The 115343-nt window shown below is 35.1% G+C and carries 107 protein-coding genes and 1 riboswitch (1 of these 108 running past the window's edge); of the genes, 56 read left to right on the forward strand and 51 right to left on the reverse strand.

Going from position 1 to position 115343, the window contains the following annotated elements; genetic code table 11:
* The 5 genes from ACEN25_RS02625 to ACEN25_RS02645 all read left to right on the forward strand — a co-directional run.
* Positions 1 to 207, forward strand: partial view of a PepSY domain-containing protein gene (locus ACEN25_RS02625; protein ID WP_441801520.1) — the 3' end only. 363 nt of this gene lie to the left of the window's left edge; 207 of the gene's 570 nt are visible here — the last part of the coding sequence; the start codon falls outside the window, past its left edge; the stop codon is at positions 205 to 207.
* Positions 208 to 217: 10 nt separating this feature from the next.
* Positions 218 to 1264, forward strand: coding sequence for an MBL fold metallo-hydrolase (locus tag ACEN25_RS02630; RefSeq protein ID WP_441801521.1), 1047 nt, complete (start codon positions 218 to 220; stop codon positions 1262 to 1264).
* A gap of 190 nt (positions 1265 to 1454) precedes the next feature.
* Positions 1455 to 1904, forward strand: coding sequence for a KTSC domain-containing protein (locus ACEN25_RS02635; protein ID WP_441801522.1), 450 nt, complete (start codon positions 1455 to 1457; stop codon positions 1902 to 1904).
* A 16-nt stretch (positions 1905 to 1920) separates the two neighbouring features.
* Complete coding sequence (locus ACEN25_RS02640) at positions 1921 to 2775, forward strand: DMT family transporter (RefSeq protein WP_441801523.1); 855 nt, start codon at positions 1921 to 1923, stop codon at positions 2773 to 2775.
* 127 nt (positions 2776 to 2902) lie between these two features.
* Complete coding sequence (locus ACEN25_RS02645) at positions 2903 to 3958, forward strand: NAD(P)-dependent alcohol dehydrogenase (RefSeq protein ID WP_441801524.1); 1056 nt, start codon at positions 2903 to 2905, stop codon at positions 3956 to 3958.
* A 76-nt stretch (positions 3959 to 4034) separates the two neighbouring features.
* Here ACEN25_RS02645 and treS read toward each other — a convergent pair whose 3' ends face one another.
* Entirely contained in the window at positions 4035 to 7346 is a 3312-nt protein-coding gene (gene treS / locus ACEN25_RS02650) for a maltose alpha-D-glucosyltransferase (RefSeq protein WP_441801525.1), read from the reverse strand.
* Positions 7347 to 7858: 512 nt separating this feature from the next.
* On the opposite strand from treS, the gene ACEN25_RS02655 reads away from it, so the two are divergent.
* The 6 genes from ACEN25_RS02655 (at position 7859) to lpxD (ending at position 14136) form a co-directional block, all read left to right on the forward strand.
* Positions 7859 to 8053, forward strand: coding sequence for a cold-shock protein (locus tag ACEN25_RS02655; protein WP_028375283.1), 195 nt, complete (start codon positions 7859 to 7861; stop codon positions 8051 to 8053).
* Between the two features lie 123 nt (positions 8054 to 8176).
* Positions 8177 to 9727, forward strand: a complete 1551-nt coding sequence (locus ACEN25_RS02660; RefSeq protein WP_441801526.1) for an SDR family NAD(P)-dependent oxidoreductase — start codon at positions 8177 to 8179, stop codon at positions 9725 to 9727.
* A gap of 3 nt (positions 9728 to 9730) precedes the next feature.
* On the forward strand, positions 9731 to 9955 hold the full coding sequence (locus tag ACEN25_RS02665; RefSeq protein WP_441801527.1) for a VF530 family DNA-binding protein: 225 nt from the start codon (positions 9731 to 9733) through the stop codon (positions 9953 to 9955).
* A 38-nt stretch (positions 9956 to 9993) separates the two neighbouring features.
* A complete protein-coding gene (locus ACEN25_RS02670) occupies positions 9994 to 10560 on the forward strand; it encodes a Crp/Fnr family transcriptional regulator (RefSeq protein ID WP_441801528.1) in 567 nt (188 codons plus the stop codon).
* 77 nt (positions 10561 to 10637) lie between these two features.
* On the forward strand, positions 10638 to 12947 hold the full coding sequence (locus ACEN25_RS02675) for a beta-glucosidase (RefSeq protein WP_441801529.1): 2310 nt from the start codon (positions 10638 to 10640) through the stop codon (positions 12945 to 12947).
* 196 nt (positions 12948 to 13143) lie between these two features.
* Positions 13144 to 14136: a UDP-3-O-(3-hydroxymyristoyl)glucosamine N-acyltransferase gene (gene lpxD, locus ACEN25_RS02680; RefSeq protein WP_441801530.1), complete on the forward strand. Its 993-nt coding sequence runs from the start codon at positions 13144 to 13146 to the stop codon at positions 14134 to 14136.
* On the opposite strand, the gene ACEN25_RS02685 is transcribed toward lpxD, so the two are convergent.
* Positions 14133 to 15032, reverse strand: a complete 900-nt coding sequence (locus tag ACEN25_RS02685; protein WP_441801531.1) for a DUF6268 family outer membrane beta-barrel protein — start codon at positions 15030 to 15032, stop codon at positions 14133 to 14135. The genes lpxD and ACEN25_RS02685 overlap by 4 nt on opposite strands.
* A 146-nt stretch (positions 15033 to 15178) precedes the next feature.
* Positions 15179 to 15451, reverse strand: a complete 273-nt coding sequence (locus ACEN25_RS02690; protein WP_441801532.1) for a YtxH domain-containing protein — start codon at positions 15449 to 15451, stop codon at positions 15179 to 15181.
* A 295-nt stretch (positions 15452 to 15746) separates the two neighbouring features.
* Here ACEN25_RS02690 and ACEN25_RS02695 point away from each other — a divergent pair, with 295 nt between their 5' ends.
* The 5 genes from ACEN25_RS02695 (at position 15747) to ACEN25_RS02715 (ending at position 19843) form a co-directional block, all read left to right on the forward strand.
* Positions 15747 to 17309 (forward strand): protein adenylyltransferase SelO, encoded by a 1563-nt coding sequence (locus ACEN25_RS02695; RefSeq protein WP_441801533.1) that lies wholly within the window; start codon positions 15747 to 15749, stop codon positions 17307 to 17309.
* Positions 17309 to 17566 carry a peptide methionine sulfoxide reductase gene (locus ACEN25_RS02700; protein WP_441801534.1) on the forward strand — a complete coding sequence of 86 codons (258 nt, stop codon included), beginning with the start codon at positions 17309 to 17311 and terminating at the stop codon, positions 17564 to 17566. The genes ACEN25_RS02695 and ACEN25_RS02700 overlap by 1 nt, the downstream gene beginning before the upstream one ends.
* Positions 17567 to 17580: 14 nt before the next feature.
* Positions 17581 to 18075 (forward strand): peptide-methionine (S)-S-oxide reductase, encoded by a 495-nt coding sequence (locus tag ACEN25_RS02705; RefSeq protein WP_441801535.1) that lies wholly within the window; start codon positions 17581 to 17583, stop codon positions 18073 to 18075.
* A gap of 174 nt (positions 18076 to 18249) precedes the next feature.
* Positions 18250 to 18765, forward strand: a complete 516-nt coding sequence (locus tag ACEN25_RS02710; protein ID WP_441801536.1) for a hypothetical protein — start codon at positions 18250 to 18252, stop codon at positions 18763 to 18765.
* 154 nt (positions 18766 to 18919) lie between these two features.
* Positions 18920 to 19843 (forward strand): EamA family transporter, encoded by a 924-nt coding sequence (locus tag ACEN25_RS02715; RefSeq protein ID WP_441801537.1) that lies wholly within the window; start codon positions 18920 to 18922, stop codon positions 19841 to 19843.
* 27 nt (positions 19844 to 19870) lie between these two features.
* Here the strand turns inward: ACEN25_RS02715 and ACEN25_RS02720 are convergent, their stop codons facing one another.
* The gene (locus ACEN25_RS02720; protein WP_441801538.1) at positions 19871 to 20770 is read right to left on the reverse strand and encodes an EamA family transporter; all 900 of its coding nucleotides are present in this window, start codon (positions 20768 to 20770) and stop codon (positions 19871 to 19873) included.
* A 166-nt stretch (positions 20771 to 20936) separates the two neighbouring features.
* On the opposite strand from ACEN25_RS02720, the gene ACEN25_RS02725 reads away from it, so the two are divergent.
* Positions 20937 to 21128, forward strand: coding sequence for a cold-shock protein (locus ACEN25_RS02725; RefSeq protein ID WP_028375269.1), 192 nt, complete (start codon positions 20937 to 20939; stop codon positions 21126 to 21128).
* Between the two features lie 79 nt (positions 21129 to 21207).
* Here ACEN25_RS02725 and ACEN25_RS02730 read toward each other — a convergent pair whose 3' ends face one another.
* Entirely contained in the window at positions 21208 to 21855 is a 648-nt protein-coding gene (locus tag ACEN25_RS02730) for a thiamine phosphate synthase (protein WP_441801539.1), read from the reverse strand.
* 344 nt (positions 21856 to 22199) lie between these two features.
* Positions 22200 to 22766 (reverse strand): DUF4494 domain-containing protein, encoded by a 567-nt coding sequence (locus ACEN25_RS02735; protein WP_441801540.1) that lies wholly within the window; start codon positions 22764 to 22766, stop codon positions 22200 to 22202.
* A gap of 220 nt (positions 22767 to 22986) precedes the next feature.
* Here ACEN25_RS02735 and ACEN25_RS02740 point away from each other — a divergent pair, with 220 nt between their 5' ends.
* Positions 22987 to 23583 carry a DUF6642 family protein gene (locus tag ACEN25_RS02740; protein ID WP_441801541.1) on the forward strand — a complete coding sequence of 199 codons (597 nt, stop codon included), beginning with the start codon at positions 22987 to 22989 and terminating at the stop codon, positions 23581 to 23583.
* Between the two features lie 118 nt (positions 23584 to 23701).
* Here the strand turns inward: ACEN25_RS02740 and ACEN25_RS02745 are convergent, their stop codons facing one another.
* Positions 23702 to 25006: a Na+/H+ antiporter NhaC family protein gene (locus ACEN25_RS02745; RefSeq protein ID WP_441801542.1), complete on the reverse strand. Its 1305-nt coding sequence runs from the start codon at positions 25004 to 25006 to the stop codon at positions 23702 to 23704.
* Positions 25007 to 25055: 49 nt separating this feature from the next.
* Positions 25056 to 25153: riboswitch (SAM-I-IV-variant riboswitch) on the reverse strand.
* A 219-nt stretch (positions 25154 to 25372) separates the two neighbouring features.
* Here ACEN25_RS02745 and ACEN25_RS02750 point away from each other — a divergent pair.
* A complete protein-coding gene (locus tag ACEN25_RS02750; RefSeq protein WP_441801543.1) occupies positions 25373 to 25843 on the forward strand; it encodes a nucleoside deaminase in 471 nt (156 codons plus the stop codon).
* A gap of 518 nt (positions 25844 to 26361) precedes the next feature.
* Here the strand turns inward: ACEN25_RS02750 and ACEN25_RS02755 are convergent.
* Genes ACEN25_RS02755 through ACEN25_RS02765 form a run of 3 tightly spaced genes read right to left on the reverse strand, consistent with a single transcriptional unit; the run spans position 26362 to position 28252 of the window.
* Positions 26362 to 26916 carry a DUF4251 domain-containing protein gene (locus ACEN25_RS02755; RefSeq protein ID WP_441801544.1) on the reverse strand — a complete coding sequence of 185 codons (555 nt, stop codon included), beginning with the start codon at positions 26914 to 26916 and terminating at the stop codon, positions 26362 to 26364.
* 34 nt (positions 26917 to 26950) lie between these two features.
* Positions 26951 to 27799: a formate/nitrite transporter family protein gene (locus ACEN25_RS02760; protein WP_441801545.1), complete on the reverse strand. Its 849-nt coding sequence runs from the start codon at positions 27797 to 27799 to the stop codon at positions 26951 to 26953.
* 3 nt (positions 27800 to 27802) lie between these two features.
* Entirely contained in the window at positions 27803 to 28252 is a 450-nt protein-coding gene (locus ACEN25_RS02765) for a nucleoside deaminase (RefSeq protein ID WP_441801546.1), read from the reverse strand.
* Between the two features lie 301 nt (positions 28253 to 28553).
* On the opposite strand from ACEN25_RS02765, the gene ACEN25_RS02770 reads away from it, so the two are divergent.
* The 3 genes from ACEN25_RS02770 (at position 28554) to ACEN25_RS02780 (ending at position 30425) form a co-directional block, all read left to right on the forward strand.
* Positions 28554 to 29507 (forward strand): TerC family protein, encoded by a 954-nt coding sequence (locus tag ACEN25_RS02770; RefSeq protein WP_441801547.1) that lies wholly within the window; start codon positions 28554 to 28556, stop codon positions 29505 to 29507.
* Between the two features lie 121 nt (positions 29508 to 29628).
* Positions 29629 to 29931 (forward strand): ribosome hibernation-promoting factor, HPF/YfiA family, encoded by a 303-nt coding sequence (gene hpf, locus ACEN25_RS02775; protein ID WP_028375259.1) that lies wholly within the window; start codon positions 29629 to 29631, stop codon positions 29929 to 29931.
* Positions 29932 to 29942: 11 nt separating this feature from the next.
* Positions 29943 to 30425, forward strand: coding sequence for an arsenate reductase family protein (locus ACEN25_RS02780; RefSeq protein WP_441801548.1), 483 nt, complete (start codon positions 29943 to 29945; stop codon positions 30423 to 30425).
* Positions 30426 to 30499: 74 nt separating this feature from the next.
* On the opposite strand, the gene ACEN25_RS02785 is transcribed toward ACEN25_RS02780, so the two are convergent.
* From ACEN25_RS02785 to ACEN25_RS02805, 5 genes are all read right to left on the reverse strand, one after another.
* On the reverse strand, positions 30500 to 31102 hold the full coding sequence (locus tag ACEN25_RS02785; RefSeq protein ID WP_441801549.1) for a nitroreductase family protein: 603 nt from the start codon (positions 31100 to 31102) through the stop codon (positions 30500 to 30502).
* 81 nt (positions 31103 to 31183) lie between these two features.
* Positions 31184 to 31435 (reverse strand): acyl carrier protein, encoded by a 252-nt coding sequence (locus ACEN25_RS02790; RefSeq protein ID WP_028375257.1) that lies wholly within the window; start codon positions 31433 to 31435, stop codon positions 31184 to 31186.
* 28 nt (positions 31436 to 31463) lie between these two features.
* Positions 31464 to 32732 carry a beta-ketoacyl-[acyl-carrier-protein] synthase family protein gene (locus ACEN25_RS02795; protein WP_441801550.1) on the reverse strand — a complete coding sequence of 423 codons (1269 nt, stop codon included), beginning with the start codon at positions 32730 to 32732 and terminating at the stop codon, positions 31464 to 31466.
* Entirely contained in the window at positions 32732 to 33175 is a 444-nt protein-coding gene (locus ACEN25_RS02800; protein WP_441801551.1) for a 3-hydroxyacyl-ACP dehydratase FabZ family protein, read from the reverse strand. Before ACEN25_RS02800 ends, ACEN25_RS02795 begins: the two co-directional genes overlap by 1 nt.
* A 4-nt stretch (positions 33176 to 33179) precedes the next feature.
* Positions 33180 to 35582, reverse strand: a complete 2403-nt coding sequence (locus tag ACEN25_RS02805; RefSeq protein ID WP_441801552.1) for a zinc-dependent metalloprotease — start codon at positions 35580 to 35582, stop codon at positions 33180 to 33182.
* A gap of 192 nt (positions 35583 to 35774) precedes the next feature.
* Between ACEN25_RS02805 and ACEN25_RS02810 the strand changes: the two genes are divergently transcribed.
* From ACEN25_RS02810 to ACEN25_RS02835, 6 genes are all read left to right on the forward strand, one after another.
* Positions 35775 to 37238 carry a circularly permuted type 2 ATP-grasp protein gene (locus ACEN25_RS02810; RefSeq protein WP_441801553.1) on the forward strand — a complete coding sequence of 488 codons (1464 nt, stop codon included), beginning with the start codon at positions 35775 to 35777 and terminating at the stop codon, positions 37236 to 37238.
* Positions 37239 to 37291: 53 nt separating this feature from the next.
* A complete protein-coding gene (locus ACEN25_RS02815) occupies positions 37292 to 38236 on the forward strand; it encodes an alpha-E domain-containing protein (RefSeq protein ID WP_441801554.1) in 945 nt (314 codons plus the stop codon).
* Positions 38237 to 38296: 60 nt separating this feature from the next.
* The gene (locus tag ACEN25_RS02820) at positions 38297 to 39286 is read left to right on the forward strand and encodes a transglutaminase-like domain-containing protein (RefSeq protein WP_441801555.1); all 990 of its coding nucleotides are present in this window, start codon (positions 38297 to 38299) and stop codon (positions 39284 to 39286) included.
* Between the two features lie 57 nt (positions 39287 to 39343).
* Positions 39344 to 40450 carry a peptide chain release factor 2 gene (gene prfB / locus ACEN25_RS02825; protein ID WP_441801556.1) on the forward strand — a complete coding sequence of 369 codons (1107 nt, stop codon included), beginning with the start codon at positions 39344 to 39346 and terminating at the stop codon, positions 40448 to 40450.
* Position 40451: 1 nt separating this feature from the next.
* A complete protein-coding gene (arsC, locus tag ACEN25_RS02830) occupies positions 40452 to 40796 on the forward strand; it encodes an arsenate reductase (glutaredoxin) (RefSeq protein WP_441801557.1) in 345 nt (114 codons plus the stop codon).
* Between the two features lie 88 nt (positions 40797 to 40884).
* Complete coding sequence (locus ACEN25_RS02835; protein ID WP_441801558.1) at positions 40885 to 43392, forward strand: TonB-dependent receptor domain-containing protein; 2508 nt, start codon at positions 40885 to 40887, stop codon at positions 43390 to 43392.
* 190 nt (positions 43393 to 43582) lie between these two features.
* Here ACEN25_RS02835 and ACEN25_RS02840 read toward each other — a convergent pair whose 3' ends face one another.
* Positions 43583 to 43753, reverse strand: coding sequence for a hypothetical protein (locus ACEN25_RS02840; protein WP_441801559.1), 171 nt, complete (start codon positions 43751 to 43753; stop codon positions 43583 to 43585).
* Positions 43754 to 43900: 147 nt separating this feature from the next.
* On the opposite strand from ACEN25_RS02840, the gene fumC reads away from it, so the two are divergent.
* Entirely contained in the window at positions 43901 to 45295 is a 1395-nt protein-coding gene (fumC, locus tag ACEN25_RS02845; protein ID WP_441801560.1) for a class II fumarate hydratase, read from the forward strand.
* Between the two features lie 102 nt (positions 45296 to 45397).
* Here fumC and ccsA read toward each other — a convergent pair whose 3' ends face one another.
* The gene (gene ccsA, locus ACEN25_RS02850; RefSeq protein WP_441801561.1) at positions 45398 to 48640 is read right to left on the reverse strand and encodes a cytochrome c biogenesis protein CcsA; all 3243 of its coding nucleotides are present in this window, start codon (positions 48638 to 48640) and stop codon (positions 45398 to 45400) included.
* A 113-nt stretch (positions 48641 to 48753) separates the two neighbouring features.
* On the opposite strand from ccsA, the gene ACEN25_RS02855 reads away from it, so the two are divergent.
* Both ACEN25_RS02855 and ACEN25_RS02860 read left to right on the forward strand, forming a co-directional pair.
* Positions 48754 to 49512 (forward strand): Rossmann-like and DUF2520 domain-containing protein, encoded by a 759-nt coding sequence (locus ACEN25_RS02855; protein WP_441801562.1) that lies wholly within the window; start codon positions 48754 to 48756, stop codon positions 49510 to 49512.
* Entirely contained in the window at positions 49502 to 50035 is a 534-nt protein-coding gene (locus tag ACEN25_RS02860; RefSeq protein WP_441801563.1) for a KdsC family phosphatase, read from the forward strand. The genes ACEN25_RS02855 and ACEN25_RS02860 overlap by 11 nt, the downstream gene beginning before the upstream one ends.
* Positions 50036 to 50111: 76 nt before the next feature.
* Here ACEN25_RS02860 and ACEN25_RS02865 read toward each other — a convergent pair whose 3' ends face one another.
* From ACEN25_RS02865 to ACEN25_RS02885, 5 genes are all read right to left on the reverse strand, one after another.
* Positions 50112 to 50753, reverse strand: coding sequence for a DUF1801 domain-containing protein (locus ACEN25_RS02865; RefSeq protein ID WP_441801564.1), 642 nt, complete (start codon positions 50751 to 50753; stop codon positions 50112 to 50114).
* A 181-nt stretch (positions 50754 to 50934) separates the two neighbouring features.
* Positions 50935 to 51456, reverse strand: a complete 522-nt coding sequence (locus ACEN25_RS02870) for a DinB family protein (RefSeq protein ID WP_441801565.1) — start codon at positions 51454 to 51456, stop codon at positions 50935 to 50937.
* Positions 51457 to 51458: 2 nt separating this feature from the next.
* Complete coding sequence (locus tag ACEN25_RS02875) at positions 51459 to 54044, reverse strand: phosphoenolpyruvate carboxylase (RefSeq protein WP_441801566.1); 2586 nt, start codon at positions 54042 to 54044, stop codon at positions 51459 to 51461.
* A 79-nt stretch (positions 54045 to 54123) separates the two neighbouring features.
* Complete coding sequence (locus ACEN25_RS02880; protein ID WP_028375239.1) at positions 54124 to 54603, reverse strand: Lrp/AsnC family transcriptional regulator; 480 nt, start codon at positions 54601 to 54603, stop codon at positions 54124 to 54126.
* A 55-nt stretch (positions 54604 to 54658) separates the two neighbouring features.
* Positions 54659 to 55837: a M14 family zinc carboxypeptidase gene (locus ACEN25_RS02885; protein ID WP_441801567.1), complete on the reverse strand. Its 1179-nt coding sequence runs from the start codon at positions 55835 to 55837 to the stop codon at positions 54659 to 54661.
* A 288-nt stretch (positions 55838 to 56125) separates the two neighbouring features.
* Here ACEN25_RS02885 and ACEN25_RS02890 point away from each other — a divergent pair, with 288 nt between their 5' ends.
* The 3 genes from ACEN25_RS02890 to ACEN25_RS02900 all read left to right on the forward strand — a co-directional run bounded on the left by ACEN25_RS02890 (position 56126) and on the right by ACEN25_RS02900 (position 59085).
* Entirely contained in the window at positions 56126 to 56569 is a 444-nt protein-coding gene (locus ACEN25_RS02890) for a helix-turn-helix domain-containing protein (protein WP_441801568.1), read from the forward strand.
* 81 nt (positions 56570 to 56650) lie between these two features.
* A complete protein-coding gene (locus ACEN25_RS02895; RefSeq protein WP_441801569.1) occupies positions 56651 to 56989 on the forward strand; it encodes a DNA topoisomerase IV in 339 nt (112 codons plus the stop codon).
* 155 nt (positions 56990 to 57144) lie between these two features.
* A complete protein-coding gene (locus ACEN25_RS02900) occupies positions 57145 to 59085 on the forward strand; it encodes a tetratricopeptide repeat-containing sensor histidine kinase (protein ID WP_441801570.1) in 1941 nt (646 codons plus the stop codon).
* Here the strand turns inward: ACEN25_RS02900 and ACEN25_RS02905 are convergent.
* The 8 genes from ACEN25_RS02905 to ACEN25_RS02940 form a co-directional block, all read right to left on the reverse strand.
* Positions 59082 to 59480: a response regulator gene (locus ACEN25_RS02905; RefSeq protein ID WP_441801571.1), complete on the reverse strand. Its 399-nt coding sequence runs from the start codon at positions 59478 to 59480 to the stop codon at positions 59082 to 59084. The genes ACEN25_RS02900 and ACEN25_RS02905 overlap by 4 nt on opposite strands.
* Positions 59481 to 59650: 170 nt before the next feature.
* Entirely contained in the window at positions 59651 to 60103 is a 453-nt protein-coding gene (mscL, locus tag ACEN25_RS02910) for a large conductance mechanosensitive channel protein MscL (protein WP_441801572.1), read from the reverse strand.
* Positions 60104 to 60106: 3 nt separating this feature from the next.
* Positions 60107 to 62731, reverse strand: coding sequence for a DNA gyrase/topoisomerase IV subunit A (locus tag ACEN25_RS02915; RefSeq protein ID WP_441801573.1), 2625 nt, complete (start codon positions 62729 to 62731; stop codon positions 60107 to 60109).
* A 50-nt stretch (positions 62732 to 62781) separates the two neighbouring features.
* Positions 62782 to 64638: a DNA topoisomerase IV subunit B gene (locus ACEN25_RS02920; RefSeq protein ID WP_441801574.1), complete on the reverse strand. Its 1857-nt coding sequence runs from the start codon at positions 64636 to 64638 to the stop codon at positions 62782 to 62784.
* Positions 64639 to 64753: 115 nt separating this feature from the next.
* Positions 64754 to 65431, reverse strand: a complete 678-nt coding sequence (locus tag ACEN25_RS02925; RefSeq protein ID WP_441801575.1) for a DUF2461 domain-containing protein — start codon at positions 65429 to 65431, stop codon at positions 64754 to 64756.
* A gap of 159 nt (positions 65432 to 65590) precedes the next feature.
* Positions 65591 to 66697 (reverse strand): magnesium/cobalt transporter CorA, encoded by a 1107-nt coding sequence (gene corA / locus ACEN25_RS02930; protein ID WP_441801576.1) that lies wholly within the window; start codon positions 66695 to 66697, stop codon positions 65591 to 65593.
* An 80-nt stretch (positions 66698 to 66777) separates the two neighbouring features.
* Positions 66778 to 67323 (reverse strand): type 1 glutamine amidotransferase domain-containing protein, encoded by a 546-nt coding sequence (locus ACEN25_RS02935; protein WP_051621193.1) that lies wholly within the window; start codon positions 67321 to 67323, stop codon positions 66778 to 66780.
* A 146-nt stretch (positions 67324 to 67469) separates the two neighbouring features.
* Positions 67470 to 68255 carry a tRNA pseudouridine(38-40) synthase TruA gene (locus tag ACEN25_RS02940; protein WP_441801577.1) on the reverse strand — a complete coding sequence of 262 codons (786 nt, stop codon included), beginning with the start codon at positions 68253 to 68255 and terminating at the stop codon, positions 67470 to 67472.
* A 121-nt stretch (positions 68256 to 68376) separates the two neighbouring features.
* Between ACEN25_RS02940 and epsC the strand changes: the two genes are divergently transcribed.
* The 3 genes from epsC to ACEN25_RS02955 are packed head-to-tail and all read left to right on the forward strand — an operon-like array spanning position 68377 to position 70906.
* Entirely contained in the window at positions 68377 to 69171 is a 795-nt protein-coding gene (gene epsC / locus ACEN25_RS02945; RefSeq protein ID WP_441801578.1) for a serine O-acetyltransferase EpsC, read from the forward strand.
* A gap of 23 nt (positions 69172 to 69194) precedes the next feature.
* Positions 69195 to 70079, forward strand: a complete 885-nt coding sequence (cysM, locus tag ACEN25_RS02950) for a cysteine synthase CysM (protein WP_441801579.1) — start codon at positions 69195 to 69197, stop codon at positions 70077 to 70079.
* The gene (locus tag ACEN25_RS02955) at positions 70079 to 70906 is read left to right on the forward strand and encodes a DUF1853 family protein (protein WP_441801580.1); all 828 of its coding nucleotides are present in this window, start codon (positions 70079 to 70081) and stop codon (positions 70904 to 70906) included. Before cysM ends, ACEN25_RS02955 begins: the two co-directional genes overlap by 1 nt.
* Here the strand turns inward: ACEN25_RS02955 and ACEN25_RS02960 are convergent, their stop codons facing one another.
* A complete protein-coding gene (locus ACEN25_RS02960) occupies positions 70907 to 71371 on the reverse strand; it encodes a cold-shock protein (protein WP_028375226.1) in 465 nt (154 codons plus the stop codon).
* Between the two features lie 408 nt (positions 71372 to 71779).
* On the opposite strand from ACEN25_RS02960, the gene ACEN25_RS02965 reads away from it, so the two are divergent.
* Genes ACEN25_RS02965 through ACEN25_RS02975 form a run of 3 tightly spaced genes read left to right on the forward strand, consistent with a single transcriptional unit; the run spans position 71780 to position 73696 of the window.
* On the forward strand, positions 71780 to 72397 hold the full coding sequence (locus tag ACEN25_RS02965) for a hypothetical protein (protein WP_441801581.1): 618 nt from the start codon (positions 71780 to 71782) through the stop codon (positions 72395 to 72397).
* 6 nt (positions 72398 to 72403) lie between these two features.
* Complete coding sequence (locus ACEN25_RS02970; RefSeq protein ID WP_441801582.1) at positions 72404 to 73039, forward strand: hypothetical protein; 636 nt, start codon at positions 72404 to 72406, stop codon at positions 73037 to 73039.
* Positions 73040 to 73696 carry a hypothetical protein gene (locus tag ACEN25_RS02975; RefSeq protein ID WP_441801583.1) on the forward strand — a complete coding sequence of 219 codons (657 nt, stop codon included), beginning with the start codon at positions 73040 to 73042 and terminating at the stop codon, positions 73694 to 73696.
* 2 nt (positions 73697 to 73698) lie between these two features.
* On the opposite strand, the gene ACEN25_RS02980 is transcribed toward ACEN25_RS02975, so the two are convergent.
* The 4 genes from ACEN25_RS02980 to ACEN25_RS02995 form a co-directional block, all read right to left on the reverse strand.
* Positions 73699 to 74967: an MFS transporter gene (locus ACEN25_RS02980; protein WP_441801584.1), complete on the reverse strand. Its 1269-nt coding sequence runs from the start codon at positions 74965 to 74967 to the stop codon at positions 73699 to 73701.
* A gap of 96 nt (positions 74968 to 75063) precedes the next feature.
* Complete coding sequence (locus tag ACEN25_RS02985; RefSeq protein ID WP_441801585.1) at positions 75064 to 75669, reverse strand: protein-tyrosine-phosphatase; 606 nt, start codon at positions 75667 to 75669, stop codon at positions 75064 to 75066.
* A 4-nt stretch (positions 75670 to 75673) separates the two neighbouring features.
* A complete protein-coding gene (locus ACEN25_RS02990; RefSeq protein WP_441801586.1) occupies positions 75674 to 76135 on the reverse strand; it encodes a DUF6428 family protein in 462 nt (153 codons plus the stop codon).
* 10 nt (positions 76136 to 76145) lie between these two features.
* A complete protein-coding gene (locus ACEN25_RS02995) occupies positions 76146 to 76481 on the reverse strand; it encodes an ArsR/SmtB family transcription factor (protein ID WP_441801587.1) in 336 nt (111 codons plus the stop codon).
* Positions 76482 to 76656: 175 nt separating this feature from the next.
* Between ACEN25_RS02995 and ACEN25_RS03000 the strand changes: the two genes are divergently transcribed.
* The 3 genes from ACEN25_RS03000 to ACEN25_RS03010 all read left to right on the forward strand — a co-directional run bounded on the left by ACEN25_RS03000 (position 76657) and on the right by ACEN25_RS03010 (position 79736).
* A complete protein-coding gene (locus tag ACEN25_RS03000; protein WP_441801588.1) occupies positions 76657 to 77127 on the forward strand; it encodes a ferritin-like domain-containing protein in 471 nt (156 codons plus the stop codon).
* A 268-nt stretch (positions 77128 to 77395) separates the two neighbouring features.
* On the forward strand, positions 77396 to 78586 hold the full coding sequence (locus ACEN25_RS03005; RefSeq protein WP_441801589.1) for a pyridoxal phosphate-dependent aminotransferase: 1191 nt from the start codon (positions 77396 to 77398) through the stop codon (positions 78584 to 78586).
* Between the two features lies 1 nt (position 78587).
* Positions 78588 to 79736, forward strand: coding sequence for a permease (locus ACEN25_RS03010; RefSeq protein ID WP_441801590.1), 1149 nt, complete (start codon positions 78588 to 78590; stop codon positions 79734 to 79736).
* Between the two features lie 149 nt (positions 79737 to 79885).
* Here the strand turns inward: ACEN25_RS03010 and ACEN25_RS03015 are convergent, their stop codons facing one another.
* The 3 genes from ACEN25_RS03015 to ACEN25_RS03025 all read right to left on the reverse strand — a co-directional run bounded on the left by ACEN25_RS03015 (position 79886) and on the right by ACEN25_RS03025 (position 84577).
* On the reverse strand, positions 79886 to 82345 hold the full coding sequence (locus ACEN25_RS03015; RefSeq protein WP_441801591.1) for a zinc-dependent metalloprotease: 2460 nt from the start codon (positions 82343 to 82345) through the stop codon (positions 79886 to 79888).
* 261 nt (positions 82346 to 82606) lie between these two features.
* Positions 82607 to 83605: an MBL fold metallo-hydrolase gene (locus tag ACEN25_RS03020; protein ID WP_441801592.1), complete on the reverse strand. Its 999-nt coding sequence runs from the start codon at positions 83603 to 83605 to the stop codon at positions 82607 to 82609.
* Between the two features lie 24 nt (positions 83606 to 83629).
* A complete protein-coding gene (locus tag ACEN25_RS03025; protein WP_441801593.1) occupies positions 83630 to 84577 on the reverse strand; it encodes an aldo/keto reductase in 948 nt (315 codons plus the stop codon).
* Between the two features lie 187 nt (positions 84578 to 84764).
* Between ACEN25_RS03025 and ACEN25_RS03030 the strand changes: the two genes are divergently transcribed.
* The 4 genes from ACEN25_RS03030 (at position 84765) to ACEN25_RS03045 (ending at position 89299) form a co-directional block, all read left to right on the forward strand.
* Positions 84765 to 84902 (forward strand): hypothetical protein, encoded by a 138-nt coding sequence (locus ACEN25_RS03030; RefSeq protein WP_441801594.1) that lies wholly within the window; start codon positions 84765 to 84767, stop codon positions 84900 to 84902.
* Positions 84903 to 85198: 296 nt separating this feature from the next.
* Positions 85199 to 87340 (forward strand): cation:proton antiporter domain-containing protein, encoded by a 2142-nt coding sequence (locus ACEN25_RS03035; RefSeq protein WP_441801707.1) that lies wholly within the window; start codon positions 85199 to 85201, stop codon positions 87338 to 87340.
* A gap of 160 nt (positions 87341 to 87500) precedes the next feature.
* On the forward strand, positions 87501 to 88460 hold the full coding sequence (locus ACEN25_RS03040; protein ID WP_441801595.1) for an ion channel: 960 nt from the start codon (positions 87501 to 87503) through the stop codon (positions 88458 to 88460).
* A gap of 110 nt (positions 88461 to 88570) precedes the next feature.
* The gene (locus tag ACEN25_RS03045) at positions 88571 to 89299 is read left to right on the forward strand and encodes a phosphatase PAP2 family protein (RefSeq protein WP_028375211.1); all 729 of its coding nucleotides are present in this window, start codon (positions 88571 to 88573) and stop codon (positions 89297 to 89299) included.
* 20 nt (positions 89300 to 89319) lie between these two features.
* On the opposite strand, the gene tamL is transcribed toward ACEN25_RS03045, so the two are convergent.
* Both tamL and ACEN25_RS03055 read right to left on the reverse strand, forming a co-directional pair.
* Positions 89320 to 91617 carry a translocation and assembly module lipoprotein TamL gene (gene tamL, locus ACEN25_RS03050; protein WP_441801596.1) on the reverse strand — a complete coding sequence of 766 codons (2298 nt, stop codon included), beginning with the start codon at positions 91615 to 91617 and terminating at the stop codon, positions 89320 to 89322.
* Entirely contained in the window at positions 91610 to 96592 is a 4983-nt protein-coding gene (locus ACEN25_RS03055; RefSeq protein WP_441801597.1) for a translocation/assembly module TamB domain-containing protein, read from the reverse strand. The genes tamL and ACEN25_RS03055 overlap by 8 nt, the downstream gene beginning before the upstream one ends.
* Positions 96593 to 96768: 176 nt before the next feature.
* Between ACEN25_RS03055 and ACEN25_RS03060 the strand changes: the two genes are divergently transcribed.
* On the forward strand, positions 96769 to 97047 hold the full coding sequence (locus tag ACEN25_RS03060) for a hypothetical protein (RefSeq protein ID WP_028375209.1): 279 nt from the start codon (positions 96769 to 96771) through the stop codon (positions 97045 to 97047).
* A gap of 56 nt (positions 97048 to 97103) precedes the next feature.
* On the opposite strand, the gene ACEN25_RS03065 is transcribed toward ACEN25_RS03060, so the two are convergent.
* Positions 97104 to 97835 carry a hypothetical protein gene (locus ACEN25_RS03065; RefSeq protein ID WP_441801598.1) on the reverse strand — a complete coding sequence of 244 codons (732 nt, stop codon included), beginning with the start codon at positions 97833 to 97835 and terminating at the stop codon, positions 97104 to 97106.
* Between the two features lie 165 nt (positions 97836 to 98000).
* Between ACEN25_RS03065 and ACEN25_RS03070 the strand changes: the two genes are divergently transcribed.
* A complete protein-coding gene (locus tag ACEN25_RS03070) occupies positions 98001 to 99287 on the forward strand; it encodes a carboxypeptidase-like regulatory domain-containing protein (protein ID WP_441801599.1) in 1287 nt (428 codons plus the stop codon).
* 5 nt (positions 99288 to 99292) lie between these two features.
* Here ACEN25_RS03070 and ACEN25_RS03075 read toward each other — a convergent pair whose 3' ends face one another.
* Positions 99293 to 101563 carry a response regulator gene (locus ACEN25_RS03075; protein WP_441801600.1) on the reverse strand — a complete coding sequence of 757 codons (2271 nt, stop codon included), beginning with the start codon at positions 101561 to 101563 and terminating at the stop codon, positions 99293 to 99295.
* 223 nt (positions 101564 to 101786) lie between these two features.
* Here ACEN25_RS03075 and ACEN25_RS03080 point away from each other — a divergent pair, with 223 nt between their 5' ends.
* Complete coding sequence (locus ACEN25_RS03080; protein ID WP_441801601.1) at positions 101787 to 102413, forward strand: WbqC family protein; 627 nt, start codon at positions 101787 to 101789, stop codon at positions 102411 to 102413.
* Positions 102414 to 102418: 5 nt separating this feature from the next.
* On the opposite strand, the gene ACEN25_RS03085 is transcribed toward ACEN25_RS03080, so the two are convergent.
* From ACEN25_RS03085 to ACEN25_RS03115, 7 genes are all read right to left on the reverse strand, one after another.
* On the reverse strand, positions 102419 to 103444 hold the full coding sequence (locus ACEN25_RS03085; protein WP_441801602.1) for an endonuclease/exonuclease/phosphatase family protein: 1026 nt from the start codon (positions 103442 to 103444) through the stop codon (positions 102419 to 102421).
* Positions 103444 to 104334: a rhomboid family intramembrane serine protease gene (locus tag ACEN25_RS03090; RefSeq protein ID WP_441801603.1), complete on the reverse strand. Its 891-nt coding sequence runs from the start codon at positions 104332 to 104334 to the stop codon at positions 103444 to 103446. The genes ACEN25_RS03085 and ACEN25_RS03090 overlap by 1 nt, the downstream gene beginning before the upstream one ends.
* A gap of 2 nt (positions 104335 to 104336) precedes the next feature.
* A complete protein-coding gene (locus ACEN25_RS03095) occupies positions 104337 to 105104 on the reverse strand; it encodes a rhomboid family intramembrane serine protease (RefSeq protein WP_441801604.1) in 768 nt (255 codons plus the stop codon).
* A gap of 41 nt (positions 105105 to 105145) precedes the next feature.
* On the reverse strand, positions 105146 to 107029 hold the full coding sequence (gene mutL, locus ACEN25_RS03100) for a DNA mismatch repair endonuclease MutL (RefSeq protein WP_441801605.1): 1884 nt from the start codon (positions 107027 to 107029) through the stop codon (positions 105146 to 105148).
* A gap of 2 nt (positions 107030 to 107031) precedes the next feature.
* Positions 107032 to 107313, reverse strand: coding sequence for a riboflavin synthase subunit beta (locus tag ACEN25_RS03105; RefSeq protein ID WP_441801606.1), 282 nt, complete (start codon positions 107311 to 107313; stop codon positions 107032 to 107034).
* Positions 107314 to 107505: 192 nt separating this feature from the next.
* Positions 107506 to 107997, reverse strand: coding sequence for a 6,7-dimethyl-8-ribityllumazine synthase (ribH, locus tag ACEN25_RS03110; RefSeq protein WP_441801607.1), 492 nt, complete (start codon positions 107995 to 107997; stop codon positions 107506 to 107508).
* Between the two features lie 12 nt (positions 107998 to 108009).
* Complete coding sequence (locus ACEN25_RS03115; protein ID WP_441801608.1) at positions 108010 to 108774, reverse strand: tetratricopeptide repeat protein; 765 nt, start codon at positions 108772 to 108774, stop codon at positions 108010 to 108012.
* 152 nt (positions 108775 to 108926) lie between these two features.
* On the opposite strand from ACEN25_RS03115, the gene recF reads away from it, so the two are divergent.
* The 3 genes from recF to ACEN25_RS03130 are packed head-to-tail and all read left to right on the forward strand — an operon-like array spanning position 108927 to position 110721.
* Entirely contained in the window at positions 108927 to 110006 is a 1080-nt protein-coding gene (gene recF / locus ACEN25_RS03120) for a DNA replication/repair protein RecF (RefSeq protein ID WP_441801609.1), read from the forward strand.
* Entirely contained in the window at positions 110003 to 110425 is a 423-nt protein-coding gene (locus ACEN25_RS03125; protein ID WP_441801610.1) for a hypothetical protein, read from the forward strand. The genes recF and ACEN25_RS03125 overlap by 4 nt, the downstream gene beginning before the upstream one ends.
* Positions 110425 to 110721, forward strand: coding sequence for a DUF721 domain-containing protein (locus ACEN25_RS03130; protein WP_441801611.1), 297 nt, complete (start codon positions 110425 to 110427; stop codon positions 110719 to 110721). The genes ACEN25_RS03125 and ACEN25_RS03130 overlap by 1 nt, the downstream gene beginning before the upstream one ends.
* Before the next feature lie 64 nt (positions 110722 to 110785).
* Here the strand turns inward: ACEN25_RS03130 and ACEN25_RS03135 are convergent, their stop codons facing one another.
* The gene (locus tag ACEN25_RS03135) at positions 110786 to 111205 is read right to left on the reverse strand and encodes a nucleoside-diphosphate kinase (protein ID WP_028375195.1); all 420 of its coding nucleotides are present in this window, start codon (positions 111203 to 111205) and stop codon (positions 110786 to 110788) included.
* Between the two features lie 112 nt (positions 111206 to 111317).
* Positions 111318 to 112343 carry an alkaline phosphatase D family protein gene (locus tag ACEN25_RS03140; RefSeq protein WP_441801612.1) on the reverse strand — a complete coding sequence of 342 codons (1026 nt, stop codon included), beginning with the start codon at positions 112341 to 112343 and terminating at the stop codon, positions 111318 to 111320.
* Between the two features lie 76 nt (positions 112344 to 112419).
* On the opposite strand from ACEN25_RS03140, the gene ACEN25_RS03145 reads away from it, so the two are divergent.
* Genes ACEN25_RS03145 through ACEN25_RS03155 form a run of 3 tightly spaced genes read left to right on the forward strand, consistent with a single transcriptional unit; the run spans position 112420 to position 115161 of the window.
* Positions 112420 to 113436 carry a DHH family phosphoesterase gene (locus tag ACEN25_RS03145; protein ID WP_441801613.1) on the forward strand — a complete coding sequence of 339 codons (1017 nt, stop codon included), beginning with the start codon at positions 112420 to 112422 and terminating at the stop codon, positions 113434 to 113436.
* Positions 113429 to 113983: a gliding motility-associated peptidyl-prolyl isomerase GldI gene (gene gldI, locus ACEN25_RS03150; RefSeq protein ID WP_441801614.1), complete on the forward strand. Its 555-nt coding sequence runs from the start codon at positions 113429 to 113431 to the stop codon at positions 113981 to 113983. Before ACEN25_RS03145 ends, gldI begins: the two co-directional genes overlap by 8 nt.
* A gap of 2 nt (positions 113984 to 113985) precedes the next feature.
* Positions 113986 to 115161, forward strand: a complete 1176-nt coding sequence (locus tag ACEN25_RS03155; protein WP_441801615.1) for a peptidylprolyl isomerase — start codon at positions 113986 to 113988, stop codon at positions 115159 to 115161.
* Positions 115162 to 115343 lie beyond the last annotated feature (182 nt).

The following is a 115343-nucleotide window of genomic DNA, read 5'->3' on the forward strand; positions in this document are numbered from 1 at the left end:
ACGGGAGCTGTTTTAAGCATAGGAAAGCGTAGATCTGATGTGATAGAAAATATTCACGACGGTTCTATAATTGATAGTTATTTAGGTACCGGGGGATATGTAAAACTTATTTATACGCTTATTATGAGTATTGCTTTATTACTTTTTACCATTACCGGCTTCTGGTTATGGTATGGTCCTAAACGTATGCGAAAATCCAGATCTTAAATTTAAAATGATGTTTAAACAATTTGGTGGTAAAATTACTGCAGAATTAAAAGCCAGATACGAGAAGTCTCCAAATTGGCGCAATGGCAGCTTTCAAAATTTAGAAGAAACTTCAATGGATGTAGGTATTACTGAAATGCCTGGACTATTATATAAATTATTCTTTGAGAAAGACCCTCAGGCTGCTCCTAATCAAGATTTAGCAATTGAAAGTTTTGATTTAGATGCATTCTTAAAATCTTCAGACGATATTAAATATATTTGGTATGGGCACGGGGTTTATCTAATGCGTATAAATAACAAAACACTTTTAATAGATCCTATGCTAGGACCGGATTCTGCACCTATTTCTCCGGCGAGAACACCACGTTTTTCGGCTAATGCACTAGACCTAATTGATGATTTCCCCGAAATAGATCTGATGCTGTTAACGCACGACCACTATGATCATTTAGATTTAGCCAGTATTAGAAAACTTATCCCAAAGATTAAATCCTATTATGTGGCCCTGGGTTGTGGGCGACACCTGGAAGCCTGGGGTGTTCTCAAACATAAAATCACAGAATTTGACTGGTGGGATGTTTCAATTTTTAATGGTATTAAAATTACGTTTACCCCAAGCCGACACTTTTCGGGACGGGGTTTACGAGATCGTGCTAAATCTCTTTGGGGTGGTTGGGTTTTTAAAACAGCTACCCAAAACCTGTTTCATTCTGGTGATGGGGGGTATGGGGCTCATTTTAAAGAGATAGGAGATAAATTAGGACCTTTTGATTTTGGATTTATTGAATGCGGTCAATACGGAGAGAAATGGAGCCAGATTCATATGTTTCCTAAAGAAAGTGTTGAAGCTGCAATAGACGCAAAAGTAAGTATAGCCACGCCTTATCATTGGGCAGGATTTAAACTAGCCTTTCACAGCTGGACAGAACCAGCTGATTTGTTTGTAAGGTATGCGATAGAAAATAATTTAAACTACACATTACCCAGACTGGGACAGCTTATGCATCTAAATAATACCTGTCAAACTCATATGTGGTGGAAAGAATTAGACTAGACTCAACAGCCTTTTATTATGTGCTATCAATTAACCAGAAATACTTTATAGATAAGACAACGTTAACTCTTTGAACTTAAATTGATAAGCATCATAAATCGTTTTAAATAAACTCTTTTAGAATAATAATGACACCTATGTTTTACGTGATTTAAAAAGCTTAGCTTTGCGGCTTCTAAAAAATGACGCAATGAAACGTATTACTGCCTACCGAAAATTATTTAACACAGATAAGAATGCTGATCTTAAGCAACTTAAAAAGGCTTACCGGAATCTTGTAAAAGAATGGCATCCAGATAAATTTCAGGATGGTGACGTACTAAAAGAAGAAGCAGAGTTAAAAAGTCGGGAGATTATTGATGGATATCACTTTTTAGTAAGTATCGCTCCAGAAACTACAGCTGCCAATTTAGAAAATTATACAGCAGTAATTAATTCTGAAGGTATTGTAAATTATCAGCATAAAGGAGTTCTTCTTGAAATTACCTTTACAGATGGCAGTACCTATGAGTATTTTGGTGTACCGCGTAATGTCTTTTTAAAGTTTCACAATGCAGGTAATCAAGTGCGTTTTGCAAAACGTAATATTTACACAAGCTATACCTATCGCAAATCTAAACGCGAATTGCAGGAAGCATAATCTATATATTTTATAAGTGACTAAAAAAGCAATATTCGCAGTGATAATAGCGGCCTGTATTGCAGGTTTTAATGGCATACTTATAAAAGCAATGCCTAGTTTAACAACGGGTACCATCGGCTGGTTTAGAGTTGGGGTACCCGTTCTTTTTTTACTTCCCTCTCTTATTTACAACAGAGAAATTAAGATTACAGGAGATTATAAAATGCTCATTCTTGCAACAATAATTAACGCTGTACGCCTATATTTTTATTTAGTCGCCTTTATTTATACGTCAATTGGCAATGCGGTGGTTCTTTTTTATGTCTATCCATTATTTGTAACACTTATAGAAACGCTTATTTACAGAACTCCTATTAATAAAACTCAGATATATTTAATAATTCTCGCCTTTGTGGGCATAGCTATTACCTATCTCAACAAGCCATTTAGTTTTGAATCTAATGATTTTATAGGGATGATGGCATCTATTATGTCTGCTGTAGGTTATGCTTTTTTTGTTTGTATTTTTAAACGACAGACCCCAAACTATAATAAAAAACAATTACTTTTCTTTCAAAATTTAGGTGGAGCCTTATTATTTCTACCCTTTTTGTTCACTATGGAAGCACCCGTACCGGCACAATTAGGAATTGCAGTTTTTTATGCATTACTCATTGGTATCATTGTCTTTAGTTTGTTTTTCTTTGGTTTAAAACATTTAAACGCCACAACAGCAACTTCATTAATGTATCTTGAAGTTTTAAGTGCAGTAATTCTTAGCTTTTTAATTTTAGATGAAAAACTAACGTGGAATACCTACTTAGGAGGAAGTTTAATTTTAATAAGTAGTTTCTTTATTTCCCGTCTTAACCGAAAGGTTACTACCTGAAAATAACTTATAAATATCCGTTTTATTAACCTAGGTTAGGTATATGCGTTAAACTTAATTTAAATAGATCTTCTCATTTTTTATTTCCCTTTACAATAGCGTTATTTTACTTAAAATATATAATAGTATGAGCGAAGTAAAAGCATATGGCGCAGCAGATGCCAAAGCAGAATTAAAACAAATAGTAATTGAACGTAGAGACGTAAAGCCTCGTGACGTTAAAATTAAAATTACATATTGTGGTGTTTGCCACAGTGATATACATACGGTACGTAACGATTGGGGTGGTTCAAAATACCCTGTAGTTCCCGGGCACGAAATTATAGGTAAAGTTCTTGAAGTAGGAAATGAGGTTACTAACATTAAAGTAGGTGACACGGTAGGTGTAGGATGTATGGTAGATTCTTGCCGTGAGTGTGAACCATGTAAACAAGACTTAGAGCAATTTTGTGAGCAGGGAATGGTAGGTACTTATAACGGCAAAGATAAGCATCTAGGAGGGCATACCTTTGGTGGTTATTCTGAAGAAATCATTGTAGATAACTATTACGTTTTGAGTGTTCCGGAAAATCTAGACGAAAAAGCCGTAGCACCCTTATTATGTGCTGGTATTACCACATTTTCTCCACTAAATCACTGGAATGTGAAAAAAGGAGATAAAGTAGGCGTTATAGGTTTAGGTGGTTTAGGACATATGGGTATCAAATTTGCCCACGCTATGGGAGCACATGTTGTGATGATTACCACAAGTCCTGAAAAAGGTAAAGATGCAAAACGTTTAGGTGCTGATGAAGTGTTGATATCTAAGGATGCCGAAGCAATGAAGCAACATAACGGTACTTTCGATTTCTTATTAAATACTGTACCTGTAGGACACGATACCAATCCATATTTAAATTTACTTAAAATTGATTCTACAATGTGTATGGTAGGAGCTGTAGAGCCACTTGAGCCTATGCACGGAGGTAACTTAATTTTAGGACGTAAGAGTATTGCAGGATCCTTAATAGGTGGTATCAAAGAAACTCAGGAAATGCTTGATTTCTGTGGTAAACACAATATTGTAAGTGATATTGAAATGATCGATATGAACACTATTAATGAAGCTTACGAACGCGTTATTAAGGGTGATGTAAAATATCGTTTTGTAATTGATATGGAGTCTTTGCGTAAAGCGGAATAATTATCCTTCAAGTAAATTTTAAAACCCCCGATTCTTTTGAAAATCGGGGGTTTTTTGTTCTTTAATTCTGGTTCAATTAATTTTTACAGCTATCTAAAACGGCAAGAATACCGCGTAATGCTACCAGAGACCAGTGTGGTCTATTTTCTAATTCGGTAGTAAGTTCTATAAGTGATTTTTCTAGTAAAAAAGTGTTGAGCACCACCTTATAGTCAGTTTCATTTTGCGGTATTAATTGTGAGTCCTGCATGGTTTCATTATAACCATTTAAATAAAAACGGGTCGTATGATAATACCATGCTTCTGCCCATTGCTCCAAATCTGATGGGGAGTATGAATCTGTATAATTCTGCTCTAAAATTGGTGTATACGCAGCATAATGCAGTGAACGAATCATTGAAGCGACGTCTCGTAGTGCAGATCTAAGTATACGACGCTCACTAAAAGCTTTTGAAGGATCACCTTCAAAATTGATGATGATAAAATCTTTCCCGGTCCACAATAAATTCTGAAGCTGAAAATCACCGTGAGTACGTATTTTAAACGTATCTATTTTGTGATCAAAAACACGTTTAAAACAAGAAAGCACCTCGCCTTTGCGAGCAAAAACTACTTTTGCTTCCTGTTTTATAGCTTCCGGAAGTGTTGGTATTGCTTTTTTTAATTTTTCAAAAGCCTCACGGGTAAGACTTTGCAAGGCAGAATACAATGATCGCTGGTAGTGTAAAGAAAATTCTTCTTGCTCAACGCTCATAAATCCTTTTAAATTTGAGAGTGCAATGTGCATCTCTGCACTGCGCTTCCCCAATAAACTCAACCTTTCAGGAATAATATTATCTATTAAGAGTTGGTCCTGTTCATTCAAATCTTCAAAAACAAGCACCTTCGTGCGTTTTGAAACATCAAGTTCTGGTGTCTGTGGATGTTCCTGGGTCTCTACGCGCTCCATATACCTGTGGGCCGCATCTGTCGTATTTTCCCAACCCGTACCGGTGTTACTAACCAAATCCTGCATCATTCCTAAAACGGCTCTGTTTTTTTGTTTTGTCGCATAAATCAAGCTACCCATATAATCTGGTGTGTTTTCAAATTTTACGACTTCCGTAAGATATTGAGCAATTTCAGCATCGGGATTTATGGTACTGTCTAATCTTCTATATAATTTTAAAAAGTAGCGGTGATCATAAATTATAGAAGTATTACTTTGTTTAGTTTCGATAAGTCGCGACCCTACATGCTCAATATCTGCATCAGGAGTAATTGAACCTTTCTCAAACAGAAGAGCTTCTTTGCCTAATTTGAGCGTTTTACCGTGTTGCAAACTGTAAAATAAATAGGATCTAAATGGTTCAACATACACCGCATCTACAAACAGGCCTTCTGCTGAATCTAGTATTAGTTCTGCCAGAATTCCATTTTGAGGAACAGCTTCTAATAAACTCTCGTGTATATTTTCAATAAAGCAAACCGGTAATTGATAAATTTCAGGTAAGCCTTCATTAAAAATCACTTCTACAATTAGATTTTTAACCTGTAAATTTTCCACAGGCAAATCAAAAAGATTAGTGATATGCATTGATTGAATGGTACGTTCCCGATCACCGAACCAATATTTACCCTTAAAATAGCCGGGAAGTAGCTGTTCTTCAAGGTATTTTCTGTTTTTGGTATTAAATAACGTATCCCAATTTTTTGTTTTTAATTGCGATAGCGGTCTATCCTGATGTTCTGCCTCGGGTTTAGTTAAAGAGAACCAATAATACCCGTGTGGAGCCAACGTGAATAGGTAAGGGTTAGCGGTTATCTTAGGAAATTTATTTCGGCTAAAAACTTCAACCGGTATGTAATCTTTATAGTCTTCAAGTTCTAATTCTACTGCTTGTGAGAAACGAGATAAATTGGCAACAACAAGAATCGTTTCATCCTCGTAAGTACGTGTAAATGTCAGGATTTTGGCATTTGAAGGGGCTAAAAACTGAATATCCCCACGCCCAAATGCTTTGAAATTTTTTCGCATATTCATAATGCGCTTCATCCACCACAATAGGGATGATGGATTCATTTGCTGAGCTTCAACGTTAACTGATTCTGCACGATATTGCGGATCTATAATAGTAGGTAAATACAGTTTCTGAGGATTTGCCATTGAAAATCCGGCATTACGATCTGCAGTCCATTGCATGGGCGTGCGTACTCCATCGCGATCACCTAAATAAAAATTATCACCCATCCCAATCTCATCACCATAATAGAGAACAGGTGTTCCCGGTAATGAAAACAGCAGCACATTCATCAATTCTATTTTGCTACGGTTATTATCGAGTAAGGGAGCTAATCGTCTTCTAATACCCACATTTATTTTTGCTTTGGGATCTTGAGAATATACTTTATACATATAATCCCGTTCCTCATCGGTAACCATTTCTAAGGTTAGCTCATCATGGTTTCTTAAGAAAATTGCCCATTGGCAAGCTTCGGGTATATCTGGGGTTTGATCTATTATATCTATAATAGGGTAGCGGTCTTCCATCTTAACAGACATAAACATACGTGGCATAATAGGAAAGTGATAATTCATATGGCACTCATCACCTTCGCCAAAATAGGCAGCAGAATCCTCTGGCCACATATTAGCTTCAGCTAGCAGTAATTTACCATCATATTTAGCATCTATACGTGCTCTTAGTTTTTTTAGAAAAACATGCGTTTCGGGTAAATTTTCACAATTAGTACCGTCTCGCTCAAATAGATAAGGAACCGCATCAAGTCTAAAACCATCTACACCCAGTTCACACCAGTAATCCATAATATTAAAAACCTCCTCCTGTACTTCGGGATTATCAAAATTTAAATCAGGTTGATGCGAAAAGAAACGATGCCAGTAATAGGCATTTGCTTCGGCATCCCAGGTCCAGTTTGAGGGTTCTGTATCTGTAAAAATGATACGTGCGTCTTTGTACTTTTCTACTGAATCACTCCATACATAATAATCTCTGTATTTAGAACCTTTTTCGGCTTGTCGTGATAATTTAAACCACTCATGTTGATCTGATGTATGATTAATAACAAGTTCTGTAATTACCTTTAATCCTCTATTGTGAGCTTCTTCTATAAAGCGTTTAAAGTCATCAATTTCACCATATGATTTATTAATGGTGTAGTAATCTGCAATATCATAACCGTCATCACGTAGTGGAGAGGGGTAGAATGGGAGTAACCAAATTGCTGTAACCCCTAAATCTTCAAGATAATCTAACTTCTGTAACAAGCCTTCAAAATCACCAATGCCATCACCGTTGCTATCAAAAAAAGCTTTTATATGTAACTCATATATGATTGCATCTTTATACCAGTTTTTTTGATCTTTATCGGTGAGTATGTTTGCCATGTGAGGTTTTTTAATTTAAAATTCCTTGATATGATGATAAAGTTAAAGAAGTGACTTTAAAGAAGCCGTTAAATATTAACTAAAGCGTACCAGTGAGTAGGTTTAAAAGGGAATAATTAGAATCCTATAGTACCTTGTGTATATTAAAAAATAGATAAATAGAATAAATTGTTGTGTGTAGTATATTTAGACTATATTTGTATCGTTAAATTATTTAAGTGACAATTTAAAACTGCAAATAAATCTTTTAATAGCAATAGTGCAGTACACATTTTATAAGTAAATAAAAGCTCTCGAGGCAAGTTTCAATTTAAATACGGGTGAAGATCTTTCTTCACTTATGAGATTCAAATACTACTTCTTCCATAGTTCTAAATACATCAGAACCTTTTAAAATCCCTGTAAAATAAAAATTAAGACCAGAAAGCATATATAGGTTTTAATTGTAATTTTTAAGTATGAATGCAATACAACGATTTGTAAATAAATTAATTAATAATAGAGTAAACGTAATGAAAGAAGGAACAGTAAAATTTTTTAATAACGCTAAAGGTTTTGGATTTATTAAACCTGAAGGGTCTGACGAGGATGTTTTTGTACACGCAAGTGGTCTTATTGACGAAGTACGCGAAAACGACCGTGTAGAATTTGAAACCGAAAGAGGTAAAAAAGGAATCAACGCGATTAATGTACGTGTGATTGACTAATCATATAGACAATTAAAATGCTAAAAAGCCTTCTTTATGAGGGCTTTTTTTATGCCTTATTTTGTTTACAATACCCGATAATTTCAGTTAATTTTGAAATTTTATTAGTACCCTATACTACCAATGTCACAACAAGAATCAGAATTATCTAATGCATATTCTGCAGAAGATATTGCTAAATGTATTGAAGTTTTAGAACATCTAAATACCAATACAAACCTCATTTTTGAATTACCTAAAGAGCAACGTATTGCACTTTTAAAGTCTACAGGAAAATTGTCAAGACCTAACCGTGACGAGTTTTCACGTAGAAAAAAAGATGCTAAAAAAGCGCAAAAGCGCAAACAGGCTGCAAGAGATAAAGCGGCTCGCAAAGAAACCGGTATTCGCAGCGCTCGTGAGGCTTTAATATTTACGGCTCCTAAACTTCTTGCAGCAGCAGATCTAAGTGCTATAGAAACTCAAGAATTACAGACACCCCGCAATTGCTATGTGTGTAAAACTGAATTCACAAAATTGCACCACTTCTACGATACTATGTGCACCGAATGCGGAGATTTTAATTACGCCAAGCGTTTTCAAAATGCAGACTTGACTGGGCAGGTAGCTATAATTACCGGATCGCGTCTTAAAATAGGCTACCACATCACATTAATGTTATTACGTGCAGGGGCAACAGTTGTTGCAACCACAAGGTTTCCAGTAGATTCTGCAATACGTTTTTCTAAAGAAGATGATTACCACGTCTGGGCAGATCGTTTAAAAATTCATGGGCTCGATTTACGTCATATTCCCAGTGTTGAGATTTTCTGTAATTATATAGAGCAGCGCTATGACCGTCTGGACATTCTTATAAATAATGCAGCACAAACTGTGCGCAGACCTGCAGGATTCTATCAGCATTTAATGCCTAATGAAGAAAAACCATTAGCAGAACTACCTAAATTTATTAGACAAACTCTAGAGGATCATATAGAATGTCTTGATGAACTTAAGTCCTTAGGAACTACAGCAAGTGCAAACCGAAATATGCCTGTAACCTGGCATGGTCCTGAACCAGGAATAGGAATACGGGCTTCAGCAAAATTATCGCAAATACCCTATAGTTTTGACAACTCGTTACAAGCTTCAGAAGTGTTTCCTGAAGGTAAACTAGATGCAGATTTACAACAGGTAGATTTGCGTAAGACAAATAGCTGGCGCTTAAAGCTGGGAGAGATAGAAACTACAGAAATGATTGAGGTACAACTGGTTAACTCAGTAGCTCCATTTGTTTTGTGTAACCGTCTTTCAGAACTAATGAAGAAAGAAAATACTGGCAAAAAGCACATCATAAATGTATCTGCTATGGAAGGTAAATTCCATCGCTTTTTTAAAGAAGATCGTCACCCACATACTAACATGGCTAAAGCAGCCTTGAATATGTTAACACATACTGCTGCCGGGAGTCTTGCCAAAGAAGGTATTTTTATTAACGCTGTAGATACAGGCTGGGTAACAGATGAAGACCCTGCAGAATTGGCAAAACGTAAAATTGAAGAACACGATTTTCAACCGCCACTTGATATTGTAGATGGTGCTGCCCGTGTAATTGACCCGTTGTTTGATGGTATTAATACCGGTAAACACTGGAGCGGAAAATTTTTAAAAGATTATTTCCCCATAGACTGGTAAACTATGGAACAACCCAATAATCCCTTACACGGTTTAACTCTAAAAGTTATACTCGAACGTCTTGTAGCTCATTATGGCTGGGAAGAATTAGCAGATCGCATTAAACTAAATAGTTTTAAGTCAAATCCCTCAATAAACTCTAGTTTAAAGTTTTTGAGAAAGACAGATTGGGCTAGAAATAAAGTAGAAAACTTATATTTAAAGACTAAAAATATTAGCGACTCTTAAATTAAGTTTAGTTAAATCTATTTTTAAATACTGGTTTTATGATAGATCAATTTCTCAATAAATTAGGCAGCCTAAGCTATTTAAGTCATTCGACACGAGATATGCTTAAACCGTTTATAACTGTCAATTTTTTTGAAAAAGGGGATTTTATATTAAAGCAGGAAGAAATTTGTCGAGATCTCTTTTATATACAAAGTGGTTTTGCCAGGGAATACTATTTTAAAAAAGGCAAAGATGTCACTGAATGGTTTGCAGGTACCGAAAGTTTTTGTTTTTCAATCGAGAGTTATTTTAATAATACGCCCAGTAATTTAATTATTGAGGCTCTGGAGCCTTCAAAAGTTATATTTCTTTCTAAAGAAGGACTTATGGGCTTAAGTAAAAATAATATAGAAATCTCCCGGTTGGCTACAACCTTCTTTTCTTATTCATTAATAGCATCTCAGCGTCGTATGGAAAGTATTCATTTTCAAAGTGCAAAAGAACGCTACTTATACCTTATTGAGCAGCAACCTAAAATCCTTCAAAAAGTACCCCTCTCACACATTGCTTCCTTTTTAGGAATTACACAGGAAACGTTAAGTCGTATCAGATCAAAAATATAGCGTCTGATTATTTGATAATTGTCAAAGGTTTTTGCTATTATATTTTACATATTTAGAATCTAATTAATATTCTAATTATGAAATTAAAATCTTTTGCGTTTTTACTCTTGATTTGTAGTAGTGCTATTGCACAACAAACTACAGCAGAACAAGTAGCTCAATTGAGCCTCGAAGAAAAAATTTATTTAGTAATAGGAACTGGTATGAATGTTCCTGGTGTTGCCAAAGGGGCAGAAGCCCCGCAGGCAATCGTAGGCGCTACACAAGATAAAGTTGCAGGTGCTGCGGGAACAAGTTATCCCATTAAAAAATTTAACTTTCCTGCAGTTGTATTTGCAGATGGCCCGGCGGGAATTCGTATCAGTCCCACACGCCCAGATAATCCAGATCAAACGTTTTATGCTACCGGTTTTCCTACAGCAAGTAGTTTATCATCTTCTTGGAATGTCGACTTAGCTCAACAAATAGGAAAAGCTTTTGGTATTGAAGGTCGTGACTATGGTGTAGATGTGTTGTTGGCACCGGCACTTAACATTCAACGAAATCCATTAGGAGGAAGAAATTTTGAATATTACTCAGAAGATCCGGTTTTGTCAGGAAATATTGCAGCAGGTTTTGTAAATGGGGTTCAGTCTGAAGGTTTAGGTGCTACTATTAAACATTTTGTAGCTAATAACTCAGAGACTAACCGAACTGCATTAAATACTGTTGTAAGTGAGCGCGCACTTCGTGAAATCTACCTTAAAGGATTCAAAATTGCAATAGACAAAAGTAATCCTATGGCAGTAATGTCATCTTACAACAAAATAAACGGCACTTATGCTTCTGAAAATGAAGAGTTACTTAATCAGCTTTTACGAGAAGAATGGGGATATGATGGTTTTGTGATGACCGACTGGTTTGCGGGTACTAATCCTGTTGCACAAATGATAGCTGGTAATGATTTGCTTATGCCGGGAACAGACCGCCAGGCAAATGCAATTAAAGAGGCTGTAGAAAATGGAGAATTGGATGTAGCTATTTTAGACCGAAATGTTACAGCCATTTTAAATGCATACAAAAATACTTTTGCGTTTAAAGGATACAATCCTTCGGGAAAAACAGATCTAGAAGGTCATAAACTGATTGCCCGCAATGCAGCTACAGAGGGAATGGTTTTATTAAAAAATGAGGCTGTACTTCCATTAGCTGCAGATGTAAAAATAGCTTTATTTGGTTCGTCTTCCTATGAGACCATTGCAGGAGGTACCGGAAGTGGTGATGTAAATAAGGCCTACAGTGTATCGCTTTTAGAAGGTTTACAAAATGCTAATCTTAAACTTGATGAGCATTTGACCTCTGCGTATTCTATATATATGAAAGAAGAACGTGCTAAAATTCCACCAAAAGCAATGTTTTTTCTAAAAGATGAATTAGTCCCTGAAAAGAGCTGGACAAAAGAAGAACTTTCAGAAATTGCTAAAGAAAATGATGTTGCCATTTTTACGTTAGGACGTACTTCGGGAGAATTTCAAGATCGTACAGATGAAGGTGATTTTAGTTTAACAAGACTAGAAAAAGATTTAATTCAAAATATTAAGTACGCTTTTAATGCTCAGGGAAAATCATTCATTGTAATTCTGAATATAGGTGGTGTTATTGAAACAGCTTCCTGGAAAGATTATGCAGATGCTATTTTATTAACATGGCAGCCGGGTCAGGAAGCCGGTAATGCCATTGCCGATATCTTAAGCGGAAAATCTAATCCTTCCGGGAAATTACCGGTTACATTCCCTATTCAAATAGCAGATGTTTCATCTAGCAAGAATTTTCCGGGAACTGTACTTGATCCAAATGCTCCTAAGCCCCAGAATATAATGCAGGGCGTGCCTTCAGAAGAACTATATCAAGAAGATATTTATGTGGGATATCGTTATTTTGATAGTTTTGAGATACCGGTTTCGTTTCCTTTTGGTTTTGGGAAATCCTACAGTACGTTTACCTATTCAGATTTAAAAGTAACAAATGAAGATGGAATCAATGTAAGTTTTAAGGTTACTAATACCGGCGCTAGAGCAGGGAAGGAGGTTGCACAACTCTATATAGCTGCACCCGCTACCGGTCTGGAAAAGCCAAATAAAGAATTAAAGGCTTTCGCTAAAACAGAGGAATTGGCTGCCGGCGAATCACAAATTATAAACTTTGCGTTAGCTCCTGAAGAATTAGCTTCCTACGACAGTACAGCAAGTGCCTGGAAATTAGATGAGGGTATTTACAAAATTCTCGTTGCTACAGATTCAAAAACTATTAATCTGAAAGCCGAATTAAAAATTAATGCTTCGGTTGTGCGCCAAACTAAAAAATTGTTGGCTCCAACAAAAGAGGTTTCTATTCTATCAAGAAATTAAAAAACTATTCCCCTTATATTTTACAGCGAGCAGCTTACTAACTACAGGTAAGCTGCTTTTTTTTATAGAAAATAGCGCTCTATAAAGTTTTCAATAATCTAGGAGTTAATTTTTATAAGTATCTTCCACTGCTTTTAATAGGATAATTCCTCTTGGTAGTGTCAAAAAATTATTACAAACTAACTTAAAATGTATAATGATCAACTTCTCATTAGAGCAAATTAGCACTTTACTTTCTGCCAAACAATTAGGAAATTCTAGCCAACAGTTTACAGGGCTTAACCATTTAGAGAAAGCATCAAATAATCAGATAAGTTTTATAGGATCTAGTAAATACGCAAAATTATACAACAATTCAAAAGCAGGTGCGATTGTAATTAGTGAAAACCTGGCACACCTGGTTTCTGGTGAAATTCCTTTATTAGTCGTACCTAATGCAGATCTGGCAATGGCAAAATTATTGTCTTTATTTGAACCCGATGCACCTTATATCGAAGCTGATATACATCCGCTTGCGACCGTACATCATTCTGCTATAATAGGAAAAGATGCATCTATAGGTGCAGGCTGTTATATAGGCGCTAACGTTATAATTGGGGATCAAGTAGTGATTTATCCTAATGTGACGATACTAGATGATTCTACAATAGGCACTAAAACTATAATTTGGCCGGGTACAGTAATTAGAGAGCGTTCTCAAATAGGTGCATATTGTATTTTACATAACAATGTTAGCATAGGTGCAGATGGTTTTGGTTACAGACCTAGCGAAGACGGTCGTGGTTTAATTAAAATTGTACATATAGGTAATGTGATTCTTGGTAATGGGGTAGAGATAGGCGCTAATTCTTGTGTAGATCGCGCAAAATTTGATTCTACCATTATAGGCGATGGCTGTAAAATAGATAATCTGGTACAAATAGGACACAACTGTATTTTAGGTAAATGCTGTATAATGGCAGGACATAGTGGTTTAGCCGGTTCTGTTACCCTAGGCGATGGCGTTATAATTGGCGGAAGCGCTTCAATTAAAGACCATACAACAATTCATTCTGGAGCTGTAATTGCTGCCGGTTCTGGTGTAATGGGTGATGTCGCTGCAGGTAAAACTATGCTGGGCTACCCTGCAACAGAATCTCGCGATAAGCTGAGAGAATGGGCTGCAGTACGTAAACTGGGTAGAAGCTAAAGATTAAATCTATAGAGTAATTCTAATTTAAACAACGCACCTTTCGCTAAAGGTGTGTTCAGTTGATTTCGGTCGTCACCCAGATAGAAAAGGCTCAATCCTAAATCTACCTGATCACTTTCTTCAAAGACTTTATAAGTTCGAGTTATTGAATAGCCAGCTTTGGCTTTTAAATACAATCCTTTATATAGGGGATAGCGTAGGTATGCAAAAAACTCGGTTGTATTTTTTGCAAAATATTCGGTTGTAGAACCAAAATAGGGATCTGACAAAGCATAGCTAGATGTTAGTCCGTTTACATCGCCACCTATATTTATTTTATCGGTAAGCATATAATTAATATCTCCGTTAATCGTGGTTATATAGGCTTCAAAACGTTTGCTAGGGCTCAAATAATAAAATCCTGCATAGGGTACCAGAAATAAACCAAATTCTTCTGTGTTTGCATATAAACCCATTTTCCAGCTAAAATTTTCATTCTTCTTTAACGTAGCCAACGCCAAACCTCCTATTTGAAAACCGTCTGAAGTTATTAAATCAAGGTCTGAGGCTATTTTAGGAATTATTAAATATGTTATCGCTAAACGGTCTGAATACTTATGATTGAAGCCCAGAGCTAAACTAAGAGAGGCTAATGTATTTGTTTTAAGGTAAGTAGGATCTAAGCGCAATGCATTAGATTCTATCATTACATTAGATATAAATGTGTTTTTTTCGTCTAAAACCTTCGGAAACGTAAATTGAAATTCAAGCTCATTTACGGCCGTTGATTCTTCAGAATTTTCAAAATAATTTTGAGGTGTTGTAGAATAGGAAAGATTTGCCAGATCTATATAGTTCTGTGCCTGCGAGGTGATTGTTACCAGCAAGGCTACTAAGAGGGTTCTAATATTCATCAAACGAATATAGCTAAATTAAGAATAGGTTGGATTTTCTTATTAATTCACAAAATAAATTAAATTATGTAATCACATTTTTATAAAATTGGGCATAAAAAAAGCGCGATCTATAAAGATCGCGCTTATAATAAGGTGATTAAAAATTATCCTGAAATTTTATCAGCTTCATTCTTAACGTTATTTTTCAACTTAGCGTAGTTGTCTGCAACGGTATCTTCAACCTCTGTGTAGGTATCTTTAATACGAGCTTCAGCTTCCTGATACGTTTCTTTCAATTTAGCACCGGCTTCACTAATTTTATTTTTGATTTTTTCTTTCTCTTCAGGAGTTGCTGTTTTGTATTTATACCAGGCAAAAAGACCACCGGCAAGTCCTAAAAGTGCTACTAATCCTGTTTTTTTGTTAGATGAATTCATATTTTCAAAGGTTTTAATTGTTCAAATTTATAGGTGCAAAGTACATTCCATTATTCTGATTGTCAGTATACTTTAATATAAGTTTAATACTGTGGTCTTAGAAATTCGTCGTAATGCCAGTATACCTAACTCAAATTCTTAATCTTAGAAATCATATTCTTAAACTTAAAATAAAATGAAAGCTCTGTCATAAAATTCATAAGTTTTTTAACTGACAGGTTTTAGTCCCTAAACCGACTCATCATCTGTACCTTTGAAGTGCCTTCGGCGGAAGCCAAAATCTAAAATAAATCAGATGCAGTTTAAGTTTAATAACCTCTTTACAGATAATCTTCCGGCAGATCCCATTACAGAGAATGCGCGCAGGCAGGTAACTGAAGGGTTCTATTCATTTATAGAACCTAAGGCCACCACAAATCCGCAATTGATTCATGTTTCTGAAGAAATGCTTGAAGAATTAGGCATTTCGCAGGAAGAAGCGCAGTCTGAGGAATTTTTAAAAATGGTAACTGGTAATAGCGTTTTACCCCAAACTAAACCTTATGCTATGCTATATGGTGGGCATCAGTTTGGAAATTGGGCCGGGCAATTGGGAGACGGTAGAGCAATAAATTTATTTGAAACAGATCATAAGGGTAAACACTGGGCAATACAACTTAAAGGAGCGGGGGAGACGCCGTACTCGAGATCTGCAGATGGGCTTGCCGTTTTACGCTCTTCTATACGCGAGTATTTAATGAGTGAGGCGATGCATCATTTGGGTATTTCTACCACACGTGCACTTTCACTTTCATTAACAGGTGATCAAGTTTTACGCGATGTGATGTATGATGGTAATCCTGAATATGAAAAAGGTGCCGTTGTAAGTAGGGTGGCTGAATCCTTTTTACGTTTTGGTAATTATCAGATTTTTACAGCCAGAGATGACAAAGAGAGTCTTCAAAAACTGGTAGACTATACCATCACTCATTTTTTCTCTTATTTGGGTAAACCTTCTAAAGAAAATTACTTAAAATTCTTTGCCGAAGTTTCAGACCGCACTTTAGCTATGATTATAAATTGGCAGCGCGTAGGATTTGTACATGGGGTAATGAATACCGATAATATGTCTATTTTGGGCCTTACGATAGACTATGGCCCATATGGCTGGTTAGAGGGTTTTGATTGGGGATGGACACCCAACACGACAGACCGTCAACATAAACGTTACCGCTATGGTAATCAACCTAATATAGGTTTGTGGAATTTATACCAGCTCGCTAATGCTTTATATCCACTTGTGGAAGCCTCAGAAGGTTTTGAAGAAATATTGGATATTTATAAAAAGCAGTATGCCGTAAAGTCTCTTAAGATGATGGCAGATAAGTTAGGTATTGTAGAAGCCACAGAAGCAGATTTAGAATTAATTGCAAATTTTGAAACATGTCTACAGCTTGTGGAGACCGATATGACTATAATCTTCAGAAATCTTGCTGACTTTAAAAAAGAAAAGCCTGCCGAAGGATTTGAGTTAATTACCCCTGCATTTTACACAGAAGAAATACCAGGTGATGATATTCAAAAACAATGGAATGACTGGTTTTTATGCTATTCAAAGCGTTTACAGCAAGACTCGCGGTCTGATGCTGAGCGTAAAACTGCTATGAATGCGGTAAATCCTAAATATGTCTTACGCAATTATATGGCGCAACTGGCAATAGATGCTGCAGATCAAGGAGATTATACGCTTATTGATACGTTTTATAAAATGCTAAAAAAACCTTACGATGAGCAACCGGAATACCAACAATGGTTTGCGAAGCGGCCAGACTGGGCACGAGATAAAGTAGGCTGTTCCATGCTTTCGTGCAGTTCGTAATGAGCATTTTAAAGTATATTAATAAAATTCCTATCGGTTATTCTGAAGCCATGTATTTCGCTAAAAAATATGGCGTAACCCGTACTGATTTTAACAACGGAAAAAGCATAAAAATCTTTGCCAAAGAGCTAGGCGGCACAGACTTTATAAGCCTTAACTACTATATAACCACTAATGGCGCACTACTAAAACCTTGCGAAATGCCAAAAGAAAAAGTTATTGCATTTTTAAAAGAAAGTATACTTATTACTGAATAAAAAATTAAAAGTTGATGCTCAAATCTATTTCAAAAATAGCTTTAGGTGGCGGGTGTCACTGGTGCACAGAAGCCGTGTTTCAATCATTAAATGGTGTTCTTAAAGTAGAGCAGGGCTATGTTGCATCAACGGGATTCTATAGAGAGTATTCTGAAGCGGTAATCGTGCATTTTAATCCTGATATCATTCCATTAGCGGTGCTTATAGAAATACATCTTTACACACATAAAAGTACTTCAGATCATAGTTTTAGAACTAAATACAGATCTGCGGTTTATTATTTTTCAGAATATCAAGAAGCGATTATTTCTCAAATAATAATCGATTTACAGCCTCTGTTTAAAGAACAGCTTATTACTCAAATACTTCCCATTGCAAGTTTTGAGGCTTCGCGTGAAAGTCTACACGATTATTATCTAAAAGATCCTGATAAACCTTTTTGCAAACGCTACATACAACCAAAACTTAAACTTCTAAAAGAGAAATTTAGTTCAAGAACTTCTGTATAATTGCAGTTATTTTTAATTTTTAAAAAGCAATCGTTCAATAAGAGTGCTAGGATATATTAAATCAATATTTAAAATGAATTAAATATCAGATTATATCAAAAATTTTTAGGTGTTTAAACCTGGAGTAATAGATAGCGTCTAATTGAACACATTACAATTAATCTATTTTAAACTATGATTTCAAAACGTGAACTTTCTTTAAAAATGCGAGAATACCACCGTTACTTAGGTTTTTTCCTGGCCGGTATAATGGCTGTCTATTCTATAAGTGGTATCGTATTAATTTTTAGAGATTCAGATTTTCTGAAGATTAAAACTATAGAAACAAAAACTATAGCTGCAAACCTAAGCACCACCGAAATAGCAAAACCACTGGGTCTGCGCAATCTTAAAGTTGATAAAGAAGAAAACGGTACTTATTATTTTAAAGGCGGAAATTACAATTCAAAAACAGGAGAGGCTGAATATACAAAAGCAGAGTTACCTTCTATTCTAAAAAATATGACCAACTTTCACAAAGCAAAATCGGGTGACCCGTTGTTCTTTATGAATATCTTTTTTGGAGCTTCTTTGCTGTTTTTTGTGATTTCGTCATTCTATATGTTTTTACCTAAAACGAGTATTTTTAGAAAAGGAATGTATTTTGCAGCAGCGGGAATTGTCTTAACTGTTATTTTACTATTTGTATAAAGCACTTTATAAAGAAAAAAAAGGTATTTAAATGTAAGCGCCTGTAAATAACAGGTTATTTATAAAATTTCTAATACCTTTTTTTTCAATTTAGAAACCGACAACAGATTATATTGTTGGTTTTTTTTAGCTCTGTTTTAAACGACTTTTTACTATGTCACAAAAGAATCCTACTATTATTTTCCTTGCTTTTTTTGCGATATATGTGTTTTGGGGATCTACTTATTTATGGAATAAAATGGCCGTTACAGAGCTGCCGCCATTTATGTTAGGAGGTTTTCGCTTTTGTACCGCAGGTCTTATTATTTTTGGTATTGCTGCATCTTTAGGGCATTCTTTACGCATAACCCGTAAGCAACTGGGTAATTCTATCCTTGCCGGTGTGTTATTTCTTTCGGTAGGAAATGGTGTTTTTGTCTGGGCTTTAAAATATATAGATAGTGGTTTTGGTGCTTTAATTGCCTCTATGTATCCCTTATTTATCATATTAATGATGACGATTATTCAAAAGCGCAAACTCAAAAAAATGACTATTGCAGGAGTCTTTCTAGGTTTAATAGGTATGTTATTACTGGTAACGCAACGGCAATTAAGTATTGAGCCTAATTTTTGGTTAGGCGTAGGTCTGGCTCTTACTGCTATTTTGAGTTGGAGTTCGGGAAGTTTAATAGTTGCTCATGTAGAAACGCCTAAAAATCATTTTGTATCTACCGCATATCAAATGACTGCAGCCGGCGTGGTTTTACTTCTGGCAAGCTTATTTATAGGCGAGGAGTGGAGTAGTCCGCTAAGCTGGTCTGGTCGTACTCAAATCGCATTGACCTGTCTCATTTTATTCGGGAGCATCGCAGCATTTTCCGCATTTAATTATTTACTAAAAAATGTAGATACCGAAAAAGTCTCTACATCTGCTTACGTAAATCCTATAATTGCTATGTTTTTAGGTTGGTATTTTCTAGATGAAACGATTACACTACAATCTATAATCGCAGCGGCAATTTTGCTTACCGGAGTTTACTTCATCAATGTAGGGAAAGGAAAAGGAGATAAAGAAGCTAAATTAAAAACTGAAGTTTAACAACTTAAAGAACTATTAATCTTCTGTTTAAGAATACAAAATCAAAAAAACACCTATTAGAATTCCGGTTAGGGGTACAAGTTTTTTACGTTTATTCTTTTCTTTAAAAACTAAACCTCCTATTACAACTGCAATAATTAGCTGGCTGCGTTTAATGGCAGAAAGTAGCATAATCAAGGCTTCAGGATCTTGTAGTGCCTTAAAATAAAAATAATCTGCGGTTTGCAAAAGCACACCCACTGCGATTATAGACCATCTAAAGGTGAAGGCTTTTCGTTTTTCGGCCTTCGGAAACCAGAGCACGGCGAGTATAAATATTAAAATTAGAATAGTATACCAGCAAAACCAAAACTGTAATGTCTGCGGATTTAAGGAAAGATTCTGAATTAAAAATTTATCATACAAACCGCTGGAAGCACCCAGAAAGGTTGCGGCAATAATGGCTAAAATCCATTTATTCTTTTTGAAAATGATTCCTTCTTGTTTGCCAATGCGCGAATACAACACCACCGAAAGAATAATCACAAAGAAACCAATCCATTGCAGGGAATTGGGTTGTTCTTTATAAATGAAAATAGCTCCTATAAAAGTAAAAAAAGGACCCGCAGAGCGTATGGGTGTAACAATGGTAATAGGTAAGTGCTTTAAAGCCTGATAGGCTAAAATCCACGAAGCTGCCATTATCATTGATTTGATGAAAATAAAACCGTGAACTTCCCAGGGAATTGCAGTAATATAAAAATCCAATTCTTTAGTAAATTCAGGATAGTAAATAGATCCCAAATAAAAGGGCAAAAACATTAAAAATCCTGAACAAAGGGTACCTAAAAGAACAGGAAGAACCTCGTTGCCACGTACAGCGTGTTTTTTACATAAGTTGTGTAATCCTAAAAAAAGTGCGGCCAGTAGCCCTAAATACATCCACATTGCGCAAAATTAATTTTTTAGGTCTGTAAGTATGTCGCTAAACTCAGTTAATTAGCGCTAAAATTATTTAAAATGCTGTTTTATTAGACTTTAGCTGAAGTAAGGTGTATCTTTGGCACCGTAATTGCTTACTATTAAGTAATTATTAAATTTTTTAAATAATATTATGAGTAACGGAACAGTAAAATTTTTCAACGAAACCAAAGGATTTGGATTTATTACAGAAGAAGGTGTTGAAAAAGACCACTTTGTACACATTTCAGGATTAATCGACGAGATTCGCGAAGGCGATGAAGTTGAATTCGATCTTCAGGAAGGTAACAAAGGATTAAATGCAGTAAACGTAAAGGTTATCTAATACATACATCTTAAAGTTTTAAAAAAGCCCGTCAATAAATTGACGGGCTTTTTGTTTTTTATCCTGTTGTAGTTCATACCTACTCAAAGGTGTGCCGTTGCTCTTCAGTAGCAGAAGCTTTTAATAACTGATTGAATGTTTTAATTGAATTGAAATCTTGAGTAATATAGTCTGAAACTACTATTCCTGAGATTCCGGCAGTCATCAAGTCCTTCACATCTTCAGGGGTTATTCCACCTGCACCCAATATAGGAGTTTCAGTAGTTAAAGCATCAGTAATAAGGCTATACCCATTCAACCCCAAACCTGTTTTTGCGCTAGCTAATTTGGTAGTTGTTTTAAACGGATTCAGATTAATATAATCGATATCTTTAACGATTAGCGCCTCACATTCTTGCAACCTGTGCGCACCGGCACCTATAATTTGCCAGGTATACAGGTGATTGCGCACCGAAATTAGAAAAGAAAGGTCTGTTTTTTCTAAACAAACACCATCTGCTTTGATCTCCCTGGCTATTTTGTGATGATCAGTTAAGATTAATCTAGTTTGAAAATGCGAAGTGATTTCGCGTACCTGTTTTGCCAATTTAAGCAATTGTTTTTCGGTAGCCTTTTCAAAATCTAATTGCACTAATTCTATACCTGAAGTACAGGCCTTTTGAATATTTTCTAAATGTTCTTCTGAAGAATTACCTTGAGATCTGTAATGTAGTTTAGGTATAATCATATATAATTATTTAATGAGCCGATGTGTTTGCAAATATAGGCTTGAAGCGTGCTTAAGCGGTTTGATGTTGCAATAAGTTGGTGGTTAAAGTTTTTAAAGGTTTTTCTTCGGAAAATCTTGAGCCTGGTAGTATAATCGATTTCTGATTTCTCAATAGGTTTGCAATTTACAGTAAGATTACTTCTAATGAATTGCACTGAATTAAAATCTGTTTGTACTGAAATAAATACTATTTATTATAATTAAAAAAAGCCCCGATTTTTCGAGACTTTTTTTGATTAATAATGTAGCTTTTTGAGTAAAGATTCCTTAAAAATGTAAACTTTAAGGTCTACAATATTATATTATTCAGCTTCAGCTTCAGCAGTAAGCGAATCTGCCATTGCCAATTCTTCGTTATCGTCGTTATAGGTAGGTGTAGATTCTTTTAAGCGATTAAACTCTTCCAGACGCTCTGTTTCCTCCTCATCACCTGAAAAATATGGAAAAACATCCATAATAGGAGATTCAGAAACTGCCGGGATAGTGTATTCGCCCATTGTATCCTGCATTGTACTTACAGTGTTTTCAAAGGCTTCTTTGACATCATTTGCCTGTACCAGCAAATACATATTGGTTTTACGTTCTTTACCGCTTTCTTCGTCAAAAGCGATTAACGAGATTTTTGATTTAAACCAGCGGTCGCAATTTTCAAAAGGATGAATCTCTGCATAATTAGCAACTTTAATGTTGGTGATTTTAATTTCTTCACCTTCCATTAAATACGAAGCCATTTCTTCGGTAATTCTACTTTCTGCTTCAGTGTACGAGATTGCATCTACTAAAAAAGGTTCGGTTTTAACCTTTTGCGTACCAGACGCTTCATCAAATTTTCTATATTTTACCTTGCATTCGTACCAGGTTGCACTCATAATTTATTGTTTTAAAAATTCAAAAATAGGGTATAGGTTCTATGGAATTTCGCAAAAAAAGAGATAGATATTCACAATTTAAAAACCTATTTTTTATTCCGCTAGATGGTAGCTGTTTACCTGTTTTAAAAACTTATGTTGGCTTAAATTAACAAAGGCAATACTCCTAAATGTTATAACAGTCTTTAAATTTGCTGACTACTTATACTATTTAAAAGTGATGGAAAAAAGAACGCAAGTACCGCAGAATCACAATTTAGATCCTGATAAATTTATTTATTGTTTAGAAGGAGTTGCAGATATAGAAATAGATCAAATTACTGAAGTTCAGAAAAGCCTGGAGGAGTTGGCGCTTCAATACGGTGTGGCAAGCATATATCAAACTTGTGATACTATTGAAGGACTCGAAGCGAGCCTGAATACTCTGGTTATGGACGATCATTATTTCAAGGAATACGAGATCATCTATCTAGTGATGACCGGAGAAGCTAATAGTATATGTTTAAATGATTACTATTACAGTTTTCAGGAAATAGCAGAGTTGTTTGAAGGAAAGTTGAGAGGGAAGATCGTTCATTTTTCGAATGCTAAAGTGCTAGATCTTGACGAAGAAGAAGCGCAATATTTTTTAGATATTACAAACGCAAAAGCAGTTTCTGGCTATGGAAATGCCGTTGACGGGTTAAGTAGTTCTAATCTTGATAAAGTGTTCTTTAATTTATTTAATGAAGATGATGATCTTTTTAATGTCGTAGAGACCTTACATGAGAAACACTATGCAGTATGCAAACTTTTAGATTTTAGAATGTATTACTAGTGCGTTGCCTTCTATGAGCTACTGAAGGTTGTTTTACTTGTTTCAAAAAAAATTAAATACCTCAATATTTAAATTCCATTTAATTTTCATTTTAAAAGAAGTGTTCCACATACAAAGGTTACGATTTTGCTTTACGCAACGGGTTGAGCGTAATAAAAAGAAGCGTGTAAACCAGCAACAAAAGTAAATACCAGGTATTGCCCATTAAATCTAAGTAATTAATCTTTCCGTTAGAAAAACTTAAAATCATAAGCACTTGCGCTCCATACGGCAATAATCCCTGAACAATACAAGCAAAAATATCTAAAATAGATGCTGTTTTTTTGTTGTCTAATTGGTACTCATCATTAATGGTTTTTGCAATAGGACCCGCAATGATTATAGATACTGTATTATTTGCAATAGCCATATTAATCGTACTTACTAAGGTTGCAACGCCCAGTTCTGCAGTCTTTTTATTTTTAATTAGCTTTTTGATAGTTACCAGAATATATTCAATCCCGCCGTTACGGGCAACCAGAGCTGCGAGTCCGCCGGTGAGCAAGGACAATAAGAAGATTTCGGTCATATTTGTAAAACCTTCATAGGCAATTTTAGTAGATTCTATAAGCGTAAAATCGCCATAGCTAATGCCCAAAATACCTGCTGCCAACACGCCAACAAACAGGGTTATAAAAACATTAAGCCCAAGAATGGAAAGTAAAATCACCAAAATATATGGTGTAATTTTGAGTACATCATAGTTATAGCTTACAGTTGTAGCTTCAGTAGCTGTAAGATCTGTCCCTTGAAAAACTAATATAGCGATTGTGCCTATAGCTGCAGGTACGGCAATTTTTATGTTCTGTTTAAATTTATCACTCATTTTGGTGGCCAGTGATTGAGTCGCCGCAATAGTCGTATCTGAAATAACCGATAAGTTATCTCCAAACATACTACCACCTAAAAGCGCACCGCAAAGTATCGCCAGGTCTGCACTGCTATTAGCTGCAAAACCCACCACAATGGGAGCCAGCGCAACAATCGCTCCTACCGAAGTTCCCGTAGAAACAGATAAGAAACCTGCAATAACAAAAATACCCACGTAGATGTACTCAATCGCAATAAAGTCTAAACCCATATTTACGATAGCGTCAACACTTCCTGTCGCATTAGTGATGGCGGCAAAAGCACCGGCAAGCAAGTAAATCAAGCACATCGTAAGGATTTTATCATCACCACAGCCTTTTAAAAGCGTGTCTATTTTAGTATTAATAGACTGTCTAAACATTAGAAATGCGACTACAATCCCTACAATAACCGCAATAGGTGCGGGAAGTGCATAAAAATCGTTTTGATAAATACCTACACCGAGAAAGGTAACTACAAAAACGAATAAAGGAATGAGTGCTGAGAATTTTGGAGTAATCTTAAGTTCTGCCATTTTATAATTTTATACTCAAAAAGGCAATAGCAGTAATTACGTAAACGTATGTGTTAACAAGGTTTCCAAGTAATTGGCTTATCTATTTTAGCACCTTGCTCGTTATTGCAGGTTGCTATCTCCCTTATGAGATTCTGGATAATTAATTTAAGGGCGCAAAATTACTGTAGGAATAATTATTTGACCTACTTTAAAAGTTAATATTTTTATAATGTGGATATTCGCAAGATGTTGTATAAACCGGTGGGAGGGAAGTGGTATCTATTTATTCTTGACGGAAAATAATCGAATACCGGTGACTATAAGATAAATTAATTAATCTCTAATTATCGTAAACTCCTATATTTACAGCAAACACAAAAAATAATGAGCAACGAAGAATTTATGTTAGAAGCTGTAAATGCAGCTTTAAAAGGAATGCAAAACAATGAAGGCGGACCCTTTGGTTGTGTGATTGTTAAAGACGGAAAAATTATAGGTAAAGGAAATAATAAAGTTACTTCTACAAATGATCCCACTGCACACGCTGAAGTTACGGCGATACGTGATGCTTGTAAAAACCTGAATTCGTTTCAACTTGATGGTTGTACTATATACACTTCTTGCGAACCTTGCCCAATGTGTCTGGGAGCCATTTACTGGGCCAGACCCGATAAAGTGTACTACGGAAGCAGCCAGACTGATGCCGCTAACATAGGCTTTGATGATGCGTTTATTTATGAGGAAATTCCTCTGCCGTATGAGAAACGCAGCATCCCTTTTGAGCAATTGTCTCCCGAAGTCGCCATTAAACCATTTCAAGAATGGACAAAGAAAATAGATAAGACGGAGTATTAGAAAATATATAGTTAGTGAAAAAAAAAACGATTTCACCTATATCAATAACTAAAATGTTAGTTTTAATTAATGATGAAAATTTGTAGAAATTTTAAAAATCCCAATCCCTGAGAATCGCGTATTTGAAAATTTCTTGGACTTTGTACAGAATACGCGAATTTTGAGAATATCATTTATAAGCTATTTTAAACACGTAAAGTTTTTATTGAGTTTCTCGACTGCGCTCGAAATGACATCAAGTTGAATGATAATATTAAGGTGTTATTGAAATATTCAAAACTGTATTCGTAATGACAGTTTATTTGATACAGCCAATTCGTAATGACAGTTTATTTGATACAGCCAAAAGGAAAAACTAAGAAAAAATGAGTTCTAAGCACTATTTTACTGATCAATATATTTGTTCTATAATTTACATTATGTAAAATAGACCTTATTGAAGCCTCTTTTTTAAGTAAGAGTTGCTTCACATTACTTTTTCAAGCAAATTATATTTTAGACCTAATATTCTATTAACCCTACTTCTTAGATTCCTCAGGTTTTAATTGGTCTACAGTTCCGCGGTAATGTATTGTTGTGCGTTGTGTACTTTGTACAGAAAGATCTGCAACCAGATTAGATCTTAAATTGAGTATAAAATCATAGCTTTCGGTTCCTTCAGTATCACGTGCCGAAAATGTGATAACATACATTCCTTTCTTAATTTCCTGATCATAATCACGTATCAATCCGTTTACCGTTATTCCGGCATCTCGGGTATTATATGCGCCACCCATTCGGCGTTCCCCAAAATAAGGTAGTCTTGCGTGAATGCTATCGCCATCAATCTTTACAAAATTGGGATTACCTATTAAACTTACCTGAGCAGAATTGTTACTGGGTCCTAATATATTACTGTTTAAAACAGCGTTTACAGCTGCAGTATTCATAGGCATTGCATAGGTCGCTTCAATCTGATATTCTTTGGCTTCAAGCCACGTATTTAAATCTGCATTTGTAGTAGCATCAATATTTTTTGAGCTTCCGCAGTTAACGAATAGAATACTCAAAACGATTAGATAAATTGTCTTCATAATTCTAGTAAATTAAATTCTAACAACTACTATTTTAGTTGACGTTATTTACAAATGCCCGGTATTTTAATAAAGCTACAAAAAAGGCACCTCCTATTGCGTTACCTATTAAAGCCGTGCTCTGCACACTTACATACTGCCCTATGGTAATTTCAGAACCGCTAATATAGGCTGCAAAAACCTCAATATTGCCTATAATACTGTGGTGTAGACTGGTAAATGCCATGGTTGCGGTAATTAAAAAGATTATGATAATACGGCTTACCGTGTCTTTAGACGAAGTCACTAACCAGGATAATAATCCCATCATCCACCCAGCTAAAATCGCACTAACTAAAATGGTAGGAAGACCAAAATCAGCAACATGGGTTCCTATGGTTATTACTGTCTCCACATCAAAAATACCTAGTTTGGGACCTATCCAAACTAAAACCAAGCCTATCAAAGTACCGCCAAGTAAGTTTCCAAAAATTACGAGACCCCACAAACGCAATAAACTTACTACGCTATGTTGTCTGTTTAATACGGGCAAGGTGAGTAATGAAGTCTGTTCTGTAAACAATATTGATTGGCCTAAAACCACTAAAATAAATCCCAATGGATATACCAGAGCAATTATTTTGAACAGACTTTCTTCTGCTAAACTATCTGAAAAGAAATAGAATACACTACATAACATCATGTAGCTAAAACCAATTTCAAGACCAGCCGTTAATGAGCTCATGATGATACTGCTGGTACTTAGACTGTATATTTTTTTTCCCTCGCAGATTTGTTCTTTTAATATCTCACCGTGACTTTTTGCCTGTGATTCTTCAGAAACTTCAGACTTTTCTAGTTCCTTATCTATATTTTTCTGCTTTTCTTCTTCTTCCTCGCTCATACTCTAGTTGTTCCAAACTGCTACAGCTTCTTCGCGTAATAGTTGTTTTAAATTAAATTCTACATGTCTTTTACCGGTGTGCGAATTGTAAAAGAGATCGCTGTAAATATATCCTGCTTCGTAAGCATCTGAAGCAGATGCCCCATAGTAAACCATCTCAAGTTCTGCCCATCTCGTTGCTCCCAGGCACATTAAACAGGGTTCGCAGCTCGTGTACAAGATACAACCCTCAAGACTTTTGTTAGCTAATTTTTTGCAAGCTTCCTGAATCATAGCCAATTCTGCGTGCTGGGTACAATCTGTTTCTTTTCCTACCTGGTTGTGGCCTTCTGCGATAATAGCACCGTTTTTAACAATTACAGCTCCATAGGCTCCTCCTCCATTGGTTTCTTTACCTTTTTGAGCCCAGGCAATGGCTTTCCGCATAAAATCTTCGTGAGTACTCGTTTCCATAGCTTTTAGAATTAATCTTGTAAACGTCTTTCTATTTATTAGACCAAAAAAGGTGAACCCATTTAGAATGCTTAAATTTCTATTGGAAAATAATCTTTTAGTTCTAAATATTCCCCTAGTAAAATAGAATTTATATAGAAAGAAAAGAGACCACAATTATTTAACAGCAATTTAGAATCTCTAGATTATTAGGGCTTGTAATCTATAGTATATTTGTGCCTTAATAGATTAATGCGTAAAATTTAATAGGAAAAAAAACGCCAAAATTTCCTTTAGTTTCATTCAATTTAATATAACAGCTATGCTAATTTGGGGTTTATTTATCGTTTTTATATTAATATGCTTAGCATTAGATCTTGGTGTTTTTAATAAAGAAGACCACGTTATCAAAAGTAAGGAAGCCGGTATCTGGACCGCAGTTTGGTTTAGTATCGCAATGGCGTTTAGCGGAATAATATACTGGCTTTTTAGCGCAGAGCTTATTGAAAATCCTACTAATATTACTGCAAATACGGCAGTACTAAAATACATAACGGGTTATCTTATAGAATTGTCTTTAAGTATAGACAACGTCTTTGTGATTGCAGTGATCTTTTCATCTTTTGCTATCCCACCTAAGTTTCAACACCGGGTTTTATTCTGGGGAATTCTGGGAGCTATTGTTTTTAGAGCATTAATGATTGTCTTTGGTGTTGCTCTTATTAATAAGTTTGAATGGATTATTTATGTTTTTGGTGCTTTCTTATTATTTACAGCATTCAAAATGCTTAAATCTGATGACGATTACGATCCACAGGATTCTACTGTGTATAAAGCCGTTAAAAAATTATTTCCCGTTACCACAACCATTGAAGGTCACGCCTTTTTTCTGGTTGAACAAGGAAAACGCGCTGCCACTCCCCTTTTTCTTGCCTTGATTGTTATTGAGCTTACCGATATTCTTTTTGCCTTAGATAGCATACCTGCAATTCTTGCGATTACCGCAGATCCCTTTATAGTATTTACCTCTAATATATTGGCGATTTTAGGTTTGCGTTCTATGTATTTTCTAATTTCGAGAATGCTTCAGAAATTCCGTTATATCAATTACAGTCTGGTTGTGATTTTGGCATTTGTAGGTCTTAAGATGATCTTTTCGCATATGATCGAAGTGCCAGAATGGATGTCACTAGCGGTTATTGTACTTTCTCTTGCCGGCGGAATTTTAGCTTCTATTTATATCGCTGGCCCAAATACTCCTGAAGACGAAGCTTAAATTCTAAATAGATACTTTAAAATTAAGTTTATTTAACGCTTAGTTGTCAAAGAAAGCCTAAAGTATGTGGTATGCTGTTAGGCTTTACGTAATTTTAGGAAACTAATAAAAAATACAGATTATGAATTATAACTTTGAGTATAACGATGTAGCTGCTAGTGCGGCATTAGAAGAATTTACAAAAGAGCAATTAGATAAATTAGTGCATAAATATGATTTTATCGTACGTGCCGATATTTTCTTTAAAACTGAAAATACATCTAGTGACGATACCGGTAAAATTGCAGGAATCCGTTTAAGTGCACCGGGACCCCGTCTGTATGCAGATCACAGTTCAAAGAGTTTTCACGAGTCTGTCAAAGAAGCAATTCGCGAATTAAATATTCAACTTGCTAAGCGTAAGGATAAAATGAAATCTCATTAATTAGATAATTTATGAAATCTATAGCCAGAAATGAAAATCAGATAACATTGATCTATAGCAGTACCAGCCGTATTGGCGAGCGTACTTATGGTCATATTTCTGCAGTAAAAGATAAAGAATTACAAACCATAGATATTGCTAAAAACCCTTTAACAGGTACGCAGTGGGCAGAGCTTGCAGAAGAACTTAATAAATCTATGCGGGAGTTGTTAAGTTTTGAAGATGTTAGCGATGATGATGAAATAAAAAATGGGGATTTTGATGAGAATGACTATGTAAACATTCTCAAAAATAGACCCGAGTTATTTGCACATCCTGTAATCATACATAATGATACCGTAAAGCAAATAAATAACCCTACACAGGCTCAGGAGTTTCTGGGCGTAGATAGTGCAGGTCTTGATAAAAAGATGATGCACGAAGAGCCGACTATTAGCAGTACAACCAAGAGTGAACGTTTTATAGATAAGCCAGATAATGGCGATCATAATTAAACGCAATTGTTTTTAATTAAAAAAGCGGATCATTTTTGAATGATCCGCTTTTTTTAGTTTATAAGTTTAATGGTTTACTCTATTTTATCTTCAAAATCACCATTAAAAGCAAATTGATCTACAGTATTCCGCTCACGTTTTTCCTTGCGCTCGTCATCTTTCAAATCTTCGGGTAAAGTATCTAAGTCACCACCGTAACGTCCTAATGCGACTGCTGTGGCAATACCATACTCATTAGTAAAATTAAATTCGCTATGCGCTTTTTCTGGCTCTAAACCAGCCATTTGATGGGCTGCAATACCCTTATGATTAGCCTGTATAACTACATTTCCCATAAAAAGACCTAAATCGTGCATCGCATGTGTGTACTCATCACCATCTTTAGTGGTTTTCTTGTAAGCTGTAATCAGAAGTGCCTGAGCATTTTTTGCCCAACTCTGATTAAATTCAACCAGACAGGATAAAATACGATCATACACAACATCCCCTTTTATACCGTAAATAATTCTCCAGGGTTGTTGATTGTACGAGCTAGATGCCCAGCGACCGGCTTCTAGTAATTGTTTAACTTCAGAAACAGAAAGTGGCACATCATCAAACGCACGCGGACTCCAGCGTGTTTTAATCTCGTCCATAATTTCAAAATCTGTAGGTGTAATTTTCTTAATCTCTTCCATAATTTAATTTTTGAAAGAAAGTTAAAAGTTATAATTAAAACACAAGCATTTTTAACGCTTGTTAACGCAATTAAATCGCTGTTACTTCGCTGCTAACTTTTGTTCGATAAGTGTTATAGAAGCTTTTACCGTTTCCATTTTATCAAGTTCGTCATCTTCAATTGTAATATCAAAAGCATCTTCTACATCCAGTACAATATCAACCAGATGTGTAGAGTTTATATTGAGGTCGCTTACCAGATGACTGTCTTCAGAAATGCTTGAAGCTTCCACATCTTCAGGTAAATAAGGCTTAATAATTTGAGTAAGTTTTTCGTAAATTTCTTGATTCATATAGGTTGTTTTTTCCGCTTTAGCGAAATTATATTTTTTTAAAAATAAGACAACAGTTCACATCCCCAAAGCCGAAACTCGCTTTTGCCAAAATATTAAACTCAAGATTCATTCGGGTTTTTGGAATACGGGTTTCAGAAATTGTTTTAAGAATTTCTGGATTAACCTGTTGCAGATTTATATTCGGAAACAAAAACTGATGCTTCAACTCCAATACCGAAGCAACGCATTCTATACTTCCGGAAGCTGCCAGACAATGGCCCGTCATTCCTTTTAAAGAGTTTATATAAGGAAAATCTGCCCCGCTACGTTCTAAAGCTTCGCTCCAGTTTCTAATTTCTAAATCATCTTTTGATGTTGCCGTCAAGTGACCATTAATTACTTCAACCTGGTCGCCGGTAATATCAGCATCTTTTAAAGCTTCAGAAATACAGCGTTTAACTGCAATAGGATTGGGTGCTGTCATAGAACCTTCGTGACGCTGACCGCCGCTGTTACTGTTTCCTCCCAGAATCTCTGCATAAATTTTTGCTCCTCGTTTTTGTGCACTTTCTAAGGTTTCCAGAACTAGCGCTCCTGCCCCACTGCCAGGCACAAAACCACTGGCGTCTGCTGCCATAGGTCGTGATGCCTGTGCAGGATTAGCATTGTACTTAGAAGGTAAAATACGTAGTGCATCAAAACCACACCACACATAAGGACCGCCGTCACTGGTACTTCCTGCTAGCATACGGGTTGCTTTTCCACTTTTTATGCGTTCGTATGCTAATAGAATCGCTTCGGTACCTGTTGAACAGGCAGATGAATTTGATGTTACCAAATTCCCAAGACCAAGCATACCGCCTAAATAAGCACTTACCCCACTACTCATGGTTTGCTGAACGCTTGTACTGCCCAGTCTACGGGTGTTGCCTTCATCAACTTTATAAATACTCTCCCTGTATTTATCTACTCCCAGTGTGCCTACTCCAAAGATGGTTCCGCTATCAAAATCACAGTGTTCATCATCTATTTTAAGACCGGCATCGTGCCAGGCTTCCATACCGGCAGCAACACCATATAAAATACCTGCTGCGTTAAAATTACGCAGTTGCAACGGTGTGAAATATTTAGATTTTACAGCCTCAGAAATGAGAGGCATCCCTCCTATCTGACAAGAAAAATTGAGCTTTTCTAATTCGCTGTAAAACCGAATTCCGCTTTTACCATGCTCTATTGCTTCTTTAAAAGCCGGGACACCTACACCATTAGGAGCGCAAACGCCTAAACCGGTAACTACTACTCTGGGAGTCTGCATTAATTTGATTTTAAAATTCCTGAAAATACACCGCTACATACGACATCACCAGCTGCATTAAGCATCTTAACTTTTGCCTTTAGTTTATGAAACCTAAAATACTCCAGTTCAGATACTACCGTAATTTTATCATTAGGAAAAACAGGTTTAAAAAATTGGGCGTTATTTTCGGTCATTGCCACGGTAGCGTTATTTTTAAGATCAATATTTTGTTCTCTAAGTTTATAAATGCCGAGGCTTACTAAGCCTATTTGCATCATACATTCTAAAAGAATAACGCCCGGTGTAACGGGATAATTTGGGAAATGTCCTTTATAAAAATCAGAATCTTCTGGAAATGTATAGATACCTTTTATGTGATTATCTGAAACTTCAGTTATCGTATCTACAAATAAAAAAGGTTTTGAGTACGGTAATTTTTCTACGAGTTCTTGGTATGTCACGATTTTAATTGTTTGTGCATAAATAGCTTCCTATGGGTGAACCATCAGGAATTTTAGGGGCTGAAACCGGCTTAAATTCTTCAGGATTTTTTATAAAGCGTGTAATTTCCTGACTCATATAGCGCTCGTTTGCATCGCCGGCATCTGCCATTTTTAAGGCTAAATCTGCTAAAATGGCCATTGTTTGTGCCTTAACCTGAGGTATAGCGTTTGTATTCACTGCAAGTTGTTTTAAATGTTCAAGCACTCGGTAATTGATTGTTTGTTGTACTTCGGAAAGATAGGAATCTCGTTGTCCGTTTTTAAAGGTAGCTTTCACTAAATCTTCTAAAATATCCTGATAAGAAGCTTGCTTAGAGTCCCAGGCGTGTTGAGCTACGATTCGGTTTGCACGTTCTGCATTCAGTAAAAAATCTAAGGTCATATCTGCAGCGGTTTCGGGAGCGCCCAGGGGATCAAAGGTTATCCCAGTATTACCTTTAAAACTTTCTCGATCTCTACCATAACCATACGCTCTGGGCGGAAATAAATCTAGTTTGTCTTTAGGTATTGCAAGATTTTTAGCATCTAAGGTCATTAGAACAGTTTCTAACGCAGCTTCCTGTTCTTCTTTTGACACAAGTTTTAGTACTTCTTGCTTGGCGTCACCCTTTACAGCATAATTATAACGCAAACCGCCGATGCTTTTAACTGCAGCTTCAGTCTGATATCTATGATAAAAATACAGGGGTACAAAAACATCTTCTAAAACAGATAGGGGTTCTCCGGTACGTATATTATCAATTCCGAAGTTTTCAATCGCTTTTTTCCGAAGTGCTAACACCTCACGTAATTCTGTGGAAGCATTAGCGCCATTATCCCATAAATGCGCATCAGGATGTGAGCCGGTTGCAGATCTTGAGTCACTATCTGTAATGAATCGTAAACCATCACGTTCTGCATTTTCTAGTAACGAATTTAAATACCACGATTCTGTCATTCCTTTAGCAATATCACTATAGCTATATGCCACAGTTACTTTATCCCAACGGCCAATACCTGTTGCATATGCATCGTTAAAATCTATTTTATCTGCATTTAAACGTATTGTAGGATGCGGATAATCCATCACTGAAGATCTATTGGTTACACTGGCGGCAAAATTATGCGCAAAGCCCAGCGTATGCCCTACCTCGTGAGCAGCAAGTTGTCTAATTCGGGCAATTGCCATTTCTAGCATAGGTTCATAATTCGCATCAGAATCTGCAAAGGGTTTATTCATAAGAGCCTGAGCAATCATAAAATCCTGTCTAATACGTAAGCTTCCCAGACTTACGTGACCTTTTAAGATTTCTCCGGTACGCGGATCAACTACACTGGCGCCGTAGCTCCATCCTCGGGTACTGCGATGTACCCATTGAATTACATTATATCTTAAATCTAGAGGATCTGCATCATCGGGAAGCATTTTTACTTGAAATGCATTTTTATAACCAATACTCGCAAAAGCCTGATCCCACCAGGATGCTCCTTCGAGTAAAGCAGACCTAACCGGCTCTGGAGTACCGGGGTCCAGGTAATAAATAATAGGTTCTACAGGTTCGCTAATCTCCAATTCAGGATTTTTCTTTTGGAGGCGATGTCTTATGATAAGTTTTTTATCTATGGCCTCCTGAACCGGAGATGCATAATCTTTAAACGAAATGTGAATCGCTCCCGATCGCGGATCGAATTTGCGGGTTTGATAACCAGCTTCGGGCAAGGCTACAAATGAATGGTGCTGAATAACTGATATTGATGAAGCATCAGGTGCAACAGATCGCAGGTTTCTTCCTTGAGGTTCTCCTTTAAAAGTAAGCAAGGCTTCAAATTCATTATTTTTAGGAAATGCCTTAGTATTTCTCATCGCAAGAGCGCTACGCTCTTTATCAAATTTATAGGTGCCCTCGTTATTTGATTTTAAACGTTGTGCGACGCCGTGTGCATCTTCCATTAAAAAAGGTGTTAAATCTATTATATAGGTGTCACCTTTAGTTTCTTTAATTTCAAAACCAAACAGAACCGATTTAGCAAAGGCTTCTTCTACAGATTCCCGCTCTGCCACATTACCTGTAATCGCTCTGTAATCCTGATTGGGCTGAATTAATAATAATTTATTACCTGCTTTAATAAATTTTACGATCGCTGTACCTCCCAGTTGACCACGGTCTAAACCAATATCATTAGATCCTAAACCACTTTTAAGTGCGTGAACATAGATAAATTCTTCCCCTACATTAGGTACTTCAAGATATATTTTATCTGATTGCTCATCGTAATGAAACGTGAAGAAGCCTTTTTGAGTTTGTATGTCTTTTAGTTTTTCTAAGAACTGCGCATGAGACACCGAAACAAAGACCAGGAGTGCGAGAGTAATTATATTTTTCATAAAAAGTATTGAACTCTAAAATTAGCCAAATAAATCAAAAACAAGTCTGCATTGGTATAATAAAGCCTATTGAAAGATTCCTAAAAATTTAATTAAAAACTGTTTTTATATGAATTAAAACCGGAATAATTAAGATTTAATTATAAGCGATTTACTATATAATTGCTATTTTAACATCAAAGAAATCAACCTATGTCAGAAACCCAACAATCTATTTTTGCTTCTTATGAAAAAGATACCAAATTTTACGATGAGATATTTGATGAAAAAGGCAATGTAAAAAAGGTATATCAAACCTTGTTTGATTTATACAGTGGCCATTCTAGTCAGGACTTCGCAAAATTAAACGAAAAAGCAAAAGCCTCTTTTTTTAATCAGGGAATTACCTTTCAGGTATATAATGATAAAGAAGCCAAGGAAAAAATATTTCCTTTTGATTTGTTTCCTCGTATTATAGGCCAAAAAGAGTGGGACGTCATAGAGCGTGGTGTTTTACAGCGTAGTAAAGCTCTAAACCACTTCATTTGGGACATTTATCACGATAAAAAAATAATTAAACAGGGCATTGTACCCTTAGATCTTATAAGTTCGTCTGCAAACTACCTGCATCAAATGATAGGTATAGATCCTCCGGGCGGCATTTACAATCACGTATCAGGAACCGATTTAATCAAACATTCTGATGGTAAGTATTATGTTCTTGAAGATAACATTCGCTGCCCCTCAGGGGTAAGTTACGTTATCTGTAATCGTACAGCTCTAAAGCGTGCACTCTTTGGTGTATTTAATCATTACAATGCACACACGGTTACAGATTATGCTCAGAATTTGTTAGAGATGATGGAGTCTGTTAAACCCCGTGGTGTTGATGAACCTAATTGTGTAGTTATCACTCCTGGAGTTTATAACTCAGCTTACTACGAACATTCGTATTTGGCAAAAGCTATGGGTGTAGAACTTGTAGAAGGTCGTGATCTATTTGTAGAAAATGATTTTGTGTATATGCAAACCATTCGTGGTCCACAACGAGTAGATGTAATTTACCGTCGTGTAGATGATCAATTTTTAGATCCTTTGGAGTTTAACCCTAAGTCTATGTTGGGCGTTCCGGGTTTGTTTTCGGCGTACAAAAATGGCAATGTATGTTTAGTAAATGCCCCAGGAACCGGCGTGGCAGATGATAAGGCTGTTTATACCTATATGCCTGAAATTATCAAGTATTATTTAGGCGAAGAACCCATATTGAATAATGTACATACATACCATTGCAGCAGACCCGATGAGATGAAATATGTCTTAGAAAATATAGACAAACTCGTGATTAAACCAGTTGATGAAGCCGGCGGTTATGGTATATCTATAGGAAATACACTTACTAAAGAGGAGATTGAAAAGGTAAAGAAAACCATATTAGCTGCACCAAGAAAATACATTGCACAACCTATTATGAGTCTTTCGGTGCATGCTACGTATATTGAAGATAGCCAGTCGTTTGAATCGAGACATGTAGATTTGAGAACTTATTGCTTGCTGGGAGCCAATAAAGATTTTGTTCTCAAAGGCGGTCTTACACGTGTAGCTCTGAAAAAAGGAAATTTAATTGTGAACTCCTCACAAGGAGGCGGTTCTAAAGATACCTGGGTTTTAAAAAGTTAGAATACCCACACACCTATACGCCAACTAATCATAATTAAGAAAAAACCAAACTTATGCTTGCACGAGTAGCAAATAACTTATTCTGGATGGGACGATATATTGAGCGTGCCGAACACCTTGCACGATACCTCAATGTTAATTACTTCTCTTCTTTAGACGCACCTAATGAAAAGTCTCAATCTCGTGAACTCGTACTTCATTCGTTGTTGTTTATGGCAAATGGTCCTGTTCCCGAAGGCTATGAACTTACCGAACAGAATGTATTTTATGATATGGGCCTCAATAAAGATGCTCCCTACTCTATTCTTAATTGTGTCAAATTTGCACGTGAAAATGCCAATGGAGCCCGGGATTTGATCTCTACAGAGCTCTATGAATCTCTGAATAAATTTTATCACTTCGTTTTAAACTATAATGCAGACTTCTTTGTAAAAAAGGGTTTGTATGATTTTTCAACTCAGGTAGCAGAATCTACAGCAGTTATACGTGGCAAAATAAGAGGAACCTTGCTACACGATGAAGTGTATGCGATAATTATGCTGGGTGTTAATATTGAGCGTGCAACGCAGGTTGTACGTATTATACAATCAAAATATTATGATGCTTTAAAATCACAAGGAAGTTATGGCGACAAGTTTAGTAAAAGTTATGAATGGGTAACGCTTCTAAAATGTATTGAATCGTATGATATGATGCGTAGATATTATAAAAAGACACCTACCAGCATAAGTACATTAGAGTTTTTAATACTTAATCGCGATTGTCCACGTTCTGTAATGAATAGTCTCGTACAGGTTAATAATCATATTAGTTTATTAAATCAAGAGAAACACCCTAAAAGTGATTCTGCTGCATTTTTAATTGGCAAAACACATGGTGAATACTGTTATAAGACTGTAGATAAGATTGAAGAAAACGTAGAATTGTTTATTGAAGAAATACAGGATACACTTATAGAAATTGCAAAAAAGATTGAAAACGAGTACTTTAAATATTAAATAAATATTTTTCTAAGTTTTAAATAGCTACTTTTACCCGTTACTAAAACCCCATACATTTTGGATTATATAATTAAATATAGAGCTGAAAATAAGTATGAAGCTCAGGTAAATGAGGCCCTTTGGCAATTTCTTATTAAACCGGAAGAATCTGAAGAACAAAGCATTCGCATGGCAGAATTTAAAAATTCTCTGGGAGCGGCATTAGAAGAAACTACAAATACTTACGGTTTTGAAATTGTACGTATACATCCTAAAAAACCGTTTTCAGAAATTACTTTTGAGGCAAATTATATCGTAAGTAAAACTGTCGTCAATCCATTTTCTGCATTAGATAGTTTTGTAAATCAGGAGCATTATACAACTATAGAAAATCTGGATTTTAAAATTAAACATGAACGTTTTTTAGGTTCAACAGACTTAACATTACTTTCCGCAGGAAATCTGCCATTTAAATTTTCAAAAGAGCAATCAATTTTTGACAATCTTCAAAATTTAAATAACTACATTTTTACCAATTTTACATTCAAACAAAAAGTTACATCTGTTACGACAACATTAAATGAATTTTTGCAACGTTCAGAAGGTGTTTGTCAGGATTTTACACATTTATTTATTGCTATTGCTCGTGCTAATAATATTCCTGCACGATATACTTCGGGGTATTTACATCAGGGTAATGGCTATATAGGAGATTCTCAAATGCACGCTTGGGCAGAATGCTACATTCCTGAAAAAGGCTGGCTTGGCTTTGACCCTACTAATGATTTAATTGCTTTAGAAAATCATATTAAAGTTGCTCACGGGAAAGATTATAATGACTGTGCTCCAATAAAAGGAATTATTTTTAGCAGTTCTGCTACAAATGAAACCGTTTATACTGTAGAAGTTATTTCACATAATGAAAGTGAACCAGATGTCATCCCACAGTCACAAGATATCGATCCCCTACCTTTTACTCAGCAAAAGGATATGCAATTGCAGTGGCAGCAACAGCAGCAACAGCAGCAGCAACAACAAAAACAGCAGCAAATACAGAAGCCTTACTAGTTACAGGTCATTTTATTTTGACAATAAAATAGTAACTTTCCCACAAACAGGTTAATCATGGTAACTAGCGATCAGATCAAAGATCTTGTGCAGCGCACTGATGCGCTAAAATTACATTTAGGTATAGATCAGAAACGAATAGAAATACAAAACGAAGAAGAAAAAACATTTGACCCTAATTTCTGGAACGATCCTAAAGAAGCCGAACTCTTTATGCGTGCGTTACGCGAAAAGAAAAAATGGGTAGAAGATTTTGAAAAGTCATTATCCTTAATAGAAGATTTAGGTGTTTTACTGGAATTCTACAAAGAAGGAGACGCCACAGAGATTGAAGTAGTAAAGCAATACGATACGGTAGTTAAACTTATAGAGGGTATGGAGTTTAAGAACATGCTTTCTGAAGAAGGTGATGATCTAAGTGCCGTTCTACAAATTACTGCAGGTGCCGGTGGTACCGAAAGTTGTGACTGGGCAGCAATGCTTATGCGTATGTATCTTATGTGGAGTGAGAAAAATGGATTCAAAATTAAAGAACTCAATTATCAGGAAGGTGATGTTGCCGGTGTAAAGACCGTAACACTTGAAATTGATGGACCATTTGCTTTTGGATGGTTAAAAGGAGATAATGGTGTACACAGACTGGTACGTATATCTCCGTTTGACAGTAATGGCAAACGCCACACCTCCTTTGCTTCGGTATATATTTATCCTTTAGTAGATGATACAATACAGATTGAGATAAATCCTGCCGATATTAGTTGGGACTTTGCAAGATCTTCTGGTGCCGGTGGTCAAAATGTGAACAAAGTAGAAACTAAAGCTATACTAACCCACCACCCTACCGGAATTATCATTCACAACAGTGAGACTCGTTCTCAGTTAGAAAACCGCGAGAAAGCGATGCAAATGCTTAAATCACAGTTGTATGAGATAGAACTGAAGAAAAGACAAGCGGCTCGTGATGAGATAGAATCTGAAAAGAAAAGTATTGAGTGGGGTTCACAAATACGCAACTATGTTTTACACCCGTATAAACTTGTAAAAGATGTACGTACAGGCGCAGAAACCGGAAATACAGATGCCGTATTAGATGGTGACATTGATCTATTTTTAAAAGCGTTCTTAATGATGAGCGGTCAAAAAGAAACCAGTAACGAATTATAATATGTTAAAAATATACCACAATCCGCGTTGTTCAAAAAGCAGACAGGGTCTTGCCTTACTAGAAGAATCAGGAAAAGAATTTGATGTTGTAAAATATTTAGAAGACACACCTTCTTATTTAGAACTTGCTGCAATCATAGGCAAATTAGGTATACAACCCATTGAACTCATAAGAAAAGGTGAAGCCTTGTGGAAAGAAAAGTTTAAAGGGAAAGTATATTCTGAAAAAGAATTAATTCAAATTATGGTAGAAAACCCAAAGCTAATTGAACGTCCTATTGTTATACTTGACAATGAAGCTGTTGTGGGTAGACCCCTAGAAAACATTAAGAACTTATTAAGATAAAACATTTTTCTTTTAACAGAAGTTTAACCACTATCACTTTAAACCTATTGCGTTATCATAGTCTAATTTGCGAAACCAAAAATTGATTATGAAAAATACGCTTACGCTATGCATGCTGTTGCTTTTTACAGCATTCACATTTGCACAATCCTCTTCTTCTAAATTTACCATTTCGGGTACAGTAGTAGATAAAGATGCCGGTATACCTCTCGAGTATGCTACTGTTACTGTAACAGATGCTAATAATTCAACAGATGTTGAAGGAGGAATCACAGACACATCTGGTTCTTTTAAAATTGAAGTTGCTCCCGGAAAGTACACGATTAAAATTGAGTACATCTCCTTTCAACCTTTAATTTTAAATAAGACCATAACCGGAAATCTTAATCTAGGTACCATTCAGTTAGAATTTGCAGCTTCAAATCTTGATGAAGTAACTGTAATTGCAGAAACGACTACTGTAGATATTCGGTTAGATAAAAAAATCTACAACATAGGTAAAGACCTAACCACCGCAGGTGGTACAGTAAGTGACGCCTTAAATAATGTGCCTTCGGTTACTGTAGATGTTGAAGGTGGCATAAGTCTTAGAGGAAATGAGAATGTGCGTATTCTTATTAACGGTAAACCTTCGGCAATAGCAGGTTTTGGAAACACAGATGTTCTACGTCAGCTTCCGGCAGATGCTATTGAGCGTGTTGAAGTAATTACTTCTCCTTCCGCAAGATATGATGCAGAAGGTACTGCGGGTATATTAAACATCATTTTACGTAAAGAAAAAACATTAGGATTTAATGGTTCAGTAAATACAAGCATTGGAAACCCTGATTTAGCAAGTGTTTCTGCTAACTTAAACTTACGTACCGAAAAATATAACATTTTTAATACTACAGGTTATCGATATTCAAGTTCTCCTGGTAATGGTTTTTTTGATACTAACTATTTATCTTCTGCAGACATAAACCCTACTTATGATCGCATAGTTGAAGACCGTGATATACAGCGTTTAAACAGAGGTTTTAATACCAATCTAGGTATTGAATACTATCTTAATGATAAATCCTCTTTAACTGCTTCTGTTTTTTATAGAAACGGTAATGATGTTGATGAGACGACAAACCTGACTCAAAGTTTTAGAGACGCTGCAAAAGTGCTTGAGACGACACGTGTAGAAAATCAAAAAGAAAAAGATAACAGCTACCAATTTTCATTAAACTATATCAATAAATTTAATGATGAAGGTCATCAATTAACAGCAGATTTTCAATATGAAAATTCTAAAGAAAATCAGAATACCAGGATTAATGAAGATATTACATTAGATACTGAAAATACAACGCCCATCATAGGTGAACGATTATTTACTGATGAGCAGCAAAAAGAATATTTAGTACAGGCAGATTATGTTTTACCCTTCTCTGAAGAATGGCAATTTGAAGCAGGATATCGCGGAAGTTTTCAAAATGAAATCACAGATTTTGCTGTAAACCAAGAACAAATTGCAAACACAAATAATTTTGTGCGCAATGACACCCTAAGTAATATATTTGATTACACAGAGAATGTAAATGCTGTCTATACCCAATTAGGTAGTAAATTTGGTAAAGTTTCTGTACTAGCCGGTTTACGCTTAGAAAATACACAGTTAAAAGGTAAAATAGGTTCTTCTCTAAATGAAGAACAGCTACAAGGCATTTTTGGTTTCCCAATTGATACAGACTTTGACAACAATTATTTAGGTCTATTCCCTACCCTAAATGTTACTTTAGAAATTGCAGAGCGTGAGAATTTCACTTTAGGGTACAACCGTCGTATCAATCGCCCGCGTGGTTGGTTTTTAAATCCATTCCCAGATAGAAGTAGTAGAAATAACGTATTTCAGGGAAATCCTAATTTACAACCTGCATTCTCTAATGCATATGATGTAGGATATTTAAAACGTTGGGATAAAGTGACATTAACTTCTTCTATTTACTACCAAAAAGAAAAAGCTTCATTTGAGCGCGTAGATGAGATTATTGAATTACAAGGTCAGGGAACTAATACAAATGGCAATACGGTAATACGTACTATTCCTATTAATCTATCAAGTAACGAGCGTATAGGTGCAGAATTAGGCCTGTTGTACAATCCTGCTAAATGGTTGCGATTAAATGGTAGCTTCAACTTTTTCCAGTTTAATACGGAAGGGTTTTTTAACGAAGTTGATTACAGCGCTAAAAACACAAGTTATTTTGCGCGTTTCAGCTCAAAAGTATCATTGCCTTTCAAAATCGATTGGCAAACCAATGCTAATTACAGAGGTGCTTCTCAAAATGCACAATCTGATACAGACGGTATTCTTTCAGTAGATTTAGCATTTAGCAAAGATGTTTTTGGTGATAACGGTACGGTATCTATGAACGTAAGCGATTTATTTAACGGCAGAAAACGTAATCAATTTACAACTAACGACTTCTTCACCAGAGATAGCGAATTTCAGTGGAGACAGCGTCAAATAAACTTATCGTTTGTTTACCGTTTTAATCAACGTAAAAATGAAAAACCTTCTCGCCAACAAAATACTGGTGACGATGAAGGGGATTTTCAAGGATAATTAAAGACAATACCTTTCATTCCTATTTATTAAAAGCCATCTTGAAAAAGATGGCTTTTTTACATTAATCTTTTCTAGAATATTTTTCGATAAATCTAAAAATTCTAAAATCCTTCAATTATCTATTTGATAAAATAAAAAAGCCCTGATTAATAAAAATCAGGGCTTTTAGTATGATAAAGGTGTAAATTTAATTCACACGTTCTGCTTTTTTCTTTTCACGTATTTCTTTCATACGCTCTACGAAAGCTCCACCTATCCAGTATGGAATAATAGAAACTAAAAATATCATTAACCAGAAACCTATAGTTAAAATGGTTAAAAACGCTAAGAAGCCTAAGTATTGATCAAATTCGAACATAATATGGTTTTTGTCTTGTTGCAAATTTAGCGATTATCTTACATAATATGCAACTCAAATTTGATTTTATAAAGAGATTTATAACTAGCCTTAACTGCAGTATTTAACAACAAACCATTATTTTTGTAAGACTACTAAAATAACCATATGGAATTCAGAATAGAGAAAGATACGCTGGGCGAAGTTAAAGTACCGGCAGAAAAAATCTGGGGCGCACAAACTGAGCGTTCTCGCAATAATTTTAAAATAGGAAATCCGGCGTCGATGCCTATTGAAATCATTTACGGCTTTGCTTATCTTAAAAAAGCAGCTGCTTATACTAATGCAGAATTAGGAGTTTTATCTGAAGAAAAAAGAGATCTTATTGCTCAGGTTTGTGATGAGATTCTTGAAGGTAAGCACGATGACCAATTTCCGCTGGTAATCTGGCAAACGGGTTCTGGGACTCAAAGTAATATGAATGTGAATGAGGTTATCGCTAACCGTGCTCATATACTTGCCGGTAAAACTTTAGGAGATGGTGAGAAAACTCTTCAAGCAAATGATGATGTAAATAAATCTCAGTCTTCAAACGATACCTTCCCAACAGGAATGCATATTGCCGCCTATAAAAAAGTGATGGAGGTCACCCTTCCGGGTGTTATTAAACTTAGAAATACGCTTAAGCAAAAGTCAGATGATTTTCGCGAAGTGGTTAAAATAGGTCGTACTCATTTAATGGATGCCACTCCCCTAACCCTGGGTCAGGAATTTTCGGGTTATGTATCTCAATTAGATCACGGTATAAAAGCTCTTGAACATACACTAGATCACCTTTCTGAGTTGGCTCTGGGTGGTACCGCAGTAGGTACGGGATTAAACACTCCTAAAGGGTATGACAAACTAGTCGCAGACTATATAGCTAAATTTACCGAACAGCCCTTTAAAACGGCAGACAACAAGTTTGAGGCGCTTGCAGCTCACGATGCAATTGTAGAATCTCACGGTGCACTTAAGCAACTTGCGGTGTCTTTAAATAAAATTGCAAATGATATAAGAATGCTTGCCAGTGGTCCACGTTCAGGAATTGGTGAAATAACTATTCCTGCAAATGAGCCGGGTTCTTCTATTATGCCGGGTAAAGTAAATCCTACCCAATGTGAAGCAATGACAATGGTTTGCGCTCAGGTGATAGGTAATGATATGGCGATTGCTGTTGGCGGTATGCAAGGTCAATACGAGTTAAATGTTTTTAAACCTGTAATGGCTGCAAACTTTTTACACAGTGCTCAACTTATAGGGGATGCATGTATTTCTTTTGAAGAACATTGCGCTGCAGGTATTGAACCAAATCACGCTCGCATTAAAACAATGCTTGATAACTCATTAATGCTTGTAACCGCCTTAAACACTAAAATAGGCTATTATAAAGCTGCGGAAATTGCAAATACAGCACACGATAATGGCACTACGCTCAAAGAAGAAGCCGTAAATCTAGGTTATGTTACCGCCGAAGAATTTGATGAATGGGTTAAACCTGAAGATATGGTAGGAGAACTTTAAATAAGTTAGCAAACATATTAATAGAAAAAAGGGAGAAAGCTTACGCGATCTCCCTTTTTTTGTTTCTCAAAATTTAAATTTATAGTATCAACAAATACAATTTTACTTTTTATAAAATTTCTTGTATTTAGGATAAGCAATCAATGCAAATACAAGCACACCACCCATAATACCAAGCGCTCTATTTAAATTTAAAATATTCTCGCCACTCGCATAACTGTGCAATCCTGAAAGCCAGAAATTAACCCCAAAATAGGTCATCATAATGCTACCATACGCTAAAATAGACATTAAATTAAAGAACCATCTACCACGTAAACCAGGTACTAAGCGCATATGTATAACAAATGCATAAACCATTATACTTATAAGTGCCCAGGTTTCTTTAGGATCCCATCCCCAGTAGCGACCCCAACTCTCATTAGCCCATTGTCCACCTAAGAAGTTTCCTATTGTTAACATAACAAGACCTACGGTCAATGCCATTTCATTAATGATGGTGAGCTCTTTAATGTTGAGTTCCATTTTTAATTTATTCTTACTGTTTGTAAGTAGCATAAGTAATAATGAAACCAGCCCTAAAATCATCCCTAAAGTAAATGGCCCATAACTCGCAACAATTACCGCTACATGTATCATTAGCCAATAACTATCTAAAACAGGTTGTAGATTTGCAATTTCCGGATTTAACCAGTTCATACTCGCTCCCCATAATATAAAACCGGCTACAAAAGCTGTACTGGCGATAGTAAGCGAACTTTTTCGGCCGAAGGCCAAACCAAAAAACATAGTTGCCCAACCTACATATAAAATTGACTCATACGCATCACTCCACGGTGCGTGACCAGAGATATACCAACGCCAGATTAAACCGAGCGTGTGCAATGCAAAAAGTATAGTAACTGCTCCACCACCGGCATAAACCATCCATTTAACAAAACGGGTTTCTTTAAATATGCGTATGATTACAAACACAAACATAAATACGCTTGCAAGTAAATACATCCAATACAGCTTTGTAAAAATATCGTGCTTATTGTAGTAAACTTCAGCATCTATTTTATCCTGAGAAGGCATAATCTCACCACCATGTTTTTCTTGAAAACTACGAATGCTCTTTAAAAACGTATCTGCTTTAGAAAAATCACCCGTGTCTTTCCCTTCACGCAAAGCAGAAAAATAAAGAGGAAGAATTTGCTTCGTGTATAAAGAATCCATCCCTTTATAACCCGCTTCATTTAGCTCAGGATAGGAAACCCATTTATTGTTCTCGTCATCTATTAACGGAAAAATCTTTAAAATCTCACCACTTACGGCACGACTTAACAAACCTAAACGTTCTGCTATATCTATAAAATCTTTATCGAAACTATTTTTAACTTCAGCTTGATAGGCATTTGTAATATATACATCTAGTTTATTGCGCCCCTGACTGTCTAAAAAATCAAGTGCACTTGCGTACTTCTGGTCTTTAGGAATACCTATTATACCTCGCAAACTGTCATTAGCAGGTTTTAAGTAAATAAAATCAACATTATACCAGAAAAAAGGAGATTCTACCATAGAAAGAAAAACCTGATCTGCCGTCATTCCCTGGTAAGAATCACTTCGGCTTAATTTGCGCAGTAATTTACTGGCAAATGAGTTTACCGGCATCATACGACCTTTATCATCCTGAATAACCATTTTACCAAATTTGGCAGCTTCTGCTGCAGGAATGGTATTTTCTTTTAAAATGGAATCTATTTCTGCTTGTTTAGGAAGCATATGATTTTCCTCATCTACAACCGCAGTACCGGGAATGAAATCCTGAGGTTGTTCCTGTACAACTTCGGTATTACCATTCTCCACAACCACCTGCTCTTCCTGTGCTGTAAGAATATTTCCGCCAAGGGCGAAAAGAATAACCACAATAGAAAGTTTTGCTTTGCGGGCTTTTACTTTGTCTAGTCTCACTTTTAAATCACCAAAACGGCTTCCTTTATCAAAAAGAATAATCATAAGTCCCAGATATAATAAGAAATACCCTATATAGGTGATCCACGTACCTACAGCATCGTGATTTACAGATAAAACAGTACCCAATTCATCTGGACTAAAACTCGCCTGAAAAAAGCGATAGCCTTTGTAATCTAAAACGTGATTCATAAATATGTCGTAATCAAATGTAGAGTCATCACCTTCAACAACTGTAATTTTACTTTTATAAGAAGAATACACATTGGTCGTACCCGGGTAGCGTTCTGCAATAAAATCGTTTAAAGTAATACCAAAAGGAAGTTTTACAGCCTGACTTCCGTAATTCATATGAAAGGTAAGATCTCCTATTTTTACAGACTCCATTTCATTATTATAACCTTTACCCCCTAAAAGACCCAGAGTCTCCTCTCCATCTTCCGTTCTAATGGTTACAAAAAGAGCATCTGCCTGTCCTTTTTGTTTTGGGAAAGCTTCTACAATACCGTTTTTACCTTTCATCACCGGCTCAGGTATAACAAACTGCATTCCACCTAACTGGTAAAGAGATCTCAATTTTAATTCCTGGACAGAGTCTTTAACAACCTCATAATTAGTTTGAGTAGCCATAACTCGTGTACTCCCACCAAAAGGTGTTTGTATGGTATAATTCTCACCGTCAAAACCTATATTAATAGCACCTTCAGTAGGCGTATTTAATGCAAAAAGCACATTGTGTATGCTTGCAACCTGACCTTCCTCAAGATAATGCTCGTGTCTTTGCCCGTCGCCTGCTTCAACAATTTTCAATTGATTGAGACCATCGGTGTCTTCAATAAGACCTTCTTCTGCCCCATCTATAAATTTTGAAAATGAAATATTTACCGGTTTACCGGCAAAATCTGTTTCCCAATTAAAGTCATTATTAAGTCGGGTAGATAAATTCAAACGTTTTGGCTCCAGTTTACGACGCATAGGCTGGCCATCTCTTTCTCCATCTATAAATACACTTAAATACGTGCGATCACTTAGAAATGTGTTTTCAGTTTCCCCTTCTCGTATAGGCATAACACCCTCAAAACCTACATATCGTGTCCAGGCTGCTCCAAAAATGATTAAAATAAAAGATAAGTGAAATACTAATGTAGACCATTTTGATCTGCGCCACAGCTTGAAGCGTGCAATGTTACCCACAAAGTTTATAATAAACATAAGGTGAATAAGCTCAAACCACCAGGCTTCATAAACAAGCTCTCTAGTATAGGGAGTTGGTGAGGTTTCTTGGCCAGCATCTAATATTGTACCTGTGGCCATCGCCACCGCGTAAACAATAAATAAAAGAGCCATTAATCGTGTAGAAAACAGGAAATCTGCGATACGTTTTTGCATGGTAAAAAAGCCATTTTTTTGATGGCGCAAAGGTACAAAACAAAAGAGCATTAATAAAGGTTTAACGCTTGCTATTACTAATACTTTACGTCTATTTTATGTACTTTTGAAATGTGATAACCCTTTCTATAATAGGTACCGGTAATGTTGCTTTTCACCTTGCACAGGCTTTTAGTTTAGCGCAAGACGTTAATCTGCAATTCGTTGTAGGGAGAAGTGAAGAATCGTTGATAGACTTTATTCCGTTTGCCACGACAACTACTTCACTATCTAATACCTACCCGTCTGACGTAATAATTATTGCAGTAAGTGATAGTGCCATTTCAGAAATAGCAAATACACTTGTAGGAGTTAAGTCACTCGTAGTACACACTTCAGGAAGCACTTCACTAGAAGTTTTAGGTACACTTAAGCGTTGTGGTGTATTTTATCCCTTACAAACATTTACCAAGTCAAAAATACTGAATTATAGTAAAATACCATTTTGTATTGAAGTAAAGCTTGAAGATGATTTTTCTACTTTAAAATATCTTTCAGCTTGTCTATCTGCGGAAAGTTATATTGTAAATTCAACACAACGTGCCGCATTACATCTAGCTGCTGTATTCAGTAATAATTTTAGCAATCATATTCTTACTGAAGCAAAACAGTTATGTAAAGACAACGGAGTTTCTTTTAATTTATTAAAACCATTAATGGAAGAGACCATCGCAAAAGCCTTTGAATTAGGACCCGAGAATTCACAAACAGGACCAGCAAAACGTGGTGACACAATTACAATAAATAAACAGTCTGAGGCGCTAACCAATGAGGCACAAAAAGCTATTTACAAAACACTAACACAATCAATTTTAAAGTATTATGAGCGATAAGAGTTATAAAGAACATTTAAAAGACATTACCACATTTATTTTTGACGTAGATGGCGTAATGACAGATGGTAGTCTTTTAATTAGTACACAGGGAGAAATGATGCGAAGTATGAACGTAAAAGACGGTTATGCATTGAAAACAGCTCTCAATCAAAATTTTAAAATTTGCATAATTAGTGGCGGTACTAATGAAGGCGTACGCAGCAGACTTCAAGCACTAGGAGTTACAGATATTCATCTGGGAGCCCATTCTAAAATAGATTTTTTTAATGATTTTATTACAGAACATAAAATTAACCCGGAAAATATCTTATATATGGGCGATGACATTCCTGATTTTCCTGTAATGCAAAAAGTGGGCTTACCTTGCTGTCCACAGGATGCAGTTAAAGAAATTAAAGAGGTTTCTAAATATGTTTCACATAAAAAAGGCGGCAAAGGCTGTGTTCGCGATGTAATTGAGCAAGTTCTCAAAGTACACGGCAAATGGATGCAGGATTTTGATGCCGCATTAAAAGATTAAATTAAGCAACCTGCAAAATTGCAGGTTGTGTTTATCATTCTAATTATGGCATTTACCCACTACTAATTAGACGTATTTATTTATTCAATATTTTATGTGCCCCATCACAGACAGGCATTTTCTTTGATAAACCACAAATGCAATCATTTAATCCAAAACCATCTAATATCTTAATCTTATAGCTATCTATTCTTGAAATACGGGTCTTGACTTGTTTAGCCCCACTAAAATAGATCAGATATCCCCGTTGTCTTCCTGGAGTAAGTTTGTAAAAAGCACTTTTAAAGGAAAAATCAAGGTTAAATGCTTGTTCTAATTCAATGGGAAAAATAGAATCTATCGGCTTATTATGGCTGACTTTAATCCCTAACTTTTCTATTTCTCTTGCTTCACATATGTATGATTTAATTATCTCACTTAAATTCAAAACGTCTGTATCTGACGTAAATTTAATCACCCGGGCAGCTTTTGTATTAGGACCTGCACTAAGTAACAGGTGTTGTGAATCGTTAAGCAACTCTCCTTTTATAAAAGTAATTGCGCAATAAGATTTAAAAACACTTAATAAAATAACATTTTTTGAATTGTACGTATAACAAGGATTCCGCCACTTAAAATCTTCAACCAAATTACAATTGAGAATTAATGTTCTTAATAACTGTAAAATAGTACTAAAGGGTTTAGCGTCTGCAATAAATTCATCTACTTGCCGATTCATAAGAATAGTTACTAGGTCTTATTAAAGTTAGTGAGAATTATTTAGAGTTATGTATAATTAAACCCTAAACATCTTTAATTATATGTAATTCTAAAAACGTATTACTCTTAAATGATATTCAATAAAAAAAGCTGTAATACTAATGCATTACAGCTTTCTGATTTAAATAATCACTTTAACTTTATTCTAAATATCTGGTTCTAATAATATGAGCATGGTGTATCTCGTGACCACAAATTATAAAGCCTGCTGCACGTGCTGATAGTGCACTATTACTAGCGGTTCCTATTTCACGAAGTGCCTGAGTAGACAAATTTTTAAACAGATTAATGGTGCATAATCTTACCTGACGATATTCTTCGAGCAAACTTGGCATCGTACGAAAGTTAGCTCCTGAAGGTAAAATATAATCATCCTGCTCAAAACCTGATAATGGAGTTTTGTCACCCCTACCGATTCGCAATGCTCTATACGCAAAAATGCGCTCAGTGTCAATCACGTGTAATAGCGACTCTAAAATCGACCATTTACCGGTGTCATATGCATAAGTCCATTTTTCTTCAGGAATACGTTCATAAAACAAACAATAAGTCTCATAACCATATTCTAAAGCTTCCACTAAGTTATGTTCTGGATTTACCTTACTAATATAAGTGCTGTAAAAAGCATTGTATTCATTCTCCTTAAGTGCGGTCACATTCATAATTAAGCCGAATTACGACTAGCATTAATATTCCCAAATAAAGAACGAGTCACCATCTTCTCAAACATTTCTAATTTTGCCTGATCAGGATTTTCTTCCCGTTGCATTTCCTGAATTTTTTTCAACGCAAATTGTTGTATCGTTAAGAGTGGCAGCACGATACGCTCCCTCTCTTGAATAGATGCTTTACCTGCCTGCTCTTCCTCCATTAATTCAGAATAACCACTTACCTTTAACAATAAACGCTTTGTTCGCTCGTACTCATCGTGAATGATATCCCAAAAAGAACCAAATTCAGGATCATCGTGCATATAAGCTGTAAGACCAAAGAAAGACTTGGTTAGCGACATCATACTGTTTTCTAAAAGCGTTCTAAAAAACAAGCTATTTTTGTATAAATCCTGTACCTTTTCAAAGTCACCACGTTTTTCAAAAACTTCTATAGCTGTACCCACACCGTAAAAACCGGGAACATTCTGTTTTAGTTGAGACCAGGAGCCCACAAATGGTATTGCTCTTAAATCTGAAAAATTAAGCTTCTCGCTTTTTCCTCGTTTACTAGGGCGACTACCTATATTCGTTTTTGCATAATATTTTAAGGTACTCATACGCTCTAGATATCCTAAAAAGTTAGGATGCTCCTTAAAGTCTGAATAAGCTTTATAACTCAATTCAGCCAATTCTTCCATTGTAGAACGATCTTCTTCAGGGAATGCTTTTCCTTTTTCTGAAAACACACCGTTAAATATACCCGAACTTAATAATTGCTCTAAGTTATACTGGCAGGAGTCTGGTGTACCAAAGTTTGAACTAATGGTTTGTCCCTGTACAGTTAATTGTATTTCTTCGTCTTCAATAGTCTCTCCTAATGAAGCGTAGAACTGATGTGTTTTACCACCACCACGAGCTGGAGGTCCTCCTCTACCATCAAAGAAAATCACTTTAATTCCGAATTCACGAGAAACCTTAGTAAGCTCTTCTTTAGCTTTAAAAATACTCCAGTTTGCCATTAAATATCCACCATCTTTAGTACCATCACTAAAGCCTAACATAATAGTTTGCTTCATATTACGCTGCTTTAGATGCTTTGCATATGCAGGATTTGTATACAACTTACGCATAACCTCATGAGCTATTTTTAAATCTGGTACTGTCTCAAATAACGGAACGATGTCAACAAATGGATTTTCCCAACCGGTTAGATGAAACATAGAAAATGCGTGCATCACATTAAGTCCCGTCTGATTGTTACTTATGATATATCGGTTACAACTACGCTCTCCATTATGTTTTTGAATTTCGCGCATCGCATAAATGCTTTCTAATGTTTTGCGGGCAATCTCATCTTCTAAAGTCGCAGGATCTATTGTACCTTTTACATCTTGTAAAATTGTTATCTGCTCAGCTTCTGAAAGTTCTGCAAAATTATCTGGAAAAATCCCCAAATTGTCTTTAGCACTTTGCTTAACAATTTCCTCCATTACGTGCATATGTACCCGACTATCCTGACGAATATCTAATACAGCAAAATGGAAACCAAACATCTTTATCTTATTCAATAAATCGTCTATTTGCTCAACAAATAAACCTTCATGACGCTCAATAACAATTTGACGTATGCGTAATAATGTGCTATTTAATTCATCAACAGTTATTTTTAATTGATCACCCGGCAAAAAGATACTGTCGTAAAGTCTGCGTTCTATATCTGCCAGTGGAGCTTCAGTACCATTAAAAGTTATTCTACGTCTTAGATTACGTACATCACGATAGTAATTTTTAATAATGGTATTCCTTAAGCGAGAGGCAACTTTAAGTGTAATTTCTGTAGTTACAAAGGGGTTTCCATCACGGTCGCCACCCGGCCAAAAGCCTAAATCAATAACTTGATTGTCAAAAAATTCACCTTTAAATACATTTTGCTGTAAGTAGTTATATATATGACTTGCAGCTTTATAGAATACATTTTCTAAATACCAGATTAAACTTACCGCCTCATCATAAGGCGTTGGTTTTTCTTTCTTAAAAAATGGTGTTTTACCTAATTGAGATAAAAGATTTTTTATCATCTCAAGGTCATTATCATTAAGCGCTTTACTTAAATCATTGATAATACCTAATACTGCCCCCGGATAAAATTGTGTAGGGTGTGCGGTAAGTACCGGTCGTATTTTAAAATCCTGTAGATACTCCTGCAGTTCTCCTGTTTTTGATTGTGCTTCTGCCTCCTCTTTTATGTTGCGTAAAGTACCACGCCCATCCATATTATTAACAGTACGGTACGCAGCATCTTCAATTGCATCAAAAAGAACCACCTGCCGCTCTATATATTGTATAAAACGAAATAATAGATCGTAACGATCATCTTCAGAAACATCTCGTTGGTATTTATCAAAAAAGTAGTTGACTATTTTCTCAGGATTGTATTTGTTATCATAACCACGTGTGCAGATTCTATCAAAAAGCGGTAACAGCACACCGGTGTCTGTAATGCCGTGAAACGGCAAAGTCATAAAAAGACTATTATAAACCTGATACTTTGATTTTACAAGATTGTTAAAACGTTCTAGCTTGGGTTGTCTGGACATAAGTTAGTTTTGATTAAAATAAAAATACCCTTTGCCAAAAGAGCCAAAGGGTATATATAAAATACTTCTTTGGTTTACTTTACAGGTCTTGAAAAATACTGTGCATTAAACGTTTTTTATCGTTGATACTTTCATCTAAAGAAATCATAGTTTCAGTACGATAAACGCCTTCAATATCATCAAGTTGAAAAATTATATTCTTAGCGTGTTCTGTATTTTTTGCTCTTACTTTACAAAAAATATTGAATTTTCCTGTAGTAACATGAGCTACCGTAACATAAGGAATTTGATTGATACGCTCCAAAACAAAAGTAGTTTGACTTGTTTTATTAATATATATGCCTACATAGGCAATAAAGGAATATCCCAGTTTAGCGTAGTCAAGAGTTAATGAAGAACCTACAATAATGCCGGCCTCCTCCATCTTTTTAACTCGTACATGAACAGTACCAGCCGATATCAGTAATTTCTTTGCTATATCTGTAAACGGAGTTCTTGTATTCTCAATCAGCATATCTAAAATCTGATGATCTACTTCGTCTAATTTGAATTTTGCCATTATTAGTTAATTAAATTATATATAAATCAAAAATAATACAAAATCACTGAATAATTCACAACAAATTGTTCCTTTTTAGCGAAAACGTTGTAGGTAAACCGGAATTTGTTTGGATTTCCTCAATAATCACTCCTTCTTTCCAGTCAAAATCTTCTTTATTTAGAGGTGATTTTCCATCAAAGTCTATTTCTAAATGACCCTTAAACTCCTTTAGATCACCTATTTGATGTATTTTAGGAATAAAATTGAGTACTCCATTTTCTAGTTTTTCTTCATATTGAATTGCCATATCTACAACTCCAAAACCAGGAAGCTCAATTGAGCGAATTAAGTAGTCAAAAAAGCATTTTTTGTTCTCCGGAATAGTAAAATACGGATTACTGGAGGCATTTTTTTTCGATTTAAGCAAAATTATAGATTCAAAAATGCGAATAAGTGACAAAAACATATAACTCCTGGTCTCCTCCCTATCGTAATCTTCTGGGTAATGCCCAGCCTCAAAAAGTACCGTGGGTATATTCTTATGCTGAAGCGTATCTCCCACACAATTTATATTAAATCCGTCATCATAACGTCCTACACAGTTAGGTATAAACTCCTGTAGCATTTCATTCATATCGGCTATTAATGCCATTCCTATCTTTCTGGATTGCGTTACCGTACGTAATTCGTCTTGAGAAGGAGATAAAAATGAAATTATTGCACTCTTTGCAGGATCACCTACTCCAAAAATGGTTCGTTGACCATGTAGGTTAAGACAATAATCTGGTTTTAGATTAGTATATAAATCTCTTAAAATGATACTTTCTGGCTGGGTTAAGTCCTGTGCATCTCTATTAAGGTCAATTTGATTTGCATTTACTCGTGTATATGCCGCTGCACCATCAGGATTAAGCATAGGAACCATAATAAAAGTACAGGCATTTAAAAGATTATTGGCAGCATCTGTAGCACTATTAGTTTCAAACCATTTAAAAATATCAAACAGCGCCTTTGTGGTGGTACTCTCATTTCCGTGCATTTGAGACCAACCTAGAACAGTAATAGGACCTGTACCAAATGTTATTTTTGAAATGGGTCTGTTCTCAACAGAATAACCCAATACCTCTACAGTAAAAAGAGTTGGAAGTTCATCAAGCAGTGGCTGAATGTCATTAATAGTAATATAACGTCCTTTTAGAGCAGCAACTTTGTGGCTTTTGTGCCAGGATTTTAAAGCAGAATAATTCATCATTTTTATTGAATTACAAATGTAAACAATACTTATTTTACAAATGTAAACAGCAAATTCCCATACCTCTGTTTACAAGTGTAAATCGTTAATAGCTTTATTAAAATCTATAAGTCGGAAAATTTCCTATCTTATATTATATAATACTTAAAAAGTTGTTTTTTAGCCATTTAAAAGTATTTAATTAATTAAAAGATTTAGCTGTAATTGGTATTGTTTACAAATGTAATGTGATTAATGTAATTAGTTTATTTACATTTGTAACACTTTAAAAGCGATAGTGGTGTTACAATGGTAAACAGTGATCAATTTGGTAAACGACTCCAACGTATAATGGATGAGTATGATTTGAATGCGACTTCTTTTGCAGATGAGATTGAAGTAGGTCGCTCTTCTATCTCACATATTCTTTCGGGTAGAAATAAGCCTAGCTTAGAATTTGTCATGAAAATTGTTTCAGCTTTTCCTGAAGTAGAACTCTATTGGCTATTAAATGGTAAAGGAAGTTTTCCTAAAAAAACCGCAGAACCTTCTGCAGCGCCTAAATTATCGTCAAATCAATTACAGGCAGATTTTGAATCAATCTTACCCTCCAATTCTGAAAGTTCTCAACAGAACTCGCAAATGCCACATACAGATCCTGTAACAGAAACCTTAGCATCGGTTAAAGAAGAAGCTATAGAACGAATTGTGATTTTTTATAAAGATGGTACCTTTAAGAATTTCGTGCCTTAAACTTTCTGGTGTAAATTTGAAATAACGAATTTTCCCTTCACAATGATAAAAATAGTTTCACTGTCTCTTCTAACTGCTCTTATGCTTACTGGTTGTTATAATCCAGAACGCAACTGTACCGAATTTAAGACCGGTAAATTTGAGTTTGAAACGTATTTGAACGGTGAGGTTGTAAAAACAACATTTGTGCGTAATGATACGCTTGAAATTGATTTTTATGAAGGTAAGGCTGATTCTTCTAGTATACGATGGATAAATGATTGTGAGTATATCGCAGAAAAAATAAATCCTACTTCAATGCGTGATCGTAAAGCTTTACATTTTAAAATCCTCACTACAAATGACGATGTATATACATTTGAATATGCACTCGTAGGTGAAAGCAATAAGCAAAAAGGTACTGCAAAGAAAATTAGATAACTCACTTCATCAGGTTATGCCTGTTCTTTTCATTTAAAAGCTCCGATATTAATAATTATAAAATTCTAAGCTAACAAAATTTCTCTATTGCTACCGTCCCTTTGATTAGCGACCTAAGTTTAAGTTGTTTATATTTAAGCATTAATGTTTCATCTATGGGGTTGTGTTTCTTTAAAGAATTTAAAGCTCTTCTTGTATTCTTCTTCTATCTAGGAAGCATATTATCAAGCAATGCGCAAATGACTCCTAATGAAAGTTTGAGTTATATTCTTAAAAAACAGTACAACGCGCACGACTCTGTTCAAAAATATTCTGGTTCCTTTAAAAGAGATACACTTCTTATTAAAAAATTGATTCTGGATAGCCGCAGTAAATCATATCGATTAGGCGAGTCCTTTGGCGAGAATATGCTTGGAATTTATTTACGAGACATCTCTAAGTATAAAGAAGCGCTAGAGCACCACAATAAAAGCTTACAAATTGCAAACAATATAAATAATATTGAGATGCAGGTATCTGCATTAAACATGACAGGTGTTGTTTATAGGCGTATAGATGCGGTGCGCTCTGCGCTTGATAAGCATAATGCTGCACTTCAACTTGCAGAAAGCCAACGCGTGCAGACGTTATCTTTAACTAAGGGAATATCGATTTCGTTGAATAGTATTGGTAATATTTATTTATTACTACGCGACTATACTGCAGCAGAAAAATATTTTAAAAGAGCTATAAATTATGAGAGGACTTTAAAAAGTGACTTAGGCCTTGCTATCAACTATGCAAATTTAGGAATTACCTATGAAGAACGCGGAAAATTTGATGAAGCTATTTGGAATTACAAAAAGTCACTTGAGTATAATAATATCATAGACAGTGATTTAGGACGTGTTATTTGTAACAATAGTTTAGGGCAGGTTTATCTAAAACAAAATAAATCAAAAATAGCTTTAGATCTTATTGAACCTACCTTAAAGACCGCTGAGGCAATAGGAGATAAATTTTATATAGCATTTGCATACGTCAATATGGGATGGGCTCATAGTGAATTAGGTAATTATGCATTAGGTGAAAAATACCTTCTAATGGCAATTAATATGGCTAAAGAAAATGACTTGAAACAGTTTTTAAGTATGGCCTATCTTCATCTGTCAGATTTAAAAGATGCTACCGGAAATTATAAAAAAGCTTTAGAATACCAGCGCTTATCTCAAAAAGTACAGGAAGAGTATCTAAATGAAGCAAATCATAAATATGTTTCAGATTTAATAATGAAATATGATAGTGAACAGAAAAAAAACACTATTAGACTACTGGAACAACAGAACAATTTTGCTGCTGTTGAATTAGAACAAAGCAGAAAGAGTTTTATACTCGTTTTGGCTGTATTTTTTTTAATTCTTGTTCTTCTATTTATCCTGTATCGACAATATCGTCTTAAGAGTCAAAAACGCACTTTAAGTGCAGAACAAAAATTAATGCGTTCTCAAATGAATCCGCATTTTATATTTAATGCTCTATTATCTATACGCATCTATCTTCAAAACCATAACGTTACTGAGGCGATGGAGTATCTTAATCAATTTTCAAAATTAATACGATCTATATTATCAAGTTCACTCGAAAAGGAGATTTCATTAGAGGAAGAATTAGAAACAATGCGCCTTTATATTAATATTGAAAATATAAGATTTTGTAATGAAATCGATTATACTATTACAATAGACCCAAATCTTAATCTGAAAAGAATAAAAATCCCGTCTCTTATATTACAACCCTTTGTCGAAAATGCACTCTGGCACGGATTGCAGGCTAAAAATGGCGATAAAAAATTAAGCATTGCCATTGATAAACAACACGTTAATTATGTAAATATTACAATCACCGATAACGGTATAGGAAGAAGAAAAACGATGCATTTAGATTCTGAAAAATTAAATACTCAGAAAAAATCTATAGGTATAAAGTTAACGCTAAAGCGATTAGAGAACTTCTCTAAAAACTTAAAATACTCCTATAAATTGGATGTCATCGATTTATATGGCGATAATAATGAAGCTATAGGAACTCAGGTAAAATTAATTTTGCCGCTACATTAGTTTTTAGAAGCAATTATACGTTCTCCAAAGTAAGCGACAAGGATTGAATGCAGACCTTCTCTTCCTATAGGTTTAGTTAAATAATCATTCATACCTACTAAGAATCCTTTTTTTATAGCAGGTTTTGTATTATCTGCTGATAAGGCAAATATAACCGTGTCCTTATTATTTTTACGTATTTCTTCGGTAGCCATAAAACCGTCAACATCAGGCATATGAATATCCATAAAAATGAGATCGTATTTTTTATGGATTGCCATCTCGATAGCTTCTGCACCGCCATAAGCTAAGTCTGAAGCTAACCCCAATAGTTTTAAAAGTTGAGAGAGTACTAGTAGATTTAATTTATTATCATCAACTGCTAATACGTTTAGCGTTGTCAAGTTTTCAGGCATTTGTAGAAAGTTAAGCAAGAAATTTATCTTGCTCATATGTAATGCTCAAAGGAACTATAAAAAAAGGTTACAATTGTTAGTATTAACTTAAAATATAGAAATCTGTACAATTAATTATAAATTATCAGAAACTATATAATTTATACAAGTACATAGTTGAGTCTTAATCTCTAGTTTAATTTATTCTTACTTTCAGATAAGATTTTGTTTTGCTCTTCTATTAAGTCACCTAAACGTGTAAGAAGCTGAATATTTTTCGGTGTTTCTACAGTCTTATCTGTATGATCTTCACTTTTAGACCTTAACGAATTCATAACTTTCACAACTATAAAAACTACAATAGAGATTATCAAAAAATCTATCATTACCGTTATTAAATCGCCATAACCTATAGCAACTTCTTCAATAGATTTTCCATCAGTTCCTATAATTGCATCTCTAAGTACTATTTTTTTATCTGAAAAGTTTACGCCATCGGTCAATAAAGAAAGTGGTGGTAACATTACTTTTTTTACAATTACATCTATTACATTTTGAAAGGCTGCTCCTATAATAACACCTATTGCAATATCTACCATATTGCCTTTTACAGCAAAATTTTTAAATTCCTGTATTAAACCCATAACTTAAAATAAACTGCCTTGTGAAAAATCACCTTCATGTTCCTCATCATCATTAAAATTTTCTGATGAATCGATTTCAGAATCATCAGGATTTGCTATCTCTGGTTCTGGTAATTCATAAGGCAATGACTCTAGTAAATTTAATTGTTTTAGTTTTTCTGGGTATAATTGATTACCTAATGCAGTAATTCCCTTCACCGAAATAAATTCTTCTACATTAACGGTCTCATTCGGTTTTTGATCTTTATTACGGTCTTTATAAAATCCCATTTCTAACACCGGTCTATAATCTGTTGAGACGATTTCTAGCTGTGTATTGGGGTGTTCAGAAACAAACTTTTCCTCTTTTTCAGGATTATCTATAAGAAAACGTTTTAAATAATAACGCTCGCGGTTACCATCCCAGTAAACTGCAGATATAGGCTTTTCGGGAATCCATTTTTCTAAAATGATAATTTTATCATCAAAACGTGTCGTTAGCTCAGGTACAATAGTTTTGGCAATACCATCCTGAGTGATAATTAACAATCGATCTTCGCCTTTAAATTCGCCTAACAATTCACCACGATCATCTACATTTAAGCGGTTTACACTATCATCAAACCATATTTTACGAGGTCTAAGTGTTGAAATCCCTTTTTCTTTTAGATCTATAATTCGCACCGAATGCTTAGTTACAATATTTCCGTTAGCGTTTCTACCCTTGATAAGAACATCAGAAAAATCAAGATCAAATTTGAGTTTTTTTACATTGCCTATAGATCGTAAATACACGGTAACCAACTCTGCCTCTCCATTAGGATTAGCAGAAAAATACAATACTTGAGATCCTTTTTTACCCTTAGTCATTGGGTATATTTTATCACGGGTTGTGCTGGTCACATTAAAACGCTTTACATAAGTGGCACCTCCCGGCCCATCTTTATAAATCATATTGTAAATCGTGCGCTTGTCTTTTTTCTTATACACTGCTACGTGAATGATATCTTTACCTACAAATGTTTTAGAATCTACTTTTGTAACCATCATATTCCCATCTTTGGTAAATACAATAACATCGTCGATATCAGAACAATCTGTAACGTATTCATCTTTCTTGAGCGAAGTACCTATAAACCCTTCTTTGCGGTTTACATAAAGCTTGGTATTACGTATAATAACTTTTGAGGCTTCTATGTCATCAAAGAGTCTGATAACCGTTTTACGCTCTTTACCAGCCCCGTATTCCTTTTTAAGACGCTTAAAATAATCTATAGCAAAATCATTAAGATTTGCTAAATGAAATTTTACCTGAGCAATATCACCCTCTAGAGCTTCAATCTTTTGTTGGGCTTTATCTATATCAAATTTAGAAATACGTTTTATGCGTATTTCGGTAAGTCTTACAAGATCTTCTTCTATCACCGGTCTTTTAAGGTGTGCAATGTGAGGCTTTAAACCTTCATCAATTGCTTGAAGAACACCTTCCCAGGTCTCTTGCTCTTCAATATCGCGGTAGATTCTGTTTTCAATAAAAATACGCTCCAGAGAAGCGTAGTGCCATTGATTTTCTAATTCCTGAAGTTGTATTTCTAACTCCTGGCGTAATAAATCTTTAGTACGTTCAGTAGAAATACGAAGCATTTGTGTAACTCCTACAAAAAGCGGTTTATTGTCTTCAATAACACAGCCTAAAGGAGATATCGCTACTTCACAATTTGTAAATGCAAACAAGGCACCTATAGTTTTATCTGGTGATAAACCGGGTGGTAAGTGCACTAAAATTTCCACCTCAGACGAGGTGTTATCTTCAATTTTCTTTACTTTAATCTTTCCTTTATCATTTGCCTTTAAAATACTATCAATCAACGAAGTAGTTGTAGTACTAAAAGGGATTTCAGTAATAACTAAAGTATTCTTGTCAAGTTGATTAATTTTAGCGCGAACTCGTATTCTTCCGCCACGCTTACCATCTCGGTAATCACTAAAATCTGCTTCACCGGCAGAAGGAAAATCTGGTAATAGTGTAAATTTCTTTCCTTGTAAATGTTTTATAGAACCGTCTATGAGTTCAATAAAATTATGAGGTAAAACTTTTGTACTTAATCCTACCGCAATACCTTCGGCACCCTGAGCGAGTAGTAATGGAAATTTTACAGGAAGATTTATAGGCTCTTTACGTCTGCCATCATACGATGCCTGCCAATCTGTAATTTTAGGACTAAATAGGACTTCTAAAGCAAATTTAGAAAGGCGTGCTTCAATATAACGAGAAGCTGCAGCTCTGTCTCCCGTAAGCGTATTACCCCAGTTACCCTGGGTATCTATGAGCAAATCTTTTTGACCCATTTGCACCATAGCATCTGCAATACTTGCATCACCGTGTGGGTGATATTGCATCGTATGACCTACAATGTTGGCTACTTTATTATAGCGACCATCGTCCAGATCTTTCATAGAATGCATAATACGGCGCTGTACCGGTTTAAAACCGTCTTCAATCGCGGGTACAGCACGCTCTAAAATAACGTAAGATGCATAGTCAAGAAACCAGTCTTTAAACATCCCGGTTACCCGGGTGATGGTCTCTCCTGCATTTACTTCTTCGGGTTGCTCTTCTAAATTAGGATCTTCGTAGTTTTCGCTCATTGTTGCCTTCGGAAAGGTTTAGTATTTAATCGTATTAGACTTTAGAATTCTTAATTTTCTAAAATCGGATCTAATTCTACTTTTAAGTTATTAATTATAAATTTCTGACGGTCTGGAGTATTTTTACCCATATAAAACTCAAGTAACTGTTCAATAGATACAGCCTCATCAAGCATTACCGGTGCTAATCGTATATTCTCGCCTATAAAATGTTTAAACTCGTCTGGAGAAATCTCCCCAAGACCTTTAAATCGGGTGATTTCAGGTTTGCCAGTTAATTCTTCTATTGCATCTCTACGCTCCTGCTCACTGTAACAATAGAAAGTTTTCTTTTTATTACGCACTCTAAAAAGGGGTGTCTCTAAAATATACAAATGCCCTTCTTTAATCAACTCGGGAAAAAACTGTAGAAAGAATGTAATAAGCAGCAATCGTATGTGCATCCCGTCAACATCTGCATCTGTAGCAATTACAATATTATTATACCGAAGGTCTTCCATAGACTCTTCAATATTTAATGCTGCCTGAAGCAGGTTAAATTCTTCATTCTCATACACAATTTTTTTGCTCATGTTATAAGAATTTAAAGGCTTCCCGCGTAAACTAAAAACGGCCTGCGTATTTACATCACGTGACTTTGTAATAGAACCAGATGCAGAATCACCCTCTGTAATAAACAACGTACTTTCAAGATTGCGTTCTTTTTTACTATCTGTTAAATGTACCCTGCAATCCCTTAGTTTTTTATTGTGTAAGCTTGCCTTTTTAGCCCGGTCTTTTGCGAGTTTTCTAATTCCCGAAAGCTCAGTGCGTTCCCGCTCTGCCTGCAATATTTTTCGTTGAATTTTATCTGCTGCTTCAGGATGCTTATGCAGATAATTATCAAGTTTTGTTTTTAAGAAATCATTGATGTAGGTACGTACCGTAGGTAACTCGCCTCCCATATCTGTAGAACCTAATTTTGTTTTTGTTTGTGATTCAAAAACCGGCTCCATCACCTTAATACTTACCGCAGAAACAATAGATTTTCTAATATCTGAAGCATCGTAATTTTTATTGTAAAATTCTCTAATAGTCTTGACTACAGCCTCTCTAAAAGCGGCCAAATGTGTACCACCCTGAGTCGTATTTTGACCATTTACAAAAGAGTGATATTCTTCTGAATACTGCGTACGACTGTGCGTCATTGCAACTTCAATATCATCACCTTTAAGGTGAATTATAGGATATAATGTGTCGCTTTCTGCAATGCGATCGCCTAATAAATCTTTAAGACCGTTTTCTGAATAAAATTTTTCCCCATTAAAAACAATTGTTAAGCCAGGATTTAGATATACATAATTTTTAAGCATACGCGAAACGTATTCGTTTCGGTATTTATAATTTTTAAAGATTGTTTCATCAGGTACAAAAGTCATTTTAGTACCTCTTCTACGCGATGTTTCTTCCAGAAATTCCTCGTTAACTAAATTTCCCTGAGAAAACTCTGCGGCAGCAGATTTACCATCACGTGAAGATTCTACTCTAAAATATTCTGATAGTGCATTAACGGCTTTTGTACCCACACCATTTAAACCCACCGATTTTTTAAAGGCTCTTGAGTCGTATTTACCACCGGTATTCATTTTAGACACCACATCTACGACTTTACCTAACGGAATACCTCTACCGTAATCGCGTATAATTACCCGGTTATTTTGAATACTTACTTCAATAGTTTTACCAGATCCCATAACAAACTCATCAATAGAGTTGTCTAAAACCTCTTTTAGAAGAATGTATATCCCGTCATCTGCACTAGAACCGTCTCCTAGTTTACCTATGTACATACCGGGACGCATACGTATATGCTCTTTCCAGTCGAGGGATCTAATATTATCTTCGGTATATTTAGTTTCTTCTGCCATAAAAATGAAGGGATGTTTGCTAATATAGGACTTCAAAAACGTATATAAAAGGTGAAAAAGTCAAAGTAATCAACAAAGTTTTTAAGAATTTAATATTCTATTGATTACCATAACCTTACAACACGCTTTCTCCATTTAAATCTGTGGTTAATACTTCACTCATATAATCAAAAAACGGAAGCAATAATTTGAAATGAGTAATTAGATTTTCCTGAAAATCTTCGGCTAAAACTTCTTCATTTGTGAATGCATGATTCACAAAGAAATTTTTATTGCGAATTAGGTCGATATTAGGATCTTCTTTACTAAAACCTTTTGGAGCTGTTTTTACCTGATCTTCGGTATTAAATCCGTTAAATGCTTTTTTGAAATTGGGCTGCTTTAAAATTGCACGTATGGGTTCTGCATCTAATTCAAACTCTTTGCGTATGCGTAATAAATCTGGAGATTCCGGACTAAAAAAACCACCTCCCATAAAAGTATTTCCCGGTGCCATTTGAAAATAATAACTGCCTCGACGTTGCACTCCTTCCCTACTGAAAATAACACTTCGATTTGTCTTATAAGGCATTTTATTTTTACTAAAACGTACGTCTCTATTAATTCTAAAGACTTTAGCACGTTCTATTTGATCAAATGTATTTAACCTATCCTTTGTAGAAGCACAAAATGCTTTAAACTCTTTTTCAAGTTTTAAGTACGTGCTTTTGTGAGCATCCATCCACTCTTTATTGTTATTTTCTTTTAATTCTTTAAGAAAATTAAAATAAGCTTCGGGTACTGTTTTTGACATTACGTTTTAAAATTTTTGAACTGAAGATTTTAATTTAGGCTCAAGTAATGAACTGTAATTAGGATCTCAAAATTACGGCATTTGAAGTAGTTTTGAATGCTATTTTTGTAAGAGATACTGGGTTTTATTAGACAGTTTATATACTTTAACTACAATTATTTACAACCACTTTTTCCTTTTAAAATAATAAAGTAGTCCTAGAAACACGAGAACCATCGCGCCCCACAAATAGAAATAACCATACTCTAAATGGAGTTCGGGTATATATTCAAAATTCATCCCATAAATACCTGCCATAAAGGTTAGCGGAATAAAAATACTCGCCATTATGGTAAGTACTTTCATCACTTCATTCATTTTATTGCTAATGGTTGTCATATACATATCCATAAGTCCCCAGGTCATCTCGCGGTAGATATCTATACTATCTGTCACTTGAGTTACATGATCATAAAGATCGCGTATATAGCTGATTGTTTTTTCATCAATTAAGGTGCTGTCTATTTTTTCAAGTCTGTTTACCACCTCCCTAAATGGAAATACGGCTTTACGTATACGCAGTACTTCGCGCTTTAATTCCTGAATATCCTGCGTAATATCTTGATCTGCGGTATTTGAAAATAAAATATCTTCAAGATCTTCTATGCGGTCACTCATTGCCTCTATAAGCGTAAAATAATGATCGACCACGGCATCCATTATCGCAAACATTAAATAATCTGAACCCGCATTGCGTACACGACCTTTTGAGTTGGCAATACGTTGCCTCAGGGAGTCAAATACATCACCATCTGCTTCCTGAAAGGTTATTAGGTAATTTTCACCTAGAACAAGGCTTATATGCTCGTTCATAAATACGCCCTGCTCATTGTAATACAACATTTTGAACACAATAAACAAATAATCAGGATATTCATCAATTTTAGGTCGTTGCTGCGTATCTACTATATCTTCAAGAATTAACGGGTGTAAATTATAATGCTTTCCCAATATTTCTATTTGATCTATTTGACTCAGTCCATTTACATTAATCCAGGATATTTCTCCTGCAACGTGCTTGTTAAATGCCTTGGAAACATCATTATAAACCTCATAACGATGTGTTTCCGGAGAATAATCAATCAATTCAATAGTAACGTGCTTTTGATCTTTAATACCAGTATAAGTAAGTGTTCCCGGTATGTCATTTTGTATTTTCCGGTGAGCGCCTCTTATTTTTGGCAGTTTAGGAAATTTGGGCTTTTTTAACTTTACGCGTTTAGACATTGTGCTTGATTAGGAAATTTAAAAATAGAAAAAGTCCATCAAAATGATGGACTTTTAAAAATTCTATATGCTACTATTAATTAAGCGTGTTGTAAATCGTGCTTACCTTCGTTAATCTCTTCAATTACCTTTGCATTAAATGCCGGTAAGTCATCAGGATTACGGCTTGTAACTAACGCTTCATCCACAACAACCTCCTGATCTACCCATAGTGCACCAGCATTTTCCAGATCTTTTTTAATAGAGCTAAAAGAGGTCATTGTACGACCCTCTACTACATCTGCACTAATTAAAAGTTGTGGCGCATGGCAGATTGCTGCTACAGGTTTTTTTTGTTTGAAGAAATCTCTGATGAAAATTAATGCATCTTCATTTCTTCGTAATTTATCAGGATTAATTACTCCACCCGGTAACACCAGTGCATTATAATCTTTTGCTGAAACTTCACTCAATGTTTTATCTACGTCATAATCATTAGACCAGTGGTCTGTATCCCAGGCCTTGATTGTACCAGCTTCTTCACTTATAATATGAACTTCAAATCCTTCTTTTTTCATTGCTTCAAGAGGTGACTTTAATTCACTTTCTTCAAATCCGTTAGTTGCTAAAATTGCTACCTTTTTCATAATATATGTTTTTTTGGTTCATTAAATTATTCATAGCAAATTTAGACAGGCATTCAATTAACCCGGGTTAATATGCCGTTAAAGCCTACGGTAAAAGGGTTAAGCTTTGTTAAGACAGCCTAACTTTAAGTTAATTTAAGTGAAGATTACTCTGAAAGTTTTACACTTTGCAAAATTAGCCCTGATGCCTGTGCTATATGCGTTAGCGTAAAAGGTTTTGACCCGTCAAGACTAAGTTTAAATTCATCTAGAGTCATTTTACCACTACCTAAATCAAAAAGAGACCCCATCATAAGGCGTACCTGATGTCTTTTAAACCCAGCCCCTACAACTTTAAATACATAAGAAGTCTCCGGAAAAAAATTAGCAGTATACAAGTTATTTACTTCAATTGAAGAAGAATTGATATGCATAAGTGTTTGTGTTTCTGGCGTAGATTTATAGGCGTAGTTACGATAATCGTGCTCCCCCTGCATTAAGAAAGCACCTTCCCGCATCAGATCTATGTCAAGATTGCCTTTTACATTTATCATAAAAGGGGCACAAAATGGATGATTTTTTGAACCGAACGAAAATATGTAGATATATTCCTTCAATTTTGGAGCCTGAATGATATTCACGCCATAATCCTTTTTTTCGATACCAAGCAATTTGATATCCTGCGGAAGGTTCTCATTAAATTCAGATAAAAATGTATCAAGATTTAATGGTGCTTCTTTTAAAATTAACTCAACATAGGTTTCATTTACTGAAACTTTAGAATCTGTACGCCCGGCCGCAATGAATTTAAAATTATTGCGACCTAATACATAACGTAACGTACGTTGCATCATTCGTTGAATGGTTAAAAGATCTGGTTGTTTTTGCCATCCGTGGTATCTAAAACCCAGATATTGAATTTTGAGGAGGTAGTAATAATCTTTATTAAACATGCTGTAAAAATAAAACTATTATCCAGAAGGGAATTTTCTTTTTATTTTAGGAGAAAATTCCTGACACGAACATCAAACTGTGCAAATAGTATTCTCTAAATTTGACAGTAACACATAAGCAATGGTAAACAAGAAAGAAATTGTAAATCAAATACGGGCGCATAAACAAAACGCCAACCTTAATTTTAAATTAAAGGAAGATGCACAGCGTTTTACAAAAGAATTATTTGCGACGTTATTCAATTTTCCTAATAATCTGGAAGAAGATTTAGATCGTCTGGAGCGATTATTTGAAGAGCTTGTAGAACTTGCCTGTTGGGAACTTGATAAAAAATGCAGTAAAGTCTGGGATGATTATGTGAGCGAACTTCCCGAAATACTAAGAAAACTTAACCTTGATGCTAAAGCGATTTATACTAATGACCCAGCCGCAGAAACTATTGAAGAAGTTTATCTTGCTTACCCCGGTTTTTATGCAATAGCAATCTATAGATTGAGTCACGCACTTTATAAAAAAGGTTTTCCTATTGTACCGCGCTTAATGACAGAATATGCACATCAGGTAACTGGTGTAGATATTAATCCGGGTGCAACTATAGGAGAACATTTTTTTATGGATCACGCTACCGGGATCGTAATTGGTGAAACCGCCGTAATTAAAGATCATGTTAAATTGTATCAAGGGGTTACTTTAGGAGCACTTAGTGTTTCTAAAGAACTGCAAGCAGTAAAACGTCATCCTACCATTGAGAATTATGTAACCATTTATGCTAATGCAACTATTCTGGGCGGTGAGACCATAATTGGAGAACATAGTTTAATAGGTGGAAACGTCTGGTTGACTAAATCTGTACCTCCATATTCGCTAGTTTCTCATAAACCCGAAATTCTGATTAGAGAACTCGAAAAGAAATAAATTCGGTATTTCAAAAATAAATTATGAATTATTCCATTGAACGCCTAATTGGCAATACTCCCCTTGTAGAATCTCGTGTTTTACAATCAAATCCAAAGGTTAAATTGCTTTTTAAACTTGAAGGTCAGAATCCCGGCGGAAGCGTAAAAGACAGAGCGGCTTTTAATATGATTACGAGCGCTATGCAACGGGGTGACATTAATAAAGACACAAAACTTATCGAAGCTACCAGTGGCAATACCGGCATTGCACTTGCTATGATAGCTTCTATGTACGGCCTACATTTAGAAATTGTTATGCCCGAAAATGCTACTAAAGAACGTGTACAAACAATGCGTGCCTACGGTACTAAGGTTATCTTAACTCCTAAAGAAATAGGTATTGAAGGTGCTCGCGATTTTGCTGAAGCTAAAGTGAAAAATGAAGGCTACTATATGTTCGATCAGTTTGCAAATCCTGATAATTGGAAAGCACATTATAAAACCACAGGACCAGAAATTTATAAAGATACTCAGGGTAAAGTAACCCACTTTGTTTCTTCAATGGGAACCACAGGTACTATAATGGGCACTTCAACCTATTTAAAAGAACAAAATAAAGACATTAAAATCGTAGGTGTACAACCTACAGATGACTCCAGCATTCCCGGTATACGTAAATGGCCACAAGAATATCTTCCTAAGATATTTGATGCCACAAAAGTTGATCAGGTACTAGAAGTAAGTGAAGCAGATGCCCGAATCATGGCAAAACGTCTTGCTGAAGAAGAAGGTATTTTTAGCGGAATGAGCAGCGGCGGCGCAACTGTTGCAGCACTAAGACTTTGCGAGCAGTTAGAGGAAGGTATCGTGGTTTCTATTATTTGTGACCGCGGTGATCGTTATCTTTCTTCAGACTTATTTGATTGATGCCTGAATTAAATAAGCTACAACTTCAATACAACGGATTTTTAAATACGGGTCAACTCTTGTTTACTCCGTTTGAATTTCCGTTTTCAAATTTTCAATTAAAAAATTTTTCAAAAACACTCCCTCATAATTTTAGAATGCCCGAGAACATACGTTTAGGCCAGCGTATGGAAGTTTTTATGAGCGCTGCCCTGACAAATGAGGATTATGCAATACATTCTAAAAATTTACAAATTATTGCAAACAAGCAAACGCTGGGAGAACTTGATTTTATATTAGAAGACCAAATTCAGAAAAAATTGATACATCTAGAAATGGTGTATAAATTTTATTTCTACAGACCAGAAATTGCTGGAGATTGGCGTGCTAAGCTTATAGGGCCTAATGCTAAAGATCAATTAGTTTATAAGCTTGATAAATTGGTTCAGCATCAGTTCCCTATTTTAAAAAACATCAATACACAGCTCTATTTGAAGGATTTAAACTTAATAAATCGCAAAATAGATCAACAAGTATATTTTAAAGCACAAATATTTACACCATTTGAATTTCAGTTAGAACAAGGTGATTCTCAAATTCAGAACTGCATAGCAGGAAATTATTTCACACAAGAGCAATTAAGCTTTTTCTCAAATAAAGAATGTACTTTTTATATTCCACCTAAAAACGATTGGGTAAGTAAACCTTCTGAAACCGAAAAATTTTTAAAGTACCAAAATTTTTACAAAAAAATAAGCGCTGTTCTAAAAGAACAACGCTCGTGTATGTTTTGGGTAAAAGATTGCAATACTAAAGTCTGTAATAGACATTTTGCAACCTGGTGGTAATTAAATTTTACTAACTCTTACAGCATTCATACCTTTTTGACCGCGCTCTAATTCATAAGCAACTTTGTCATTTTCATTAAGTTCGCCATCTAGAATTCCACTTACGTGAACAAAATATTTTTCTTGATTTTCGGTATCAATAATAAATCCGAAACCTTTAGAATGATCAAAAAAGGATACTTTACCTTTTCTAAATTTTGCTTCTTCAGCAGCTATCTTATCTTCTTCAGTAGTTTTAGGAACACTTATTTGTATGTCTTCTAATTCTACTTCTACTCGTAATGAAGGATCTGGTGGGGTATCAGTTAAGTTTCCATTATGATCAACATAAGCAATCATATCTTCAAAGTTACCGCCTACTGCATTTGCTTTACGCTCTTCTTTACGTTTTAATTTTTCTTCGCGTTTTTTAATACGCTTTTTCTCTCTTTCTGTCTTGCTATAAGTTTGTTGTGATTTAGCCATTATCTGTTTTAGGTGAATATATACTAGCTTAGATTGTTTTGTGAGGTAATGATACGTATGATATGAAGAATGGTAATTTATTTTACCTTTTTATATATCTGTCGTTATCAAGTAACTTCTTTAGCAGGAATGCCAAAAAATCTAAACTTCGGTAAAGGTACAAATTTAAAGTCATAATTTACAATTCTGCTAAGTCTCAATTAAATGTTTAACTAAATCAAATTTACACGGTTATAAAATTCATTTTAAATCAATAAATTAACGAATATTCCTACAAATGTAATTATAATACAAGTTAAATATGCTTATTTAAAGTTAAAAAACGTATTTATTTGCTTTTAAACGATAGATTTTCATTATGAATTGAAAAATATTAGTTAGTTTTACTTAGATCTTAATTAACAACAAATGAGAGCTTTTAATTTTTTAATTCTCTTTATTTTATTCTTCACAATGTTACATCCTGTATTTGCTCAACAAACAGCTATAGGAATAGGAACCGTAAATCCCAGAATGAAACTCGAAGTTGCAGGTGATGCGCGCATACGAACTGGTGTTACTATCGGTGTAATTGATAATTTACAGGATGAAGACACCTCTACTTTTTTAGTTCAGGAAGGAAACGCACGTATAAAATCTTTAGATGTAAGTAATCCTACAGGTGCTGCATTAGGATACATTCAAGTTTATGAGATATTTAATCCTAACGAAGATTGGGTTTACGATTTTGATACGCAGGTTAATGCTACAGATTTTGTATTGAACGCAATTTCGGCTTCTTATGATCGTGAATTAGATATAAACCGAAACGCAACTATTCCCTTCTATTCTGCCTTTATTCAAAATGGCACATGGCATATTAAGGCAGATTTCCCTGCTGCTAATAATAGATATCCTGCAGAAAAAGGAACGTGGACGATTACAACTCTTATTTACTCTAATGATTTGTCAAAACAGTTTGGTACTATAAATGTTTCAATGGCAGGCGGAACCACACAAACTGCTGCTAATCCTTTTATAAACTAGTTAACTATGAAAGAAAAATACTTTTTGATTCTTCTTTTTATACTAGGTAAAACGTTTGCACAGGTAGGTATTGGTACCACTACGCCCCTTGCAGACTTGCATGTTGCAGGTTCTGTCGTTGTACAGGAAAATTTTAAAACTAATGTTCTCCCTACCGTAACCGCAACAGACGAAGATTTTAAACTACTTACACGCCGTACTAACTCAACACCTGTAACGGGTGAGATCACCCGGCTTAATGTAGATGAACTTACGGTGGCACCTATGAATATCTTTAAATACCGGTTTGAAAATCTGAGTTACGATAACTTAATAGATATAGATATAAGTTTTGAAACCGATAAATACATTGTAGGTATTGCAGACTTTAGATATATAGGTGCTCCTGTCATAAAACTACCCATAACTACAAATCTTGATTCTATAGGAGCGTTTGTAGTTCGCGTTTTTGAAAGTAATGGTACCTGGCACTTAGAAATAAGAAACAGATATTTAGATACTGTTGTAGAATCTAATGCTGTGGCTTATGAATTTACCCTAATTGTTTATGACACCTCATTTTATCGCAAATTACCAGTTATTCGCACAGACCTTAATGGCAGTAACACAGGTACAGCTATCACAATACCAGACCTATACTAAATGAATAAATACATTTTACATCCTCTTTTTATTGTATTTATAAACCTTTTTAGCATTCAGGCTCAGGTAGGTATAAATACAGATACTCCTACGGCATTATTAGATGTAGATGGTACAGCGATTATAGATGAAAAGCTCTATTTAGAAAACCCGGGAAACTCAACACAAATACGCGGATCTAAGCTTATAATTGAAAGAACAGATAATTCAATTGTTCAGTATGATATATCAGTAAGTAAATATGGTCCTATTAATTATGCTGAATTGGTTTTCAGCAATACTTCGCGATTTGGTATTACAGATTATAATACAAAAATAAGTACAGACGATTATATACTTTCGGTACAGGGATATTATTTTGTAGAACACGGTACCGGCTCTACTAGCGTGATTACCGCAAGCGGAACCGTAAATAACATTGTTGAAGGCTATCAGGTTTATGCCTATAAAAATGCGTTAGATAAAAAATGGTATATTAAATGCTTTATAAATAATGGGGGAATCTTTAGAACTTCAGCAAACCCGGTTACTACTATAGATTTACACATGAATATAATCATATTTAGAAAAGGTTTACTAGCTAAAGAAGTGCCCGGCTTTACGGTTAACGTAAATAAGAATACTGTAGGTACTTTACCGAAGCCTGCCGGATTTTAAATTCAATTTTGAGTATCGTGTTCTTGCAGATCTTTCCGAAGGTCTAATTTTCTGAATTTAGGTGAAATAATCCCTGTAAAAACAACTGTAATTAGCGTCATACTTCCTCCAAAGACTACAGCAGTTACCGTTCCCATTAGTTTTGCCGTAAGACCGCTTTCAAAAGCTCCCAGTTCATTAGAACTACCTACAAACATAGAATTTACTGAAGCTACCCGCCCCCGCATCGAGTCTGGTGTTCTAAGTTGTAAAATGGTTTGCCGTATAATCATAGAAATACCATCTGTAACACCACTCATAAATAAGGCCGCCACAGAGAGCCAGAATGTTGTAGATAATCCAAATACGATTATACAAACGCCAAAACCAAAAATCGCAGCTAATAATTTTAAGCCGGCTTTTTTATACAATGGAAAATATGCCGAAGTAAACATAGTAATCAGTGCTCCCACGGCAGGAGCCGCACGTAAAATTCCAAAACCCTCCGGACCCACTTTTAAAACATCCTGCGCATAAATAGGAAGTAAAGCAACTGCCCCTCCAAAAAGAACGGCCACCATATCTAAACTCAACGCTCCTAAAACTGCTTTGCTATTGCGTACAAATTGAATTCCCTCTTTTAAGCTTTTTAAAATAGGCTCACCAATGTTAGGATTTAATATGGGTTTTTTCTTAATCTGAGACAAACAGATTAGAGCGAATAAAGAAAAACCAAATATCAAACACATAGACCAGTGAACTCCCAGCCAGTTTATCGCAAAACCTCCCAAAGCAGGACCCAGAACAGCTCCCATTTGCCAGACACTACTACTCCACGTGGCTGCATTAGGGTAAACTTTTTTAGGAACTACCAGAGAAAACAGTGAGAAAATAGTGGGTCCCAGAAAGGCGCGTACTACACCACCTAAAAAAACTAAAAAATAGATACAGTTTAAGGTTACATTAGTAGAAATCGAAGCTGTAAATTGTGGCCAGGTTAATAAAAACAGACCAATACTTATTACCGAAAAACCTAATAGGCATTTAAAAAGTAGATTTCTTTTTTCATTTTGATCTACAATATGTCCTGCAAATAAAGCTAAAGAAACAGCAGGAATAACTTCCATTAAACCTATAATACCTAGAGATAACGGATTTTTAGTAATACTATAAACTTCCCACTCGATCACTACAAATTGCATAGACCAGGCAAATACCATAGCAAAGCGAACGAGTAAAAAAATATTGAACTCTTTGTATTGTAATGCCGCGTAGGGATCATTTTTAGCCATAAACCTATTTTATGACGCAAATATACCTTTAAGTAGCTCCTCAATGTAAAAAAGCTGATTGTAAAATCAGCTTTTTGTATGGAAATACAAATATTATCAGGTATTTAAAGTACTAAATATGTACTTCATTTCTGTAGCAATTTGTTTGCTTCTAGCGGCATATACCTCTTCTTCTTGCGTTGTACCATCAGAAATCTTTGGATCATCATATCGCAATGGTAAACGTTTTTCTGCACCCGGAATGAAGGGACAGTTTTCATCTGCATCAGCGCATGTCATCAACGCCGCAAAACCAGTTTGTGGATTTGTAGCATCATCAAATAACTTTGACCATGCTTTAATTGAGGGCTTATATGAATCAAATGTGAAGGTATACACTGGATTTAAAAATCCTTCTTTTACCACTTCAAAACCAGCCTTTTTCAACGCGTGAACAGCTGTCTCATTAAATGCTGTCACCTCTACTCCACCAGAAAATGCCTCTAAAAAAACGTCATAATACACACTTATAGTTTGCGCCCAAATTTGAGCCAGTTGACTACGTCTTGAATTGTGGGTGCAAATAAAATGAAGTTTTACAGGCGTGCTTCTTTCAATTTTTGATTGTATGTAATTTTTTACTATATCTAAAGTCGATCTACGTTCATTGCTTAGTGTAGCAATGTCGAGATCCTTTATGTATTTATTAAGTAAACTATTCATAATACTAACAACATCCATTACCGGGAATACAAGGGTCTGAAGCTGCTTTAATAAGCGGAGTGGTTTGACGCTCATCAATACCACAGGCATCCTTTGCCAGGCAATCTGTTAGTTGCGCTGTCAATGTAAAATACTTACCGTTATGTCCTAGATTATAAATATTAATGGTTTCGCCTTGATACTCAACTTCCACCTCAAGATCGGGCAGTTGCAATTCGCGCTCAGAAAGCGTTAATATTTCAACTAATTTTTCAGGATGTAACCTGTGATTGTAATCATTAGCAGACCATAACTGTAATACAATGGTCTCTTTAATTCGTTTTTGACCCCCACAGTCAATAAAACGTTTAGAACTTAATCCTACTTCGGTAACATGAAAGTGACTGGGCACAAGTTTTCCGTTAGGCAATTCAAAACCTATTTTTAAGGCTTTAGATGCATTTTTTTTAAGTTCAGATAATAACATAATTAGTGATTTAGCAGCAATCAGATTGCTCATTAATTTCATTCAGTTCAAATAAATCTTTAAACTTTTCAGAGAAAAATTTTAAAGTTTCTTGATTCAGACAGTAACAAACACGCACCCCTTCTATTGTTCCTTTAATCAGATTTACCTTTTTAAGTTCTTTTAAATGTTGCGATATGGTGGGTTGGGCAAGTCCTAATTGATTTACCAAATCACCACAAATACAGGTCTTAGATTTAAAAAGTTCCTGAAGAATAGCAATACGTGCCGGGTGCGCAAGCGCTTTTGCATACAGCGCCATTTCATTCTGATATTCAGTAAATAAAATTTCTTTTGTAAGTCCCATATACTATTTATCGTAATATTACGATAAATAAAAATTACAACTTCTTATTTGATCATATTTCTATGTTAACCTATTGTAAAATCTATAAAACTTAGAGATGTTAAGGGTAACTTTACAAGATAATTAATTGAATATGCCAGCTTTTACAAGCTAGTTGCCTTAATAAAGTATACCTATGGAATCTGACAAGCAAATAACTCACAACGAATTAACCGAAAGTTTACAAAGATTATTAGTTAAAAATTATGACGCTGAAAAGGATTTTATTAGAGCTATGCAGCATTTAGAACACCCGGCTCTAAGAGGTTTTATGCAACGCCAGGCAGCTAAACGAAGTGGTTTTGCAACAGAATTAGATCGTGAATTACATAATCTTAATGAAACTCCAAAATCCAGCGGTACAGTCGTAGCAGATTTACACCGTACCTGGATAGAATTAAAAAACGCTATACTAGAAGCAGACGTTTCTACAGTTCTTGAAGAATGCTTAAGAGGTGAAAAAAATAGTGCACACGAGTATGAGACTGTATTACAATCTCATGAATTCCCTCAACATATACGCACAGTAATTAACAATCAACTCTCAAGAATTTACCGAACAATCGAAGATTTACAGCAGTTGGAAGATATTACAAAACTGCAGTAATATAGTTCCCTATTTAAACAAATGCCTTTAATTCAGAGAATTAAAGGCATTTGTTTTTTATACACCCCAAAATCGTGATATTACTACAATCAGGTTGCAGAAATAGCACTATAATGTCTATAATACAGAGATTACATTATCATATTCTCACTGTAATGTTAATTTTATAGCATAAACAATAAATATAATTCAATTTTTACGAATTTAGCTTAGCAATCGTTTTGGTGTTTTTCTAATTTTAAAGGATTACTTATAAATAAAAATTTATATGAATTCTTCAGATCTTCCAAGACGCGATTGGCTTAAAAAAATTACATTTTCTATGGGTGCATTAGCCCTTGCTCCTACCGCCTTATGGGCAAATGCAGTAGAAAATGCTCAGGCTAATAATCAAAAATTTATTTACAAGAATCCGGTTTTTGATGAATTTACACCTCCTAAATTTCCTGACTTAAGCACAGTAAATGCACGCTTAGTATGGAATGAAAATCCATATGGGCCTTCAAAGTTAGCGGCAAAAGCTTTTCAGGATGCCGTTTGGGATGGTAATCATTACTCGTGGTCTTCGCTAAATAATCTAGTAAATAAAATTGCTACGTATGAAGGCGTTAGTACAGACCAAATTATGATGGGGCCGGGTTCTTCAGATTTATTAGAGAAAACAGCCCTGGTGTTATTTCAAAATGGCGGCAATGTTGTAAGCGCAGATCCTAGTTATATGTCTTTAGTAAGCGTTGCCAAAGCTGCCGGCGGCTCCTGGAAACCTATAAAGCTTACCGCTGATTATCAACACGACTTAGCGGCTATGGAAGCAGCTATTGATGAAGATACAAAACTTGTTTACATCACAAACCCTAACAATCCTACCGCAACCTTAACAGATACTGTCAAGCTAAAAGATTTTTGCAGTAGAGTGTCTGAGAAAGTCCCTGTTTTTGTAGATGAAGCTTATTTAGAACTGGCTCCTGAGGGATTAGATGCGAGTATGTCATCGCTTGTTGCAGCAGGTAAAAATGTATTTGTAACCCGTACTTTTTCTAAAATTCATGGCATGGCCGGGTTACGTATGGGCTATATGCTGGGCAAAAAAGATTCTCTGGCAGCTATAAATGAAATCACACGTGGAGGTATGGGAATCGCAGGACCTACAATTGCAGCTGCTTCTGCCAGCATGGATGATACCGAATATCTAAACATGTGTAAAACTAAAATTAAAGAAGCGCGCGATTATACAACTGCATATCTTGACAAAAGAGGTTTTGAGTACATGCCCTCATCAACAAACTTTATAATTTTTCCTATAGAAATGGATGGTGATGCTTTTTTAGAACAAATCTATGAACGTAAAGTTGTTGTTAGAGCTTTTAAATTTTGGAATCAAAACTGGTGTCGCGTGAGTATGGGTACAATGGAAGAAATGGAATACTTCACCAATGCTATAGATGAAATATTAGTTTAAAATGGATGTTAAACTTCAGAAAACATTTCTATTCCTGGTTTTTATAGCTTTAGGTTTACTACTGAAGTTTAAAATTAAAGGAAAGCAAGAGTTGGCAGGTATTAAAATGATTATTCTTAATCTCGCCTTACCGGCAACCATATTTATTGCTCTTTTAAGTATACAGGTAGAAGCCTCTTTGCTGATTTTGCCCATAATTGCTTTACTAATAAATGTAGTATTACTTTTTATTACTCCGCTCGTATTACCGGTTTTGGCGATTAGAAAGAATACCCCAAATTACCGCAGTGCACACCTCCTATTACCTTCGTTAGCGCCTGGCTTAAGTTGTTTTCCATTTATATTAGAGTATCTGGGTGAAGAATATTTAGCTAAGGCAGCTATGGCAGATTTAGGAAACAAGTTATTTGTTCTTCTTATTTTATATTTAGTAGCTATGCGGTGGCATTACAAAACACAAGGTATTACCGGTAAATCAAAAGTTTCAAAATTTAAAAATCTATGCCTTGCAATGATTTCAGAACCTGTAAATGTTTTAATCGTTGCCGCTTTAATTTTGCTTTGCACAGGATTTAATTTAACCAGTCTACCCTATTTAATAAGTGAAAGCTTTAGTAGATTAAGTATCTTAATGACTCCTTTAGTATTACTATTTATAGGACTTTCTGTGAATGTAAAACGAAGTCAGTTTTTTGAAATTGCTTCTTTACTTCTAGTGCGAGCGGGAGTAGTTATTTTTCTATGTGTAGGAATAATTTTGATTACTGAAATAGAATTGTCTCAAGATCGCCTGTTATTACTTGCATTTGGATTGAGCGCCTGTAGTTTCTGGCCATTCGCGCATATTGCAGCCGTTGATAAATATGAGAAAAAAGTTGCTGAAGGCAGCAAAACCTTCAATCAAAATTATGCTATTAGCATACTAGCCATTTCGTTTCCACTTTCAGTCGTTTTAATATTAGGCATTTTAACTGCGGGAAATCAATTTGCAGATATAACAACGCTGGTTTTACTGGCATCTTTACTTTTACTGTTGGGTTTTGTCTACCCCTTAATTTTAAAATTTTCAAAAGTAAATCGTAATCAAAAAGAAGAAATAATTCACGAAATAGAAGGTTCTTATACGCTAAGGCAAGTATCAGACAACTAATACTGTTTCATTTAAATCTATCTAGTTAATGAACACAAGAAAGAATAAAAGTGTTTTTTATTTATCAATTAATAATTTAGATTAGAAAGTTTATAAAACAAAAAAGACCGGCTATAACGCCGGTCTTTTTAATTAAAACATATAAAATACTATCGAGGATCTAAAATTAAATCGATACGCTCTTTTAAATCTTGTAAGTGATATCTGCTTAAAGTATCTCCAGAACGTGTTGCTGCAGTTGTAACAAGACGTTTTAAAGTATTTAACTCTGCACGGGAAACAGCTCTAATATCTGACTGGCTCACTTTAACGTCTGTAGCATTACGGCCGCTCTGATCTTTAGTCAATAAATATTCTAAACGCTCTACATAAGCACGCTGTAAATTACGACGGTAAGTATCTATTTTCTTGCCATTTGTAAGTTCACTGAAGATACCCGTACGTAAGTCTGTCATCATTTGCGTTAATGTATACGCATCTTTACCATTAAGCGCTTCATTTTCAATCATACGCCCCATACGGCCAAAATCAAGAACATTGTCTAAAGTACGTACCTGAGTCGCTCGTATACGCTCAATATTTCCGTCGTGTTCAATTCGGTTTAAAATCTCAGTATCTATCATCCACTCCGGAGTTGTAAATAACTGATCCTGTAAAAACTGTAGACTTTCCTTTTGACGCTCTTTAGGAACTGGCATATAAACAACACCATCCTGATCATAAGTCTTATAGTATTCATAAACACCACCTATATTATTAGAAACGTGCCCCATATAGCGGTTGTATTGTGCTAAAACCTGCCCGTATAACGTACCTAAATCTTCATAATTTTTACCGTCTTCTGCAGTCCACTCTATTAAATTAGGAATAATACGTTTTAGATTTGCAATACCATAATTACTTGCTTTTATAGCATCATCGCCAAGGTCTTCAGTTTGAGAGCTAGGGTCGACAACTTCGCGTTGCTGAGAACCAAAACGGTACATAGGATCACCTGCGTGTTCTAAAATCCACTGATCAAGAATAGGTTTTTCTGCCTTTTCTTTTTTATTTAAAATAGGTCTGTAACCCCAGTTAATCGCATATTTATCATAAATACCTATGTTAGGCATCATAGAAACGCCTTCATCACCTGGTTGTGCTATATAATTAAATCGTGCATAATCCATAATTGACGGAGCGGTACCATATTTTTCAGTAAAACTTTTTGATCTTAATGAATCTACAGGATATGCTACACTGCTTCCCATATTGTGAGGTAAACCTAAGGTATGTCCTACTTCGTGAGAAGATACAAAACGAATTAAACGTCCCATAATCTCATCTTTAAATGCTACGCCACGTGCATCAGGATTAATTGCTGCTGTTTGTACAAAATACCAGTTACGCAATAAAGTCATTACGTTATGGTACCAGTTGATATCAGATTCTAAAATCTCTCCACTACGCGGATCACTTACGTGAGGACCGTTTGCATTAGGAATAGGAGAAGCTAAATAGCGCACTACAGAAAAACGAATATCTTCTGGAGACCATTCTGGATCTTCTTCTACACTAGGGGCTTCTTTAGCTATAATTGCATTTTTAAAACCTGCTGCTTCAAAAGCAACCTGCCAATCTTCAATACCTTGTTTAATATAAGGAACCCATTGTTTTGGAGTTGCACGGTCTACATAATAAACAATTTGTTTTTTTGGTTCAACCAGTTCGCCTGCATTAAACTTAGCAACATCTTCTGGCTTTACTTCTAATCTCCAACGGTCTAAATAACGTACTGTTTTACTCTCCTGAGCATCAAGACCATAATCTACCTGACCTCTAGCAAACCAGCCTACGCGCTCATCAAAATAGCGTCTTTCCATAGGTACTTTAGGTAGAAGAACCATACTGTTATTCATCTCAACGGTAATAGAACCTAAGCTACCATTACTAGGTGCATTTTTTGCATTGTAAGTTTTAACGTGTCTTGCTTCAATATTCAGTGGATAACTTTTAAGACTTTCGATATAGCTTCGGTCTTTATCTACATTAGAAACCTTAAACTGCTCTCTATAATATCCCGGCATCCCTAATGCCTGTACGTCTGTATTGTACAAATCATTTACCTGAATTACAGTTTTAGTAGAATCTTTACTAATTGCTTTAATATCAAATGAGAAAAGAACCGGTTCAAAATTTGAATTGGTTACAGCTTCATGAATTGGTAAGGAATCTACAGCAAAAATCTGATGAGAAACTACGCGTACCAATACTTTCTTATCTTTTTTCTCCCAGCGTAAGACTTCAGTATTTGCCTTTCCACCACCAAAACCAATACCTGAAGCGGTTTTAGCGATTCGGCTTACCATAAGCATCTCGCGATTAAAAAGACTGTCTGCAATCTCGTAGAAATAATCATCATCTACTTTGTGAACTGTGAAAAGACCTGCATCTGAAATAGCATCTTTTGTAATTACTTTGTCATACGGTTTGAGTCCTCCTTTTGGTTTTTCAGACTTTTCTGAGGCTGCGGCTGCAGCTCCCTTTTTTGTCTGTTTAGTACTTGCACAAGAAACTACCGTCATCATTGCAAACGTAAAGGCTGCAATAGGGTAAAGTTTTATCTTCATAGTTAATTTTTTAGTTGCGACAATTTAAAACTCCTTAAACAAAAACGCTGTTAAGAAGTTCTTAACAGCGTTTGTTAAAATTTAATAAAACGTCTAAAATATAGTAATTACAAGCTGTTAGCCTCCTAATAAATTATCTTATTCTTTTCCTTTTTAAATTTTTGTTACAGATTATATAAAGAAATAGTATCAGTTTACATTAAAATCAAGGTTATAAAATGCATACTTTGGTAAAAAAAACTGTCGGTATGTTAATTTACCTTAATTGTTTTTTTCAATTTCTGATTTTAATTCTTGTATTTTTTCAAGGACTTTGGGTTTTAAATTGGTATTAAAATATTGGTTCAGATTTTCATTACCCTTAATAAGGGGATTTTTATCACCAGTAGCATTTGATCTTAAAGTTTCCATGTCTTTTACAAGTCCTATGTTAAAAGGATGGTTGGATAAATTTACATCTGCTTGAGCTTTGTTGGCTGCGTCCTGAAACATATTAAGGGAGTTAAGGTAATTCTGATTAGCCTCTAAGGTTTTAGGTAAACCTGTGCCTCCCCATAATGCAACTGTATGTTTCTCTCCCTGCTCTTCTACCGAAAATAGTAACGACAGTCCACCGGGTGCATGACCTGGAGTAAGATAAACGGTTATCGATTTATCACCTAAACTAATGTTCTCACCATTTTTAACCTCAGTATATTGTTTAGGAACTTCAAGTTCACTAGATAAATTTCCAAAAGGATCAGTTAATACTTCAGCATCGTTACTATGCAAACCTTCCCAGGCTGTTTTGCTCATTAGTACTTCAGAACCGTAGTTTTTTTCAAAGAAACGTGCTCCCCCATAATGGTCTGAATGCTCATGGGTTATTAGAATCTTTTTCACCTGTGCAGGATCAAAACCTAACTCCTTAATACCCGGAACAATCACAGTTTCTGCATCATTTTGATTCCACATACTGTCTATTAAAATAAGACCATCTGTTGTATTAATTAAAAACACACCCACACCCATGTAACCTATGTAATAGACATTATCAAAAAGTTGTGTAGGTTTTAAAATTTCTGTGCTAAAAAGATCGCTGTTGCGCATTCCCTGAGGAACTTTTTCTAGTCGCTCTTTGGCTTTTTCAGTAAGTGAGTCTAAAGCACTTTTTTCAAGGTTTAAAACTTCCGTGTTTTCCTTATTTTTTTCGCTATTCTGGCAACTACTAAAAGTAATTAAAAGCAGGATTGCTGTAGATTTTAAAAATATAGATTTCATTGGTTGTAGGTTAGGGTTATCTAATTATTTACTAGCTGAATTTAAACGATCTTGATCTTCCTGATCTAGATTTAAGAGAAGCGCCTCATCAAATGCCTGCAAATGCTCTTTCTTTGTTGCACTGGCTATAGGAGACGTTATACCAGGTTGTGCCATCGTCCAGGCAAGTGTTACTGCAGCTTCAGATACCTGGTGTTTATGAGCAATTTTCTTTAAAGCTTTTAAAACCGCCTCGCCTTTATCATTAAAATACTTTTTTAAAAAAGGTTCGCGATCTTTACCAGCAGCCGCATCTTTTGAATCATATTTACCGGTAAGAAAACCGCTGGCCAATGTAAAATAACTAGTAACACTCAGTTCATTTTCTACACAAAAACGTTGATATTCACCTTCAAAACCTGAGCGTTCCATAAGATTATATTCAGGTTGAATCACTTCATATCGCGGTAAACTATCTTCTTTAGAAAGTGCTATTGCCTCCCTTAAAATTGCTAAAGGAAAATTAGAAGCACCTATATGACGCACTTTACCCGCATTTATTAAATTCTTATAAACAGATAAGGTCTCCCGTTGTGTGGTGCTGTCATCATATTTATGACTAAAATAAACATCTACATATTCAGTATGTAAACGTTTTAAACTCAATTCTATTTGCTCGTTTATATAAGATGCAGATAGATTAGGTGCACCAGCTCCCATAGGGCTACCAACTTTAGTTGCAAGTATAATTTTGTCTCGATTTTTACGCGCTTGCATCCACTCCCCTAATATCATCTCGCTTTCACCGCCAGAATTACCTTCTGCCCAATATGAGTAAACATTAGCAGAGTCTATAAAGTTGAATCCTCTATCTAACAGTGCATCTAACAAATAGAAAGAGGTTTTCTTATCTGCTGTCCATCCAAAAACATTGCCGCCAAAAGTGATAGGTGGTATTTTTAAATCTGTCCTTCCTAATTGTATAGTTTTCATAAGTATCTAATTCATTTGCAAAGCAGACTTTTAACAAAGTCTTTATTATTAAATTAATTAGATTAAAATTACAAAGGTGCTTTTGCAGATTCTAGCTTGAGAGTATAAAGTATTGTTAATCTGTGGTAAAAAATTTTTGGCTGAAAAGAAAAAAGTAATTTAGCGACAGAACAAACTAAGCAATACAATGAAAAATTTATTTAGAGCATTACTTGCCGGCTGGGGCGCAAAAAAAATAGGTGGCGGTCGTTGTGGCTGTATAGGAACCATAGTCGTGTTTGCTATCTTATATTGGCTATTAGGATTTGTATTTAACGTAATCTAATAGTTTTTCTCAGTTGCACGAGATTAATAATAGAACCTACCAGTAAACGCGTTTATTAAAAAACAAGGGCATTATCTTAAATTAGATAATGCCCTTTTCCGTATTTTAAAATTGTAAAAGGCCTAAAATGTCACAGACTAAATTAAATTTTAGGTTAAATATTTTGGCTGAAAATTATTTCACGCTATCTCATTTTTTAAGATTTCTGAATCAATTATAAGATTAGATTTACTTCCTGAGACTATTGAGCTGCAGGCTTGATAAACAGGTATTAAAACTAAAATTTTCTTATTTTGATGCTTCTAGAATTGGCCTTACCGCTTACCAATCCTGTATTGAAATTTCTTTTAATACTGGTAATTATTCTCTTTGCTCCTATTATTCTGAATAAGATAAAAATACCGTATCTATTGGGATTAATTATTGCCGGAGCACTGGTAGGTCCCAAAGGCATCAATCTTATAGAACGGGATAATGGTATTATTCTTTCGGGTACTGCCGGGCTTTTATATATAATGTTTTTGGCAGGATTAGAGATAGATCTGGCAGACTTTAAAAAGAATAGTAAAAAGAGTATCATTTTTGGACTATATACATTTTGTATTCCTATGCTATTAGGAACACTCGCCGGTCTGTATGTTCTTAAACTTTCAATTCCTACATCTGTATTATTAGCCAGTATGTTTGCCTCTCATACCTTAATAGCATACCCATTAGTTAGTAAAATGGGGGTTGCAAAAAATATAGCTGTTAATATTACTGTAGGTGGCACATTAATTACAGATACTTTAGCTCTACTCGTCTTGGCCGTTATTGTAGGTATGACAACGGGAGAAGTAAATACATTATTTTGGATTAGACTTACTATATATATCTTGTTATTTGGTTTAACAGTAATGATGCTCTTCCCTATCATTGGCCGGTGGTTTTTTAAGCGATTTGACGATAGTGTATCTCAATATATTTTTGTTCTGGTTATGGTCTTTCTTGGAGCTGTCTTAGCAGAACTGGCAGGAGTTGAAGCCATTATAGGGGCATTCTTATCTGGTTTAGCGCTCAACCGCTTAATACCACATACCTCTCCTTTAATGAATCGCATTGAGTTTGTGGGCAATGCTATATTTATTCCGTTTTTTCTTATTGGGGTAGGAATGCTTATAGATTACCGCGTATTCTTTAATGATCTTAAAACCATAAAAGTGGCGCTGGTTATGATTATTGTTGCAACTTCAGCAAAATTTTTAGCTGCCTGGTTTACTCAAAAAACGTTTCAATTTTCTGCAGATCAACGTCGATTAATTTTTGGTTTAAGTAATGCTCAGGCAGCTGCTACACTAGCAGCCGTTTTAGTAGGTTATAATATTATTACTGGGGAAACGCCAGCTGGTGAGCCTATACGCTTACTCAGCGAAAACATTTTAAACGGAACAATTTTAATGATTTTGTTTACCTGTACTATCGCTTCATTTGTTGCGCAGCGGGGTGCTAAAAATATCGCCCTTTCTGAAAGTTTAAATGCTGAATCTGATATTCTTGAAAACAACGAAAGAGTATTAATACCTATAAGCAATATTGACACTATAGACGAACTCATTAATTTAGGAATTACTGTTAAATCAAAAACAAATAAAGATGGCTTGTATGCCTTAAGTATTGTTGATAACAGCACAATAGATAATACCGGTGACAAACAGGCACAGAAAATTTTACATAAAGCTACAATTACCGCTTCTGCCACAGATAACAGACTTCAGGAGATTTTGCGCTACGACTCCAGTATTGTTAACGGAATTACAAGCGTAGTTAAAGAACAAAAAATCACCGATTTAATATTAGGCCTTCACATAAGCAAAGGTATTTCTGATTCTTTTTTAGGCAACCTAACTGAAGGTATTCTTACAAAATGTAACACCACTACGCTGGTTTATAAACCTGCTCAGCCTCTAAATACAATTAAAAGACACCTGATCATTGTGCCAGAAAATTCAGAAAAAGATATGGGTTTCCCCTTTTGGATTGTCAAGATCTGGAACATTGCTAAAAACACTGGAGCTCAACTGGTTTTTTACGCAAATAAAGAAACCCTTCGTTTTATAGAACAACTTCAATCTAAACAAACACTTGATTGTACTTTTGAAGAATTTAGCAACTGGGAGGACTTTTTAATTCTGGCTAAAAATTTTAAGCAGGATGATAATTTAATTCTTGTTTTAAGTCGAATTGATAAACCGTCCTATAATAATACAATGTCTAAAATACCTAATTACCTCAATAAATATTTTAAAGAAACAAGTTATATGCTTATCTATCCTATGCAGGCAGGTGCGCTTAACAGTCCTAAAATAGACTTTAAAAACCCAACACTCAATGCACCGTTAGAAAAGCTAGATCAACTGGGTAAAAGCATCGCCAGACTTTTTAGAAAAAAATCAAAATAAATACAGCTTATGTTTATTAGGAATACTAATCTAAATTAAAGAAGTTAGGATGAGTAAAGCAACTATTAAATGTTATAAATAGAATATTAGCTCGACTAACAGCGTATTTTATTATATTTTCAAGTTGGTAGAAAACATTTATAAAATAGCGTAGTCTATAATGAGTATCAAAGAATCTTCCTCAAAATACAGTCAGAAAAACTTTAATGACTTTGGTCTGGGAGAAAAAGCCACTGCCGGTAATTATCGGGTTTTAAATAAAAACGGCTCTTTTAATATTAAGAAAGATAATGTAGGGGTATTAGAACGTATTAATTTCTTTCATGTTCTGGTTTCTATGTCCTGGCTGCAGTTTTTATTAATAATTTTAGGTACTTATTTTTGTATAAACCTGTTGTTTGCCTCATTGTATATGCTGGTAGGTATTGAGCACCTTACAGGTATTTATGGTACCACCTTTTTAGAACAATTTACTGAAGCCTTTTTCTTTAGCGCTCAAACAATTACTACGTTGGGTTACGGGCAGGTCGCTCCTATAGGGATTTTAACTAATATTCTAGCTGCCACAGAGTCTATGATGGGTTTACTGGGCTTTGCTCTGGCAACCGGTATGGTCTACGGAAGATTTTCAAAACCCGCCGCAAAATTAAAATATAGCAAATTTGCTGTCATTGCTCCCTATCAGGACATAAACGGTTTTATGTTTAGAGTAGTTAATCCACACGGAAATCAACTTCTAGAGTTAGAAGCTTCAGTGTCGCTTTCTATACTTCGTGAAAATTCTGAATTACGCAGTTTTTTTCCTCTTGACCTTGAGCGATCTAAAGTTGCATTTTTACCGGCCACCTGGACGCTGGTTCATCCTATTACCCGTGAGAGTCCGTTTTACCAGATTAAACCCGAAGCTTTTTTTAAAAGGGATGCCGAAATTATAATTGTTATTAAAGCTTTTGATGAAAGTTTTTCTCAATCTGTTTACTCCCGCTCTTCTTATAAATTCAATGAAATTAAATGGGGTGAAAAATTTACGTATCTAATTTCTCAAAAAGATGGAAGAGTTTCTGTAGACGTTAGTGGCATTGATAATACCGAACCTGCTAAACTGAATGGCGAGATTTAGTTTACAGAATTATACATTTTAAGGAAAAAGAAAGAAAATTCTAATTTCAAATTCTTTATTTTGAATCTTTATTCTTGCACAAGTTTTCTTTGCCGGTTTTTACACATATTATGAGACAATCTTTATTTGAATTTATTAAGAACCTGAAAAACTTTTTACAGCGTAAATTCAAGCAGTATGACAGTAAACTACCCTATTTTATTACTGTAATTTTGGCCTTAATAATTGTGGTGTTCTGCATAAATACATTTATAGAACTTACAGAAACACTTAAAACTGAAATTCTTGCGACTTACGATACACAAATTACAGATTATGTAATCTCCTTTAGAACACCACTACTCACTCAGTATTTTGTTTTTGTAACCAATGTGGGTGACCTCTATGGTTATCTCACCGTGGTAGGACTTGCAACAATAATCTCTTATTTCTTCTTTAAACGCTGGAAGTATGTTTTACAAACTATCGCTGTTTTAATATTAGCTTCGGTCTCTAACGTAATTCTAAAGCGATTTATAGATCGTGCTCGCCCGGGAATAGAGCATTTAGTTTCGGTAGAAACGTTAAGCTATCCTAGTGGTCATGCAATGAGTGCAATGGCCTTTTATGGTTTTCTTATTTACCTCGTGTTTCGATTCAGTATAAATACGTTTCTTAAAGCCGGTTTAATTTTGCTTCTGGCAGTTCTAATTTTAAGTATAGGAATAAGTCGTATTTATTTAGGGGTTCACTTTCCGTCAGACATCGCTGGAGGTTACATTGCCGGCTTTATCTGGGTTGTGTTTTGTATTCTTATTTTTAATATTATCGAACTTTTTAGAAGAGACCCTAAAACTTAGGATTTTTAAGTCTGTTACATTTAGAAAGGATATCCTATTGCAAAGTTTAAAATAGGGTTTGCAAAGTCATACGTCCAACGCTTGCCTTCTTCTAAGCCAGGATCGTGAAAAGGTGCGGCAAGATCTAATCGTATTACAAAACTTTGTATATCTATGCGCATCCCAAAACCACCGCCAATACCTAATTGATTAATAAAGTCACTACCAAAAGTATCTCCCTCTAAAGCTAAATTGTCTGTGGTATTCCAGATATTTCCTGCATCTACAAATAACGCACCCTGAAGAATATTTATAAGCGGAAAACGGTATTCTAGATTCGCCTCCAGGCGTACATTACCGGTTTGATCGTAGTAGTTAGAAGCCGTGTTATCATCGGCCACAAAAGTGCCTGGCCCTAGTGATCGGGTTCTAAAAGCACGTACACTATACGGTCCTCCTGCAAAATATTGCTTTGTGTAGGGTACGACTTCAGAATTTCCGTAAGGGACACCTATCCCTGCAAAAAGGCGGGTTGCTAGCGTTTGGTTTTTTGCAAAGTTAAAATGATATCTAAAATCTGCATCTATACGTGCAAACTGCGCATATTCTAACCCCAGAATACTTTGTGGTTTTTCACCTCCTGCAAATAAACTTAGACTATTCCCAGCTGTTTCAAAATTTGCATTTAAAAACAACTGATGTGTGGCATCCGTATCTACCATACCGTTATAGGTAAAAGAATAGGTTAAACCCGAAATAAATTGCTGATTAAAACTAGTTTGCAAAAAGGGGTTTGCCTCTAAAATTGCATCAAACTCTGGGGTGGTATTAGCAAGTGAAACATAATTAATGGCAATAGGATTTATCTCGTGTGTAATGTATTTATTGGCTTGCCATACATAGCCAAAATTAGCTTCAAGAGAACCTAAAGTAAATAATTGAGACCTGTTTAAATAGGCGACCCCCAGTTTAACACGGGTTTTAGGTATATCGTATTTAAAATAATCTTTAGAAAATTTATAAGGAAACAACATACGTGGAAATATAAGTTCGCCACTTAAACCCAGTTGTACGCTGGTAGAACCTGCTGTATTACCTGTGCCACCACCGACTTGAAACTCATAACTTCCGTCAAGAGAAATATTAAGCGTTTCTCCTCCCTGAAAAAGATTACGGTTAGCAAATGTAAGCCCCAATCCCGGACCCGAAAATCCGTTCGACTTTGTTACCGCCTTCACTTCTGCACGTACCGCTCTTTTATTTAAAGGTGATAAGAAAATATTAGCTTCTAACAGTCCTAAACTATCTCCAGAAGCTTCAGTATCAAGTTCGTTGTATCTAATATTTACAAATTTATAAGCACCTATAGAGCCTAAACGACGGCTTGTAGCTTTAGACTGCTCAGGGCTATATAAATTACCTTCTTCCAGTAAAATAAAGGGATCCAGACGTTTTGGCTTGAAATAAACTTCCTCCTGTAGGAAATTTTTATTGGCAAATTTAACGGTATCAACACCTGTACTATCCAGCTCTACTGTATAATTAGGATATACATTTACACGAGCTACCTTATACGGAATAATTGATTTTTCGGGAACATCCTTTTTTAGTCTCAGATATAGATCAAATTTCTTGTTTTTATATTGATTGGTATCTGATTCAAATATTAAGAATCCTGAATTGAAATTATAAAATCCTTCGCTTTTAAGTTGAAGATCTATACGCTCCCGCTCTGCTTTCATAGCACTTAGATCAAAACGCATACCCGGTTGTAAACTTGTCTTATCAAGCTGATTTTTTATGCTTTGATATACCAGCAAACTGTCTGAATCGAGTTGGTATTTTTGTAATCTATAGGGTTTAGAAAGACGTAATTTGTAAATTGCTTCGGCCTCTTTGCTCGTGGTATCCTCTATTATTTCTGAAGCTACTGTACTGTAAAAAAAACCTTTGTTTTCAAGACGATTCAGTAAAATCTGCTCCATTTCATATTCTCTAATGTCTGATGCATAAACCGGTTCCTGACCAAATTTTTTATTGAGAAACTTATTTATAAATCCCGGTTTTTCGCGCGTTGCTTTGTAATGAAAATACAACCCCGGATATCCACCTAATAAGGAAGATACAGGTTCGGGTCGCAAAGCTGCTTTCAAATCTAGTTCTATCAAATCTATATCATCTACGATAGAATCTGGAGTGAGCACCACCGTTTCCTTAGTATATAGAAATTCGCCTTCGGGTATAAAACGATCTACAGAACAGCTAAAGCTTATTAAGCTAATTGCAACCAGCAGAATTGCAAATCTGAGATTCCCCTTATGTTTTGCAGATTTATTCATTAATCTCTTCTTCTTCAGTTTTAGCCGGAAACATAGATTGCCACAGCTCTGTAAACTTGTTAAACTCTCTTGTAAATAGAAGCGAAATCCCATTTACAATAATTTGACCATCAATAATATTCTCATATTGACTGCGTCTATATCCTCTCATTCTATATGTACCATCTTCCGTTAGTAAGTACTCAATACTTACATTGCCTACTACGGGGGCTGTACCATTTTCAGAATTACCACTTCCCTGTAAATCTACAGCACTACCTACACTCACAACCACACGGTCATCAAACAACTTTTTCTGTGCTGCGATATCTAACGTGGTACGATCTGTAGGTGCGCTACCCTGATAATCTGTATAACTGTCTAAACCAAAATTTAGATCGAAGCCTGTATTACCTAATAACTTATCTGAAAATACATTTAATTGATCTGAAATCGCATCGTTTAAGTTATCTCTGGCAATTGTAGCTGTACCACCACCACTACCATCACTACTTGAGGAAGGAAAAAAGCGGTTGAGTACCAGTAATGAAAACACTTGTTTATTCAGCTCATTTTCTTGCTGATTTAATTGTTGCACCTGACTATAAACCTGCCCACCCACAGCTCCTCTACTTGCTTCAGGTATATCTAGATTGAAACTTATTAGTGGCTTCATAAGTTCACCATCTATATTTATATACACTAAAAACGGAACTTCCTTTCTAAACTGCGATTGCGTGGTAATATCTGTACCGCTGGTTGAAGACGCCATTAAACCACTTGCCGATGTTTCTACCTCATACGAAGCTTTAATATTTAAATCTGCATCAAAAGGATCGCCAGACCAGGTTATGCGACTTTCTGGAGCAAGATTAAACCTGCGTTTAACTAAATTATATAAACTCATCTCATAATGACCGTCGTACACATTGTAACGGCCGCTTAACGTCATTCTTCCATTTGGGTACATATTGTATTTAAAATCACCGGTACCGGTTACCTGAAAGTTATCACCGGCTTGCTTATCTATAATTAATTTAAACAACGCTCCTTTAGCTATACTTAAATCTGCATCTATCGCAAATCCCGAAACGGTATAGGATTCCTCTTCAGAATTTGTGAGTATGGCATCTGGATTCTCTTTATTTACAAATATGACAACACCATCTTTAGATTCTATTTGTACTTCTGAAGGTGGTAAAACATAGGTGACATCTGTAGCAGAATTTACGGTGAGACTCAAGTCAACGTCAGGTAAATCGAGATCTCCTGTAACGGTCGCATCTGCATCAAAAACAACAGTACCATACACCAGATCAAAATCTTCTTTTGTAGAATTAAGAGCTTTAAAGTTTTTGGCTTTCAGTTTAAGATCAAATGTAGGATTGATAAAACTTTCTGTGCCTACATTACCAGAAACGGTAATCGCGTTTGAACTCGCATCCTGTATTTTAAACCCGTCAAAATAAATTCCTTTATTATCTAAGCGTACGGCTTCATCAGCTAGTAAAAATGGTGCATTAAGCTTGGCTATTTCAAAATTGGCCTTATTAAAATTTAAAGTCCCTTCATATTCAGGTGCTAAGGTGCTTCCAGTCACTTTAATGTTTCCGTTTACAGAGCCACTCGCATTTGTTATTTCGCCTTGCGAAAAATTCTCAAGTGCTTTGACATCAATACGTTTAATATCAAGGTTTAAATCTATTTGTGCTGCTTTAGGATTATCTATATAATCTCCTGTGAGATCAAGATCTGCAACCCCTTCTTTTAAGCTTAGATCAAAATCATAACCACCGCTACCTTTCGATTTTCCGCTTACATCAAGAATACCCATATTAGTTTGCAGTACTTCAAAATTTGTAATTTTTAGGTCTGCCAGCATTCCCGGTGATGTAAAAGGATCTTCAACGACAAAATCTCCGTTTAAGATTCCCTTTACTAATGATTCATCAGGATTTAGCAGATTTAAAATACTGGAGAGCTTAAAATTCTGAAAGTTAACACCCAGATGTTCTTTAGTAATTCCCGGTAAATCATTACTCACCTCTACTATCTGATCCTGATAAGACAATTTAAAATCTTCAAATACGGTATTGAATTCTTTAAAGACAATACTATTATTGGGATTTACCTTCCATTTATTTCTATTTAAAATAAGGTCTTTGTCGTCTATATGAATTTTAATACTATTCTCCTCCTGAGTAATTACAGAAAGTACGTGCATTAATTTTTCATCCTTATCTAAAGACAGAAAATCTAAATACATCATATTATTAGTAACTCGCCCACCTATTCTCGTATCTTTAATATTTACAGGACCGGCTATGAGTTCTTTAAGCCCAAAGCCAAAATCCATATTATCTTTATTAGAAATAAGCTTAAATGCCAGGCTGTCTATGGTATAACCATTATAGTTTATATAGGGTAAATTAACATCTGCAGTAAGAGCACGTTTGTATTCATCAAAATCAACAGCGATGTTTACCGTATCAAGCTCTCTTAAATTGGGGACAAAAACTTCACTTAAGATAGGCGCTTGCACTACAGAGCCGCGAATCTTCATAAGCACGGGTTTTACAATTGTGTCTAGCTGTGGATCTTCTGTTAAATAGGTTTGTACGTGACGTTGCAATGCGGCGATAAAGCCTTGCGGACTCGCATTAGATTCTAAATCTAACTGCAAAATGCGATTGCGAATATCTAATGATGTCGTATCTGGCTTAACAAATGCATTTATTTTTAAATCTCCTAATTGATATGCCTGATCATCATATACTGCTACTCCTCTTTTTATATCTGTATTAACTTCATAATCTTCGGGAGTACCTTTAAAGTAACCGGTAAGATTAAATGCTGCTTTTATGTTCTGTTTAACAAGACCTAAAGCTTGTAAGTCTGCTCCAATAAGATCTAGATTTACATTCGCTGAAGAAGCTACAGAATCTAAAGTTACATCTGCATCTAACTTCATATTTAAATTATCATCCCTGTAAGCTGAGACAAGATTTCCTTTCCCGTTATTAAAAGAACCATCTAATTTTAAATCTTTAAACGTATATTCATTAAAATCAAGACGCTCAATCGTTGCATTAACTTCTGCATCAAGATCATTTATAGTAGCACCAGAACCTTTAGCGGTAAGATTTAAATCTAGAACTCCCAGCATTTCATTTTGAAGTAATTTGCCCAATCGTATTTCGGTAGCGGATACAACACCTTCAAAATTTATACGATTGCCAAATGCTGCATTTCCATTAAGAATGACGGTGCCATCTGTTGTTTCTAAAGTTGTTTTAGTTAGTGCGCGTGTCGTGGTTCCTTTCAAAGAACCAGACATTCTTACCAATTCTGGAAATTGTACGCCTAAATCTTTTTCATTTAAAAATCTGCTTAAATCTGTACGTGTACTTTGAATACGATAGGTTGGAAAATTATAGGAAATGTTATCAGGATTGGTAGCATTATATACAGTGCCTTGCAAACTTAGATAGGTACTTTTACCCCAATTAAATCGTGTAGGACTTATAGTTAAGTCGTCTAGTTTTCCATCAACAGCTAAACTACCCGTTAATAGACGCTGACTTAATTTAGCTAAGTATTCATTGTTTTTTAATTGTGGCTGAAATTTAAAAACAGTTCCTAAATCTGTAATAACCTGCGGTACGTTTAAATTCAGTTTTGCATCCCCTGGATTTTCAATAAAAGCTGCTAAACTAGGATAAGATAATTTAGCCCTTCCGTCTAAATAATTATCGTTTAAACTGAAAACTAAGTTATTAACATCTAAAGACTCATCGGTTACTTTAAGGGTTAAATTTAACTTTTTCAACGCTAACCCGGAAACTTCTGCAAAAGATGCATTCGCCAATTCTGCATTAAATTGTTTGTCTTCAAGAGAAATATCTTTAAGATTTAGCGTAAGATTGTCAATTAAAATTGCATTGGGGTTAAACAATCCTTTAGAAGGTTCTGCGCCATCAAGCGTGTATTCTAAGGAATTATCAACCAATGATATTTCTCCTATATTTATTAAGAAATCTGGCCAGGTAAATGCAGGAGAAGGCTCGTTAGTTTCTAAGGTAGCTTCTTTTACAACCGTTTGCATCGCTACTTTAATTTCCGAATTATTAAGAAGTACACGATCTACTATTGCTTTACTTGTCTTTAAATCAACTAAAGGTATTTCAGTTTCAAAATCACCTATTTGTGCAAATGCACCAATCCCGTCTGGTATAGATTGATAATCAACTGTAACCTGTTTCATTTTAAGGTTTTTAACCTTTAAGAAAGGCATAGGTACTGCCGCAGTATCAGTAGAAGGTTGCAAAGGTTTCGTTTGCTTATAATATATTTTTGTATTTGCCAGATAAACATTACCCACCTCAAAGCGCATCGCTTGAAGGTCTGTTTTTTTCATATTGAGCTCTAATTCAGACAAATTGAGCTTAGCATCCATACCGGCAACATCATCTTTAAAGTGCAGGTCAAAATCTTTAAAACTAAAATCACCAAGGTTTAGCTGAAGTGCAGTGGTATCTTGTGGAGTAGTTGTCACAGCTGTGGTATCTGAAGCTGCAAAAGCATCAATTAAAAATTGGTAATTAAAACCAGCGATAGAATCCTGTCTAATAACATTTGCCTTTACACCTTCCCAATCAACATCATCTATACTTATAGCGCCACCGGTAATTATAGACCACAGTGGTACTGCAGCCTCAAGATGCTTACTATAAACAAGGGTATCTCCTTTTTTATCTTCAAGGTAAAGACCGTCTAGTGCAATGTCGCCGTCAAAGGTTATAAACAGTTTGCTTATTTGAACCTCGGTCTGGGTCTTTCCTTCAATATAATTTATGGCTTTGTCGACAATAATACCCTGTCCCCACGGACTGCGAACAAATAGAATTAAAAGTAATAGTAGAATAAAAATAACACCTACTATTTTACCAAAAATCTTTAATACTTTAAGGAACTTTTGTTTAGGAGTTTTCTTCATAGTCAATAGCTCAAAACTGTAACAATTAGTTCACGTTTTGAAGTTGTTAAAAGTACTATAATTGACAGTTGTAGTTAATATGCTAATTATTAAAACCTTGTTATAATTTTCTATAAATGCAGTTAAATAGATAAAGGCCGAGAGCTGAATTAAATAAATTGTAGAAAATTAAAATTATGAAAACTGATAAAACACAAGAAAACACGTATAACTCTGATTTAACTAAAGAGGACTTAGATATTCTCAATCAAAAAAATCTTCATAAAGATGGTGGTGCAGATGAGCAATTGCGCGATCGCGAAAGAGCGGTTGACTTTACAGGAAAGGATTTAGACATCCCCACGGGAGAGCAAACAAATAAGCAAACTACAGGGCTTAAAGATGAAGAAAATAAACTATACAGTCAGGGAGGTTCTCGTAACAATAATCTTGAAGAACAAAAGGGTGAATTGTAATTGACTTAAATAGTCAGCATAAAAAAATCCATCATTTGTGATGGATTTTTTTATACCTAATTTTCTTTAACAATAATTATATTTGCTTTTACGCCGGTGAGTAAATTCCATTCATTAGAGCTTATTACATTACCCGTATCGTCGTAAACTACAAAAGCTGCGGTATTAGGACCGCTAGAACCTTGATTAAGCGCCTTAAATGATATTTTATTAAACCCTTTCTTTAATGGAAGATAAAAACTCGTATAGGCTTCAGTTAACCAAATACTTGGTACCACAACCTCGTCATTAACAAGTACAGCAACACGGTCACCATCTACATAGGCATAATCTCTACATACAATTTTTACTTGTTGTCCCCCATTTTTAAACGTACCCAAATCCTGATCAGACTGGTGTGCAGGCTTGTCAGATTTATCACTATCACGATTTGCCTCGCGTTGATTCATCATATCAGTATAACGCTGTCCTGCATCAGCATAGGATTCATGTTTCAGCATATAGAATGTAGGAGACTCAGGAGCTCTAAGTTGCGGGCGCTCTATTAATTTACCGTTAGCGTCAAGCATTAAACCACCACTCGATTTAGGTATATCGGGTTTAGAAACTGCATTATCAGGAACTGGTGTGGGAGTTTCCAGAGGATTTTCGGCAGCCGGTATTTTAAATGACCCGGATGTATTATCTATTTGGGCCGTAGCTAAAAGTGGTAATACTAGCAAACAAAGACTCAAGAATAAGGTGAGTTTTGATGTACAGTATAAATATGTGCTTTCGATTGTTTTCAATTTTTCTATTAATAACGTTAAAGCATAATAAGTGTTGCAAAATCGCAAAACAAATTTAACCTAATCCTTATAAACAGGAATCGTGCCAACATGCTTTCTAATAAAATTTGTAATGCAGAATTCTCAAAAATATCGTAAATTGTATAGAAAAAATAAAATTATACTATGAAAAAGTATTACATCTCCATTTTAAACAAGAAAGCTAACTGGTTTATTCGTTTTTCTTTAATTGTTTTATGCTGTACAGGCGTTTTAAGCGCTCAGGAATCTCAAAAGTATCTTGAATACAAAGGTACCGTAATTTCAAAAACTTCAGAAAACCCGTTGCCATTTGTTAATTTGCTTATTGAAGGTACCAACATCGCTACAGTAACTAATTCTGAAGGTAATTTTTCTTTAAAGGTAGAAGAAGCGATGCCTAATGCTAAAGTGACCTTGACGTATCCCGGTTATGAGAAGCTAATCATTATTTTAAAAGATTTAGATCAAAACAAATCTGTAATAAGTCTAAGACCGCAAGCATATGAACTTGATGAAATAAACATTTCAAGACCTAAAAATGCTCTTACCTTAGTAGAACAGGTTTTTTCGAATATTGAAAACAACTATTCAGATCAGGAGAATTTTATGACTGCCTTCTATCGGGAAACTATTAATAAGCGTAACCGCAGCGCTTCTCTAGCTGAAGCCGTAGTTACCATTCAAAAAACACCTTATACAAACGCTGGCAATGACTTAATTGCATTGTATAAAGCTCGCAAAAGCACTAATTATGATCGCCTTGATACTGTTGCCATTAAATTACAGGGAGGGCCTCTAAATGCTTTATATGCTGATTTAGTTAAATATCAAAAATATTTTATTACTAGAGAGACACTTTCAAACTATGACTTTTCTTTTGGTGAGCCTTTAGTTAATGATGGAAACATTGTTTATGTGGTTAATTTTAAACAAAAGGGCAGCATTTTAGAACCCTTATATTACGGTAAGCTCTATATCGATTCAAAAACAAGTGCTCTTACCAATGCATTATATAATTTAAATGTTGAAAACCGAAAAGCGGCTTCTGACTTGTTTGTAAAGAAAAAACCAAATCAGGTTAAAGTATATCCTACCGAAATTAGTTACCGGGTTGATTACCGAAATAAAGACGGGAAATGGTATTACAGCTACAGCAACGTACAACTTGAATTTGTAGTAAACTGGAAACGAAAACTATTTAATAGTAAATATCGCATAAATAGTGAGATGCTTATTACAGACTGGGAAACAGAGTTACAAGGTAAAGAAGGAATCAACCGAAGATCAAAATTTAAAGAAAATACCGTTTTAGCAGATGAAGTTTCTGGTTTTGCAGATCCTGAGTTTTGGGGAGCCTACAACGTAATCGAACCTGAAAAGTCTATACAACAAGCAATTGAAAAAATTCAAAAGCAAATTAAAAAAGAATAACTCATTTAGAAGCTCGCAATAAGATTGCGTATTTGTACGTGTTTAGAAATTGTCGAAGACAAATCATCTACATTATAAGGCTTGGTAACTATATCATTCATACCGCTGTTCTGAGCAGTTTTCGTAATAAAGGAAGCCTCTGCAGCGGTTAATGCTATTATAGGAATATGTTTATCAAAAATACGAATAGCCTGAGTAGTCTCGTAACCATTCATTCCTGGCATATTAATATCCATTAATATAAAATCAAAATGATGCTTTTTGGCACGCTCTAAAGCCTCTTCTCCATTTTGAGCTTCAAAAGTGATTATTTCTAAATTTTCTAATACACGTTTAGTTACCAGTCTGTTAATTTTATTATCATCTACTATTAAACAGCGAAGTCCCTTAAGACTTTTAACTTTCAATGAATTTCCAGAAATTTCGCTTGATGATGTTTTAGAAGTGCTAATTGTCTTTTCAAAATCAATACTAAACATAAATGTAGAACCTTTACCTACAGCGCTTTTTAGATAAATTTCTGAATCCATTTTTTCTAGAATTTTACGTACAATGGGCAATCCTAAGCCGGTTCCTTTTAAATCTGTAGCTGTTTCTTCGTTTTGCAACTGTTCTAATTGGCTAAACTCATCAAAGATTAATTCTTGACGCTCTTTAGGAATGCCGATACCATCATCCTGAACTTCAAAATGAATTCTGCATCTATTAGCATCAAGATCTTCACTTCGTAAACGTAAAATAATATTACCCTTAGGCGTAAATTTTAATGCATTGCCTAAGATATTGACAAGCACCTGTGATAATCTGCGGGCATCCCCTATAATATAATCGGGTACAGAAGAATCAATTACGCATTTTAATGTACAAGCTGCATTTTTTAGACTATTTTGATCAAAGCTTGAAATTAAATCTTCAGCTAATAACTTTACATTAAATCGTTTATTTATTAAACTAAATGACTCATCTTCTAATTTTGATAAATCTAAGAGGTCATTTATGATATCTAATAAATGATCTGCACTAAACTTTAAAGACCCTATCTCTTCTTTAAAAGCTTCAAATTCTTTCCGTTTTTCCAAAAGAGAAATAATACCGGTAACACCATATAAGGGAGTTCGCATCTCGTGACTTAGTGTAGAAAAGAATTTAGATTTTGCACGCTCACTTTTTTCAGCAAGATTTTTAGCTTTTAAAAGGTTTTTATTGTTGCGCTTTAAATTGTTTATAAGACCTAATCTCAATTTTTCACTATAGAATAAATAGGCTAGAAATAAACTCAATAAACCCAGTATAGATCCCAGTAATATAAATTGAATTTTTTTGCGTTGTAGATCATGATCAAGCAGCTGCTGCTTTATTTCAGCATCATTACGCTGTCTTCGCAATTCTTCGGTTTCTGCGCGTGCAAGGGCTAGTTTTAGAGTTTCTGTCTCTAAAGTTTTTTCCCTAAGCTTATAATGCTTTAAATACTGTTGTTGTACTTCAAATGCACGATCCTTATAATTTTGTTCTTTTAGGTATCGTGCATAGTTCTCATAAAATTCTAATGCTAATGAAGTCTTATTATCACGTTCAATTCGCTCATAGGCTTCAGCATAATGTTCTAAAGCTTTACTGGGTACGTGAAGACCTTTATAATAGTCACCCCAGGTCATATCGAGATATATTATAGGGTCATTATAATACTCATATGAATGATCATAACTCGCAGTAGCCTTTTTTAAGTACGGGTACATCATTACATAGTTGCCCTCTTTTCCATAAAGCTCTGCAATATTGAGCGCAGCATCTAAAAAAACACCCGTATTTAAACGCTGTTGAATTTCTAACGATTGTTTATAATACTCAAGAGCTTGCATACGTGTAGCCGGATTATCTGCTAAACTAGCTGCGAGGTTATTATAGCCCCAAGAAATTAAAGTATCATTTTTTGATTGTTTTGCAAATTCTAAAGCAGATTTTGCATACGCTAATGCAGGTATGGTGTCATTAATTTCATCATAAATTACACTCAACAAATTATAGCCGTGAAATACATAGGTATAATCATTCAACTTTTTAGCATCTATTATTAAATCTGAAAGATTTTCTATAGCAACATCATATTTCTTCTCTTCTCTAAATTCATAAATAGCATCGAGATGTTGCTCTAAATTTTGATCCTGAAGTATAGGAAAGAGGTCTCCGGCAGGTAAATACGATTTACCGTAAGTAATAGAATAGTTACCTAAAAGCAAGCTAATGCCAATAAAAAGAAATAAGTAACTAAATTTCACTTAAGTGGGGATTTGAACGCCGTAATATTACGAATAATAACCGATTAAAAACAAATATAAACTATGAAATAACAAATACTTAGATGTTAAAAAAAATTATTACCTGAATATCAATGTATTAAATTAAAATAAATATTAGTTTTATCAGTTTTTTCTTACTTATGTAATTTTGTATTTATTCACCCAAAAAGCTCAATTAAAGTATCTTTACACCTTTTACAATATGAGTAATATTATTATAAGTCCTACTTACTTTCCAGACATCATATCTTTTGCTGCTATGGTTCAGGCAGAATCAATAACATTTGAAATTTCTGAAAATTATCAAAAACAAAGTTATAGAACCAGAATGTACATTGCTACGTCTAACGGTTTACTGCTGTTAAATATTCCTATACTTCATAACAAAGGAAAAGGCAGAAAAAAAATAGAAGACACTTTAATTGAAAATAGTTTCTTATGGCAACGACAGCACTGGAGATCACTTGTAATTGCCTATAGAACCTCTCCATTTTTTGAGTTTTATGAAGATGATATTTACCCCTTATTCCATAAAGAATACAATTCTTTATTAGCCTTCAATCTGGAAACAATTAAGTGCTTAATGGGATTATTAGATTTAGATTTTAATATTTCTTATACTGAAGCGTATGATGAATCGTATGCGCATAAAATTGATTTGAGATACTTTGCAAACGGAAAAAGAAAAAATAAAATTGCAATACCCCAGTACAGACAGGTTTTTGAAGAGAAAAATGGTTTTATTCCGTATTTAACTGTTTTAGATCTCCTATTCAATCTCGGCCCCGAGGCACTCACCTATTTACAAAAACTAGATTTAAAATTGTAGCATAGTTATAGCTGCAAAACAGCCATTATAGGAAAATGATCGGAATAATTAACATTAAAATTTTCAAATGCCAATACCTCAAAGCTGGTATCGGGCAGTATAAAATCTATACGTAACGGAATAATATCAAAAATAAACGTACGCCCAAAACCACTCCCTTTTTCTTCAAAAGCATCTAATCGAGAACCCCGTATTTTATTATAGGTATAAGAAAAGGCGGTATTATTAAAATCACCGGCAACAATGGTTTTATAGCTACAACTGCGCTGATGTTCCAGAAATAAATTTGTTTGTTCTTGTTGTTTCTTAAATGCTCTGCCTAACCTGCCTACAAGTGATTTTGTATTTTCCTGTTCTAAGGCATTTAACTCTGGAGTAAGTGTTAGCGTCTGCATATGCATGTTATAAATACGTATAGTATCTTTTGCCTTAACGATATCTACAAAAATTGCATTATTAAAAGTACTGGTAAAATTTAGAGAACCCTTATTAACAATAGGATATTTAGAATAGATTTTTTGACCATAATTACGTGTACCATTCTCTCCAAAATAGGAATATGGATATCCTTTAAATTCAGGATCTCTATTTTTTGAGAATTCTTGAAACGTCATAATATCTGGTGCATTCTTCTCTATAAGTGCATTCAGCCCTTTTTTTATCTCATTTCTAGTATAGTTCTCACTGCTAAAAACATGCACATTATAACTAAAAAAACTAAGTTGATTTTCAGCTTTTACGATCTCATTAATTTTCACACCAGAACCAAAGTTAAAAAGCGATGTACCTATAAAAAGCCACCACACCAGTATTGATCCTGAAAGTAAAAATTGGCGTTTAAAAAGCACCAGCCAGTAGATTACAAATAACGCATTAATTGCTAACAGAACCGGAATGATAAGCGTAAGAACAGATACCGGTGGAAAAATTTTTGGTGGAAAATAAGGTAATGCATATCCTATTAAAAGCGCGATCGCAAAAAGACTATTTATAAAAAAAACAATCTTATTCCAAAGTCCGAGTTTTTTCATTAAGTATCCTTTCCGGCTTTAAATAAAAAGTCTTTATCTTCTTTAGATAAGCTATCGTAACCACTTTTACTTATTTTATCTAGAATGGTATCAATTCGTATTTGTTTTTCGGTTTTTGACATAGATTTTGAAACCGTTGAAGCAGTAGCGTGAGCCTTTGTATTGCGATAGACGGTTTTCATTTCAGCTTTCTTCTCACTCTTTGGCCCTGGTTTAAAAAAACCGACTACAGTATCTGCAAAACGCTCCCACCAGAGGCCTATGTCATTACCTTTACCCAGTTGCTGTGCATAGACAAATCCAAATAGAGCACCACCCACATGAGCCAGCAAACCTCCGGCATTATCAGATGAGGGAATTTGGATAAGATCTGTAAGAATTACAAAAACACCTATGTGCCAAAGCTTTACATTAAAAAAAATGATGCGCACTTCTGTATTAGGAGTATAGGTAGCTATAAAAATCATAATTGCGCGCACGGCTGCACTTGCTCCTACCAGAAAAGCAGTAGATTGAATAAGAACCGGAAACAGATTATAAGAAATAACAAAGAAAACACCCCCGGCTAAAGCCCCTAAAAGATAAACGGTAAGAAATCGTTTTTCAGTAAATAGATTCAAAACAATTTGTCCAAACCAATACAGAATAAGCATATTCCAGAAAATATGCCAGAATCCTCCGTGCAGAAAAGCATACGTTAATAAAGACCACGGCTGAATAATTAATCTACTTAAATCTGTAGGCAAGCTTAACCATTGTGTAATTATGTTTCCTGAATTTAAAATCCATTCAAGAAGCATAAAGCCTACCCAGATTAAAACATTAATTACGATAAGCTTAACGACTATTGAAGCCGTTTTAAACTCATAACTTAAGCTAGTTCGAGACATAATTAATACCAGCGTTTATCATTAAAACTGTTCTTTTTCCAATACCACATCATAATAAACCCAAATAACGCTCCTCCTATGTGTGCAAAGTTTGCAATATTCTGACCAAATAATGAAAACCCGGTTACACCAGAAAATAAATCGAGTAAAATAAGAGCTGGTATAAAAAATTTGGCTTTAATAGGAATAGGTAAGAAGATTAGGAACAATTCAGCATTGGGAAATAACATACCAAAAGCGACTAAAACACCATAAATTGCTCCTGAAGCGCCTACCGCAGAGGTTGAAAATGCCTCAATCATACCGCGTATTTTATCAGGCTCACCTATATCTGGATACGAGTACTGCCCTGTTTGCTGAATACTTGCAAAAGCTTTTTCAAGTATTTGAGATATATCTGAAGGGCTTATACCTGCATCTAGCAAGGCATTATATCCAGACTGGTAATGATAATACCCTACCAACGTATGAATTAAGGCCGCACCTAGTCCTGCTGAAAAATAGAAAAATATAAATTTAGATTTCCCCAAAGCTTGTTCTACCGGTCCTCCAAAAGCATACAACGCATACATATTGAATAATATGTGAAAAATACTGCTTTGATCGTGCATAAACATATGCGTAAGCGGCTGCCAATATTCAAAATTTGAATTTGCGGGAAACCATAACGCAAAAAGATCTAAAGCCTGAGGAAACAGAAATTTTGTTCCTAAGAAGAAGATTACATTTATTATTAAAAGGACTTTTACAGTTTCGGTGATTTTACCCATCTAATCAGGTTTGTTTTAGTAACGCTACTAAGCGTTTTTAATTATGCATTAAATTTACGATCGAGTTCATCGACAGTAAGCGTAATAAAGGTTTTTTTATAAAATGGTGATAATGTAGGTTCTGTACATGCGAAAAGCTTATTTACGAGATGTTCTCTCGATAAATCATCTAATTTTTCACCGGTTTTAACCGCCATACTCTTTGCCATACTTTTGGCCAGTACATCGGTCTGACTGAAACCTGCATCTGGTATTTCTTGTTCTACATCACTCAGTAACTGCTCTAATACTATAGAAACTTCACTTTCCTGAATACTTGCCGGGATTCCGGAAACTTCTAAAATACCTTCTTCCGGGAAATCCAATACAAAACCTGTATTTTCTAAAGATTCTTTCAACGAACTAAAAATTACTAATTCTGCGTTTGAATAATCAAGTCTAAGTGGAAACAACAATTGTTGGCTTACAGATTCTTTAACCGTAATATTCCGAAGAAATTCTTCATACAAAACCCGTTGATGTGCACGGTGTTGATCTATAACGAGCATTCCACTTTTAATGGCACTTACGACATATTTATTGTGTATCTGGTAGGTGTTTGCAGCATCCTTATCGGTCTGCTTAGTCTCACCAAAACCCCTACTCTCGTGCTCAACAAATAAAGATTCCGCCTCAGGTTCATCTTCAATTTGCAAAGAACTAAATGAGGATTCAGAATTGCGCTTATCTAGGCCGGCATACATATTTTCCCAACCCTTAGTATTGGGTTTTTCATAATTATTAGCAGTCCCAGCATAACTACGGTTAGAAGTAACGGTCTCAAAGGGATTAAAATTGCGGTCTACTTCTACTCGTGGTGCCTGTACTGCCTTATCTTTGTAGGAATAAGGCGTATCCATATTAGACTCTCTGTTAAAATCTAAAACGGGTGCAATATTAAATTGCCCTAAACTATGCTTTACAGCAGCGCGCAATAGGTTATAGATGGCATGCTCATCTTCAAATTTTACCTCAGTCTTAGTGGGGTGAATATTAATATCTATTGTTTTAGGATCTACCTGTAGATAGATAAAATAACTCGCACGGGAACGGTCTGGCAATAAACCATCAAAGGCAGCATTTACCGAATGGTTTAAATAGGGATGTTTAATAAAACGATCGTTTACAAAGAAGAACTGCTCTCCTTTCGTTTTTTTTGAAAATTCGGGTTTAATGATAAAACCGTCTATTTCTACGATTTCAGTATCTTCAACTACCGGAACAAGCTTTTCATTTGTTTTTCCGCCAAAAATTGCAACAATACGTTGGCGTTTATTGGCTTTCGGAAGATTAAAAAGTTCGTTCTCATTGTGATACATTATAAAACCTATGCCTTCATGAGCGAGTGCTACGCGCTGAAATTCGTCAATAACATGACGAAGCTCAACATTATCAGATTTTAAAAAATTGCGCCTCGCGGGAATATTATAGAATAAGTTTTTAACGGCTATTGAAGTTCCTTTTACGGTAGCACAAACCTCCTGAACTTTTAAGGTACTTCCTTCCATTTCTATGCGGGTACCTACTTCCTCATTTTCGGTTTTTGTCTTGAGTTCAACGTGAGCTACGGCAGCAATAGAAGCAAGTGCTTCACCTCTAAAACCTTTTGTGCTTAATGCAAATAGATCATCTGCAGAATTAATTTTTGAAGTCGCGTGACGTTCAAAACTAAGGCGTGCATCTGTAGTGCTCATCCCTTTACCGTCATCTATTACCTGAACCAGCGTTCTACCGGCGTCTTTAACGAGTAATTTAATTTGATTGGCACCAGCATCGATGGCATTTTCTAATAATTCTTTTACTACAGAAGCTGGCCGTTGTACGACTTCACCCGCAGCAATTTGATTTGCTACGTGATCTGGTAAAAGCTTAATGATATCAGACATTTTTAAAATTGCGTAAAGATGCTAAGATCAAAGTCTATAATAAATAAAAACAACATTACCAGAACTGCTAAAATCAATATAGTTGTTCTGTTTGCGCGTTTATCATTATTATATCTAAAGTCGTCCCAGGCCGTGGTAAACTTAGCTTTAAGACCTTTAGTTTCTAAGGTAGCCTTACGGTATTTATCAAACTTTGACTCTAGCTTAAATGGAGTTGAACTGCCTTCGTAATAACGAGGACTGTAACTGTATTTTTTGTTTTTGCGTGCTTTTAAAATTCCCATAATTTCTAAAATTCAAATTTACAATAAATGAAGTAAAGGCGATAGCCACCTGCTTCTAAATGAAAGCAAAAAGTATTCCAACAGCCGAGAAGAGATTGTAATTTTATAAACTACAATCTCTTCTTACAAATTACACAGACAGCAAATTAATACCGTAGAATGTAGAAATTAAAAGAGAATTATATATTCAGTTTAGAACGTAGCATCTTTGCGCAGTTGAGCCATTTTTATAGCAGCAACTGCAGCCTCAACACCCTTATTACCGTGTTGACCGCCACTACGATCTATAGCTTGTTGCATTGTGTTATCTGTAAGCACACAAAATATAACAGGAATATCGCTTTGTACGTTAAGATCTTTTATACCCTGAGTTACCCCGTCACAAACAAAATCAAAATGTTTTGTTTGCCCTTGTATCACACTACCTATAGCAATCACAGCGTCTAGCATATCATAGCTTTGCTGCATTTTTTTACATCCGTAAATAAGCTCAAAACTACCAGGAACATCCCAGCGTACAATATTTTCTTTGAGAACACCACAATCTAAAAAGGTATCAAAAGCACCTTGAAATAAACCCTGTGTTATATCACGATTCCATTCAGAAACAACAATCCCAAACCGAAAGTTTTTCGAATTTGGGATTGTTCCTTTATCGTAAACAGACAAGTCTGTTGTAGCCATACTTTAAATTTTTTATTCTGCCTTAGCCATACCTAAATATAAAGGTACTTCCTGAGCCGCTGCAGACTCACTATAATCTTCTTTAATTCTGTTTAAATACGTAACCGCCTCGTCATTCTTACCTAAAGATATTGCTACAGTAGCCGCTTTTAATAAGAAACGTGGAGTTGTGAAATCATTTGCTTTTAAATCTGCTGCCTTTTTGTAAAAAGAAAGCGCTTCTTCCGGTTGATCTAATTGCATAAATGCATCTCCTATAGATCCTTTTGCTAAAGGACCAAGCATCATATCATCACTATCAAAATCTTCAAGTTGATCTATTGCTTCTTGATACTTATTTGTATTTAGATATGCCATACCAGCGTAGTAATGCGCCAGATTACCGGCTTTAGTACCTGAGTAATTATCTATAATATCTAAGAAACCATATTTACCTTCACCTCCGTTAAGAGAAAGCGTAAAAAGAGAATCTTTAGCAACGCTACCCGAAACAGCCTCATTAAAATAATTCTGAGCTTGATACATCTCATTAGACGCCTCTAACTCTTTAGGTTCTTGTATAAATTTTTCATAACCTAAATAACCTAAAACAGCGATAACGATAACAGCTATCCCTACGAAAATAGGTTTTTGATTCTTTTCAACCCAGGCTTCAGTACGTGATGCTCCCTCATCTAATGATGAGAACACTTCAGCCGTTGTACTTTCTTCTTGTACAACTTCTTCTACTTCTTCCTTGGTCTTAGGTTTGTAACCCCTTTTTTGATATGTGGCCATTCTTAAACTTTTGTTGGGCGCAAAAATAAAATTTTTATTCAATATTAACAGGGTATTGTTTTGTTATTTTTCAATAATTTGCATATGAATACACTTTAATTCAATATGCTATTTATCAAGGAATTAGGGTTTAAAAAATTGGCTCGTACGCTATGATTCTTAAAGCACTTTCGCTTATTAACTATAAAAATTTTGAAACTGCGTCTTTTACACTCGACAAAAAAATTAACTGTTTTGTGGGAAATAACGGTGTGGGAAAAACAAATGTGCTCGATGCTATCTACCATTTATCCTTTGGCAAGAGCTACTTTAACCCCATTACCACTCAAAACATTAATCACGCTGCAGATTTCTTTGTAATTGATGGCAGTTATGAAAAACAAGAGCGGGAAGAGAAAGTAATCGTAAGCGCAAAGCGCGGTCAAAAAAAAGTAATTAAACGTAATGGCAAAATTTACGAGCGCTTTTCTGATCACATAGGTTTTTTACCACTTGTTATTATATCTCCCGCAGACCGTGATTTAATTATTGAAGGTAGTGAGACGCGCCGTAAGTTTATGGATGGTGTTATTGCCCAAAGCGACAGAACATATCTAGACACCTTAATTAAATACAATAAAACATTAGCACAACGCAATGCCCTTCTCAAATACTTTAATGCCAATCATACGTTTAATAAAGACACGCTAAGTATTTATAATGAGCAGATGAACAGTCTGGGAGCTATTCTTTTTGAAAAAAGAAGTGCTTTTCTGGAAGCCTTTACGCCTATTTTCAAAGAACGCTATGCAGCCATTAGCGGTGGTAAAGAAGAAGTAAAACTTAAATATAAAAGTCAATTAATAGATGCTTCCTTAGAAACTCTTTTTGAAGAAAATCTTGCAAAAGACCGTGCGCTTCAATACACAACGGTAGGCACACATCGCGATGACTTAAGTTTTAAAATTGAAGGGCATCCTATTAAAAAATTTGGCAGCCAGGGTCAGCAAAAATCGTATCTCATAGCTCTCAAACTGGCACAGTTTGATTTTATAAAATCACAAAGCAATACAACACCCATATTATTGCTAGATGATATATTTGATAAATTAGATGAAAACCGGGTAACCCAAATTATAGATCTTGTAAATGATGATAACTTTGGGCAGTTGTTTATTAGCGATACGCACGCAGATCGCACCGAAGACATTATTAAAGAAATTCACCAAACCTATAAAATTTTTAAACTTTGAAGACTTATTTAGCATCGCTTAGCCTTTTCTTTGTTCTTTTAGGCTGCGCCGAAAACAATCCTGAGGAGCAACTTAAAAATCTAAACGGATATTGGGAAATCAAACAGGTTGAAAACCCCAAGGGAAAAACCACCGACTATAAATTTAATGAGCAAGTAGATTTTATAGAATTAAAAGATACATTAGGATTTAGAACTAAGGTTTTGCCGCGTATAGATGGTACCTTTGTCACCACAGATTCTAAAGAAAATATTGTTGCTAAAATTGAGAATGATTCTTTGTATCTAAACTATACTACACCTTTTGACACCTGGTCAGAAACTGTCTTAAAAGCAGATGGCAATGAATTAAAACTTAAAAATGATCGCGGATTGATTTATACGTATCATAAATTTGAAAAAATAGATATTACAGACTAATGGCAAAACGAGACGCAGATCCTAAATCAATACGAGATGTATTGGGATCATTTGTTGAAAAAAACAATTTGCAAACCGGTATTGATAAAGTTAATGTGGCAGATGCCTGGCGCGATATAATGGGGCCAGCAATTTCAAAATACACCACCCAAATAAAACTTGATAATGATAGGTTATTTGTACAATTAAGTTCGTCTGTTTTACGCGAAGAATTAGGTTACGGGAAAGAGAAAATAATACGTAACCTCAATGAAGAATTAGGTAAGGAAGTTATTAAGTCTATTGTTTTAAGATAGCATTTAAATTAAAACAAAAAAAGAGCGGCAATTGCCGCTCTTTTTATATAAAGTCATTAACTGACTAGAATTTTTCTCTACCTGAAAAGTGAAAAGCACCTTCAATAGCTGCGTTCTCATCACTGTCACTACCGTGAACAGCATTTTCTCCCATAGAGGTAGCATATAATTTTCTAATAGTACCTTCTGCAGCATCTGCAGGGTTTGTTGCTCCTATAAGTGTTCTAAAGTCTTCAACTGCATTTTCTTTTTCTAAGATAGCAGCAACAATAGGACCTCTTGTCATAAATTCTACAAGCTCTCCAAAAAACGGACGCTCGTTATGTACTGCATAAAAAGCCTCTGCATCTGCAGTAGTCATTTGCGTCATTTTAAGCGCTACTATGCGAAAACCTGAAGCTGTAATTTTTTCTAATATTGCACCAATGTGTCCATTCTCAACGCCATCTGGCTTAATCATGGTAAACGTTCTGTTTGTTGCCATTTTGTTTTGTTTTGTTTCAATCAGCATAATTAAAGCCAATTGATTTTTTTGTTTTTAAAATCGCTGCAAAAGTAATTCTTTTAATTAGAAATTTTAGTTCCTTAATTAAGAATTAATAGTGCTGACTTAATTCACTTAAAATCTGATCATTTACTCCCATAATTTTAAAATTTATGATGTGTTTATCAAGATCAATATTAAGTAAACCATAACTGCGTACACTAATTACATCACCTACCCTATATTGATTAGGTTCTCCACTGTATGAAGAATAAGAATGCGTTAGACCGCTTGAAGTAAAATCAATTAAGGGGTAATCTATTCCTTCAATATTTTTTCTAGAAAATTCTGAAATATGCCTATCCCCGCTTAAAAGAACAACACGTTGAGCATTCGCATTTTTCACTAAATTTTCAAAACGTTCAATTTCTGAAGGAAAATTTCCCCAGGTTTCAAAGCCATGCTCGGCACTTAAAAACTGAATACTGCTCATTACCACGCAATAGTCTGATTTCTCTTCAAATTGCTTTTCTAACCAACTCCACTGCTCAGCTCCTAAAATTGTTTCGCCTTCAGTCGTATTGGGCTCATAACGTTTCCCGGCTATTTCAGAATCTGTAAGATCACTTCTAAAATAACGCGTATCAAGAATAATAATCTTAATCCATTTTCCATCTTTATAATAATTCTTAGAAGTATATACACCTTCCTGATTTCTCACATTAGCATCTTTAGGAACATTTAAAAAATCTAAAAAAAGATTTTGACTTGCATGCTTTTTATTATAGTTCGCACCACCATCATTAATCCCATAATCGTGATCATCCCAGGTTCCTAAAATCTCGGTTTTTTCGGCAAATGCTTTATAATCAGGATTTGTTTTTTGTTGCTCATACATAGCTTCCATAACCGTCATATCTTCTGTATCTGCATAAATAACATCTCCTCCCCATATGAATACATCTGCATTTTTAGAAGCTATATCGTTCCAAAATGGATTAGGTAAATCAACCCTGTTGCAAGAACCAAAGGCAATCGTAAAATCTGATGTGTAGGTAGTTTCCTGAGCGTTTGTAAAGAATGTCACTAAACCTAAACAAAAACCGATTAAAAGTCTTTTTTGAATACTTGATATCATTTTTACTAAAATTTGAAGTTCAAAATTACACGTTCCCATATTAACACTATATCATGAAATCGTATATTCGCCTTCTATGAAAAATTCTGAAATATTACTTCTCAAAGATCTTTTAGCTACCCCAAAAAAAATTGTAATCATACCACATAAAAATCCAGATGGCGATGCAATGGGATCAACGCTAGGTCTTTACCAATTTCTTATAAAGAAAGGTCACAACGCAACCGTGGTAAGTCCTAACGATTATCCTAAGTTTTTAAAATGGCTGCCATTTGAGAGTACAGTAGTTAAATTTGATCTTCAGAATCAACAAGCTACCCGCTTAATTGCTGAAGCAGATTTAATTTTTACTCTAGATTTTAATTCATTATCCAGAGTAGGCGATATGGAAAATTCGTTGCGTAATGCCAGCGCTCAGTTTGTAATGATAGATCATCATCAACAACCTGATGATTATGCTGTAGTAACCTATAGTGATGTTACTGTTTGTGCTACATGCCAGATGGTTTATCACACCATAGAAATGCTTGATGGTCTAGATCTTATAGATGCTGATATTGCCACGTGTCTTTATACCGGAATTATGACCGATACCGGTTCTTTTAGATTTAGATCTACTTCTGCATTAACTCACAAAGTAATTGCCGGTTTAATAGAAAAAGGTGCTGACAATGCATTTATACATGAGCAAATTTACGATGCAAACAGTTACTCAAGAATGCAGTTACTAGGCACCGCTCTTACTAATTTACGTGTATTACCAGAATATAATGCGGCCTATATAACCTTGTCTCAGGAAGAACTTGATGAACATAATTATCAAAAAGGAGATACCGAAGGTTTTGTAAATTACGGGTTATCATTAGATTCTATCAAAATTGCTCTTATTTTCATAGAGAATAAACAGGAAGGAATAATTAAAATCTCATTGCGTTCTAAAGGAAATTTTTCAGTTAACGTGATGTCACGTTCTCATTTTCAGGGAGGTGGTCACACAAATGCAGCAGGTGGTAAAAGTGATCTTTCCTTAGCCGATACAGTTGCCTATTTTATTAGTATATTACCTCAATATAAAGAAGCGCTACATGAATAAATTCAACCTGCTCGTTGTACTATTAGTCCTTGTTTCAGCTTGTAAAACTCCAGAAGCAAGAAGACCGGTTAGTCTATCTTCCGGCTCTTATGTAGACCTGTCTATTGAGCGCAATAAAAAAATGAATAAAGCTCAGGAAGAAGCCATTAAGCTAATTATGGAAGCTAACCCGGAGCACGAGTATTTTTCTTCAGATAAAGGCTTTTGGTATTATTACAATGTAAAAGACACTACAAGTCTCATCAAACCGAAAACGGGAGATCTTGTAACGTTTAATTATGAAATAAATGCACTTGATGGTAATCTTTTAATTTCTAAGGAAGATTTAGGAGAGCAGACCTATCAGATAGAACAAAGCAATCAAGATCTTATTTCAGGTCTTAAAGACGGCTTAAAATTAATGCAGGAAGGTGATGTAGTCACATTTCTATTACCATCACATAAGGCCTTTGGATATTACGGTTTTGAAGATATAATAGGCTCTAATCTACCTATTCAAACAAAAGTTTATCTCACACAAGTAAAAAGAAATAATACTGAAAATTAATTATGAAAAAAGCATCTGTTCTTGCATTCATGATTTTATTTGCGTTTGTGTCTTGCGCAGATGATAAATACCCTGATTTAGATAATGGTCTTTATGCAGAAGTTGTAACTAACAAAGGCACCATGATCATAAACTTATTTTATAAAGAAGCGCCGGCTACAGTTGCCAATTTTGTTTCCTTAGCAGAAGGTAATAATCCGCTTGCAGATTCTATTTACAAAGGCAAACCCTTTTATGACAACCTTACCTTTCACCGCATAATGAAAGGTTTTATAATACAGGGTGGTGACCCTAAAGGTAATGGTAGTGGTGGCCCTGGCTATAAATTTCACGATGAATTTAGCCCAGAGCTAAAGCACGACACTATAGGTGTGCTTTCTATGGCAAATTCTGGCTACGGTACAAATGGTAGTCAGTTTTTTATCACAGATGCTCCTACTCCACACTTAGATGGCTACGATGCTGAAGATAATCTCAAAAATTGTAAAAATCCACAAATTGGCTGTCATACGGTTTTTGGTCAATTGGTTTCTGGTTTTGATGTTTTAAAGAAAATAACTGAAACCGAAATGCTTGACGCGCGTATTGGAAAACCAAAAAGTAAGATTACCATACAATCTGTCAAAATTATTAGAAAAGGTGCAGAAGCACGTCACTTTGAAGCACCCGAAGTTTTTACTGAAGAGATTGAGAAAAAGGCTCAAGAAAAAGAAGATGCTTTGGCTGCCAAACAAAAATTAAAAGACGACCAGAAAGCCTTATTTGAAGAATTACGTAAAAAAGCAGACACATTAGAAAGTGGTCTTGCGCTAGTCATAACCGAAAATGGTTCTGATGAAAAACCAAAACGTTCTCAAAAAGTAAAAGTCAATTACGCAGGATATTTTTCTGATGGCGAACTTTTTGACAGTAATATTCAGGCGTGTGCAGATGAGTGGGACATTCAAACACGACCCAAAGAGAATATGTATGTTCCTGTAGAAATCCCATACGGTCCCGAAGCACAAATGATTGCGGGGTTTAAAGAAGGGATTCAGCAATTAAACTATGGAGATAAAGCAACGCTGTTTATTCCCTATCATTTAGGATATGGCGAGCGCGGGTACCGTATTATACCACCGCGTACAAATCTGGTTTTTGAAGTTGAGCTTCTAGATGACCGAGAGCAAGAAGACTAAATTCTAATTTTATCATCAATTGAAGCATTATAAATGTCTGTTGTAATATCACAACAGACATTTTTTTTATTCTTTAAAGATAGTATTAACATTTGCCCAGTATTATGTTAAGCTGTTGTAAAAAATAACAATCTCTTTCTTAAAATAACGGCTATGGTATGTTTCTTTCCTAACATTAAACT

Source organism: Leeuwenhoekiella sp. W20_SRS_FM14, from assembly GCF_052119605.1.
Taxonomy (GTDB): Bacteria; Bacteroidota; Bacteroidia; order Flavobacteriales; family Flavobacteriaceae; genus Leeuwenhoekiella.

Bases quoted from the DNA above. Each gene is read 5' to 3' on its own strand.
- ACEN25_RS02645 (WP_441801524.1), top strand. From the start codon at position 2,903: ATGAGCGAAGTAAAAGCATATGGCGCAGCAGATGCCAAAGCAGAATTA.
- ACEN25_RS02765 (WP_441801546.1), bottom strand. From the start codon at position 28,252: ATGGAAACGAGTACTCACGAAGATTTTATGCGGAAAGCCATTGCCTGG.
- ACEN25_RS03115 (WP_441801608.1), bottom strand. From the start codon at position 108,774: ATGGCCACATATCAAAAAAGGGGTTACAAACCTAAGACCAAGGAAGAA.
- treS (WP_441801525.1), bottom strand. From the start codon at position 7,346: ATGGCAAACATACTCACCGATAAAGATCAAAAAAACTGGTATAAAGAT.
- ACEN25_RS02710 (WP_441801536.1), top strand. From the start codon at position 18,250: ATGATTTCAAAACGTGAACTTTCTTTAAAAATGCGAGAATACCACCGT.
- ACEN25_RS02715 (WP_441801537.1), top strand. From the start codon at position 18,920: ATGTCACAAAAGAATCCTACTATTATTTTCCTTGCTTTTTTTGCGATA.
- ACEN25_RS03090 (WP_441801603.1), bottom strand. From the start codon at position 104,334: ATGTCTCGAACTAGCTTAAGTTATGAGTTTAAAACGGCTTCAATAGTC.
- ACEN25_RS02915 (WP_441801573.1), bottom strand. From the start codon at position 62,731: ATGAGCGAAAACTACGAAGATCCTAATTTAGAAGAGCAACCCGAAGAA.
- ACEN25_RS02780 (WP_441801548.1), top strand. From the start codon at position 29,943: ATGAAATCTATAGCCAGAAATGAAAATCAGATAACATTGATCTATAGC.
- ACEN25_RS02955 (WP_441801580.1), top strand. From the start codon at position 70,079: ATGCCTGAATTAAATAAGCTACAACTTCAATACAACGGATTTTTAAAT.
- ACEN25_RS03095 (WP_441801604.1), bottom strand. From the start codon at position 105,104: ATGGGTAAAATCACCGAAACTGTAAAAGTCCTTTTAATAATAAATGTA.
- ACEN25_RS03070 (WP_441801599.1), top strand. From the start codon at position 98,001: ATGAAAAAGTATTACATCTCCATTTTAAACAAGAAAGCTAACTGGTTT.
- ACEN25_RS02920 (WP_441801574.1), bottom strand. From the start codon at position 64,638: ATGGCAGAAGAAACTAAATATACCGAAGATAATATTAGATCCCTCGAC.
- ACEN25_RS02720 (WP_441801538.1), bottom strand. From the start codon at position 20,770: ATGTGGATGTATTTAGGGCTACTGGCCGCACTTTTTTTAGGATTACAC.
- ACEN25_RS02860 (WP_441801563.1), top strand. From the start codon at position 49,502: ATGAGCGATAAGAGTTATAAAGAACATTTAAAAGACATTACCACATTT.
- ccsA (WP_441801561.1), bottom strand. From the start codon at position 48,640: ATGCAAAAACGTATCGCAGATTTCCTGTTTTCTACACGATTAATGGCT.
- ACEN25_RS03015 (WP_441801591.1), bottom strand. From the start codon at position 82,345: ATGAAGATAAAACTTTACCCTATTGCAGCCTTTACGTTTGCAATGATG.
- ACEN25_RS02770 (WP_441801547.1), top strand. From the start codon at position 28,554: ATGCTAATTTGGGGTTTATTTATCGTTTTTATATTAATATGCTTAGCA.
- ACEN25_RS02980 (WP_441801584.1), bottom strand. From the start codon at position 74,967: ATGGCTAAAAATGATCCCTACGCGGCATTACAATACAAAGAGTTCAAT.
- cysM (WP_441801579.1), top strand. From the start codon at position 69,195: ATGAATTATTCCATTGAACGCCTAATTGGCAATACTCCCCTTGTAGAA.
- ACEN25_RS02975 (WP_441801583.1), top strand. From the start codon at position 73,040: ATGAATAAATACATTTTACATCCTCTTTTTATTGTATTTATAAACCTT.
- ACEN25_RS03155 (WP_441801615.1), top strand. From the start codon at position 113,986: ATGAAAAAAGCATCTGTTCTTGCATTCATGATTTTATTTGCGTTTGTG.
- ACEN25_RS02665 (WP_441801527.1), top strand. From the start codon at position 9,731: ATGGAACAACCCAATAATCCCTTACACGGTTTAACTCTAAAAGTTATA.
- ACEN25_RS02960 (WP_028375226.1), bottom strand. From the start codon at position 71,371: ATGGCTAAATCACAACAAACTTATAGCAAGACAGAAAGAGAGAAAAAG.
- ACEN25_RS02700 (WP_441801534.1), top strand. From the start codon at position 17,309: ATGAGCATTTTAAAGTATATTAATAAAATTCCTATCGGTTATTCTGAA.
- ACEN25_RS02725 (WP_028375269.1), top strand. From the start codon at position 20,937: ATGAGTAACGGAACAGTAAAATTTTTCAACGAAACCAAAGGATTTGGA.
- ACEN25_RS03145 (WP_441801613.1), top strand. From the start codon at position 112,420: ATGAAAAATTCTGAAATATTACTTCTCAAAGATCTTTTAGCTACCCCA.
- ACEN25_RS02755 (WP_441801544.1), bottom strand. From the start codon at position 26,916: ATGAAGACAATTTATCTAATCGTTTTGAGTATTCTATTCGTTAACTGC.
- ACEN25_RS02675 (WP_441801529.1), top strand. From the start codon at position 10,638: ATGAAATTAAAATCTTTTGCGTTTTTACTCTTGATTTGTAGTAGTGCT.
- ACEN25_RS02785 (WP_441801549.1), bottom strand. From the start codon at position 31,102: ATGGAAGAGATTAAGAAAATTACACCTACAGATTTTGAAATTATGGAC.
- ACEN25_RS03025 (WP_441801593.1), bottom strand. From the start codon at position 84,577: ATGAAAACTATACAATTAGGAAGGACAGATTTAAAAATACCACCTATC.
- ACEN25_RS02760 (WP_441801545.1), bottom strand. From the start codon at position 27,799: ATGAGCGAGGAAGAAGAAGAAAAGCAGAAAAATATAGATAAGGAACTA.
- arsC (WP_441801557.1), top strand. From the start codon at position 40,452: ATGTTAAAAATATACCACAATCCGCGTTGTTCAAAAAGCAGACAGGGT.
- ACEN25_RS03040 (WP_441801595.1), top strand. From the start codon at position 87,501: ATGAGTATCAAAGAATCTTCCTCAAAATACAGTCAGAAAAACTTTAAT.
- ACEN25_RS03085 (WP_441801602.1), bottom strand. From the start codon at position 103,444: ATGAAAAAACTCGGACTTTGGAATAAGATTGTTTTTTTTATAAATAGT.
- recF (WP_441801609.1), top strand. From the start codon at position 108,927: ATGATTCTTAAAGCACTTTCGCTTATTAACTATAAAAATTTTGAAACT.
- ACEN25_RS02635 (WP_441801522.1), top strand. From the start codon at position 1,455: ATGAAACGTATTACTGCCTACCGAAAATTATTTAACACAGATAAGAAT.
- ACEN25_RS02865 (WP_441801564.1), bottom strand. From the start codon at position 50,753: ATGAATCGGCAAGTAGATGAATTTATTGCAGACGCTAAACCCTTTAGT.
- epsC (WP_441801578.1), top strand. From the start codon at position 68,377: ATGGTAAACAAGAAAGAAATTGTAAATCAAATACGGGCGCATAAACAA.
- ACEN25_RS02940 (WP_441801577.1), bottom strand. From the start codon at position 68,255: ATGTTTAATAAAGATTATTACTACCTCCTCAAAATTCAATATCTGGGT.
- ACEN25_RS02795 (WP_441801550.1), bottom strand. From the start codon at position 32,732: ATGCAGACTCCCAGAGTAGTAGTTACCGGTTTAGGCGTTTGCGCTCCT.
- ACEN25_RS03010 (WP_441801590.1), top strand. From the start codon at position 78,588: ATGGATGTTAAACTTCAGAAAACATTTCTATTCCTGGTTTTTATAGCT.
- ACEN25_RS02750 (WP_441801543.1), top strand. From the start codon at position 25,373: ATGAGCAACGAAGAATTTATGTTAGAAGCTGTAAATGCAGCTTTAAAA.
- ACEN25_RS02880 (WP_028375239.1), bottom strand. From the start codon at position 54,603: ATGGCAAAATTCAAATTAGACGAAGTAGATCATCAGATTTTAGATATG.
- ACEN25_RS02905 (WP_441801571.1), bottom strand. From the start codon at position 59,480: ATGCCTGAAAACTTGACAACGCTAAACGTATTAGCAGTTGATGATAAT.
- ACEN25_RS02895 (WP_441801569.1), top strand. From the start codon at position 56,651: ATGCTTACTGGTTGTTATAATCCAGAACGCAACTGTACCGAATTTAAG.
- ACEN25_RS02885 (WP_441801567.1), bottom strand. From the start codon at position 55,837: ATGATGAATTATTCTGCTTTAAAATCCTGGCACAAAAGCCACAAAGTT.
- ACEN25_RS02805 (WP_441801552.1), bottom strand. From the start codon at position 35,582: ATGAAAAATATAATTACTCTCGCACTCCTGGTCTTTGTTTCGGTGTCT.
- ACEN25_RS02745 (WP_441801542.1), bottom strand. From the start codon at position 25,006: ATGGCAGAACTTAAGATTACTCCAAAATTCTCAGCACTCATTCCTTTA.
- ACEN25_RS02900 (WP_441801570.1), top strand. From the start codon at position 57,145: ATGGGGTTGTGTTTCTTTAAAGAATTTAAAGCTCTTCTTGTATTCTTC.
- ACEN25_RS03140 (WP_441801612.1), bottom strand. From the start codon at position 112,343: ATGATATCAAGTATTCAAAAAAGACTTTTAATCGGTTTTTGTTTAGGT.
- prfB (WP_441801556.1), top strand. From the start codon at position 39,344: ATGGTAACTAGCGATCAGATCAAAGATCTTGTGCAGCGCACTGATGCG.
- ACEN25_RS03005 (WP_441801589.1), top strand. From the start codon at position 77,396: ATGAATTCTTCAGATCTTCCAAGACGCGATTGGCTTAAAAAAATTACA.
- ACEN25_RS02705 (WP_441801535.1), top strand. From the start codon at position 17,581: ATGCTCAAATCTATTTCAAAAATAGCTTTAGGTGGCGGGTGTCACTGG.
- ACEN25_RS02655 (WP_028375283.1), top strand. From the start codon at position 7,859: ATGAAAGAAGGAACAGTAAAATTTTTTAATAACGCTAAAGGTTTTGGA.
- mutL (WP_441801605.1), bottom strand. From the start codon at position 107,029: ATGTCTGATATCATTAAGCTTTTACCAGATCACGTAGCAAATCAAATT.
- ACEN25_RS02965 (WP_441801581.1), top strand. From the start codon at position 71,780: ATGAGAGCTTTTAATTTTTTAATTCTCTTTATTTTATTCTTCACAATG.
- ACEN25_RS02985 (WP_441801585.1), bottom strand. From the start codon at position 75,669: ATGAATAGTTTACTTAATAAATACATAAAGGATCTCGACATTGCTACA.
- ACEN25_RS03055 (WP_441801597.1), bottom strand. From the start codon at position 96,592: ATGAAGAAAACTCCTAAACAAAAGTTCCTTAAAGTATTAAAGATTTTT.
- ACEN25_RS03105 (WP_441801606.1), bottom strand. From the start codon at position 107,313: ATGGGAATTTTAAAAGCACGCAAAAACAAAAAATACAGTTACAGTCCT.
- ACEN25_RS02735 (WP_441801540.1), bottom strand. From the start codon at position 22,766: ATGAGTGCAACCTGGTACGAATGCAAGGTAAAATATAGAAAATTTGAT.
- lpxD (WP_441801530.1), top strand. From the start codon at position 13,144: ATGATCAACTTCTCATTAGAGCAAATTAGCACTTTACTTTCTGCCAAA.
- ACEN25_RS02695 (WP_441801533.1), top strand. From the start codon at position 15,747: ATGCAGTTTAAGTTTAATAACCTCTTTACAGATAATCTTCCGGCAGAT.
- ACEN25_RS02690 (WP_441801532.1), bottom strand. From the start codon at position 15,451: ATGAATTCATCTAACAAAAAAACAGGATTAGTAGCACTTTTAGGACTT.
- ACEN25_RS03130 (WP_441801611.1), top strand. From the start codon at position 110,425: ATGGCAAAACGAGACGCAGATCCTAAATCAATACGAGATGTATTGGGA.
- ACEN25_RS02810 (WP_441801553.1), top strand. From the start codon at position 35,775: ATGTCAGAAACCCAACAATCTATTTTTGCTTCTTATGAAAAAGATACC.
- ACEN25_RS03060 (WP_028375209.1), top strand. From the start codon at position 96,769: ATGAAAACTGATAAAACACAAGAAAACACGTATAACTCTGATTTAACT.
- gldI (WP_441801614.1), top strand. From the start codon at position 113,429: ATGAATAAATTCAACCTGCTCGTTGTACTATTAGTCCTTGTTTCAGCT.
- ribH (WP_441801607.1), bottom strand. From the start codon at position 107,997: ATGGCTACAACAGACTTGTCTGTTTACGATAAAGGAACAATCCCAAAT.
- ACEN25_RS02815 (WP_441801554.1), top strand. From the start codon at position 37,292: ATGCTTGCACGAGTAGCAAATAACTTATTCTGGATGGGACGATATATT.
- ACEN25_RS03030 (WP_441801594.1), top strand. From the start codon at position 84,765: ATGAAAAATTTATTTAGAGCATTACTTGCCGGCTGGGGCGCAAAAAAA.
- ACEN25_RS03020 (WP_441801592.1), bottom strand. From the start codon at position 83,605: ATGAAATCTATATTTTTAAAATCTACAGCAATCCTGCTTTTAATTACT.
- ACEN25_RS02990 (WP_441801586.1), bottom strand. From the start codon at position 76,135: ATGTTATTATCTGAACTTAAAAAAAATGCATCTAAAGCCTTAAAAATA.
- ACEN25_RS03000 (WP_441801588.1), top strand. From the start codon at position 76,657: ATGGAATCTGACAAGCAAATAACTCACAACGAATTAACCGAAAGTTTA.
- ACEN25_RS02935 (WP_051621193.1), bottom strand. From the start codon at position 67,323: ATGAAAAAGGTAGCAATTTTAGCAACTAACGGATTTGAAGAAAGTGAA.
- corA (WP_441801576.1), bottom strand. From the start codon at position 66,697: ATGTCTAAACGCGTAAAGTTAAAAAAGCCCAAATTTCCTAAACTGCCA.
- fumC (WP_441801560.1), top strand. From the start codon at position 43,901: ATGGAATTCAGAATAGAGAAAGATACGCTGGGCGAAGTTAAAGTACCG.
- ACEN25_RS02890 (WP_441801568.1), top strand. From the start codon at position 56,126: ATGGTAAACAGTGATCAATTTGGTAAACGACTCCAACGTATAATGGAT.
- ACEN25_RS02730 (WP_441801539.1), bottom strand. From the start codon at position 21,855: ATGATTATACCTAAACTACATTACAGATCTCAAGGTAATTCTTCAGAA.
- ACEN25_RS02875 (WP_441801566.1), bottom strand. From the start codon at position 54,044: ATGTCCAGACAACCCAAGCTAGAACGTTTTAACAATCTTGTAAAATCA.
- ACEN25_RS02835 (WP_441801558.1), top strand. From the start codon at position 40,885: ATGAAAAATACGCTTACGCTATGCATGCTGTTGCTTTTTACAGCATTC.
- ACEN25_RS03045 (WP_028375211.1), top strand. From the start codon at position 88,571: ATGAGACAATCTTTATTTGAATTTATTAAGAACCTGAAAAACTTTTTA.
- mscL (WP_441801572.1), bottom strand. From the start codon at position 60,103: ATGGGTTTAATACAGGAATTTAAAAATTTTGCTGTAAAAGGCAATATG.
- ACEN25_RS02685 (WP_441801531.1), bottom strand. From the start codon at position 15,032: ATGAATATTAGAACCCTCTTAGTAGCCTTGCTGGTAACAATCACCTCG.
- ACEN25_RS02870 (WP_441801565.1), bottom strand. From the start codon at position 51,456: ATGAATGTGACCGCACTTAAGGAGAATGAATACAATGCTTTTTACAGC.
- ACEN25_RS02970 (WP_441801582.1), top strand. From the start codon at position 72,404: ATGAAAGAAAAATACTTTTTGATTCTTCTTTTTATACTAGGTAAAACG.
- ACEN25_RS03035 (WP_441801707.1), top strand. From the start codon at position 85,199: ATGCTTCTAGAATTGGCCTTACCGCTTACCAATCCTGTATTGAAATTT.
- ACEN25_RS02840 (WP_441801559.1), bottom strand. From the start codon at position 43,753: ATGTTCGAATTTGATCAATACTTAGGCTTCTTAGCGTTTTTAACCATT.
- ACEN25_RS02660 (WP_441801526.1), top strand. From the start codon at position 8,177: ATGTCACAACAAGAATCAGAATTATCTAATGCATATTCTGCAGAAGAT.
- ACEN25_RS02740 (WP_441801541.1), top strand. From the start codon at position 22,987: ATGGAAAAAAGAACGCAAGTACCGCAGAATCACAATTTAGATCCTGAT.
- ACEN25_RS02995 (WP_441801587.1), bottom strand. From the start codon at position 76,481: ATGGGACTTACAAAAGAAATTTTATTTACTGAATATCAGAATGAAATG.
- ACEN25_RS02670 (WP_441801528.1), top strand. From the start codon at position 9,994: ATGATAGATCAATTTCTCAATAAATTAGGCAGCCTAAGCTATTTAAGT.
- hpf (WP_028375259.1), top strand. From the start codon at position 29,629: ATGAATTATAACTTTGAGTATAACGATGTAGCTGCTAGTGCGGCATTA.
- ACEN25_RS02630 (WP_441801521.1), top strand. From the start codon at position 218: ATGTTTAAACAATTTGGTGGTAAAATTACTGCAGAATTAAAAGCCAGA.
- ACEN25_RS03080 (WP_441801601.1), top strand. From the start codon at position 101,787: ATGAGTAATATTATTATAAGTCCTACTTACTTTCCAGACATCATATCT.
- ACEN25_RS02925 (WP_441801575.1), bottom strand. From the start codon at position 65,431: ATGTCAAAAACAGTACCCGAAGCTTATTTTAATTTTCTTAAAGAATTA.
- ACEN25_RS02790 (WP_028375257.1), bottom strand. From the start codon at position 31,435: ATGAATCAAGAAATTTACGAAAAACTTACTCAAATTATTAAGCCTTAT.
- ACEN25_RS03135 (WP_028375195.1), bottom strand. From the start codon at position 111,205: ATGGCAACAAACAGAACGTTTACCATGATTAAGCCAGATGGCGTTGAG.
- tamL (WP_441801596.1), bottom strand. From the start codon at position 91,617: ATGAATAAATCTGCAAAACATAAGGGGAATCTCAGATTTGCAATTCTG.